The sequence below is a fragment of the Flavobacterium panici genome (assembly GCF_024499525.1).
Taxonomy (GTDB): domain Bacteria; phylum Bacteroidota; class Bacteroidia; order Flavobacteriales; family Flavobacteriaceae; genus Flavobacterium; species Flavobacterium panici.
The window spans coordinates 922,745-1,038,087 of the sequence record NZ_CP100437.1 but is presented as its reverse complement, the minus strand read 5'-3'; the positions used below and the strand labels follow the sequence as shown (position 1 = coordinate 1,038,087).

Here is a 115,343-nt window from a genome sequence, read left to right as displayed (position 1 = left end):
AATCTTCCGGCAGATATTGTACCTGAAGGAAAAACTCCAGATGACAATTTGAATGTTTTTCATGAAGGTGATATTCCGGTTTTGCATGAAGGCGCACAACCGCACTGGGAATTGGTGAAAAAATACGACATCATCGATTTTGAATTGGGTGTAAAAATTACCGGAGCAGGATTTCCTGTTTACAAAGGAAAAGGAGCTCGTTTGCAGCGTGCGTTAATCAACTATTTTTTAGATAAAAACACAGCAGCAGGATATAACGAAGTTCAGGTTCCGCATTTGGTTAACGAAGCTTCAGGATACGGAACAGGACAATTGCCAGATAAAGAAGGGCAAATGTACCATTCAACAATTGACGATTTATATTTAATCCCAACGGCTGAGGTTCCGGTTACGAATTTATTCCGTGATGTTATTTTAAACGAGAGCGAATTGCCGGTTTTACATACGGCTTATACGCCATGTTTCCGTCGTGAAGCAGGTTCTTACGGAGCGCACGTTCGCGGATTAAACCGTTTACATCAATTTGATAAAGTAGAAATCGTACGTATCGAACATCCGGATAATTCATACGCAGCGCTTGACGGAATGGTCGAACATGTAAAAGATATTCTGAAAGAATTAAAATTACCATACAGAGTTTTACGTCTTTGTGGAGGCGATATGGGTTTCACATCAGCCTTGACTTATGATTTTGAAGTATTTTCTACGGCGCAGGATCGCTGGTTAGAAATTAGTTCAGTTTCTAACTTTGAAACTTTTCAGGCAAACCGCTTGAAATTACGTTTTAAAGACAAAGACGGGAAAAACCAATTGGCACATACATTAAACGGAAGTTCATTAGCATTGCCTAGAGTTTTAGCCGGAATTTTAGAAAATTACCAAACGCCGGAAGGAATTGTAATTCCAGAAGTTTTACGTCCTTACTGCGGATTTGATATAATTGACTAACTTTAGTATATAGTTTACAGTCGCAGTCTCAGTTTTCAGTTTAACTGAATTGATTACCGAGACTGTAAACTGTGACTGAATACTGAGACTAAAAATGCCACATTTAAAAACTGAAATATGAAAAACATCTTTATCTATATCGTTTTGTTGTGGTCTGGTTTTGCATTTTCGCAAAACGAACAGTTAGCAAACAATTACTACGACAAAGGTGATTTTGAAAAAGCAAAAATCATTTACGAAGATCTTTTAAGAAGCTCACCATCAAATACCCAATACTTTTTACGAACGATAGATTGTTATCAGCAATTGCAGCAATTTGACCTTGCCGAAAAAACAATTTTAAGTCGTTACAATGCCTATAAACAAGGTGTTTTTTTAGTTGAATTGGGATACAATTACCAGTTACAGAAAAACGAATCGAAAGCCAAAAATTACTATGAACAGGCAATCGATAAAATCAAAACCAGTCCCAATGATGTTTACGGAGTTGGAAATGCTTTCGAGAAAAAGGTTTTATTAGAATATGCCTTAAAAGCGTATCAAACCGCCATGCAGGTTCAGCCGAATTATAATTTCAATTTTCAAATTGGAATGTTGTACGGCCAGTTAGGAAAAACCGATTTAATGATAGATCTTTTGCTGACAGAATCTTATAATAACCAGCAAAACGCTAATTTAATCCAAACACAGTTATCCCGTTTTATGAACGGCGAAACAGATAATACGGCTTTTAAAGATGCTATGCGAAAAGCATTGATTTTAAGAACGCAAAAAGATCAGGATGTTTTCTGGAATCATTATTTAAGCTGGTTTTATGTACAGCAAAAAGAATTTGGAAAAGCCTTTATTCAGGAAAAAGCCATTTACAAACGCGAACCGGAATCTTTAATCAGTATTGTAAACTTAAGTCAGTTTGCCTTAAATGAAGATGACACAGACACCGCTTCTGAAATTCTGAATTTTATTCTTCTAAACACAAAAGATACAGATCTACTGATTCAGAGCAATGCCAATTTAATGCAGATTAAAATTGATAAAGCACAGGAAAAAGATTATCCGGCCATTACAGCAGAACTGCAGCAATTACTGGTAACTTATGAAATAAATCCTTTTACCTTATCTTTGCAATTAATTCAGGCACATTTCCTGGCTTTTAATTTAAAAAAGACAGAAGAAGCCAAAACAGTTGTAAAAAGAGCTTTAGAATTAAATTTAAACGCTTATCAACAGGCTGATGCAAAGATGGAGCTGGGAGATATTTTGCTTTTAGAAGAAAAGTTCAATCAGGCGTTGATTTATTATTCGCAGATTCAGCTGGATTTAAAGAATGATGTCATGTCGCATGAAGCAAGTTTAAAAGCAGCAAAAACAAGTTATTACAAAGGCGATTTTGAATGGGCTTTAAAACAGTTTAAAGAATTAAAATCGGCAAACACACAATTAATTGCCAACGATGCTCTTGAATATTTCTTACTGATAAATGATAATACCGTTGCCGATTCGACTCAAACAGCTTTAAAGCAATTTGCAAAAGGCGATTTTTTACTTTATCAGAATAAAAAACAAGAAGCAATTACACATTTTCAAAACATCCTGAAAACCTTTAAAGGGCAGGAAATCGAAGCTGTAACATTGTTGCGTTTAGGTAAAATATATGAAAGTCAGAAAGATTATACTTCGGCTTTAAGCCAATACCAGCAAATCATTGACAATCACAGCGACGGAATTTATGTAGATGAAGCATTGTTTTTCTCAGCAGAAATTTACAACGACGAATTAAAAGATGTAGAAAAGGCCAAGCCTTTATATGAAAAGGTAATTTTTAACCATCAGGATAGTATTTACTTTGTTGATGCCAGAAAAAAATACCGCGAGTTAAGAGGGGATAAGAATTTGTAAATTCCAATATTTAAATTCCAAATTCCAAAGAAAGAATTTATAAAAAAGTGATTTTTGGATTTAGTTCAATTAGATTCTAACCTTTTACAGAGAATCTAAAATCTAAAATCTGATATCTAAAATTAAGAAACATGATTATTTTCAACGTTACTACAAATATACACGAAAGCGCACACGATCAATGGTTAAAATGGATGCAGGAAAAGCACATACCGGAGATTTTAGCAACACAAAAATTTTCATCAGCAAGAATTGTAAAAGTTTTAGTTGAAGAAGAAATGGGCGGAATCACGTATTCTGTACAATATACAACAGACAGTAAAGATACTTTAGAGAAGTATTATTTAGAAGATCAGCCTAAATTTGATAGAGAAGCCTTAGAATTATTTGCAGATAAAATGCTTTCTTTCAGAACAGAGCTGGAGGTTATTTCAGAACATTAATTTTAGTTTTCAGTAAGAAGAAATAGCCCGCAGATTTGGCTGATTAAACGGATTTACACAGATTATAGATTTAAAATTTGTGATAATTTGTGTAATTCGTGGCAAAAAAATATAAAGCTTTGTGTCTTTGTTGCAACACAAAAAAACAAAGATATTATGGAAATCCGATTTCAAACTAAAGAAGAAAGCAATAAACAGCAGCAGGACGATTTTTTGAAATTATCAAAAGCGGAAAGGTTTTATAGTTTTTTACGTTTGAGCGAGCGAATAAGCAGATTTCCTGTAAAAAACAAAGTAGATAAAAATAAAGATAATTTTCAGATTATAATCGAACGGAAAAACAAAGAATAAACTTTGTGCCTTCGAGCCTTCGTGGCAAAAAAGAATAAAGCTTTGTGTCTTTGCGCCTTTGTGGCAAAAAAAGTGAAATAAGCTTTGACCCTTCGCCTCAAAAAGAATACTTTTGCGCCCTTGTGGCAAAACAAGAAAGAAAATGGAAAAAGTAAAAGCCAAAAAACATTTAGGACAACATTTCCTTAAAGACGAAAGTATTGCAAAAGCAATTGCCGATACTTTGAGTTTAAAAGGATACGAGGAGGTTTTAGAAATAGGACCAGGGATGGGTGTGTTGACTAAGTATTTGCTTGAAAAGCCCATAAATACACACGTTATTGAAATCGACACAGAATCTGTGGTGTATTTGGGCGAAAATTATCCAAAATTAAAAGATCAGATTATCTCTCAGGATTTTCTAAAATATAATATTAATGAAGTTTACAAGGATAAGCAATTTGCTATAATTGGAAATTTCCCCTATAATATTTCGACTCAAATTGTTTTTAGAACATTAGAGTTTAGAAATCAGATTCCGGAGTTCTCCGGAATGTTTCAAAAAGAAGTTGCAGAGCGCATCTGCGAAAAAAAAGGATCAAAAGCTTACGGAATCTTATCCGTTTTAGCCCAGGCCTTCTATGATACTGAGTATTTGTTTACTGTAAGCGAAAATGTTTTTATTCCTCCGCCCAAGGTCAAGTCGGGTGTGATGAAAATGACCCGAAAGGAAGATTATAGCCTTCCTTGTGGTGAAAAGTTATTTTTTACGGTTGTAAAAACAGCTTTTCAGCAAAGACGAAAAACATTACGTAACAGTTTGAAAACATTAAATTTATCAGATAAACTGCGAGAAGACACTATCTTTGATAAACGTCCCGAACAGCTAAGCGTTGACGAATTTATTGTTTTGACTCAAAAAATAGAAGCCGATGGAGTTCAAAGTTAGCAAAGAATTTATTCATCAATTAGAAGATTTAATCGTTAAGAAAAATGACAATGAACTTGAAATTTTACTTAATGACCTTCACCATGCTGATATCGCCGAAATCCTTGATGAACTGGATTTTGACGAAGCAACCTATATCTTTAAAGTTTTAGATAGTGATAAAACCGCCGAGATTCTTCTGGAATTAGAAGAAGATCTGCGTGAAAATATCTTAAGCCGACTTTCACCGAAAGAAATTGCCGAAGAGCTTGATGAGCTGGAGACAAACGATGCGGCAGATATTATCGCTGAACTTTCGCAGGAAATCAAAGCAGAAGTTATCTCTGAGTTACTTGACGTAGAACACGCAAAAGACATTGTCGAATTATTACGCTACGATGAAAACACGGCGGGTGGTTTGATGGGTAAAGAGCTTGTAAAAGTAAATGAAAACTGGAATGTTTTAACCTGCGTAAAGGAAATGCGAATTCAGGCAGAAAATGTTTCAAGAGTACATTCTATTTATGTTGTTGATGATGAAAACCGCTTAAAAGGAAGATTGTCTCTTAAAGATTTACTGACTTCATCTACAAAAACACAAATTGGCGATGTTTATATCCGAAAATTAAATTTCGTAAACGTTGATACCGAAGATGTTGAGGTAGCACGTATTATGCAAAAGTATGACTTGGAGGCAATTCCGGTTGTGGATGAGCTTGGTCGTTTGGTGGGAAGAATTACAATTGATGATATCGTAGACGTAATTAAAGAAGAAGCCGATAAAGATTACCAGTTAGCAGCGGGTATTACGCAGGACATTGAAACAAATGACAGCGTTCTTGAATTAACAAAAGCACGTTTGCCTTGGCTTTTAATTGGTATGGTAATCGAGATTGTAGCTTCTTTTGTTTTGAAAGATAATGAAACCGCTTTTCAGAAATATTCAACCCTAATTATTTTCGTGCCCCTGCTTTCGGCTACAGCCGGAAATATTGGAGTTCAGGCATCGGCAATCGTGGTACAGGGTTTGGCAAACGGAACTTTGAAAGAATTCAGCAAAAGTTATTTTAGCAAAGAAATTACCGTTTCGATGATTTCCGGAAGTATAATTTCCCTGCTTTTACTAGGATATCATTCTCTTATGTACGGACAATATTTAGTGGGAATTGCTATTTCGATCTCTATGATAGTAGTGATTATGTTTGCTGCAATTTTAGGAACCTTAGTGCCGCTTTTTCTTCATAAAAACAAAATCGACCCCGCAATTGCAACCGGGCCGTTTATCACTACAACCAATGATGTTTTTGGAATTATGCTCTATTTTGGAGTAGCCAAATTGATTCTTGGGTTTTAAATTTTTGCCACAAATTAATAGATTACAGTGATTTAAAATCCTTAAAATCTGCGTAATTTACAGCCGAAAAACAGGCTGTTAGCAAGTCCAAAATAAATTAAAACCAAGCAGGATGAAAGTACATATTATAGGGGGAGGAAACCTTGGGGTTTCTATTGCCTTGGGAATTGCAAAATTTTCTAAAAACAATCAGGTTACCGTAACCAGAAGAAACACTGCAAGTATTCAATATTTAGCCGAATACGGAATTACGGTTTCTAACGATAATAAACATAATATTCAGGAAGCCGATGTGGTAATTTTAACCATAAAACCGTATCAGGTAGATACTGTTTTGGCTGAGATTTTGCCGGTAATTCAAAATAAAACAATTGCTTCTGCCGTAAGCGGATTGTCTTTGGATGTTCTTCAAACAAAAACAAATAACGAATATCCGGTTGTGCGTATTATGCCAAATATTGCAGCACAATTTGGAGAATCGGCAACTTGTATTTCTTTCCCTGAAAAAGACAGAGAAAAAGCATTGCCAATTGTTGACTTATTTCAGGATTTGGGAACTGCTCCTGTAATAGACGAAAAATTAATGGACGCAGCGACAGTTTTAGGTGCATGCGGAACTGCATATGCTTTACGTTATATTCGTGCTTCTATGCAGGCAGGAATCGAAATTGGATTTGATTCTAATACTGCTCTGGCAATTGCCGCACAAACCGTAAAAGGAGCCGCAAAAATGCTTTTAGAAGAGAAAGTACACCCAGAACAATTAATTGACCGTGTAACAACCCCACAAGGCTGTACAATTGTTGGTTTAAATGAAATGGAACATAATGGCTTCAGTTCGTCTTTAATAAAAGGAATTAAGACTTCTTTGAAACAAATTAAAGGATAAGTAATAAATTCCAATATTTTAAAATTCCAAATTCCAATTTTTGTTGGGGTTTGGGATTTTTTGTTTTAGGTAAACCGCATTTGAACATTGTTTTGTCATTTCGAGGAACGAGAAATCTTCGCAATAAACTCTACAAAGATTGAGACATTAGATTGCGGAGCTACTTGCGAAAATTTCTCGTTCCTCCTTTAGATTTGTTTTTTAAAATTTAAGTAGATTTATGATTGAGAAAGGAAGCAAAAGTAAACTATTCGTTCCTCTGAGTTTGTGGCTCATATCTTGATTAAGACTTTGGCTTCCCTTTCATCAAAGACTCAGATAGAAATTTGGGCTAGTGACCCGTTATTAAGGAGTTGAGCTTATGATGAATTTCTCAAATCATTGTTGAATCGTAAAAGCAAAGTTATGAAAAACATTATTATTGGCATTGATATCAGCAGCAAGACTTTAGATATTTGTGTAAAAGAAGAATCATTAAATTACTTTTCTATTGAGAATAACGTTCCGGCTATAAAGCGCTTTTTTAAAAAATATTCAGATGAGAATGTAATTTTAGCAATGGAAAATACAGGCAGATACAATTGGAATCTTTTTGAAGTATTGGAAAAATTCAACTTTAAAGTTTATGTAATATCGGCTCTGCATATCAAGAAAAGTATAGGTCTTGTCAGAGGTAAAAATGATAAAATTGATGCCCTGCGAATTTGTAGTTTTATTGAGAAAAATTATCAAGAAAATAGAGAATGGAAACCAAGTTCGTGCTCCATTAAAAAATAAAAATACTATTGACCGAAAGAGCTTTAAGAATAAAAATCAAAAAGCAGCTTATGGTTCAGCAGCATGATTACAAATTAATGAAAGGCATTGGATTGGACAAAGAGCTAAAAAGTCTAAATGTAAAACTCATTAAAAATATTGAGGGACAAATTAAGGTTATTGAAAATGATATTGAAGAAGTAATCCATAATGATGAAAACCTAAGCTGTCAGCAGAAACTGATAAAATCTGTTCCTGGAGTAGGTCAGGTTTTATCATGGACATTAATATCAAAAACAGAAGGTTTTACAGTGATAACTGATCCTAGAAAAATGGCATGTTACAGCGGAGTTGTACCTTTCGATTTTCAATCTGGAACCTCATTAAAAAGAAGACCTGGAGTGTCAATGCTTGCCGATAAAAACCTGAAAACTATTCTGCATCTGGCCGCAATGAGCGCTGTTCGATTAGACAATGATTTAAGAAAATACTACATCAGAAAAGTTGATGAAGGAAAGAATAAAATGAGCGTTTTAAACGCTGTGAGAAACAAAATAATACATCGGGTTTTTGCGGTAATAAAAAACCAAACCTTTTATGAAAAAGATTTGGTTTTATCATAGAAATCGAAATGACAATATTGAGAGCAATTTGGAATTTTCTTTTTGAGATTTCCAAGGTTTACCGAATTGTCAGTCTGAGCGAAGTCGAAGACCTTATGCGCAATAAAGTCCTTCGACTTCGCTCAGGATGACATTTAGGATAATTGTTTAAGCAAAAACCTCAAAATGCTCGACTTTCTCTTCAAATTCTAATAAAAAGTCATCATCTTCAGGATAATATTTTGCTTTTTCGAAATCGTCTCCTGCAAAATTTTTAATTACTTCGAGATTTTCCCAATATGTAATTAGCGTAAAATGCGCTTCGTTGTTTTTGATATTTCTTAAAAAAGACAATTTTACAAAACCAGCTGTTTTTGAGTAATCAGGAATTGCAGTGTCATTTATGAATTGGGTATAAGCTTCATAATCTTCAACTTTTGTTTTTCCGTGCCATATTCTTGCTATCATAATGGTAAGTTTTAAAGTTATTGTTCGCTTTTTTGTCATTCCGAGGAACGAGGAATCGCACTAGAAGCTCGACAAAGATTTTCTAATCTGTGTAGAATAGTATTGCGGATTTTCTAGTGCGATTCCTCGTTCCTCGGAATGACAATATTGTGGGGAAATTGGAATTTGGAATTTTACTTTTGGGTTTTAATCAATCGAATATATTTCCTCCCACATTCTGAAAGCTTTGTATAGGAATTCATCGAGTTGCCATAATTTTGAATTGTCAATGTGTCTTTTACATAAGAAGCTTCGATTCCAACTGGGATTTCTAATTCTTTTGAAGAAGTTTCAGAATCCGAAACAGAATCATTTTCTTCTTCATGACTTATATCGCCTTCATATTCATCCCATTTTATACCTTCGAGAATCAAATATTTTTCTCCATATTTTTGGATTTTAAAAGTCGCAATTCCTTTAAGCTGTCTGGTTTTTGTTTTTAAGAAATAAGAATACCCGCTTTTTGTTTTAGTTATTTGTAAAGAAAGCTGACAATCATCAGAATCGTTTTCTTCGGCTTTTGTTTCATAAGTGCCTTCTATCAATTTTTTGTCAAATGGCTTTGGTAAAGTAACAGTAACAATTTTTTTTGAAATGGGAGTTTCAGAAACGGGTTTTTTGTCGTTACAAGAAAAAAGGAAGACAAAACTAAACAACAAACAATAATACTTTTTCATTTCTTAATTAAGATTATTAAAATTAAATCTGTTTATATCTGCGAAAATCTGCGTGCCAAAAAACTAAACGCTTTTATCTTTGGAAAGAACAAACTTTAAATAAGCAAATCCCAAAACGCCGGAAAGTACAGAAGCTATAATAATTGATATTTTAGAATACAGAATTGTTTCGGGATCTTTAAAAGCCAGGAGCGTAATAAAAATAGACATTGTAAAACCAATTCCGCCCAACATTCCGGCGCCTAAAATATGCGCCCATTTTAAGCTTTTTGGTAAAGCACATAATCCGGCACTTACGCCAATGGAAGAAAAAAGAGCAATTCCCAAAGGTTTTCCTATTACGAGACCAAGAATAATTCCAAATGTATTGGGATGATTTAATCCAGCATGCCAATCAGAATTTATGGCGATGCAAGTATTCGCAATTGCAAACAAAGGCAAAATAAAAAATGCCGAAGGCTTATGTAAAAAATGCTGAAATTTATAAGAGGACGATTTTTCGCTGCCGTCTCCAAACGGAATCACAAAGGCTAAAATAACGCCCGTTATTGTAGCATGAACTCCGGAGTTTAACATAAAATACCACATTATTACGCCGCCAATTAAATACGGAATTAGGTTGTAAACTTTCATTCGGTTTAAGAGAAATAATAAAATCCAAATTCCCAATGCAATGCCTAAATTTAAAAAGGCAATTGATTTTGTGTAAAAAACAGCGATGACAATTATGGCGCCCAAATCGTCTATAACGGCAAGTGCGGTTAAAAAGACTTTTAAAGATGCGGGAACTTTGTTTCCTAAAAGAGATAAAATTCCAATTGCGAAAGCAATATCTGTCGCCATTGGAATTCCGGCTCCGTTTTGCGTTGCCGTTTTAAAATTTAAAGCCAAAAATATAGCGGCAGGAACCAGCATTCCGCCAAAAGCAGCCATAATAGGCAATGATGCATTTTTTATATTGGAAAGTTCGCCATGATAAATTTCGCGTTCTAATTCTAAACCAATCAACAAAAAGAAAATCGTCATTAATCCGTCGTTAATCCAATGTGTAATCGAATGTCCGCCCAGATCTTTTTCCCAAAAAGAAATATATTCTGTCGCATAAGACGAATTTGCGGCAAACAAAGAAATAATCGTAACAAATAATAGAAGCAATCCTCCTGATTTTTCGTTTTCAAAAAAGGCTTTAAAAGTCTTGGTCAATTTCATTTTAGAAAGATTGTGTGATTTAGAAAAGAGAGAATTTCTTTGAGGCTTGTTTTTCAAAGTTAAAAAAAATCTGACCAATAAAAAAGTTTAGTTCGAGAGGGACAAAGGTTCAGAGGTTCAAAGAGACAAAGGTTTTGTCTGGTTTTATCGTAGAGACGCACTGCAGTGCGTCTAACCCAATTTGAGAAAAAAACCTATGCTCATTCTATGTCATTTCGACGAAGGAGAAATCGCACTCGTGAATCTATAAAGAGAATCGCCAATCTTTGTCGAGTTTCTAGTGCGATTTCTCGTTCCTCGAAATGACAAAACGAGAGGAATTATTTCAGTTAAAAAATAATAAAACTTTTAATATTTTGGACACATTTATGAGTCTTATTTAAAGAAAATTATTACGACTTTTGTGATAGTGACATTCCTAATCTCAAATAGGCAGAATAAAAGAGCTGAAGTAAATACCACAACTAAACTCTTGTAAAAATCTAAAATGCTTTAAATCTTGAATTTAAAGAAATGCTAGATTTTACTTTTAAATAGAAATTCGGCTAAAGCCTTTCCCTTTTAACATAAAAAAACCTCCAGTTAAAACTGGAGGCAATTTACTTATAAAAAAATAAAATAATGACTACAGAAAACCTTTCACAAGAATTTGAAAACAGATTAAAAGACTTTTTCATACACAGTATTGATCCTGAAGATATGGCCAAAACGATACGACAAGTAAATCATGCTCTTTCATTGTGCTCTATGCGCGGATGTGAAACTTTGGAATCTGAATTACCTAATATCGATGATAATTTTTATTGGCTCAATAAATTGGCAGAAGTTCTTGATCCTTATCTGGATGTTGATTAAGTAATTGAAATTGTGTTTTCATTTAAAAATGGAACAATTAAGAATTAGCTGTATTTTTGTTTTAATAAAACAGAATAAAATATGAGTGTAAAAATTCTTCATATCGACAGCAATCACCCTATTCTTTGGCAACAACTTGAAGAAGCGGGTTTTGAAAATCACGCCGATTTTAAATCTTCTAAAGAAGAAATTGAAGCTAAAATTCAGGATTATAACGGGATCGTAATTCGCAGCAGATTTAAAATTGATAAAACATTTCTGGACAAAGCGACCAATTTACAGTTTATTGCACGTGTTGGTGCGGGTTTAGAAAGTATTGACTGTGATTACGCTTTATCTAAAGATATTGAACTAATCGCCGCTCCCGAAGGAAATCGAAATGCGGTTGCAGAACATACTTTAGGGATGATTCTTTCTCTTTTTAATAAATTGAATATTGCCGATTATGAAATTCGTTCGGGTCAATGGAACAGAGAAAGTAACCGTGGTCACGAACTGGATGGAAAAACGGTAGGGATTATTGGTTATGGAAATATGGGTAAAGCATTTGCAAAAAAACTGAGAGGGTTTGATGTCGAAGTTTTATGTTATGATATTCAGGATAATGTGGGAGATGAAAATGCCAGACAAGTTTCATTAAAGGAACTTAAGGAAAAAACAGATGTTTTGAGTCTGCACATTCCGTGGACTCCAGAAACGGATAGAATGGTTGATGCTGCGTTTATTAACGAATTCAAAAAGCCAATATGGATAATTAATACTTCGAGAGGTAAAAATATTGTTACGGCAGATTTAGTTGAGACAATGAAAACCGGGAAAGTACTTGGTGCAGGTCTTGATGTTTTGGAATATGAAAAGCTGTCTTTTGAAACTCTTTTTCAGGATAAAAATACTCCCGAAGCTTTTCAGTATTTATTAGACGGGCGAAAAGTAATTTTAACGCCTCATATTGCAGGTTGGACTTTTGAAAGTCACGAGCGTTTGGCACAGGTTATTGTTGATAAAATAAAAAAAGTGTATTCGAAGTAAATTATTGATATCAGAATTTAATTACTTCTTGATTTCAATAAAATCAGTTTAGTTTTTAATAACAAGGCAATTCTGTAAAAGTAATGTTCATTATTAGTTTTTAAAATTATTTTTGTTTAATATTGTTTTCGATTTTTTTAACAAAATTTTAGAAAAGGAGAAACTGAAAATCCTAAAAAGAGTAGGGGTAAACTAACTAATTTATTAATTTATGATTGAATGGTACAAAAAAGTGGTTTTTGAAAACTATGCAAACTTTAAAGGTCGTGCAAGAAGAAGTGAATATTGGTATTTTGCACTTGCAAATGGTATAATTTCATTTTCATTAATAATTATTGGAGTTATACTTGGGACAATATTTGGTGACGCTATGACAGGAGGAATCATTGGATATGTTCTTGTGATACTTTATTCATTGGCAACACTTTTTCCAAGTTTAGGTGTATTAGTTAGAAGATTACACGATGTTGGAAAAAGCGGCTGGTTTTATTTTGTTGCTTTTATTCCATTAGCCGGCCCAATCTGGATTTTGATTTTATTATGTACAGATGGAGACTACGGACCAAATCAATACGGATCAGACCCTAAAAATGATATCGAAGAAATCAATGAAATTGGTAAAGTTGAATTGCAATAATTAATTAACTAAATATATAAAAATGGAGACTACAAAACCAGAATCTTGGAATACACCATCTGAACCAAAAGCAGAAAACAAAAAAGTTGTTGCCGGAATCCTTGGAATCTTATTAGGTGGATTTGGAATTCACAAATTTATCTTAGGATATACACAAGAAGGAATTATCCAATTAGTAATTACTCTTGTTACTTGCGGAGTTGGAAGTATAATTGGTTTCGTTGAAGGAATCATTTACCTGACAAAATCAGACGAAGAATTTTACCAAACTTACCAAGTAGGTAAGAAAGGCTGGTTCTAAAAACATATTTATCCCATTTGTATCATAACAAATGGGATTTTTTTTGCCCGATTATTTTTTAATTTAAATACTAATTTTAAGAATAAAACTATGGAAAACACACAATCAGAATTTGGAGGACCAAAACCAGAAAACAAAAAAGTTGTTGCTGGAATTCTAGCTATTTTATTAGGAGTATTAGGAATTCATAAATTCTATTTAGGATATAGTAAAGAAGGCATTATTCAGCTTGTTTTAGGTCTTTTATGCGGAATAGGAGGTTTAATAGGCTTAATTGAAGGAATTATTTATCTGACAAAATCAGATGAAGATTTTTATCAAACGTATCAAGTTGGCAGAAAAGGCTGGTTTTAATCCTGAAAAGTAAAACGAACTAGTTTTAAAACAAAATTGTAAACATAAAATCCCATTTGTATAAGCAAATGGGATTTTTTTATGTACAGATTAAATATAATTCCTCTATTCGAAGATTGATTCATAAATGTCTTTTTATAATACTTTGATGGCTTTTAGTGGTTTAAGCTTTATGTTTAAGGGGGTAATATTGCGGGTTTTTAGAAATAATTAAGAAGTTAAAAATTAGATTTATTATTATGGAAAACGAAGATTTAAATTCAGGAAAAGTAGAGAATAAAAAAGTTACTGCCGGGGTTCTAGGGATTTTGTTAGGATCATTTGGAGTACATAAATTTTATTTGGGTTATCAAAAAGAAGGAATTATTCAACTTATAGTTACTTTAATTACTTGTGGTTTAGGTGGAATTGTTGGTTTTATTGAAGGTATTATCTATCTAACAAAATCAGATGAAGAATTTTACCAGACATATCAGGTTGGTAAAAAGCCATGGTTTTAATCCTAATAGAAAAGTAAAACGACTAGTTTTTAAATAAAAATTGTAAATAAAAAATCCCATTTGTATTAGCAAATGGGATTTTTCTATTTTGGAGTAAATCTGATTAATCTTCTTTCTCAGATAATTTACGTTCTAATTCTATTTGAAACTCTTCAATAACAGGTTTCATAGTGCTTTCTGGAATATCTGCGATTCTAATGTACATTAAACCATCGACAGCGTTATTAAACAAAGGATCGACGTTAAAAGCAACCACACGTGCATTTTGCTTGATGTACTTTTTAATTAAAACTGGCAAACGTAAATTTCCAGGTTCTAATTCGTCAATAATTTTATCGAATTTATTTAAGTCAGATTCAGCTTCGTCAAAAATAAAGTCTTTATCTGCGTCTTTCAGTTTTACTTTATATGCCTTTTTCGGGTGAATGTATTGTGCAATATACGGATCGTAATAATTTGATTTCATGAACTCAATCATAAGTGATTTAGAGAAATCTGAAAACTGATTACTGATACTCACACCGCCTAATAAATATTTATGTTCAGGATAACGTAATGTAGTGTGAATAATTCCTTTCCATAATAAGAATAAAGGCATTGGTTTTTGCTGATATTCACGAATGATAAAAGCACGTCCCATTTCGATCGATTTATGCATCATATCATGCAATTCGGGTTCAAAACGGAATAAGTCAGTCAGATAAAAACCTTCGATGCCGTATTTCGGGTAAATCTCAGCCCCTAATCCCATACGGTAAGCACCTGCGATTTTTTTAGTTTCATCATCCCATAAAAACATATGGTGATAATATTGATCGTATTCGTCAATGTCAATAGATTCGTTAGTTCCTTCACCAACTTCTCTAAAAGTAATTTCACGAAGACGTCCAATTTCATGTAAAATATTCGGAATTGATTTTGCACGTGCAAAAAACACTTCATAATTTTTACTCTGTAATAACCTGCAGTCGCTGTTTCTTAACGCCTGAACTTCATCAATCATTTTTGATTCATTCGCTGGCGTAACGATTTTTTTAGGCGCTTTAGGAATTTTTAAACTTGCTGTGTCAATCAATTTGGTATCTTTTTCAAAAGGATTAGCAAGCATATAGGTTTTCTTTCTTAAGAATTCTGAGTATTCTTCAAAAGATTCTATTTCATTTTGTTCGCTTACAGAAATTGGTTTTCCAATACGAACTTTAATAACACGGTCTTTTTGTGTAAGCAGTTCTGACGGAAGTTTTGCAGTACGCAGCGTATCATCAATTTTAGAAAGCCAGTAGAATAATTTACTGTTTTTAGCGTGAAAGTAAATCGGTACAACCGGAACTTTGGCTTTTCTGATTAATTTTAGAGCGCCTTCTTCCCATGGTTTATCTACAACTAATTTTCCGTCTTTATAAGTCGAAACTTCCCCGGCAGGGAAAATTCCCAAAGGCTTTCCGTCACTTAAATGACGTAAAGTTTCTTTGATTCCAACAACGCTCGATTTAGCATCCTTATGATTTTCAAAAGGATTAACCGGCATGATGTATTTTTTTAGCGGAACAATTCGATGCAATAAGAAATTAGCGATAATCTTGAAATTTGGTTCTCTTTCAAGCATTAATTTCAAAAGCAAAATACCATCAATTCCTCCAAGCGGATGATTTGAAATGGTTATATAAGCGCCATCTTTAGGTAAACGTTTTAAATCTTCTTCAGGGATTTCGAATTTGATTTCCATCTCATCCAAAATTCCATTTAAAAATGCAACATCCTCTAAATGTTTATTATGATCGTAAATTTTATTAAGGGTAGAGATCTTAAGAACCTTCATAAGAATCCAGCCTGAGAAGGTACCAAGCACTCCGTACTTCTCAACATTTATTGCCTTTGCAACTTCTTTCGCGGTAACTAAACCCATGTACTATTTTTAATTTATTAGAGCAGCGAACAAAGATAACAAAAAACTCTACTTTTCCTTTATTCAATTACAAACTTTCCTCTTTTTTATTACATTTGGAATCCTAAAAAAAATATCCATATGAAAATTATTTCTTATAATGTAAACGGAATTCGTGCTGCAATTACTAAAGGTTTTATTGAATGGCTTCAGGCGGCAAGTCCAGATGTTATCTGCCTTCAGGAGATAAAAGCTACTCAGGATCAGATTCCTGTCGAAGCAATAACGGCTGCCGGCTATCCGTATCAATATTACTATCCTGCAACAAAAAAAGGATATAGTGGTGTTGCAATATTATCTAAAATAGAACCTAAAAAAGTGGTTTACGGAACCGGAATTCATCATATGGATTTTGAAGGCAGAAACTTACGCGCTGATTTTGATGATGTTTCGGTAATGAGTTTGTATCTACCTTCTGGAACTAACATCGAAAGATTAGATCATAAATTTATGTTTATGGATGATTTTCAAACCTATGTTAACGAATTGAAACTGACGCTTCCAAACCTTATTATTTGCGGCGATTACAATATTTGCCACGAAGCAATTGATATTCACGATCCGGTTCGTAACAAAACGGTTTCGGGATTTTTACCTGCAGAACGTGCCTGGCTGGATAGTTTTATGAAGTCTGGTTTTATTGATAGTTTCCGTCATTTTAATAAAGATCCGCATCATTATTCATGGTGGAGTTACCGCGCAGGAGCAAGAGGAAACAATAAAGGCTGGCGTATCGATTATAATTTAGTGAGCGAAGTAATGGGGCATCGTTTAAAACGTGCCGTTATTCTTCCAGATGCTATTCACTCAGATCATTGCCCAGTTTTAGTTGAAATTGAATAAAGTTTGGTATTGTTCTTGTTGGAAGAACTGCGGTTCAAAGATTTAAATACAGATTCCACTAAAACTATGAAACATTTGGAATTTGGAATTTTGGAATTTAAAATATTAAGAATTATTATCGCCCCAAATAAAAAACAAAAGTAAAATGATTAAAAAAGCCTCCATTGGATTAGTAGTTTTGGCATTGTCTGCAACTTCTTGTGTATCCAAAAAGATTTACAATGATCTTGAAACAAAATATTCAGATCTAAAAAAAGAAAACCGTTCTATCGCTGACGAAAATGCAGATTTAAAAACAGCAAAAAATCAGTTAGAATTAGACCGTGATAAACTAACAAAAGATTTATCGGCAACAAAAGATGATCTTGCCAAACAAAAAGCTGATTTAGCTGCAGAGCAAAAAAAATACAAAGTATTACAGGATTCGTATAATGCATTAGAGAAAAACAGCAACGACGCATTAGAAAGTAATATGGCTAAAAACCGTGATTTGCTTGCACAATTAGAAGCAAAATCTAAAAAACTGGCAGATGAACAAGCACGTTTAGATAAAACAGCAAACCGTTTGAAAGAACTTGAAGATATGATTGCTGCTAAAGAAGAAGCAATGCGCAAGCTAAAAGAAACTTTATCTAAAGCTCTTAACGGTTTTGAAGGTAAAGGTTTAACAGTTGAACAGAAAAACGGAAAAGTATATGTTTCTATGGAAAACAAATTACTTTTCAATTCAGGAAGCTGGGCTGTTGGAACAGAAGGTAGAAGAGCGGTTGTAGAACTTGGAAAAGTTTTGGGTGATAATCCAGATCTTTCGGTTCTTATTGAAGGACATACAGATGATGATCCGTATGCTGGTTCAGGACCAATTGCAAACAACTGGGATTTATCGACTAAAAGAGCAACAGCAATTGTAGCTATTTTGAGCGAAAACAATAAAATCAACAAACAAAAACTTACAGCAGCGGGAAGAAGCGAATTTTCTCCTTTGGCAAGCAACGCCACTCCGGAAGGAAAAGCTAAAAACCGTAGAATCGAAATCATCTTAACGCCAAGATTAGATGAAATCGCTGAAATGCTTAATAGTATAAACTAAGTTGCTAAGGTTTTGAGTTGCTAAGATGCTAAGATTTTTAAAAGGGTTCAAAGTTTTGCTTTGAACCCTTTTTTGCTCCTGCAAGCTTTCCAAAACCTTGTAGGTTTAAATTTGTCGAGAAAGAATTGAAATACCTACAAGGTTTTGAAAACCTTGCAGGAAACGCAGGCATAAAAATCTTGTACTTTTTTTAACCTTTGTCAAATTTAGATTTGTAAAATCCCTTTGTACCTTTGCGCCTCTGCAACTTTGAACCTATAAAGAAAAAAATGAAATACACTACAATCCCAAACACAGATATAAAAGTTAGTAAAATAAATCTTGGAACAATGACTTTTGGCCAGCAGAATACAGAAGCTGAAGGACACGCTCAAATGGATTATGCATTAGAACAAGGCGTAAACTTTTTTGATACAGCCGAAATGTATTCCGTTCCGGCGCGTGAAGAAACTTACGGAAGCACAGAAAAAATTATTGGAACCTGGTTTAAAAAATCCGGAAATCGCGATAAAGTGGTTTTAGCCTCTAAAATTGCAGGTCCAAACCCGAATTTTACTTATATGCGCGAGAAAGCAGATTTCTCTCCGGCAAGTATTAAATATGCCTTAGAAAACAGCTTAAAACGTCTTCAGACAGATTATATTGATTTGTACCAAATGCATTGGCCGGAACGTAAAACAAATTATTTCGGACAGCGTGGTTTTAATGGTCATGATGATGCGTGGGAAGATCATTTTAGAGAAATCCTCGAAACATTTGACGGATTAATTAAAGAAGGAAAAATTAAACATATTGGTGTTTCAAATGAAAATGCTTGGGGAATGATGCGTCTTTTAGAAGAAAGCAAATATCAAAACCTTCCAAGAATTAAAACCGTTCAAAACCCTTATAATCTATTGAACCGACTTTTTGAAGTGGGTTCTGCCGAAGTTTCAAAATATGAGAATGTTGGTTTATTAGCTTATTCTCCTTTAGCATTTGGAGTTTTAACGGGTAAATTTTTAACTGGTGAAGCACATCCAAATGCGAGAGTTAATCTTTTTCCGCAATATACTCGTTACAAAAGTGAACAATGTACACAAGCAACAAAATTGTATCAGGAAATTGCTCAAAAACACGGATTAACGTTGACAGAATTAGCAATGGGATTTGTTTTACAACAGCCATTTTTGACAAGTGCCATTATTGGTGCCACAACAATGGAACAGTTAAAAGAAAATATTGCCACAATTGATGTGGTTTTGTCAAAAGAAATTATAGCCGAAATCAACCACGTTCAGGCAATAATTCCAGATCCGGCGCCGTAATTATTTACTATAAAAAGTCTTCGACTTTGCTCAGCATGACAATTTCAAGAGACTTCTAAATTTTGAGTGTCAGCCCTGAGCGAAGTCGAAGGTCTAAGAAACACAAATTCCACAAATTAACACAGATCAATCCGTGAAAATTTGTGGAATTCGTGTTTAAATTCTAGTCAGTTATAAGTTTAAAGTCTGATCTTTTGGATATTTCACTTTGTAACTAATTCTGAATTTCTTGGTTTCATTTGGTTTCAACTGTAATTGCCAGGTTAGTATTCCGGTTTCGGCATTTACTTTTGCTGAATCACTTTGCAGTAATTCTACTTCAATATCTTTATTTGTAGTCAACGGATATTGATCTTTCAAAAGCAATTCAACCGCTTCTTTTTTATTGTTTCTTACCGTAATATCAAAAGTAAAAGTCTGTTCTTTTTTGGCAGATAAAAACTTAGTTCCCGATTTATCTGCGACTTTTTCACGTTTGATGGATACCTTTTTATCACGTCCCATACTCAGGTTCAAAGTATCGCTGGTTTGATTCGGTTCTATAAACGTTTTACCCACATACATTCCTTCAAAAATAATATTTGCTTCACCTCGCAGTAAATTGTATTTGCTGTAATCTGCAATTTCAGCAAGTAAAAAAGCATCGTTTTCCACTTTTGGAACCGCATAATATTTATACGTTGCCGGAAGTTTTATTTCTTTTAGAGCAACGCTGTGAATTTTTCCATTCGATAAAATATCATACGGAATATCAATATCAAAAGAAATATTAAGCTGGTTTTCCGCAACTGTTGTGTAATTCGAAACAGAAGATTCTGCTATAACCGGTGCAGCCATTTCCGTTTGGACACCTGCTATTTTATCTTTAAAAACACTTCCCTGAAGCTGATTCCTTTTTTTCTGTGTTCCATAACCAATAGTCACAACTTCATCATTATATACCTGATTAGCCAGAAACCAAGAACTCAATATTGGCGCCTGATTATTTTGATTTGGATAACCGCTTGAAAGAGTCAATTTTACTTTTTTCCAGTCAATTCCTGTATTTTGCACCACTTGTGCTTTGTACATCATATTGATTGGAGCCGCAACACTTTCGGTACGTAAATCATAAAAAGGAGACCAGCCAGCATTATTGGTTAAATAAGATATTTCTAAAGGAACCAGCCCGGCAGCACTATTCATTACCTGAACAATCAATTTTCCAGATGAAGTTTTTTCTTCTTTACTTGTATCAACTTCAAGTTTGTTGTTTAGCTTTTGAAGTGTTTCGTCTAGTTTTTGCTTTTTCTCTGTCAGCGTATTAATATTGTTGGCAATTTCAATTTGTTTGCTTTTATAATAATCTACCATTTTCATTAATTCGGTAACATTTAATCCAGAATTTACGCCGCAAATCTGTTGGTTTTTGTCTAATAACTGAATGGTTTTTGATTCAGAATTGATAGTATTATTTACTTTTTGAATTTCCTTTTGAACCAAAACAATACTGTCGCGAACTCTTTTCAATAAAGGCGATTTAGGATCAGTTTCATATTCTGAAATATAATTATTAGTAAACTGAACCGAAAGAACCGTTACGCTTGCCGGCGTACCAATTTGGATAGAACTTTCATTTAAATTTACAGCCACATTTTTAACTACAATTTCGCTTGTTCCTAACGGTAAAGTTGTACTTGCAGTTTGAGAAATTTCGGCAGCATTAAAATATACCGTTGCCGCTTTTACTTTTGCAGTGGTGAAAATTGGTTTTTGCGCAAAGGCAAAAATGCCTAACAATAATAAAAGCGCCGTTGCTTGTTTCTTAATCATTGGAGTATAATTTAAAGTGTTATAAAAGTACAGATGACAAAATGGAGTGAAAGGTTGGTTTAATAATACATTACTAAAAGAATTTTCTTTTTAGAACTATCGATCATTTTTTCAATTACGCCAAAAAACTTTTCATTAACCATTGGGCATCCCAAGCTATTACAAATAGGATTTATTTGTTCTTCATAAGGAATGTCTACATATTTGTGAAGTACAATATTTCGATCAAAAGCATTACTATTGGTTTTGTCTAAACCGTATAATTTGTATGCTTTTCCAAAAGTTCCAAAATAAGAATTGCCAATTGCATATTTGCCAAGCGAACTGCAATTAGAATCTTTTGTATTGCTAAATTTAAGTTTTCCGGCAATTCCGGTTTCAGACCCGGAACCGTGACCAACTAAGCCTTTGTGGAGTATTTTGTGGTGTTTTAAATCATAAACAAAAAACCGGTTTTTTCCAGATTCTATCTTCATATCTAATAAGAAGACAACATTTGAATTGTATTTAGGAGTTTTCCCCAAAAAAATCCTAATCTCAGTTATCTCACTTTTTAGTTTCTCTTCGTAGGAGTAAACCGGTTTTGAACTTGTAATGATTTTTGGCTTTTCTTCCTTATTGTTACAGGCAAAACTCAAGCCAAAAATGCTCAGCCAAAGCAAAAAGAATATTTTCTTTTTCATGTTTTAGGATTTGCAGTACGATTTATTTCTCAACTGTATAACCTTTCACTTTTGCAAAAGCAACTATCGAAGTATTTATCGTGTTGCCAAGATCATCTTGCTTTTTAGTTTTCTTAGCTTCGGTATCAATATAAGCCTGACGTTTTTTAGCCAAAACACTAATCTCTTTTTGGATTGTTTCTCTTTCCTTCGTTTTCTCAGCTACAATTTTTTGCAATTCTTCTGTCGATTTATTCTGAAGTTCAGCAGGAAGTTCTTCTTTTCTAATTTTCGAAAGTGCCGCTGCATCATCTTTAGTTTTATCGACTAAATCCCAGCTTTCATTTTTATAAACTGCTTTTGATTTGCTCACCGCGCGATCTGTATAATTAGCTTTCGAAACCTTTTTGGCATTTTGATCCTGAATAACCTGATTCATTTTTTTGTCAGCTCCTTTAGCACCATAATTAATGTAGGTTTTGTTTATTTTTTCATCGCATTTACTGATTTCATCGTCATATGGCGTTGCGATATATTCTACAGATTGATTGGCGTCGATATTAAAATATTTCCCTTTTCCGCGGTCAGCGCCATCTTTCCAAAATATGTTTATACCTTCTATTTTATTACCGCAGAAAATCGTGTTTACATAAATATCATTTTTTAAAGCACTGCTTATGGCTTCTTTATAGCTGATTTTTCCCTGATTGAATCCTTCGTTTCCGGCAATGTAAATCAGTTTCATGCTGTTGTTCTCGTCTGCCCATTTTAATTCCTTTGTCGCATCCTGAATTACAGCACCGCAATATTCATTTCCGCCATTGGTTCTAAGCGCAAATAATTGTTCCGAAATCAAATCCAAATCCGTTGAAAGCGGTGTAATTTGTCTGATGTAATTGGATTTTTCTGATAAGCCGCTATTTCCATATTCATACAACGCTATTTCGATATCTGGAGTTTTTCCTTCGTATTTTAAAGTCGTCAAAGTATTCACGATGTTCCATAATCTCGATTTGGCCTGATCAATTAAACCTTCCATACTGCTTGATGTGTCTAGTAAAAGTGCAACCTGAATTTTGGTAGCCGCAACGGAATCTGATTTCTTAATCTCAGTTTTATTTTTTGGATTTGCATTAGCTGAATTACAGCCGGCAATAGAAAACACGGTAGTAAAAAGCGCGGAAATAAAAAGATTTGATTTCATAATTTTAGTTTTAATTGGATGATTACAGATCAAACTTAAAAACTAAAAACGCGCGCTTTTTACACAAATGGTGAAACGGTATTTTGACTTGGTGAAATGCTTCAGCCAGATTAATGAATTGTTCTGGCTGTACTCGTATTTAATGTTTTTAAATCACCATTTGCAGTCACCAGAATAAATTCTTTCTCTGTTTTGTCTGCTTTTAAGACCTGTTTCTTTTCTCTGCTAATCGCCATTTTAACCTCATATTGTACTTGAATAACAGGTTCTAAAACAGTAGAATTAATAACGAAATCAAATTCTTTATTAAATACAGGCTGGTAATAAAGTGTAACAGATTTGCTAAGCTGATTAACGTTTGCCGCTTTTTTTAAGTTTAAAGAAGAACCATTGTAAGCCTCATACGATTTGTACATTTCTACCGGAACATTTACGATATAATCATCGGTAATTCTCTTTTCGGCATTTATAAATGTTTCGCCAAGCAGTTCCTGATAATTTTTAATTTTTTCCTGGACCAAAAGTTTTGCTTTTAGCATCATTTCTCTCTTAACCGTTTCTAATGTATTAGAGAAATAATCAACTCGCACCAAATCATATATTTCGTTATTAGATAAAATAGAAATAAACTCATTAAGCTGATTTGGATCTGAAAATTTGATATGAATGTTTTTCTTCAATTCAAATCCAGCCGGAACTTCATTATAAGTTTTACGATTAAAAAGCTTTTTTTCTGCTTCATATTCATAAGCAGGAACAAACGAAATCATGTCGACAAAAGTCTCAACACCTTTTTTAAGTTTAATGGCATTGAGCGACTGCGTAATTCTTTGATCAATTAATTCATTTACTTCTTTAGTGGTTTTACCCGTTTGAGTTACGCTGAAAATTGCCGTATAAGCATCTGCTTTAATATTGGCAAGCCCTTTTACGCTTACCACAATATCGCCATTTGAAGGGAAATCAGTGTCGATCGTATTATTGTCGTTATTATAAGATTGCGGATTTTTATAATTGACATTTCCCGAAGCCTGACCAATTATAAATGAAGAAGATAATACAGTTAAAAATGTAAAGAATAGTTTTTTCATGATTATAGTTTTTAAGAATTAGTGGTCAAATGTATTGATCGAAAAAACGTATTTTTGACAGAATGGGTCAACAGGTCGTTTGACTTGGTGAAAAATATAGGATAGGAATTTGAAATTAGGTTACTTTACATTTCTAAATAACATATTGTGAAACGTCATTTATTAATTGGTTTTAGTCTGCTTTTTTTGGTGCTACTGTTTCCACAGCGAACAATAGCGCAGGCATTTCCTGTGCAGAAAAGTGAAAAAAGCCAGCAGGTCAAAATCAGTAAAGCTGCCGACGATTTATCGAAATCATTAAATGAAAATGATGAATCAAAAATTGCTCAGAATTATGAAAGGCTGGCGAATGAATTTTTAAATAATGGAGATAATGCCAAAGCCGAGGAATATTTTAAAAGAGCATTAAACAGTTATACGAAACTAAAACTAACCGACGATAAAACCCGCGTAACCCGAAGCTTGGCCAAAACACAGGAAAACCAAAAAAACTTTGATTCAGCAATTAAAAATTATGAAGTTGCAGGTTCATTGGCAAAAGATGTCTCTGAAGAAAAGATAAATTTAAACGATGCCAACCGACTTAAAAATCAGTCGAATCCTGAGAGTCAAAAGAGTTACGTAGATTCTAATATTGAATTGCTGAAAAAGGAAAAGAAAAGTCAGGAAGTTACAGATGCGTACGTGCAAAAAGCGCAAAATTCATTAGACTTAAAAGATAAAAAGGTTGCGATAGAAAGCTATAAAAAGGCATTAGTGTATGCAAAAGATAAACCGGAATCAGTCATTAAAATCAAGAATGAAATTGCAAAAGTGTATGCCGAAGACAACCAGTTTGATAAAGCTGTAACGATAAACGAAAAACTGCTTGCAGAGGCCAAAATCAATAAAGATTATAACACCGAAATAAAACAATTGCAATCGCTGGCTTCTCTTTATTTTCAAAAGTCAGAAGCCGAAAAAGCAATTTCATCTTTGAAACAAGCGTATGATTTATCGTTTCAAAAAGGAAATTCGGCGGAAGCCAAAAAAAGCTTGTCATCTTTAATTAAATATTATAAAACAAAAGGCGAAGACAAAGAAAGTATGGCATTGTACGAACAATTTTTTGAAAACTTCGAAAAGCTCATTCATTCTGATACGACTTTAATCGATGCCAAAACATTTCAGATTACCGAGGATAAAATTCGTCAGTTAGAGAAAGAAAAAACCTTGAAGGACGAATTGATTTCAAAGAAAAATACCTTCAATTATTTTCTGATTGGTTCGGTAATTTTACTGTTGCTTTTGTTTACGTTTATTTCGAAAGCATTGTATTCCATCAGAATAAAAAATAAAGAAATTGCTTTGCAGTCATTGCGTCGTGAAATGAACCCACATTTTATTTTTAATAGTTTGAACAGCGTAAATCAGTTTATATCTGAAAATAAAGAACTGGAAGCCAATAAATACCTGACTTCGTATTCAAACTTGATGCGAAATATGATGGAAAACTCTAATAAAGATTTTATTTCCTTAGATAAAGAAGTCGAACAGCTTAAGAAATATCTGGATTTAGAACATTTGCGTTTTGAAGATAAATTTGATTTTGAAATTATTGTAGACGATTCGCTGGATGCCGAAAGGGTTTTTGTTCCGAATATGATTATCCAGCCGCATTTAGAAAATTCAATTTGGCACGGATTGCGTTATTTAGATCAAAAAGGATTTTTATCGCTTCGGTTTGATTTTAAAAACGGAAAAATAATTGTTACGATTGATGATAACGGAATTGGTTTAACCAAAAGCCGTGAACTGAAAACAACAAACCAGAAAATCTACGAATCCCGCGGTTTGAACAATACAAAAGAACGAATTGATCTTTTGAACGAATTGTACAAAAAGAACATTTCGTTTAATATTTCGGAAAAAGAAGGAGTAGTGAAGGGAACTATTGTTGAAATTGTTTTTCCATTAATTGACAAAATATGATGACACTGCAGAAGATAAAAAGTGTAATTGTCGAAGATGAACTCGCCGCGCGCGAAGTACTTAAAAACTATTTAAGTAAATATTGTCCGCAGGTTGAGGTTGTAGGCGAAGCTCAAAATATAAAAGAAGCCGTTCCGCTGCTTCATGAAGTGAAACCGCAATTGGTTTTTCTGGATGTTGAAATGCCTTTTGGAAATGCTTTTGATGTTTTGGAAGCTTGTAAAGATTTACATTTTGAAACCATATTTGTCACCGCTTTTTCTGAATATTCGCTGAAAGCCTTGAATCAGAGTGCGGCATATTATCTGCTAAAACCCATAAGCATTGAAGAATTGATTGTTGCTGTAAACAAAGTACAGCATCAAATAATGAACAACGAAATCTTTAACCGAAATAAAATCATCGTAGAAAACTTTCACGAACAAAAACCGGAGAAACAACAGGTTATTCTGCCAACACTTGAAGGTTTTGAAGTAGTAAAAATGGAAGAAATCGTGCGCCTTCGCGGTAATGGTAACTTCACCGATTTATATCTCAATAACGGAAGTAAAAAAATGGTCTGCCGATTTTTAAAACATTTTTCAGAGATTTTGCCTTTGCCTTTTATTCGTGTTCATAAATCGCATATTATTAATATGAATTGTGTGAAATCATATAACAAAGGTGGAATTGTGACACTTAATGACGAAACTGAAATTGAGGTTTCATCAACGTATAAAGAAGAGTTTTTAAAGAATTTTAGGTAGTTTGAGTTTTGCCACGAAGGCACTAAGGCGCAAAGTTTTTTCTAAGCTTTATGTTTATAATCTCGCAAAGTCGCGAAGTCGCAAAGTTTTCTTTACTTAGATATAAACTTTGCGACTTCGCGACTTTGCGAGCAAATTTCGTCCAGAACTTATAAAACTTCGTGTCTTAGTGCCTTCGTGGCAAATACCTACAAATCAAATTCCTCGTCTGTTGACAAAGAATCATTTTTAACTGCAGTCGAATCCGGAGCTTTGATTTTTATTAATGAACGCGCATTTCCTGAAATGTAAACCGGTAATTGCCCAATTGTATCTTCAGGAATCAAAAGACCGCGACGAAACATTAAATTCTTCAGGAATTTTTGATTTTTCAATGCATAATCTTTTAGATTTCCTTCATCATTAAACTGATACATGAATTTTCTCGGCTTCGGAATAATCGTTGCCAGATACAAACATTCATCAACATTTAAAGCCGACGGACTTTTTTGGAAATAAAAATGACTCGCTTCACCAATTCCGTATACATTTGGTCCCCATTCAATAATGTTGAAATAAACCTCAAGCATTCTTTCCTTGCTTACAATTCGGTTATTTTCTAAAATGTAAACTAGCAGGATTTCTTCAAGCTTTCGCGAAAGCGTCTTTTCTCTTGTCAGGAAAACGTTTTTAATCAACTGCATGCTGATCGTGCTCGCGCCGCGGGAGAATTTTTTAGTTCTAATATTTTTAAGAATCGATTGTTTGAAAGCTTCATTTATAAAACCACGATGTGAGAAGAACGAAGGATCTTCGGTCGTTAAAACACATTTTCTTAAATAAGGAGAAATTTGATCTAAAGGCGTATAATTCGGATTTGCATTTCCAACCAAAACTGGTCTTTGCAATACATTTTGAATAATCGCACGATAAACAAATTCGCCGTTTAGTTTATTTAAATCGGCTTCGCCATATTTTGTAATTCGTAAATCTTCTTTGTTGAGTTTACTGTCAAAAACAAGCGTGTTAGGTTTGTTTTTATTGAATTTGAAATCCAGTTTATAATCGAAATTCCCGGTTGCCTGCATTCCCTGAAAATGCGTAAACAAACCATCTGGAAGCGAAACGATAAAATCCTGCGCTTTCATTTTCGGAATATCAACTTTTAAAGTATAAACCGTATCTTTTTCAGTGTCGTAAGAAACGTATGGACGCAGTTTGATTTTATTCAGCGTCATTGACGAAGTACTGTCAATCGAAATAAAGTCATCACCCAATAAAAATCTATAATCAAAACGTGCATTTTTTATAACGACATCTTTACTGGCAATTTTTGGATGATTAATTTTTAGGTTTACGATTGAGGTAAAACCGTCAAGATGAAATTCGCTTCCGCTTTTATCAATATTTTCAACGTTTAAACGAATAGAATCAAAACTAGCTTTCAAACCATATCTCTCATCAAGATACGGAACACGAATTGCTCCGGTATCTAAATTAAAAAATCGAATATCTGCTTTTTGATTTCTTGGGTCTGCAAAACCTTTTAAGTTCCAGCGCTGATCAAAATCTTTGCTCTGGACATGAATACTGGTTTCGAGTTGTTTGTTGTTTAAAACCAGTTTATTGATTGCTACAGCCGTTTTTTTGCCATTATCATCAATTTTGAATTGGAAGTTGTCCAAATTCATATCGGTCGGAACCAAATTGAGCAGTTTTGAAATAATGCGATAGGCAAAAGCACCATATTTTCGTTTTTCGCTTTTTTCAGAATCGTCACGGTCTCTTTTTAAGAAAGCATCAAAATTGCGAATTTTTCCTTTTTTTACTAATTGAATATAACCATTGTCAACTTTTAGAGTTCCAAGCTGAACATCACCAATTAATAAATTACTTAAACTGACGCTGGTTTCAATGTTTTTAATTTTTAAAAGTGTATCGGCATTTTTAGGAACCAAAACAACGTCGGTAAGTTTGATGCTTGATAAACCATTAAAAGAAGCATCTTTTATTGAAAAATCACTGTTGTAATCAACAGCCATTTTGTGGGTTACTTTTGCAATTGCTTGTTTTAGAAGTGAATTGCGGAAAAAGTATAATCCAATGCAAAGCAAAACTACTATTACAGCCAGTATTTTTAAAGCTTTGAATATTTTTTGTTTAGGAAAATTCATAGTGGTATTTTTATCAAAAATCAACCAAAAAGAATACTCGCGACATCTTCAATTTTTGCCACAAGTTCAATCTTGATTCCAGTATTTTTTAAAGCAATTTTGTTGTATTTAGAAACAAAAATAGTGTCGAAACCTAATTTTTCAGCTTCCTGAATACGCTGATCTACACGATTTACAGGACGAATTTCTCCAGAAAGTCCAACTTCGCCGGCAAAACAAAAACCTTTTCCAACCGGAATATCTTCATTTGATGATAAAATGGCAGCAACAACGGCAAGGTCAATTGCAGGATCATCAACAGAAATTCCTCCGGTTACGTTTAGGAAAACGTCTTTTGCGCCTAAACGAAATCCGGCTCTTTTTTCAAGAACAGCCAAAATCATGTTTAGTCTTTTCGCATTGTAACCTGTTGTGCTTCTTTGAGGAGTTCCGTAAACTGCTGTACTTACTAAAGATTGAATTTCGATCATTAACGGACGCATGCCTTCAAGTGTTGTAGCAATTGCGGTTCCTGACAATTCTTCGTCTTTGTGCGAGATCAATATTTCTGAAGGATTGCTTACTTCTCGCAAACCGCTTCCAAGCATTTCGTAAATTCCGAGTTCAGAAGTTGAACCGAAACGGTTTTTTAGGGAGCGTAAAATTCGGTAAATGTGATTTCTGTCGCCTTCAAACTGCAAAACAGTATCAACCATATGTTCCAGAATTTTTGGCCCGGCGATATTTCCGTCTTTGGTAATATGTCCAATCAAAATAACCGGAATATTGGTTTCTTTGGCAAACTTGATTAATTCGGCAGTGGTTTCCCTGATTTGAGAAATACTTCCGGCAGTCGATTCAATATAATCCGTATGTAAAGTCTGAATAGAATCGATAATTACGATTTCAGGCTGAATGGCTTCAATTTGTTTGAAGATATTCTGCGTTTTGGTTTCCGTTAGAATGTAGCAGTTTTCACTGCTTGGCGTAATTCTTTCGGCACGCATTTTTATCTGCTTCTGACTTTCTTCTCCAGAAACATATAAAGTTTTATAAGGTAATTTTAATGAGATTTGAAGTAAAAGTGTACTTTTTCCAATTCCTGGTTCTCCGCCCAAAAGGGTTAAAGATCCCGGAACAATGCCGCCTCCCAAAACACGATTCAATTCGCCATCGGTAGTATCCATACGGATTTCCTGAGCCGAATCAATTTCATTTATTTTTAAAGGTTTCGGTGCTTTGCTTGTTGAGGTTGGTTCACTTTTCCACGCTGCTTTTTCCTGCTTCTGAATAATTTCTTCGGCAATTGTATTCCATTCTTTGCACGCGTTGCACTGTCCCTGCCATTTAGAATACTGGGTCCCGCAATTTTGACAAAAAAAGGAAGTTTTAACTTTTGACATTATTTTGTTTTTTTAGCAAGCGTATTCATTTCGTCAATTTTCTCATACATCAAATCTTTATTCAAGTCACCAATTGGCTCCATTTGTGAAGCATTTTGGTATTTTTTTGAAGCATGTTTAGGATCGCCCATTTTTTCATACATCAAGCCTAATTCATATTCTCCTAACATGGCTTTTGGATAATTTACGTTACCAATTTCGGCCATTCTTCCTAATTCGTCGTAGGCATTTCTTTTTAAAATAATATTTTCAATTACTTTAAAGTCACTCATTCTAACAGGAATCTGAACGCCTAGAACTTCAGACATATCATTGTATTTTTTTTGCAAATAATCAGCATAACCCGTTTGAAGAACCGCAATTTTATCGTTGTATTCGGCAGAATTTATTGGTCTGTATATATCAAAAATCTGATATAATGCACTCGGAATCGAATGTAGCACTTCGGTATAATGTGTTGCGCCTTTAAATACTTCGTATTTATAATTCACTAACGGATTATTTGCGATTTTAATATTTCCGGCCAATTTTTCAATTGGTTCTTTTATTTTCTTGATATCGCCTTCTCCGGCAGAAAGGTAATAGAATATTGGTTTTTGTATTTTGGCAAATTTTTCAGCAATACGAACTTCCATTTTTGGTGCAAGTTCCGGGCTCAAACAAATGTATGCATTAAAAAGAGGTTCTTCTTTGTAAAGATAAAAGTTAGCAAAACTTGCTGTTACGTCATGACCCGCAATAATTCTGAAAGGCGATGTACGGTATTTTTTCTCTACATAAGGAATCAATTCTGAACCAATAAATTCGAAAAATTTTGCTCCTTTTTCAAAAGGCAGACCTTCGTTTTGATCAATTGTGGTGTCGTCGTATCGTTCTTCATCTTTATTTTGATGAATTCCAATGATAATCATCTCCGGAATATCATCCCAATAATTACCATAACTTACAGCTCCGGAAAACGGATCAAATAAATAATCACCATCTAATAAATATAAAACAGGATATTTTTTATCTGATTTTGCATCGTAAGAAGGAGGAAGTCCAATTGTTATTCTTCTTTCTTCTCCTAGTTTTTCGGATTGGATATTGTCAAATTTTTTCTGGGAGAATACAGAAATGGAAATTAATGTAATGAGTAGGTAAACTTTTTTCATGATTTGTGGCATTTCAGTGAATTAAAAAGTATTCGAAATAGTGTAGCAATATACTATTTTATTTGCTTTTTGTTATTTGGGGTTTGTAAAAAAAGCAATGATTTCTTACGGTAAATAAATTTTCGATTTAGGCAAAAGAAAATCTGTTTGTACAAAAATATTTTTTGACAAATTATACATGTAAAATAAGAAAGGAATGTGGTTTATGTTAACGAATTATCATTTTCATTTGGGAAAATGATCCAAGGTTTGAAGGTTTTAGCTTCTTCAAAATCGAGGGTTGCATAAGAAATGATAATAATAATGTCGTCTTTTTGAACTTTTCGGGCAGCAGGTCCATTCAGCGTAATTTCGCCTGAATTTTTTTCTCCCTTAATGGCGTAAGTTTCAAAACGTTCTCCATTATTAATGTTAACAATAGCTACTTTTTCGCCTTCAATAATGTTTGAAGCCTCCAGTAAAGTTTCATCAATAGTAATACTGCCAATATAATTTAAATCAGCTCCAGTAACTTTTACTCGATGAATTTTTGATTTTATAACTTGAATTTGCATGGAGCAAAGGTAATTTAATTTAATGAAATGGTGTCTATCAGTCTTATAGAATTAACAAATACCGCTATAAACGCACGGTATTTTTTATCGTTTGTTTTGTGATCGATAGGTAATAATGTCGATTCATCAGCAATGACGAAATATTCGAGTTCAAATCTTTCGTTGTCTTTAAAGGAATCTTCGACAAATTTAATGGTTTCTTCAGGTGTACTGTTTTGGAAGATTTCTTTGGCTTCCGTTAAAACTTTATAGATTATTGCGGCTTCTTTTCTTTCTTCAGCAGTTAATCTTTCGTTTCTGGAACTCATTGCCAAAAGATTATCTTCTCTAAAAATTGGACAACCCACAACGTTTACCGGAAGATTATTTTTTTCGACCAGTTTTTTAACAATTTGAAGCTGCTGAAAATCTTTTTCGCCAAAATAAGCATTGGTTGGCGTAACAATTTCAAAGAGGCGTTTTACGATAGTTCCGACACCGTTAAAATGGCCCGGACGGAATTTTCCTTCCATCTGATTTTCTAAACCGTCAAAGTCAAAAGACTGCGAAATTGTCTGTCCTTCGTAAATATCATCGACAGAAGGAGCATATAAAATTATTTTGTCACTTAATCCTCTCATTTTCTTAACGTCTTCTTCAAGAGTTCGAGGGTATTTTTCAAGATCTTCGGGATTGTTAAATTGCGTAGGATTTACAAAAATACTTACAACAGTGTCGTCATTTTCCTTAAGTGAACGCTGCATTAAAGCCAGATGCCCTTGGTGTAAAGCTCCCATGGTTGGGACAAATCCTATAGTTGAATTTGCGGTTTTGATAGTTTTTAAATAGGCTATCAGAGCTACTTTACCGTAGAAAATATGCATGGCGGTATTATTAAAATTTAGTGCAAACATAATATATTAGTTATAAACTGCATAAATTTTTGTAATTTTGCGACGTTTTTATTACCAAAAATTAAGTAAAATACTATTATGAAAGATAAGAGGATATTATACGTATCATCTGAAGTCGTGCCTTATTTGGCTGAAAATGAGGTTTCTTTAATGTCTTATGACGTTCCTAAAATGATTAATGATCAGGGAGGTCAGATAAGAATTTTCATGCCAAGATATGGAAATATCAACGAAAGAAGACATCAATTACACGAAGTGATCAGGCTTTCAGGGATGAATTTGGTAGTGAATGATTTAGATATGCCATTGATTATCAAAGTAGCTTCAATTCCGAAAGAAAGAATTCAGGTTTACTTTATTGATAATGATGAATATTTTAAACGTAAAGCCACTTTTGCAGACGAAGAAGGGGTTTTATATCCAGACAACGACGAGCGTGCGATATTTTTTGCAAAGGGAGTTGTTGAAACTGTAAAAAAATTAAATTGGGTTCCGGATATTATCCATGTTCATGGATGGTTGGCTGCGATGCTTCCAATTTATATGAAACACTACTATAAAAATGAGGCTTTATTTAACGATACAAAAATCGTTACCTCAGTTTATGGTCAGTCTTTTGATGAAAATTTAGATTTAGAAATGATAAACAAAGTTAAATTTGATGGTGTTCCGCACGAATCAATTTCTGATCTTGAAATCCCAAATTACGAAAATGTCTTAAAGGCCAGCATATTGCATTCTGATGCTGTCATTATTGCGTCAGAAAATGTTTCTCCAAGTTTAACAAAATTTATAGAATCTTCAGGAAAACCTTTTTTACCTTTCGCCGCGAAAGATGCATTCGCTGAAGCGTATACAAATTTCTATAAAACTATGGGTCTTTAAATTTTAACTATTAATACGAATATGTACAATACTTCTTTTATTAAGAAAATTCTATTAGCTGCAACAGTTGTTTTTTTATATTCTTGCGACAAAGATTTTAATGCGATTGGTGATGATTTAATTGGTGATGATCATTTTGGATTAGAATCTGAAAAATATGATGTTATAGCTTATAATCAAGAAGTAACTCCAATACAATCAAATTCTTTAGCAATTAATGCTTTAGGGATTTATGATAATCCGGTTTTTGGTACCACTACTGCAAATTATAATACGCAGGTAGGACTTGCTGCTTATGGAGTAGCAGTTGGAGATGCACCTGTAATTGATAGCGTAACTGTTAATATACCTTATTTTAGTCACGTTACAGGTATTGATGCTGATACTGGAAGGAATAAGTATGAACTTGATTCTATTTATGGAAGTACAGGCGGTTTTTTAAAATTGGGAGTTTATGAGTCTAAATATCTAATGAGAAGTTCTTATTATGATAATGGCAATCAATTAGCACAGCTTTATTATAATGATCAAAATAGCGATTTTGATACTAATAAAGGAACCTTATTGAATGATGATGCTAACGAATTTCAAAATAATAAATTCTATTTTAGTTCTAAGGAAACTACAGAGGTAACAAAAGATAAAGATGGTAAAGATGTTAAAACGTATACATCGCCAGCGATGCGCTTAAAATTAAATAAGGCATTTTTCCAAACTAAGATTTTAAACGCTGCAAAAGAAAAGCTTTCTGCTGCTGATGTGTTTCAGGAATATTTTAGAGGTTTGTATTTTAAGGTTGAAAGAGTTAGCGGCAGTCCAAGTAATATGGCATTAATGGATTTTTCTAAAGGAAAAATTACAGTCTATTACAAAGCAAAAACTGATATTACAACCGATGCTGATGACGTAAAAGAAGACAGAACTTTAGTGATAAACTTAACCGGAAGTAATGTTAATCTTTTTCAGGATGTTAAAGATGCCACGTATCAAAATGCGATAAGCAGCCGTAATATGACTACGGGTGATGACAGACTTTATTTAAAAGGTGGTCAGGGATCTTTAGCAATTATAGAACTTAAAGATTTTGGCTCTAAAATCAAAGAAATTAAGGAAAATGGATGGCTGGTAAATGAAGCTAATCTTGTCTTTACTATTGATGCTGCAAAAATGGCAGTTAAAAAGACTGATAATCTGGAAGCTCAGGAACCTAAAAGGGTATATTTATATGACTTTACAAATAATACACCAATTTTAGATTATAGTGCAGATGGAAGTTCAAGTATAACAAATGACCCGAGAATGTCAAAAGTTATTTATGGAGGAATAATTAATGTTGATGCAACTACAAAAAGAGGAACTACTTATAAAATTAGGATAACAAACCATATTCGTAATATTATAAAGAATGCAACTGCAGCCAATGTTAAATTAGGATTAGTTGTTATCGATGATATAAGTGCTGTAACATCAAACAAATTGAAAAATAGAATTCTATTGAACGCAAGTACAAATGAATATTTTTCAGAAGCACCAAGAGCATCAGTTATGAATCCGTTAGGTACGATATTATATGGTAATAATATACCTGCCGGTAATGCGGATTATGATAAAAGATTGAGGCTTGAGGTTTACTACACGAAACCAAATAAATAAGTAATATATGTGTGGAATTGTTGGATATATCGGCCATAGAGAGGCCTATCCTATTGTTATCAAGGGCTTAAAGCGGCTTGAGTACAGAGGATATGATAGTGCCGGCGTTATGTTGTATGATGACGAATCAGGTATAAAAGTTTGTAAAACAAAAGGTAAAGTTTCAGATCTTGAGGCTAAAGCTAATGAAGGTTTTACAATAAATGGAAATATTGGAATTGGACACACACGCTGGGCTACCCACGGTGTACCAAATGACGTGAACTCGCATCCTCATGTTTCTAATTCTGGAGATTTAGTAATTATCCACAATGGAATTATTGAGAATTATGCACCGCTTAAAGAAGAGTTAATTAAGCGTGGATACACTTTTAAATCTGATACGGATACTGAGGTTTTAGTAAACCTGATTGAAGAAGTTCAGAAAAATGAAAAAATTAAACTTGGTAAAGCAGTTCAAATTGCGTTAAACCAAGTTGTAGGAGCTTATGCAATTGCTGTTTTTGATAAAAAAAATCCAAACGAAATTGTTGCAGCAAGATTAGGTAGTCCACTGGCAATTGGAGTAGGTGAAGGAGAATTCTTTATTGCTTCAGATGCTTCTCCGTTTATTGAGTATACTGCAAATGCGGTATATTTAGAAGATGGTGAAATGGCTAATATCAGACTGCACAAACCTCTTAAAGTAAGAAAAATTAAAGATGACTCTTTAGTAGATCCTTATATTCAGGAACTTCAATTGAATTTAGAGCAGATTGAAAAAGGAGGTTATGATCATTTCATGCTAAAGGAAATCTACGAACAGCCAAGTGTAATTAAAGATACTTACAGAGGAAGACTTCATGCTAATGAAGGAATTGTTCAAATGGCTGGTGTTGAAGATAATCTGGAGAAATTCTTAAATGCTAAGCGAATTTTAATTGTTGCTTGTGGAACTTCATGGCATGCAGGTTTAGTTGCTGAGTATATCTTTGAAGAATTTACACGTATTCCGGTTGAAGTAGAATACGCTTCTGAATTTAGATACAGAAACCCAATTATAAATAAAGATGACGTTGTAATCGCTATTTCTCAATCTGGAGAAACGGCCGATACTATGGCGGCTATTAAACTGGCTAAAGAAAACGGTGCTTTTGTGTTTGGTGTTTGTAATGTTGTAGGTTCATCTATTTCAAGAGAAAGCCATGCAGGTGCTTACACGCACGCAGGGCCAGAAATTGGAGTAGCTTCTACAAAAGCCTTTACAACTCAAATCACAGTTCTTACCATGATTGCTTTACGATTAGGAAAAGCAAAAGGAACTTTGTCAAATCCTGATTTCCATGCCTACTTACAAGAATTAGAGTTAATTCCTGAAAAAGTAGCTGAAGCTTTAGAAACAAACGACAGAGCAAAAGAAATTGCTGCTAAATTTAAAGATGCTCCAAACTGTCTTTATTTAGGTAGAGGGTATAATTTCCCGGTAGCATTAGAAGGAGCTTTAAAACTTAAAGAGATTTCTTATATTCATGCAGAAGGTTATCCTGCTGCCGAAATGAAACACGGACCAATTGCTTTAATTGATGAGCAAATGCCGGTTATTGTAATTGCACCTAAACAAGGTCACTATGATAAAATTGTAAGTAACATCCAGGAGATTAAATCCAGAAGCGGTAAAATCATTGCCGTTGTTACAAAAGGAGATACACAAGTTCGTGAATTAGCTGATTATGTAATCGAAATTCCAGAAACTTCGGATGCATTATCACCGCTTATTACCACAATTCCGTTACAATTGCTTTCTTACTATATTGCAGTTATGAGAGGATGTAATGTTGATCAGCCGCGTAACTTAGCAAAATCAGTTACGGTGGAATAAATATTTTTTAAAATACAAATAATGTTAAAAAAGCGAGATTATGTCTCGCTTTTTTTATGTCTAAAACTTTTTTATTAACATAAATTTGTAGGATTTAAAATATAAAACTATGTTTGTAGGAAATATTTTAAATTTTATTATTTATGCGCCTAACTCTACTTTTTATTCTATTTTATTTTTGCTCTTCTACAAATGCACAAACCAAACTAACTTTTAGTTATGATGGTGCCGGAAATCAAACAAACAGATCGTTATGCATCAATTGTTTATCAAAATCTGTACAGCAGGTTAAAGAAATTGAAGCTGTAGTCGAAAATGATTTAGAAAAATTCTTTCCAGAAGATGTGATCTCCTATTATCCAAATCCTGTAAAAAAACAATTGTACCTGCAATGGCAGCTGGCTCAGGATAATTATGTGACTTCTGTTCATGTGTATTCTATAACAGGACAGGTTTTACAAACATATCAGGCAAATAGCAGTTTGAACAATTTAAATATTCCTTTTCAGCAGTATCCTACAGGTATTTATCTGGTGCTGCTTTCTTATAAAGATGGGGGAGAAAAATCTATTAAAATCATTAAACAATAATTTGCTATGAAGAAGTTTTATTTTACTCTTTTATTTTTAATAATTGGTTTAATTTCTTTCGGACAATCAACAGAAGTTGGTGTTACTGAGGGAGAATTGTCTGTTTCGCTGACTGGTGCTGCAAATTATAAAATTCCTATTGCAGTGCCTCCTGGAATTAATGGAATTGTACCACAAATAAGTTTGGCTTATAATAGCCAAGGAGGTCTTGGATTAGCAGGCTTTGGATGGAATATAATAGGTATTTCAGCAATAACTAGGTTGCCTTCTACAATGTATCATGACGGCATTATTGATCCTGTTGATTTTAATGATTTAGATCGTTTTGCATTAGACGATAAACGTTTAATTTTAAAAAGCAGTGAGAAATTTGATGTAGGTGCTACTAAAAGAGTTTATGAAACAGAAATATTTTCAAATTTAAAAATCACACATTATAAAGGAGATATACAAGATACCAGATATCTTGACATAGTTTTTATACCTATTGACTACTTTATTGTAGAATATCCTGACGGTTCTACGGCAAAGTATGAAAATCATGGTTCTGCTATTGACTGGACTATTAGTTATTGGGAAAACCCACAAGGAGTTTTTATAAGTTATGAATATAATTCAGAATATTCAGGACCATATAGTCCAACTAGCAATTCATCAATTGAGAAAATTAAATACGGCTCTTTAAAATCGTCAAGTACTCAGATAAATGAAGTACAATTTTTGTATAAACCACATTATACAAACCCACAAGTATATGTAGGAGGTAAAAGTTTTATTCGTAATAAAATACTTAGTGCTATAAATATTAAAAGCAATAATATTGGTTTTAGAAGTTATACATTAACACATGATGCTTCATCGTTAAGGTACCCTAGACTTAAAAATATTGTTGAAACAAGTGGAGATGTAACTAAGAGCTATAATCCCACAACTTTTACGTATGAAGAAAACCAGCCGGGATTAGTATCTCCCACAATGGAACTTAGCGGTACAAGTAATGCCATTGATGGATATTCTTATACAGAAGTAACTACAGGAGATTTTGATGGAGATGGCGATCTTGAATTTATCCAATCAAGTGATCAGGGTTTATCTTTTCATAAGATATTGGATAATAATGAAGTTGTAGACTTAGCGAGAATAAATACTGGATATCGCTATTCTAAATTTTTTGCAATAAGTTCTTTAGATAAAGATTTAAAACTTTCAAATAAACAAAATCTTTGCATATTTGGTCAAGCTGGATTTACTAACAATAATACCTATAGAATTTATTCTTATAATACAGCAAAAAAAACTTTAGAGTTAGATTATGAAAAATTAGTACCAAATTCATTGACTTCTCCCTATGGAATGGGAGATTTTGATGGTGATGGTCTTACGGAATTGATTGGTTTTAACGAATCAAAAGATGGAGATAACGTCGAATTAATTAATCTTGATCGTCATAAAACGGATAATTTTATTAATAAAGCAGGGATTATTGATTTAGGCACTGTAAGATATGGAGATATAAATGGAGACGGTAAAACAGATTTAATTGTTTTTAGAGGAGCTCCAAGTAATGATATAACAGTATATACATTAAAAAACAATGTATTCACAAAATTGTTTAGAACCAAACAAAATATGCCTGGAAACATTGGTGAAATGAAATGGGGCAGACGGGAAGTATTTCCTATAGTGATGGGAGATTTTAATGGAGATGGAAAAACAGATATTTTCCTTGTGGATTTAAAGAAAATTTTACTGGCAACAGGAGGTGATTTTTTTGTTGAAGAGTCTATTTTAGCTTACAATCCTCAAGATTATGAAAATTTTGTTCCTGAGTTAATATTTGCGTTTGACTATAATAATGATGGAACAACGGATATTTTAAGTATAAAACCAACAGCAAAGGGATATCTTAACCGCAGTTCAGTTATTGATGTAAATGTATTTTATAGAACGAATAGTTGGTTTAATGCTCATTTTAATATACAATCGGATCAAGCTTTTGGACTTAAAATAGTTCCGCTGTTTACGAGAAAAAATAAAACTAATCCATCTAAAATGGATTTAGCTTTATTGAGTCAATTTGGGGTTTCTTTTTTTTCCAATAATAGTTATATGGAAGATCAAAATTTAATAAAATCGGTTACTTCAGGAAATGGTGTAAAAGAAACTATTACCTATAGTTCATTAAAGGAGGGAAATGGAGTTTACTTTGCAGGAAGTTCTCAACTTTATCCCAATTTAGATATGAAATTTAGTTCAGGATTTAAGGTTGTTTCAAAATTAGAAAAGCAAAGTGCAACAGAATATAAAAAGAGATTATTTCAATATTATGGCGCAGTAGTAAATCTAGAAGGATTGGGTTTTTTAGGTTTTGGAAGTGCGGTACAAACAAATTGGCATAATGATACATCTCCCATTATATCTTATATTTCTAAAAACGATTTATCATTGAGATGTGCAAATATTGAAAATTATACCGTTTTAGGTTTGCATGAACCATTATTTCAATCTGCAAACTTAATCCCATCAATAATCATTAAAAAAGACAACTATATAATAACTGGAAAAGAGAACCTTACTGCCACAGAGAGTATTACTTTAAAATCTGGAAGCTGGATTAAATCTGGAAGTACTTTTTCTGCTAAAATAAGTAAGGATGCGAATAAATCTATTAATGAACCAACTTCATTTATCACAAAATCGATATTAGCTTATGAAAGCGAATTATCTCCAAGTAAAGTTTTCAAAGTTAAAAATATTTCAAATAAACAATTTGATGGACTTGAAAATACAAGCAGCGAAACGAAGATAGATTATGACAATTATAATAATCCAACAAAAATTACAGCCGAGGTTAAAGAAGGAAACACAGCCAGACAAACAAGTATCACTGATTTTACATATCAAAATCAAACGTCACCTGTCTATGTTATTGGCAGGCCATTATCTAAGATACAGAATGTGACGTTGGGTAATGAGAAAATGAGAAAGGAGGAAGCGTATGAATATAATTCAAAGCAATTGCTTTCTCAGATTAAAAAGAAAGGGGATGCAGCGACAAATTATATTACCGAGGGACGTCTATATGATAATTTTGGAAATATCATAAAAAAAACTTTAAAAGCAGGTCAAGATACAAGAGAATTCAATTATGAGTATGATGCTTCCGGACGATTTTTGATTAAAAATACGGATGCAGAAAAATTAGTTACCTCTTATTTGTACAATACTAATGGAACGCTAAAATCAGTGACTAATCCTTTGCTTCAAACGACATCTTATGAATATGATTCTTGGTTTAAAAAAACAAAAGAAACAAATTATTTAGGAAATGCAAATGATTATAAGTATATAAATAATAATAGCTTTACAATTATTACCAAAGCTTTTGCTGACGGAAATGTTTCAGAAGAAACGTTTGATGATCTAGGACGAAAAGTAAAATTAGGCTCAAGAAATATTATGGGAACTTTTACATATGTTTCTTATTTATATGACATACAAGATCGAAATTATAAAGTAAGCGAACCTTATATTGGCGCAGCTTTATCGCAATGGAATGAAACAAAATATGATGATTATGGAAGGATAACAAGTCAGAATGCTTATACCGGAAAAAAAATAAGTATAGATTATAGCATACCCCTTAGCACAAAGATTAATGACGGAACAATAACGAAAATCTATAAAAAAGATGCATTAGGTAATGTGTTGTCGGTTTTAGACAAACCATCAAACGAAATTAAATATACTTATTATGCTAACGGAGATTTAAAAGAATCTGATTATGGCGGCATCAAAACAAAAATTTTGCAAGATGGATGGGGAAGGAAAGTAGAACTTCAAGATCCTTCGGCCGGAGTTTTTAAATATAAGTATAATGATTTTGGTGAGCTTATAAATGAGGAAAATAAAAACGGAACAACAACTTATAAGTTAAGCGCTGCCGGAAGGTTAGAGGAAAAAATAATTAAAGGATTTTATACAGATTCTAAAACAACATATCGTTATGACGATATAAATAAGCTGTTGCTTACTACTATATTTGAAGATTTTTCTAATGGTGCTAATACGATTACGACTAGTTATATTTATAATAATAAAAAGCAAATAAGTGACAAGACAGAAACAACACCTTATGCAGTCTTTACTAAAAATTTTAGCTATGATGCTGTTGGGCGCTTGGCAACAGAAAATTTTATGGCAAAAGTATTAAGATCAGGAAAATCAAGTGCAAAAAAAATTAATTATAGTTATAAAAACGGAAGTCAATACCAAATAACAGATGAATTGAATGCAATATTATGGCAGACTAATACTATAAATGCAAGAGGGCAGCTTTTAACGGCTCAAAATGGCCCGTTGACGATTACCAATAGTTACGATAATGGATATAATTTGCAAAATAAATTTGATAAAACAGCTTCTTCAACAAATATTATGTCTTTAAATACAAGTTTTAATACTCAAACAGGTAATTTAAGCAATCGCAGTAATACTTTACTTGCATGGAACGAAAGCTTTAAATATGATGTTTTAGACAGATTAGAAGAATATACCAATATCAAAGGAGTTCTGGAAACACAGAAATATGATGACAAAGGGAGAATTACTCAAAACAGTTTAGGAACGTACGATTACGTGAAAGATAATCCATATCAAAATGCTTCAATAACGGTAAGTCCAGAGGCATTGACTTATTATACAGCAAAACCATCTCAAATTATAAACTATAATGTATTCAAAAGTCCGGTCTTAATTGATGAAAAGAACATAGACAAAGTAAGTTTCGACTATAACGCTGGTAATAGCCGTACTGCAATGTTTTATGGGGATTTGCAAGACGAAAAAATAAAAAGGCCTTATCGCAAATATTATGCGGAAGATGGTACTATGGAAATTAAAGAAAATATACAAACCGGAGTTACAGATTTTGTTACCTATATTGGAGGAGATGGTTACACAGCCCCTGTAGTATTTAAAAGTGACGGGGCAAACAGCCTGAAATATCTATATTTACAAAGAGATTATCAGGGGTCTATTGTTGGTATAACAGATCAGACTGGAACAGTTGTAGAAAAAAGAATTTTTGATGCCTGGGGCAATATTGCCAAAGTACAGGATGGTAACGGAAATACATTGGCGGGATTATCTGTTTTAGATCGAGGTTATACAGGACATGAACATTTGCAGAGCATTGGTATTATTAATATGAACGGACGATTATACGATCCAAAGTTGCATCGTTTTCTGCAGCCTGACAATAATATTCAGGATCCTTTTAATACTCAGAATTATAACCGATATGGCTATGTAATGAACAACCCATTACGATATAATGACCCAAGTGGCGAAATTTTGAATATAATTTTTGGTTATGCTTTTGCTGCTTATGTAACGGGAGCTTATGCAAGTGGAGGAGAATTAAACCCAGCAAAATGGAGTTCTAATTCCTGGACAAGTTTATTTTTTGGTGCAGCCTCTAGTGCTGCCTCTTCTTACACAAGTTCAGTTGCTAATAATTATTTGGATAATTACAATAATAAACCTGCTTTAGGAGCGAGTGCAATTGGACCAGTATATGATGATGTTCATCCATTTGTAGAAAACAATAAACTTAGTTTTTGGGAATTTTTCAGCAGTGTTAAGTTTGATAATGTTGAAAATAGAAATGAAGTGTCATCTTTAGTGAGTAATGCGACATTTACTGGTATTGGTTATGGATTGAATAAATTTGAGAAAAGTGTTGAAGAATTAGAGGATTTAAGGAACTTCAAAATTCAGGACTACCACCCAACTAAAAATGGAATTACTGGTAAAACTTATATAGAAGGAGCTAGAAACGGTACTAATAATTTGAAATATCTTGGTAACGGAATTAAATATACGGGATATGTAGTTTCTGCCTACAGTTTGTATATGTCTGGTAATGATTATGTTGACGGAAAGATACCCGGATCCGTTTTTTTGATGGATATTGGAATGACAGGTGTTTCTTATACGGGGCCGTATGGGGCGGGAATTTCGGCTTTTTATTTTATGGGTGTTCGTAGTACACCAGATTATTTCAGTCATAGAGCAATAAATTATAAAGAGCTTCAAAAGATGCAAATTGATAATACACGTGTAAAATATTAATAATAAAAAATATGTTAAGACTGCTAGAGCTTAGTTTTATTTTCTTTTCGAAAATATATGTTTTCTTTTATAAGGATAAGGGGAATTATTGGAGGATTTTTCCAGCAATAATCATGTCAACTATTTTTATGATTAATGTTGAAGTCATTCTTCTTCAGTTTTTTTCTGTAAGATCTTTTTTTATTTTTTTTATTCTTTTTGTTTCTCCACTATTAATAATTAATTTTTTAATCAGAAAAAGAACCTATGGTTGGGTAGTTGAATACCCAATTTCAAAAAAACAAAGAGTTATTATTGCAATATTGTTGTTTATTGATTTTGTTTTAGTTGGGATATTATTTAATGTAGCCCGTAATAACAATTTAGGCATACATTGAGATAATAATTAAGGCGTTAGAACTTGTTCTCACCAGCTGCCGCACGAATCGCTATGATCTCAGTTTCCGGAGGTAAATTTTGGAGTGGTTTTGCTTCTGGTGCAATAAGTAGTATTGCAGCAAGTGCGTGGAGCGGTGGAGGATCAACAAGTAATTATCATGGAGCAGGTAATTTCGCTAAATCTGGAGTTGGTATGATTAGTTTTGGTACTGTATCTGGTGGCGTTGGTGCACAATTAACTGGGGGTAACTTTTGGCAGGGAGCTGTTACAGGACTTGTTGTTAGCGGATTGAATCATTATGCACATAAAATACAGGAAAGGTTAACATTACTACAGTATCTCAAAGAGACTCAAATAGATCCTAAATCTATACCTGAAAAAAGTATAAACTCAATAAATTACCTGAAAAATAATATTAAACAGCTTTTAAAATTATATACAGCAAGCCAGGTAAATAGTTTTACAGTAGATCCTCAGGAATATGGTGCCAGAGGACAACTCGCAACTACTTATAGTGACAACTCAATAACTTTTTATGGATCTTCTTTTAAAGACAATTTTACGTTAGCTTATACTATGTTTCATGAAGGTGCTCATGCCTATTTTAATTTGATAGGACTCTCTGCACAATGGAAAAATGATTATGGGAGTGATGTAGCAAAAGTTATAAATGAATATAATGCTCATAGAATGATGTATGAATTAGATCAAGATCATTTTTCTTTATATTTTTTTGATTATAATGATAGTATGAATGCTAATTCTTATGGAAACGGAAATATGAATCATTGGCAAAGTGTAATGAATATATTTAAATAATTATGAAAAAAATTGTGTTTGCTTTTTTAGTCTTAACATCTATGGGTTGTTTTGCCCAAAAAAAAGGGGCTGTGAAATTGGAGATTTTAGATCAAAATTTGTATTACTATGACTATACGGAAATAGATTCAAACCCAAAGTTATCTGAGTTAAGAAATTGGAAATTAAAAGACAGTATAGTTAATTTTTCCAAAAACATCATAACTTATAAGATTACTAACAATTCAAATAACAAATATTTTTTTGTAATGAATGATGACAATTTTACTGATATTAACAATGTAGACTATAAAACTATGAGTAATAAAGATTATCAAACTAAAGTGCAGATGGCAATAATAAATTCAAATAAAAAAAATATTAGTCCATCCTTAAAAGGAGAATATATCACTTTAAGAAATCCGGATAATGTTTATTGCCTGCTTATTAGAGATAGTTTGGAAAATGCTAATTATGTAAATAAAAATTACAATAGATATTATAAAAATATTAAGAAATATGGATTTGTACTATATCCAAAAGAGTCTAAAACATTTAAAACTGTTGTGTATTTGCCGTTTTCATCAAGGAATAGAGATAATTTTGAGTATTGGGATTATTTTTATCCAAATGTAAGTTTTGAAGATCAGTATTATTTTCAATTGATATTTAAAAACAATATTGGTTATATAAATAGCTATATGCCAAATGAAAATTATAAAGAATTATTAAACAATGGTATCAAAATTTATGATGGTGAATTAAAATCAAATGTAATTCCTTTAAAACCCAAAACCCAATAATGATCAAAATTCTATTCCAGACATATATAAATGATTCTTACGTATTTTTAGGAACTAAATTCAGAAGTAGTGAGTTGTAATATTAAAAGTAAATACTACAGTTTTATTTCAAAATTTGTCTATTCTACAAAGAAATTATAGATTAAAATCTGGAGTTGGTATGATTAGTTTTGGTACTGTATCTGGTGGTGTTGGTGCACAATTAACCGGAGGTAACTTTTGGCAGGGAGCTGTTACAGGACTTGTTGTTTCAGGATTGAATCACGCGATGCATAAAATGGAGACTTTTGATGAATTTAAATATAAAAATAAAATTGATCAAGAAGTGGAAAAAGCATATTCAAATCCTGATGGTGTTGCTCCACCTAAAGATGCTACACTAGTTGATATGAAAAACAAATTACCAACTTTAAAACGTATATATCCAAAAACAGGGAATGCAAAAATGTATGCTCAGCCTGATTATGATTACGCACCTAGTGATGGTGTATCAGAAGCAAAAACATTTGCATACGACATAGATAATTATAAGGTTTCAACAATGACCTTCTTTAAAAGTTCTTTCAGTTCTTATAGGAATTTAGCTTATATGATGATTCATGAATTTGGACATGCAGTAAATAACTATAATATGAGTTATTATAATTATCGTCGTTCTCATACAGAAACAGAATCTAGTAAATGGAGCGAAAGGCAAGCTTTTAAATTTGCCTTTGACAATGGCGGTATTCCTTATAGAAATGATCCATGGTATTTAATGAATAAATAAAATTATTTTATGAAAATTATAAAAGCAACTTTCATTTTAACATTTTTGAGTTTTAAATTATTTGCTCAAATAGATTTTCCGCAAGATATTATTGTTAAAAATAGGATTGTTAAAGCTTCTAAATATTTAATTATCCCCAAATTGAATTCTGATTTTAATAAAAAATCAAAAGGATTAAAGTTAGAATCTGAAACTGTTTTTGATGATAAGGGGCATATTATTAGTGTTATTCATCCAAAAGGTGCTGTAGCATCGCATTCTGATGTAAAAGATATAAAACAATATTATTTCTATGATGATGAAAGGATCATAAGGATGTCTAGAATTGATTTTGATTCAACTTCAGTTGAATATTTATATTTTGATAAAAAAAATATTGTTTTTAAAATAAAGACTGATAATAAGAATCATAGAATTGGATTGGAGTTAACTTATAGCAATGCTAATAATGGAAAAGAAGAAAGGAAAATAGAAATTGATTTTCGTAATACAAGTTTTTTAAATAATTCAACATATTTGTATAAAACAAAGATTATCTATTCTAAAAATATTAAACAAATAAAAGTTAGTAGAAAATTGTTTGATATATCGCAAGAACAATTAAATATTTTGAAATCATCAAATGATATTGAAAGTATTGAAAATGAATTAAGAGAAATTGATGGTAGTAATTTTTTAGATGATATAAATTACGAGACACTTTTTGTCTATAATAAAGGAGGACAGCTAATGAAAGAAGTGTCAGAAGATAGAACCGTAGAATATATATATGATAAAAAAGGATTAGTAATGAGTTGTAATATTAAAAGTAAATATTACAGTTTTATTTCAAAATTTGTCTATTCTACAAAGAAATTATAGATTAAAATCTGGAGTTGGTATGATTAGTTTTGGTAATGTATCTGGTGGCGTTGGTGCACAATTAACTGGGGGTAACTTTTGGCAGGGAGCTGTTACAGGACTTGTTGTTAGCGGATTGAATCATTATGCGCATAAAATACAGGAAAACAGAATTAATTCAATAGCAGATGAATCTCTAATAAATAGTAATTATGATCCTGATAGAGATATCTCTCAAATGGACGAAATTAGTAGAGATTTATATGTAAAAAGAATGCGTACAAATGTGGATCTGGCAGATATTTTATATAATGATGCAGGTAATCCTAATATAAAATATGATTCGGCAATAACTGACTATGGGAAGTATATTAATAAAGAAGTTACTATTTACGCTAAAGCTTTTACTACAAACAGAGATTTATTTTTAACAATCATGCATGAAGGATTACATGCTTGGGATTATCATCATGGATTGATGTCTGCTTGGGGATCTAAATCAAGAGCAATAACTGAAACAAGAGCCTATGAAATGATGCACTATTTGGACAATAATGTTTTTAATAATGCTGATCATTCACATTTTTATAATTTATATAATAAAATGGCAAATCAATCGGGATTTAACAATTTTAGTATAAAAAACTACCCTATATTTTTTAATAATATTCAAAGATAATAAAATGAAAAATAATATTCTGATGGTTCTATCATTGATTTTATTTGTTTCGTGTCAAGAAAACAAAATGGAACTAAAATTAATAAATAAGGAAATTATATGTAAGAGGTTTTCTGCAGATACGATGGAAGCCTTTTATAATTATCCTAAGTTTAATAGTGAAAATGAAAGATACATTTTTACTAATATTGTAAAGTTTGAATTATTTAATCAAACGGATAAAAAATATCTGTTTTTTATTAAAAGTTTAAACTTATATGATATATATAATCTAGATATAATTATTGAAGATGAAAGGGGCAATTTTATATATAAAAATGAACCTTTAATAGATCCTTCGTACAGTTGTAAATTGGGTAGTTTAATTGAACAGGATTTTTATATTCAAAGTAATAAAGAAGAATTATTGAAAAAAAATGGTTATAACATAAAAAGTGAAATTTTAAATTTTTATAATCAAGAGGCTATTATTTCTTCAAAAGAAAATTATCTTTTTCAAACATCCTTATCACTCCCATTTGTAGTTGAAGATAAAGAAGAAAATTTAAGAAGACCTATTTATTTTAAACTAAATCCTGAAAAAAAGTACACATTTCGTCTGAAGTACAAACTAAAAGATGACATTGAAAAAGTTATTCCAAAAGATATTTTGGCTAATTATAAGGAGAATAATATTGAGATTTTTAAGGGAGAAATTGAAACTCAAAAAATACCAATTGTTTTTAAGTAAGATGTATAAAAGTTCAAACCAATCACTAATTATATATTTACAAATATACTAGCTGATCTTCCCCCCTGCTACCGCACGAATCCTTTCGTATGTTTGGTAATTAAAGTTCGATTTTCTATATCAATAAAAATGCTTGGTTAAATAATTTTGCCTTCAATTTTATATTAACAAGATTTAACTTAAAAAAAACGTTTGTAAATAATAAAATTTAAATATGAAAAAAGTAATGTTTATTGCAGTAATGTTTTTTAATGCATTTGCTTACAGTCAAACTTTTGACGGGAATTTAGGTTCTAACAGTTTAAGATGGGCAACAGAACAAAAAGATTTTAATGCATTACCAAGAGTTGGGATTAATTCAATGTCTTTAAAACTTTGGGATAATTATGGAGGAGCTGGTGCACCATCTACTTATGGATCTTTGTTAGAAATTTATGGAAAATATGCACATTCAATTTCTCAACTATATTTTAAAAGTACTTGGGAAGGTGATAAAATGATGTTCAGGAGTGCCTTCTATAATCAAAACTCTTGGGGCGAATGGCGGACTTTATTAGACTCCAAAAGTGACATTGAATCGTCTGGAAGTTTAAAAATAAAAGGACTAGGAAATAGCTACATTACTACTGGTAATTTTGGTATTGGCACCGCAACACCATCTGCCAGTCTTGAAGTACTAACCCCTTCAGTTGCAGGTTCTGAAGCATTGTTAAAATTTAGTATAAGTGATGCCTCACAAGATTATTTAAGAATTGTAAACGCAACTGGGGATGATCAAAAGTTTATACCTCTTTTACAAGGTTATCATGTAACTGACAATAGAGCTGCACTTTATTTAACAGGGATGATTGAATCTATAAATGACAGTGGTGAAAATCCCATTATGGTTTTTGATTCCAGACGTAATGGGTCTGTTGTAAGTGCTAGACCTTTATTTTCATGGGATTCTTACGGTATAAGAAAGATGATCTTAACCTCAAATGGAAGTTTAGGAATAGGAACTTCAACAACAGGAACTCATAAACTTGCAGTTGAAGGTTCAATAGGAGCGAGAGAAGTAAAAGTACAGGCAACAGGCTGGGCAGATTTTGTATTTAAAAAAGAATATAACCTGCCATCACTTGAAGAAGTTGAGACACATATAAAAGAAAAAGGTCATTTAGAAAATATTCCAAATGAAGAAGAAGTTTTAAAAGACGGAATTAGTCTGGGTGCAATGAATGCTAAATTGCTTCAAAAAATTGAAGAATTAACGTTGTATGTTATTGAACAAAATAAACAAATTAAAAACCTGCAGAATTCTTTAGAAATAATAAAGAAAGATAATTGTAAATAAAATATATGAAAAGTAAATTAACGATTGTAATGTTATTAGTTTCTATATCGTTTGTAAAGGCACAAATTTACACACCAAGTGGTATAGTTCAAGGATCATCGGGAAATAATAATATAGGAATTGGAACTTCAAATCCAAACTCTATGTTAACATTAGGAGGATCTAGTCCTTTGTTTCTCAATCGCGGAGCCAGTAGCTCCACACCCTTTTTAGCTGTTTTGAATTCAGTAATTCCAACGGATGCCAAATATGGCTGGGCATTTTATGATAATTCTACAAATGGTAATTTGGATATTTTTAGAAGAAACGGAACTTCTCAAGGAATACAATTTATGAGTTTTAATAGAAATACCGGAGACGTTGCTATTGGAGAAAGTACTCCTCTGTTTTTGAATCATGGAGCTAGTAGTTCTACGCCTTTTTTGGCCGTTTTGAATTCAGTAATTCCTACTAGTGCTAACTATGGCTGGGCATTTTATGACAATCCGATAAATGGGAATTTAGATATTTTTAGAAGAAATGGAACCGTTCAAGGGTTGCAATTTATGAGTTTTGACAGAAATACTGGTGATGTTTCTATTGGTACAAGCAATTCAAATGGAAATAAGCTCGCTGTAAAAGGTACTATTGGTTGTGAAGAAGTTGTAGTGAAATCAGGGAGTAGCTGGAATTGGCCAGATTATGTCTTTGCAAAAGATTACAAATTAAAATCCTTGAAGGAAGTTAAAGAGTATATTGAGCAAAATAATCATTTGCCAGAAATTCCCTCAGCCCAGGAAATAGAAAAGAACGGTTTTATGCTGGCAGAAATGAACGCTAAATTACTTCAAAAAATTGAAGAACTTACATTGTATGTTATTGAGCAAAACAAACAAATTACTAATTTGCAAAACCGATTAGATAAAGTAGAATCAAATTCCAATTAGATTAAGGAAATACAAACAATGTTAAAAAAGCAAGATTTAGGTCTCGCTTTTTTATTTGTCAAATTTTTTTTCTTGACCCTGTATTTTTAGTAAATCCGCAATTTTTCTTTCAAATTTTATATGTATGCATAGTATTAAGGTTTTTCTTGGTTTCATAATTGATTTTTATCTAATAAAAGCTATTATGAAATAGTTAAAATAGTTTAAAATTTTGTGCTGAATATGAATTTTTTTTAACGTTTTTTTATTAATATTAAAAATATTTGTATTTTGGCTATTAAAACTAATAAGAACTAACCAAAAACTAACCCTAATGAGAGTCTACTTGCTAATTATGTTGTTTTTCAGCGGAATATCCTTTGCGCAGAATACAATTACAGGTTCTGTTACTGACAGTAACAAACAATCTATTCCCGGTGCCAATGTTGTTGTACTTGGAGGCAGCGGAGGTGTATCCACTGATTTTGATGGAACATTTAAATTAACCACAAGTGCAAAATTGCCTTTTTCGATAAAAGTATCGGCGGTAGGTTTTGAAGCTCAAACAATCAGCGTTTCATCTGTAAACCAAAGAATAAATGTGGTTTTAAAAGATGAGGAAACTAAACTAGACGAGATAGTGGTTTCTGCTTCCAGAACTCCTGAAAGAGTTATTGAGTCCCCAGTTACTATTGAAAGAATGGGTATTCAGGAAATTAAGAATACAACAGCTCCTAGTTTTTATGACGGATTAGAAAATTTAAAAGAAGTGCATTTCAATACGAGCAGTATTTCTTTTAAATCAATCAATACCCGTGGTTTTGCTACAGTTGCCAATACCAGATTTATGCAATTGGTAGACGGAATGGATAACTCTTCGCCAGCCTTAAACTTTGTGTTAGGAAACTTAATTGGTGTTTCTGATATTGATGTGGCAAGCGTTGAGCTTTTGCCTGGAGCATCTTCTGCTCTTTATGGAGCAAATGCCTTCAACGGAATTATGTTTATGAACAGTAAAAGCCCTTTTACAAATGAAGGAATTAGTGTTTACTATAAATATGGAAAAACCAGTCAGGATATAGCAGGAACAAATGACTATAATGATTTCGGAATTAGAGCAGCAAAAGCATTCACAAAGCATTTTGCTATGAAAGCTAATTTTACTTATATGACTGCTACGGAATGGATTGCCGGAGATAAAAGAAGTATGACGCCAGGAGGTGACAGCCATGCAGTAAATCAAAATTATGATGGATTAAATATCTATGGTGACGAGGTTACTACTTTTGTTCCAAATGTTGGTCAGGTAAGTAGAACCGGATATCGCGAACAAGATTTGACAGATAATAAAGTTAAAAGTATGAAAGCTGACTTTAGTGCTCATATCAAACCTTGGGCTGACGATACAGAATTTATACTGCAATATAAAATAGGTACAGGAAGTACTATTTACCAAGGAGCAAACAGATATGCTTTAAAAGATTTCTTAATGCAGCAAGGTAAATTTGAAGTAAAAGGAAAAAACTTTTTTGGTAGAGTATATTTTACAAGTGAAGATGCTGGAGATTCTTATGACATGAGATTTGCAGCATGGAACGTTAACAGAGCTGCGAAATCAGATACAGAATGGTTTACAAATTACGCAACAGCTTACCAATATGCTGGTGCAGTTATGGGAACAGATGCAAATCAATCTGCTGCAATAGCGAGAAATTTTGCTGATTACAATGTGCTTCCGGCTGCTATATCATTTATTCCTGCTCCAACAGGCTCTCCTAGATTTGAGCCAGGGTCTGCGAAATTTAATAGTGCTTTGGCAACAGTGGTTTCAAATCCTGATTTAACACAAGGAGCTAAATTTATCGATCATTCAAAATTATATCATTCAGATGTGAATTATAATTTTAGAGATATCATCAAATGGGCAGAAGTTCAGGTTGGAGGTTCTTGGAGAGAATACATAATGAACTCTGAAGGAACAATCTTTACAGATTACGACGGACCAATCTCTTACAGAGAATACGGTGCATATGCGCAATTACAGAAAAAATTCCTTGATGACAGATTGAAATTTACAGGATCGTTACGTTATGATAAAAGTCAAAACTTTGACGGAAATGTTTCCCCTAGAGTTTCGTTTGTATATTCTGCAGGAGCATCAAAAAGACATAACTTCAGATTGTCTTATCAAACAGGTTTCCGTAACCCAACAACACAAGATCAATATATTGGTTTAGATTTAGGGCCATTTGCATTGATTGGTTCAGCAGCAGAAAATTTAGATCGTTTTCAGGAAACTGTAAATGTAAGCGCGGCAGGACAAACAATCGCTGGTCAGCCGGCAACTATTGGAATGTCTGGTCAAAATGCATATCGTAATGCTTATACTGTAGCATCTGTTCAGGCATTTGGTGCATCAGGAAATGTAGCCGATCTTCAGGTAGCTAATATAGGATTGGTGAAACCGGAACAAGTACAAGCTTTTGAAGCAGGATACCGTACAGTAGTTCAAAATGATTTATCAATTGATATTAATGGATATTACAATATTTATAATGATTTCATGAATACGGCGAGAGTTATTTCTCCGTATTACGGAACCGTAGGAACACCGCTAAGCTATCAAGCATTAGCTTTTGGAGACAGAAGAGTTTATCAGGTTTATACAAATACGACAGCAGAGATTTCTTCTTTAGGATTTGGAGTTGGTTTGTCTAAAAAAATATACAAAGATTTTGAATTAGGAGTTAATTATAACTATGCTCAATTTAACTTTAAGCAGCAAGATGACCCTGATTTCGTTGCAGGATTTAATACTCCAAAACACAGAATTAAAGCTTCATTAGGAAATGCGAAAGTGATTAAAAATTTAGGATTCAATGTAAATGTTAGATGGAATACAGAATATTTATGGGAATCTTCTTTTGGAGATGGAATAATTCCGGAAAATACTGTTCTTGATGCCCAGATAAACTATGCAATACCAAAACTAAAATCGGTTATAAAAGTTGGTGCAACAAATCTTTTCGGATCAGATTATCTTCAGGTAATTGGAGCGGGAATGATAGGTCAGCAATGGTTTGCTTCGTGGACAATTAATCCTTAAATGATATAATTATTTGTGTGAAATTGATTTGGCTTCCCTGGAGCGGTTCAATGAAAATGAAGAGGTAATAATTTAAAAAGTACTAACATGAAAAAAAATATAAAATGGCTATTATTGGTTTCTTTAACCTTTATGGCGGCTTGTAATAGTGATGATGATAATAATACTGTCGAAGAAGTTCCGGTAACTCCCGGTTCGGCAGTTTTTACAAAATATGTTGCCCTTGGAGATTCTTTTGCGGCTGGTTACAGTGATAACGCTCTTTTCAAAAAAGGACAAGAAGGAGCTTATACTAATATTTTAGCGCAGCAATTTGTGGCTGCTGGCGGTGGAGCTTTTACAACTCCATATATGAATGATAATCTTGGTGGTTTATTGTTAGGAGGAAATGTAGTTGCCGCAACCCGATTATATTTTAATGGACAAGCTCCGGTAAATGTGGCGGGAAAACCAACAACAGAAATAACAGCACATCTTACAGGTTCATTTAATAATATGGGAGTTCCGGGTGCAAAAAGTTTTCACTTAGTTGCACCAGGATACGGAAATGTTGCAGGTGTAGCTACAGGAGCAGCGAATCCTTATTTTGCAAGATTTGCAAGTACACCTTCAACAACAGTTTTGGCTGATGCAGCAACACAAGCGCCAACATTTTTCTCTTTATTTATTGGAGGAAATGATGTTTTAAGTTATGCAATTTCTGGTGGAGTTGGAAAAGATCAAAAAGGAAACCTAAATCCTGCTACGTATGGACCAAATGATATTACAGATCCAGCTGTTTTTGCAAATGTTTATACTGCATTGGCAACAACTCTAACAGCAAATGGAGCAAAAGGAGTAGTGGCAAATCTTCCATATATTACAGCTTTGCCTTATTTTACAACAGTACCTTATAATCCGCTTACGGCAAAATCTCTTGGAGGAAATAATGAAGCAGTAGGTAAAGCAACAATTAAAGCGTTAAACACACAATTATACGGGCCTTTAAAACAAGTATTAACAGCTTTTCAGGCAGGTGATAGAATTAATTTATTATCTGAAACGGCTGCAAATCCAGTATTAATAAAAGACGAGTCACTTCCTAATTTGTCTGCTCAATTAACAGCAGCATTTACGCCTTCTTTAGGGGCACAGACTGCAGCTTTTTATGGAGCAGTTTTCGGACAGGCAAGACAAGCAAAAGCTACAGATTTAGTGGTACTACCAACAAGAACAGATATTGGTGCCGCTCCTAAAGCTTCAGATTCTGGACTTGGGATTGCACCGCCTGCGCCATTAGATAAATTTGGAGTAACCTTTCCTTTACAGGACAAACATGTTTTAATCCCAACAGAAATTGCAGAAATTAAAACAGCAACAGATGCTTATAATGTAACTATCGATGCGGTTGCTAAAGAAAAAGGTTTGGCTTTCGTTGATACAAGAGCTTTGTTGACTCAACTGGCAAGCGGCGGATATAGATTTGGAAATTATACAATGTCGTCAACTTATGTAACTGGTGGTGCTTTTTCTTTAGATGGAATTCACCCAAGCGGAAGAGGATATGGTTTGATTGCTAATATTTTTGTTGATGCAATAAACGCTAAGTATGGTTCTACACTTCGTCATGTTGATTTGGCTTTATACCCAATTCAATACCCGGCGTCATTATAATATACCATTTTTTTAATTAAGAAAGCCACTCGTTTTATAAAATGTAGTGGCTTTTTTATTTCGTTAAAAAATGATATAAACGACAGTTTAAAAGTCTGTTTTTATGAATCAAACAAAATCGTGCTATTTTTTATGAAAAAAAAATTGATTTTATATTTTAAAAAATTATCTTTGCGCTCTGAAAAAAGAGGTATTTTCGATAAACCTAAATAGCTATTTAATAAATACATAAGTAATGTCAAAAGTAATAGGAAAAGTTGCTCAAATCATTGGACCAGTAGTAGACGTAGTTTTCAACGGTAAAGATGTTGAACTTCCAAAAATTTATGATTCGTTAGAAGTCACTAAAAAAGATGGAACTTTATTAGTTCTAGAAGTACAATCTCACATTGGAGAAAACACTGTTCGTACAATCTCTATGGACTCTACAGACGGTTTGTCAAGAGGATATGAGGTAGTTGGAACTGGTAATCCAATCCAAATGCCAATCGGTCCAGACGTATATGGACGTTTATTCAATGTAATTGGAGATGCAATTGATGGTTTAGGAAACTTGCCAAAAACAGGAGAAAACGGTTTGTCTATTCACAGACAAGCTCCTAAATTTGAAGATTTATCAACTTCATCAGAAGTTTTATTCACAGGTATTAAAGTAATCGATTTGATCGAGCCTTATGCAAAAGGAGGTAAAATTGGATTGTTTGGTGGTGCTGGTGTTGGTAAAACAGTATTGATTCAGGAGTTGATCAACAATATCGCAAAAGGTCACGGTGGACTTTCAGTATTCGCAGGAGTAGGAGAAAGAACACGTGAAGGAAATGACTTGCTTCGTGAGATGTTAGAGTCAGGAATTATTAAATACGGTGATGATTTCATGCACTCTATGGAAAATGGAGGATGGGATTTATCTAAAGTAGATATGCCAGGAATGAGAGAGTCTAAAGCTACTTTCGTTTTCGGACAAATGAATGAGCCACCTGGAGCTCGTGCACGTGTGGCACTTTCAGGATTATCTATCGCTGAATATTTCCGTGATGGAGCAGGAACAGATCAAGGTAAAGATGTATTATTCTTCGTTGATAACATCTTCCGTTTTACACAAGCAGGTTCTGAGGTATCAGCACTTTTAGGCCGTATGCCTTCTGCAGTAGGATACCAACCAACTTTGGCAACAGAGATGGGAGCTATGCAAGAGCGTATTACATCTACAAACAAAGGATCTATTACATCTGTACAAGCGGTTTACGTTCCTGCGGATGACTTAACTGACCCGGCGCCGGCTACAACTTTCGCCCACTTAGATGCTACAACAGTATTGTCTCGTAAAATTGCTGAGTTAGGTATTTATCCAGCGGTTGACCCGTTAGATTCTACTTCAAGAATTTTAACTCCTCAAATTTTAGGAAACGAGCACTACGACTGTGCACAAAGAGTTAAAGAAATTCTACAAAAATACAAACAACTTCAAGATATTATCGCGATCTTAGGTATGGAAGAATTATCTGAAGAAGATAAACTTTCTGTATCAAGAGCTCGTCGTGTACAACGTTTCTTGTCTCAGCCGTTCCACGTAGCAGAGCAATTTACAGGTATCCCTGGAGTTTTAGTTGATATTAAAGATACTATCAAAGGTTTCAACATGATTATCGATGGTGAATTAGATCACCTTCCAGAAGCAGCTTTCAACTTAAAAGGATCTATTCAGGATGCTATTGAGGCTGGAGAAAAAATGTTAGCAGAAGCATAATCAAGCATAGCTTGATAAACATCAAAAAATAAAAATTCCAAATTCCAAAATTGGGATTTGGAATTTTATAATTTGGAATTTAAAAAAAAGTTATGATTTTAGAAATAGTATCACCAGAAGCAAAATTATTTTCAGGACAAGTAACTTCGGTTACACTTCCGGGAGTTGATGGAAGCTTTCAGATTTTGAATAATCACGCTCCTATTGTTTCTATTCTAGAAAAAGGAACTATTAAAATTGCAGCGGCAAGCTTTGATTTTTCTAAAGAGGTAGCAAATAAATTTACGAAAGTGAATGACCAAACCTATACACTAGATATTACGTCAGGAACAATCGAAATGAAAGATAACAAGATAATTGTTTTAGTAGACTAACAACAATTTCGAAATAATCTTAAAAGCCATTCACATAGTGAGTGGCTTTTTTTATTTTTGAAACATGGAAAATGAAGAAATAGAAAAATTAGTTTATACTTCAAAAAGGCCTTTTTGGCACTTTATATTAGCGACGCCCCTTTATATTTTTACTGTTATAATGGCACTTAAGATGATTGAACTTTTTTATTCGGGTAGTGGTATAAATGGTTTAAAGTTTTTTGTAGCTGTTTTTTTTATGTTTGTTTGCGCTGTAGGTTTAACTTTTAAAAAAAGTGTCTATACAAATGCTGAAAACAAATCGGCTCGTTTCAATTTTACATTATTTGGAATTCCCTTATGTAAAGACACTATTTTTAAGGAAGTGCAATATGTGTCTGTTTATAAAAATTATTCAGATAGGGATTTTGAGGTTCAAATTTGGTTATCAGAAAACAAGAAAAAATCGGTTTCTGTCCATTTTAATGTTCAATCAGCACATAATTTGGCATTTAAAATTGCAAATGGACTACAAGTTAATTTACTCGATGCGACAGAAAAAGGTAAATTTAAATGGATCGAAAAAGAAAATCTTAAATGATTATATAAATTAAACAAACAATGTTGTTTGGTTTTTTATACCATGCTTTAAAAATATTTTTTATTTTTGAAGTATTAAAATCTCTTTATAAAATATTGATTCAATTATAAAAGCTCAGTAAGCTTTTATGTTTTCGTTTTATCGACCTGATAAAGCGCAAATTATTTATGTCAAATTTTATAAAGGATACCTATGATAAATATATCAAAAGTCGCTGTTCTGGGCGGCGGCGGAAGAACTGGAAAATATCTTGTAAACCAGTTATTAAAAGAAGGATTTAGTTTAAAACTGTTATTAAGAAATCCTGAAAATTTCGAAATTCAAAATCCTAAAATTGAAATCATTACGGGAGACGCGCTTGATTTTGAATCCATAAAATTATTGTTGAAAGATTGTCAGGCAGTAGTAAGTACAATTGGTCAGAGAAAAGACGAGCCTTTAGTTGCAAGTGAACTAACCAAGAATGTTTTAAAAGCAATGAATGAATATGGAATTAAACGTTATGTTCTTCTTGCGGGTCTTAATATCGATACGCCATTCGATAAAAAAAGTCCAAAAACTATTACGGCAACAGATTGGATGAAAACCAATTTTCCAGTAATTCAGGAAGATCGCCAAAAAGCGTATAATCTTTTAATCGAAAGTGAAGCAAACTGGACGCAGGTTCGTGTTCCTTTTATTGAATTCATAGATAATAGTTCTGATATAGCGGTTAATCTCGAAGATTGTTTAGGAGACAAAATCAGCGCGTTTGATATTGCTGAATTTATGGTTAAGGAAATAATTGAATCAAATTATAGCAGGCAATCGCCATTTATAAGCGCAATTTAGAATACAATAAAGAACAGCGGGAATATCAAAACCCGCTGTTTGTTTATATCAAATTTCAATTTCATAACTTTGTTTTTATGAAATTACCTGAAAATCTTAATCAGAAACTTGAAAACCGAAAGCAGAATAATTCGCTTCGCAAACTCCCCGTGTTTAATAATCTGGTGGATTTTTCTTCGAATGATTATATCGGATTTTCAAAATCCGAATCAATTTTTAAATTGACACATGCTTATCTGCACGAAAATGAAATTTTTCAAAACGGAGCGACAGGTTCAAGATTAATTTCAGGAAACCATTCTTTATATCATATTGCAGAAAATTTTATTGCACAATTTCATGACGCAGAAGCCGCTTTAATTTTTAATTCGGGTTATGATGCCAATTTGGGTTTTTTTAGCGCTGTACCGCAAAGAAATGATGTTATTTTGTATGATGAACTAAGTCACGCTTCCATTCGGGATGGAATTGTAATGTCAAATGCAAAATCATACAAATTCAGCCATAATGATTTTGAAGATTTAGAACGACTTATTCTAAAATTTCCCGATACCAATATTTACATAGTTACCGAAACTGTTTTTTCTATGGATGGCGACAGCCCGAATTTAGAAGAATTAGTACAGCTTTCGGAAAAATACAACTGTTATTTAGTAGTTGATGAAGCTCATACTTTGGGTGTTTTTGGAGATAAAGGAGAAGGTCTTCTTCAGTATTTAGAACTGCACAACAGAATTTTTGCCCGAATTATGACATTTGGAAAAGGTTTAGGCTGTCACGGCGCGGTTGTACTTGGAAGTCCGGAACTCAAAGAATATCTAATAAACTTTGCCCGAAGTTTTATTTATACTACAGGATTATCTCCACATTCTGTTGCGACAATTTTAACGGCATATCAACAGCTGGAAATTGAAAAAGAAACAATCGAAAAACTGCGTCAAAATATTATTTTCTTCAATCAGCAGAAAAACTTATTAGGTCTAAAACCAATGTTTGTTCGAGGTAAATCAGCAATTCAGTCTGCCATTGTTCAGGGAAACGAAAGTGTTAAGAAGTTAGCTCAGCAATTACAAGACAAAGGTTTTGATGTAAAACCAATTCTTTCTCCAACAGTTCCCGAAGGTCAGGAACGTTTGCGTTTTTGCATCCACAGTTACAATTCTGAAGACGAAATTAAGCAAGTTCTAGAATTATTAGGAAATTACGTATATTAGGCCCGCCGATTAAACGAATTAAACGGGTTTACACAGCGTATAATGTCTGACTTATTACACAAAGAAAAATCAAAATCTATTCTAAAAGTATTTTATGATGTTTATAATCAATTAGGTTATGGTTTTCTGGAAAAAGTTTATCAAAATGCAATGTATTTTGAACTAAAATCTTTAGGCTATAAAGTTGAAACTCAAAAACAAATCAAAGTATATTTCAAAAATCAATTAGTTGGCGAGTATTACGCAGATTTGGTAATTGATGATGTTATCATAATTGAATTAAAAGCTTGTGAATATCTTTTAAGCTCGCATATAGCCCAATTGATGAATTATCTCAAATCAACAAAAATGGAAGTCGGCCTGCTTTTGAATTTTGGAGAAAGCCCAGAATTCAAACGCTTAATCTATACAAATAACAGAAAACCAAATTTAATACTGCGTTAATCCGTTAAACCTGTTTTATCAGTGGGCTAAAATAATTTTCAATATTTTTCTGTAACGTTTTGACTATTCCTATACTTACGAGTTGTAATTATAAAATGAGTTTTAGTCATTAACCTAACCAATCTTCAAAATGAAAAAAGTATTCCATTTATTTATAGCATTTATATTAGTTGCTTTTAGCATAAAATCACAAGCTCAAACCAAATCGGCTAAATTAGAAAATTCTCTTTTATGGGAAGTTTCCGGGAACGGACTTTCTAAACCTTCTTATTTATATGGAACAATTCATATGATTTGTTCTTCGGATTATTTTCTAACTGAAAAAACCAAGAAAGCTTTAGAATCTTCTGAAAAATTAATACTTGAAATCAACTTTTCTGATCCAAAAGAAATGTCAGAAATGCAGCAATTGGCAATGGGAAAAGAACCTTTAAGCAAAAAACTAAACCCGGAACAGCTGACAAAATTAGATGCAATTCTCAAGAAAACTACAGGAATGACCGTGCAGCAAGTTGACAGCTTTAGTTTGCTGACTGTAATGAGTTTGATTTCAATGAAAAGTTTTGACTGCGCCGATTTAAAATTCTACGAAATGGAATTTATAGAGCAGGCTAAAAAAAGAACTATTGAAATTGGCGGGCTTGAAACTGTAAAGGAACAATTCGGAATGTTTGATAAAGCGTATTCAACTGATGAAATGATTTCGATGTTAGAAGAATCGACTCCTGAAGAATCGGCTAAATTAGTTTCGGCATATAAAACCGAGAATATTGATTTAATGTTTGATTTTACAACAGATAAAAAATATACAAGCGAAAAAACCAAAAAGATTATTCTTGACGAAAGAAATTTAAACTGGGTAAAAAACATGCCCGAATTAATGAAGAAGCAAAGCATCTTTTTTGCTGTTGGATCAGGACATTTGGCAGGAGAATTTGGAGTTATTAATTTATTAAGAAAAGCAGATTATAAGGTAAAACCAATTCTGAATTAATAGATTTTGAAAGAAAGGGAACAAGAGTTTTTAAATCGGATTGAAAATCATAAGGGAATTTTGTACAAAGTTTCTAAAATGTACATGGATACACATGACGATCAGCAGGATTTATTTCAGGAAATTATTTGCCAGCTCTGGAAATCGTATGATTCTTTTCGAAATGAAAGTCAGTTTTCAACTTGGATGTATCGCGTAGCTGTAAATACGGCAATTGTTTTCCTGAAGAAAGAAAAGCGGAAAGTTGATAAATATGAAATCGCTTCAGAAAATGTAAAAGAAGAAGAAGGCGATTCTCAAATCAAAGAAAACCAGATTGAACACTTTTATAAAGCTGTTCAAAAACTGGAAAAAATTGATAAGGCTATTATTTTTTATCAGTTAGAAGGCTTTTCACATAAAGAAATTGGAGAAAACCTCGGAATCTCTGAAGGAAATGCGAGAGTAAAACTGAATCGGGCAAAAGAAAAATTAAAAGATATAATTAAAAACCAAGGATATGGATTTTGATGAAATACAAAACGCATGGAATAACGATCAGCCAAAAAATGTTGTTGTTCCCCATAATTTAGAAAAAATACAATCGGCAAATACACCTTTGGATAAAATTAAAAAAAACCTGAAAACAGAATTTTATTATCAAATCCTGTCCATAGTTTTCATTGGCACAGTTCCTTTGATTGCAAATCTGCCGCCAAAATGGACTTTTTTTTATTATTTACTTTTTAGTCTTTTTGTGGCCGTTTGTGTTTATTATTTACTGAAGCTTTATTTCTTTTATAAAAGACTAAATAATACCACTTTAACAACAAAAGACAGTTTGTATGAAACTTATTTTGACATAAGACTGAATATGGAATTGTACAAAACATTTGGGTTTGCCTTAACGCCGTTTTTGGTTTTATACCTTTTGGGACTTTATTATTATGCGTTTTCAAAAATTCCGGGATTTTTTGATCACGAATTTTCAAATGGACATTTAGTCGCATTCTTTTTGATTGTTGTTTTTGGAGTACTCTTTATGGGGATTTCTTTAGAATGGTGGGTCCACAAATTTTATGGAAAATTCGCCAGTGAAATAAGAAAAGTAATTGACGAATTAAAAGAAGAAGAATAAACAGAACCCATCGTAATGATGGGTTTGTTTTTATTGGTATTTTTGTTGATGGCTCACAGATAAAACAGATGTGACAGATTTACACTGATTATTAAGCCAAGATTGATTAAAAAAATAAAAATCCGCGTTAATCTGTTTAATCAGTAAAATTCGTGGTCAATAAATTATGAAAATATTCGTAACAGGAATTTCGACAGATGTTGGTAAAACAATCGCTTCTTCGATTATTGTAGAAGCTTTAGAGGCTGATTATTGGAAACCAATTCAAGCTGGGGATTTAGACAATTCTGACAGTCATAAAATTCAATCCCGAATTTCTAATAAAAAAACTCAAATTTTTGAGAACAGTTATAAATTGAATACACCGGCAAGTCCGCATTTGGCGGCAGAAATTGATGGTGTAAAAATCGAACTAAATCAAATTCAGGAACCAAAAACGAAAAACAATTTAGTTATTGAAGGTGCAGGTGGAATTTTTGTTCCGTTAAATGATAAAGAAACCATCATCGATTTAATACAACCAGATTATAAAATTGTTGTTGTTTCAAGACATTATCTGGGAAGTATTAATCATACTTTATTAACGATTGAGGCAATTCAGAATCGGGGATTTAAAGTCGCTGGAATTATCTTCAGCGGAAGCGAAAACAAATCAACAGAAAGTTTAATTCTGAATAAAACCGGAATAAACTGCATCGGAAGAATTGATGAAGAACCCTATTTCGATCAAAATGTAATTAAAGAATACGCCGATTTATTTAGAGAGAATTTGCTTAATTTATAGAATAAAGATTATAGAATAAAGAAAATAGAGTTTCCTATCTTTGTTTAAACAATTGAGTTTAGTCTTTTTTCTATTCTCTTTCTTCTATTTTCTTAACAATGAGCTTAACAGAAAAAGATCGTCAATATCTTTGGCATCCTTATACACAGCATAAAACTTCACAAACGCCAATTGCAATTACTCGGGCAGAAGGCGCATTACTTTGGGATGAAAACAATAAAGAATACATCGATGCAATTGCTTCCTGGTGGGTAAATCCGTTTGGGCATAGTAATAAATTTATTGCCGATGCTATTTACAAACAATTGACAATTTTAGAGCACGTTTTGTTTGGCGGTTTTACACATGAACCGGCAGTAAAAGTTGGGGAGAGATTAATGGAAATCCTGCCGAAAAACCAGCAGAAGATTTTCTTTTCAGACAATGGTTCTACGGCAGTTGAAGTAGCGATTAAAGTAGCGCTTCAATATTTCTTTAATAAGAATGAAAAGCGAACTACAATTATTGCCTTTGAAAATGCTTTTCACGGAGATACTTTTGCGGCGATGGCAGCGAGCGGAATTTCGTTTTATACACAAGCTTTTCAAGGAATGTTTATAGATGTAGTCCGAATTCCTGTTCCAATAAAAGGGCAGGAGCAGGCAAGTTTTGACGCTTTAGAAGAAGCAATTAAAAAACATAATTGTGCCGGATTTATTTTTGAACCTTTGGTACAGGGCGCAGCCGGAATGGTAATGTATGAACCTGAAGCGTTAGAAAAATTGATTCAGATATGTGCAGCAAATAATGTCCTGACAATTGCTGATGAAGTAATGACGGGTTTTGGAAAAACCGGAAAAACCTTTGCTATGGATTATGTTTCGGAAGAGCCGGATATGATTTGTCTTTCGAAAGCATTAACCGGAGGAACAATCCCAATGGCGATTACAACTTTTACTCAGGATATTTTCGATGCATTTTATGATGATGATATTAATAAAGCTTTGTTTCATGGTCATACATTTACAGCGAATCCAACAGGTTGTGCGGCGGCTTTAGCAAGTATGGATTTATTGCAGACAACAGAAATGCAGCAAAATATTGAAAGAATAAATGCTAGTCATTTAGATTTTCAAAAGAAGATTGAGAATCATCCAAAAGTAATTACTGCCAGAACTTTGGGAGTTATTTTTGCCGTTGAAATAAAATCAGATTCAGAAGAAAGCTATTACGGATCAATGCGGACAAAATTATATAATTTCTTTATTGATAAAGGAGTTGTTTTGCGCCCCGTTGGGAATATCGTTTATATTTTGCCTCCATATATAATGACAGATGAACAGCTTCATAAAGTATACACTACTATTGAAGAAGCTATTGAAATGGTATGATTTGCCCACAGATTTTAACGGATAAAACAGATTTACGCAGCTTAATTATTTACTCCGTGTAAATCTGTTCAACCCGCTTTATCAGTGTGCCATTTTTTTTACAGACCTTTGTTATAAATAAACTATTGTGAATACATCAAAAATTGCCATAATCGCTTTTTCATCGATTTCTCCGCTAGGAAATAATAGTGAAGAAGTTTGGAAAAAATATCTTGATAATAACCATTGCTTTACGAAACAGTTTTTGGATCAGCAGGAAACTTCTGTTGCTGCTCTTGATGCTGAATCGAAACAAATTGTGGCTGAAATCCGTGAATCGGATATTAAATATAAATTTCTAGATGATTCTGTTTTATTTGCTTTAGCAGCTTCGCGAAAAGCAATTGAAAAAGCAGGCTGGAATTCAAATGATATTTTCGGAATCAATATTGGTTCTTCAAGAGGCGCTACAGATTTATTCGAAAAACATTACAAAGAATATCTTGAAACAGGAAAAGCACAAACTTTAGCATCACCAACAACAACTTTAGGAAATATTTCGTCCTGGATAGCACACGATTTACAAAGCGCAGGCCCTGAAATTTCGCATTCAATTACCTGCTCAACGGCGCTTCACGCACTTTTAAATGGGGTTGCATGGTTAAAATCTGAAATGGCTGATAAGTTTTTGGTTGGAGGAAGTGAAGCTCCTTTAACTGATTTTACCATTGGACAAATGCGGGCTTTGAAAATTTATTCACGATTGGATCAGGAAATTGATTTGTGGCCAAATTTAGCTTTTGATTTCAAGAAAACACAAAACACCATGATTTTGGGAGAAGGCGCAGCGGTTTGTTGTTTAGAAGCTGGAGAAAAAGAAAATGCAATAGCTTATGTTATTGGTGTTGGTTATGCGACTGAAATTTTGGAACACAATATTTCAATTTCTGCGGAAGCGGACTGTTTTCAAAAATCTATGAAAATGGCTTTAAAAGATATTGATTTAGAAAGTGTTGATGCAATTGTAATGCACGCGCCCGGAACTATAAAAGGAGATTTGACGGAATTAAGAGCAATTGAAAAAGTGTTTGGTTCTAACTTGCCTTTGTTAACGACTAATAAATGGAAGATCGGACATACTTTTGGGGCATCTGGAATGTTGAGTTTAGAATTGGCACTTTTAATGTTGCAAAACGACATTTTTATAGAAACACCTTTTTCAGAATCAAAAAAGCAAGACAAATCAATTAAAAGGGTTTTAGTTAATGCAGTAGGTTTTGGCGGAAACGCTGTGAGTATTTTAATTGAAAAAGCCTAATATTCATCTTATTTAAAAACAAAAAATCCATTCCGTTTTGCGGAATGGATTTTTTTATTGGAAGAAGTTTTTATTATTTGAAGATAATCTTTCTTGTGACTTCGGCTTTGTTTTCAAGAGTTACTTTTACCAGTAAAACCTGCTCAGCAGCCTGTAGATTTGAGATTGAAAATTCTGTCGTTTCAACTTTCTTTTTGTTGTATAAAAGTTTTCCTGTAATATCAAAAACAGAAACTTCTTTAATGTTTTCTTTTGAAGAAGTGACTTTGATTGCTTTATCTTTTACAGAAACCAAAAGTCCGTCTTTTACATTTTCAAAATCGCCTGTACCTAATGTTTTATTCGTATAACGAAGTACAAAACGATCTGTAAATGTTCCTATCTCAGTAGTAAATTTATAATTACCGACTTTTAGGTCGTGTACTTTACTGGTTACTTTGTCTTCCAGATAAACTGCCTGATCGTTTAGCAATCCATCTGTATGATCAATAGCGATTGTGAATTCTCCTGCAACGGCAGTTCTGTAACCAAGCGGAACTAAATCTGTATCTTCAAAAGGAAGTCCACGTCCCTGAATCGTTAGTTTCTTGGCTTCATTTAAACTATAAAAGTCTAAATAAACACTTCCATTAAGAGTAGCTGCATCATAATTTTGATCCCAGCTGTTTGTCGCTCCGTCTATATAACCTACAAGGACTTGTTTAAATAATCCTGTTGTAGTTGACATATTCAGCCATACGCGGTTTCTCTCAATATCGGCAGCTGTTTTAAAGAACTGGCTGTTTTCGCCTGGAATTCTCATACTGTTTGTAAAAACAACATTATTTCCTGTACTTGCTTTAAAGAAGAATCCCTGACCTGCTGCAATTTTTCCACTTGCTGCCGGCCCATTAGAAGTTCCTGTACTTCCTGATAAGGTATATACCGAATAATCATCTGGATCATAGTTATATGTTTCATTTCCAGTGGTATTTTCGTCAGGCTGATTTGTGTGTGTCCAGAAATACAATGCTCCAGTTCCTGCGTCGGTTATTAATTTGTTTGCACTAATTGCTGACGGGTATGGATTTCCGATTAAATGCCACTTTGTAGCTACAGGTGTAATGGTAAAGTCCCCATTATTTGGAACTCCCGTAAAAGAAGCTTGAAAAACAGCAGCGCTAACATTTTCCTGAGGCCCTCTTACAATATATCCTTGTCCAGGTGTCATAACCTGAGTTCCGTTATAACTAATTACCCATCCACTTGTTGGATTAAAACTTTGGTATTTATCTGCCAGAGTAGTTGGTGATAAATCATGAAGTGTTATACCCGGTGTTGCAGTAACTGGTACTGACCAGTAAACATAATCGTAACGATTTATAGGAGTTGTGCTTCTTAAATAAGTAATGTTTCCGCTGTTAACAGCATTGGTTGTTTGAACTAAACTTGCATTGTTCTCAAAAGTTAAAGTACTGCCTGTATTAACTGTTACTGCATTTGTAACGGTTAGAGTGTTTGTACTTCTTACTATAAAAGAGCTATTATTATTCAAATTAATTGAATGAGCTTTATATTCAATATTTGTTCCTGTAATTTCCGGCTTGTTTGCGATTGAAGTTAAATCTGGAATCACTACACAGTCATCGACAGTAGGAACTCCGCTTGGAGTCCAGTTTCCGGCAACGTTCCAGTTTGTACTTACACTACCATTCCATGTTTTACCTGCATAAGTATTTACAGTAACAACTGTAATTGGAGATTCACATCCTGAACTGTTTTTAGTAGTAACATTATATGATGATCCTGTTGCTACTCCAGTAAATATACCAGTAGTATTAGTGTAAGTTGTTCCGTCAATACTATAAGTAATTCCTGCAGCTGGTGCCGGACTTGAAACTGTAATAGTTGCTGTAGGTACAGCACATGTTGGCTGAGTTGTTACAGATGCAGTTGGCGCAGTTGGCGTTGGATTTACGGTTAATAAAGCAGAGTTTGATGTGCTTGAACATGTTCCAACTGTAATGATACAACGAACATAATATCCAGAATATGATAATGGAATGTTTGTCACATTTAATAATGCAGTTGTATGACCGGTTACACCAGCAGCTCCGTTTGTGTTTGTCCAGTTTGAATTATCTGGTGAATATTGCCATTGATAAGATGGACTTCCTGCAGAAGTAACTATGGTAAATGTATGATTTTTGCCTTCACAAACCGCAATTGCTTGTGGATGTGTTGTTATTGTTGGTAATGCATTTACAGTTAAAGTTACATTTGTTGTAAATGACTGACTGCAATTAGGAGTGCTGCTTGTAGTCGTAATTCCGGTAATTTGTAAAGTCTGGCCATTATTTGCCGCTGTTAAAAGAGGTGTTGTAAAGCTAGCTGTTCCACCTGCTGTTGCAGTAACACTTGTTACAGGAGTCTGTGCGACACCATTAATTGTATATGAAACAGTCGAAGTACTGCTTGCTAATAATCCGGTTAAATTTATTGTAGCAGAAGATCCCGCACATACTGCAGCGGCTTGGCTTGCTCCGGTTAAAGTTGGAGTTGGGTTTACCGCTAAAGTTACATTTGTTGTAAAAGACTGACTGCAATTAGGAGTACTACTTGTGGTTGTAATTCCAGTTATACGCAATACTTGACCGTTATTTGCTGCTGTTAATGCTGGTGTTGTAAAACTAGCTGTTCCGCCTGCAGTTGCTGTTACACCAGTTACAGGAGTTTGTGCAACGCTGTTTATCGTATATGAAACTGTAGAAGTACTGCTTGCTAATAGCCCGGTTAAATTTATTGTAGCAGAAGATCCCACACATACTGAAGCAGCTTGACTGGCTCCAGATAAGGTTGGAGTTGGGTTTACTGCTAAAGTTACATTTGTTGTAAATGACTGGCTGCAATTAGGAGTACTGCTTGTTGTAGTTATTCCGGTAATTTGCAATGTTTGCCCATTATTTGCAGCTGTTAATGCAGGTGTTGTAAAACTTGCTGTTCCTCCTGCTGTTGCTGTTAGACCAGTTATAGATGTCTGAGCAACACCATTAATTGTATATGAAACAGTAAAAGTGCTGCTGGCTCTTAGTCCAGTTAAATTTATAGTTGCAGAAGATCCTACACATACTGCAGCAGCTTGACTTGCTCCAGTTAAAGTTGGTGAAGGATTTACCGCTAAAGTTACATTTGTTGTAAATGACTGACTGCAATTAGGTGTGTTACTTGTTGTAGTTATTCCGGTAATTTGTAAAGTTTGGCCATTATTTGCAGCTGTTAATGCAGCTGATGTAAAACTAGCTGTTCCTCCTGCAGTTGCCGTTACGCCTGTTACAGGGGTCTGTGCGACACCATTAATTGTATATGAAACGGTAGAAGTACTGCTTGCTAATAATCCGGTTAAATTTATCGTAGCAGAAGACCCCACGCATACTGTGGCAGCTTGGCTTGCTCCGGTTAAAGTTGGAGTTGGGTTTACTGCTAAAGTTACATTTGTTGTAAAAGACTGACTGCAATTAGGAGTACTGCTTGTTGTAGTTATTCCGGTAATTTGCAAAGTCTGGCCATTATTTGCAGCTGTTAATGCTGGTGTTGTAAAACTAGCAGTTCCGCCTGCAGTAGCCGTTACGCCAGTCACAGGAGTTTGAGCAACGCTGTTTATAGTATATGAAACTGTTGAAGTACTGCTTGCTAATAGCCCAGTTAAATTTATCGTAGCAGAAGATCCCACACATACTGCAGCAGCTTGACTGGCTCCAGATAAAGTTGGAGTTGGGTTTACGGCTAAAGTTACATTAATTGTAAACGACTGGCTGCAATTAGGAGTACTGCTTGTTGTAGTTATTCCGGTAATTTGTAAAGTCTGGCCATTATTTGCAGCTGTTAATGCAGGTGTTGTAAAGCTAGCTGTTCCTCCTGCTGTTGCTGTTAAACCAGTTATAGATGTCTGAGCAACACCATTAATTGTATATGAAACAGTAAAAGTGCTGCTGGCTCTTAGTCCAGTTAAATTTATAGTTGCAGAAGATCCTACACATACTGCAGCAGCCTGACTTGCTCCAGTTAAAGTTGGTGAAGGATTTACCGCTAAAGTTACATTTGTTGTAAATGACTGACTGCAATTAGGTGTGTTACTTGTTGTAGTTATTCCGGTAATTTGTAAAGTCTGGCCATTATTTGCTGCTGTTAATGCAGCTGATGTAAAACTAGCTGTTCCGCCTGTAGTTGCCGTTACGCCTGTTACAGGAGTTTGTGCAATACCATTAATTGTATATGAAACAGTTGAAGTACTGCTTGCTAATAATCCGGTTAAATTTATCGTAGCAGAAGATCCTGCGCATACTGCAGCAGCTTGACTTGCTCCTGTTAAAGTTGGGGTTGGATTTACAGTAAGTGTTACTGGGTTTGAAGTTACGCTTGTAGTACAAACATCACCAACAACTACAGTATAATTTCCAGCATTCGCAGCCGTAGGGTTTGTTAAAGTAAGTGTATTGGTACCTTGTCCAGAAATTACTCCTCCGTTAGTGGCAGCAACTCCGCCTAGTCTCCATGAATAAGTTAGGCCAGATCCTGTTGCAGCAACAGAAATTGTACGTACTCCTGTACCAGAACAAACAGCAGCCGGTGTTGTTGGTTGAGTTGTAATTGCTGCTGTACTCATGTCGACAAGAACCGATGTTGTTGTCGTTGTCGTTCCACAAGTTACCTGAACACGATAATATGTTTTTGCAGTTTGAGTAGTGGAAAATGTAGAATTTGAGTTTGTAACATCTTGATATCTAATTAATAAATTGTCAATAATGTGATTGTCGTTTGAACCTCCGGTTCTTGCAGCAAACTTATATTTCCAAGTTGATTTATTAGTTGAAAGATAAGCTACAGGAAGAGATAAATCAGAAACAACTACTGATCCATTAATTCTTAATGTAAGTTTTCCTTTAGAATCTACCGTCAAAACTACCGGAGTATTTCCTGTAGTTGGTCTTAATGGTGGAACGTCAATTGCTGAATTGAAAAGTACATTTCCAGCATATAATACACGAACACGACTACCAGCAGCTACGCCTTCATTGTCATAGGTGTCGAATTGAACTATAATTCCTGAACCTTGACCACTTTCTCCTCCTGCTGCATCGCTAGTAATATCACCTGCATAACTTAAACTAAAACCGTCAGCACCAGTACCTCCAGAAGGAATTTGATAATCGAAATTTACTGTAAATGCATCCATGTTTGTACCAGGAATAGTTTGAATTACCCAAGCTCCATTTAAACTATTTGTTGCTGGAGTTAACAATAATTGATTTGCTGTTATAGTGGCACTACCATAAAGGTTAGTATTGGTCGGCAATGAGTTGAATGCTTCGGTTCCAAAAAATGTTATTGGAGCAGGAGTAGCATTTGTCCAAGTTGCGTTATCTGGAGAGGTTTGCCATACATATGTTGCTCCATCTGATAATGTGCTGCTCGGCAATGAAATTGTGAAAGGAACATTTGGACATACCGTAGAAGCAGAACTTACCGGAGCTCCCGCTGTACCTGAGCATCCAAATTGTACAGTTACTTTATAATCTTCCATTTGCCCACTGCTTCCGCTTATGGCACAAGGAGTATTATTATATCCAGTTAAACGACCAATAATTCTCATCTTGATGTCGCCAGTAACTATGCTTGGGACTGTAATATATACCGATGCGGCTTTACCATCAGCAGTCGTTCCTACTGAATTTCTGATAGTTCCTATTTGAGAATACTCACCAGCATCATCAAAATCACCATCATTATTCCAGTCAAAAAATGCAGAATAGTAAACGTTTTGATCTCCTCCTGTATTTCCTCTTACTGTTAAAGCATAACTTTTTCCTTGAGTAATTTTAGTTGGAGTGTCTGCAGTGAAATCTTCATAGCCACCTGTTCCTGAGCTTGTTTTTGATAATGTATTTAAGTTTACATTTATAATTTGTAGTACCGATGAAAAATTAGCACAAGTACTAGTAGAGGCATTTATCTGACCAGTTGTTGCTGTAAAATAAGTGTCGCTTTTATTGGTTGCAGGCGAACTTGAACTACCCCAAGAACCTGGCAAAGCTAGAGTAGAACCTAATGTTAATGTGTTTGCAGTATGTGTTTGTGTACCTAAATTGGTATTTATGCCAGAATTTATGGTTAATGCATTTGTTATTACTGTAGCTCCAGTCGATGCAAATGTTTTTGTACCACTTCCCGAAAAAGTTAGAGCATAAAAAGTAGGAACATTAAAAGATTGATTTGCTCCATTTAATGTAACCGTTCCAGTGCCTGGAGTGAATGTACCACTGCTGGTAAAATTTCCGCCAATTGTTAAATTATTATTACTTGTTGCTAATGTTACAGTATTAGCAATATTTACATCAGAAGTAACAATTGTAGCTCCTCCGAGTGTTTTAGTTCCAGAATTCGAAACTATTAAATTCGAATAAGTTGTAGTAAATATTGTTTGTGTTGTTCCATTATAATTAACTGTGTTTCCAGTAACTGTCGTTGTAAGAGTTGTTATAGGAGTGGTTGTAGCAGTTATATTAAGTTGACTGGCCGCCGTGGCATTGTTAAAAGTTGATATAGTTCCTGAACTTGCTAAATTAGTCGTTCCATTATTAGTAATTCCGTTTATTGTGCTAGAGCCACTAATGTTCAAAGTTCCAGTACTAGTGTTTACAAAATTTGCTGTCACTGTAGTAATTGCTGCAGTTGCATTTATAGTAGCGGTTCCAGAATTTGTTATAGTATTAATACCGCTTGAAGCGGTAGTGTTTATATTTAGTGTTGCTCCCGAATTGTTAGTTAAAGAACTAGATCCGGCAAGTGTATTGGTTACTGTTAGAATTCCATTATTTGAAACGCCAATATTGGCAGTTAATCTTGGTATACTGATTGTCCCGTTCAAGGCTTGTGTATTTGTGTCAAAAGTCTGAACTCCCGTACCTGTGGTAAATGTTCCATTATTTGTAATTCCTCCTCTAAATGTAACTCCTACATTTGAAGAGTTATTCCAATTTCCTCCGGAGTTAACAGTAACTAATCCTATGAAGGTTTTTGCTCCAGTATTGTTACTGAGGTTTAATGTTCCAGTAATTGAAGTAGTTCCCGTAATTGTTATAGCGTGGTTATTAACTATTAAAATTCCACCAGTTGAAATTTGTAAATTTCCAGTTATACTCCAAGCTGTCGTTGTTGACATTGTACAGCCATTTTGTATAATAAAAATATCACCAGCAGTAGTAAAATTTGCGGGATTACTTCCGGTACTATTTGTATTTGTCCACCAGTTTGTTAAAGTACTTGGTGAAATAGTGCCACTTGTAGGACTGTAATAAGTCGTAGCATTCGCAAGCGACACAACAAAAAACATCCCCAAACAAATTAATCTTAAACTAAGAGTGAAAGACTTTTCTTTAGAAGAATTAGGGAATAATAAAAATAAAGAACGAACGAACAAAAGTAGTTTTCGAATCATAGTAGGCGTGGTATTAAATTTGTTTTTGGCTTAAATTCAAATAAAAAATTTCAAGTTTCGTTATAAACGAAAGACTAATTTTGAACTTAAATTCTTATTAATAACTGTTTAATAAACAGGGCAATTTAACAAACAGAATTTACCCACAAAAATATTATAATTCTCAACATAAACAAGGTTTTGAAAAAAGAGTTTTGTCAAAAAGGCAATAAACACATCATAATTTAACATTTAAATGGTTATTTTTACCACTTATAGTTAAAAAGAAAGAAAATACTCATGAATGTAATTTTTACTCCAAAAGAAGCATTACAGAAATTAGAACGATTTTGTGCCTATCAGGAACGCTGTCATGACGAAGTTGTTTCGAAACTTTATAGCTTAAAAATGACTTCTGATGAAATTGATTCTATTGTTGTTCAGTTAATTGAAAATAATTTTTTGAATGAAACACGTTTTGCCTGTAGCTTCGCAAGAGGTAAACACAGAATCAAAAATTGGGGAAAAATCAGGATTACAAATGAGCTTAAATTGCGAAATATTTCTTCAACAAATATAAATCTCGCTCTTAAAGAAATTTCAAATGAAGAATATTTTGAAACTTTTGAAAATTTATCTGAAAGATGCTGGAATAGTATTCAGGAAAAAAATAATTTAAAAAAGCGCAAAAAATTTTGTGACTATCTTCTTCGAAGAGGTTATGAAAGTAATCTTGTTTATGAAAAAGTTAAAGAATTAGAGCAAGAATAAACATCAAAAAAAGATATTTAGAATTGCATTTTTTGCCTCACTTTAAATATTAAATTTTTATTTGAAAATATCTTAAATTCCTTACGGAATAAAAAATAACGCAAAGTTGTAAAATATTGCTTTTTTGAGGATTTTTTACAAAACCAGACGTTTTTTCGATTATTATCCCAAAAAAACAAAGCTAAAATGCTTATTACTAAGGATTTTTCTTATTTTTAATTTACTTGTTTTATAAGAAATTCCATAAAATCATCATTTTTGTCGTGCATTTCATCGATTATTTTATCGGTTTATCGATTATATGCCTATTCTAAAAACCCTGATAATTTCTAAAACGTATATGTATATATCTTTGCGGGCAAGACAACTCTTATGCTCGCATAACAACCTGATAGAAAACATATAACATGAAGAAAACATTACTTTTTAGTTTTTTATTTTTTGTAATTTCCTTTGTTTCTTTCGGACAAACCGTTACAAAAACTTATGTGACAGCTACAACTCCTAAAACCTTTACAGTTCCTGCTGGTGTCACAACTGTGGTAGTAGAATGTTGGGGCGGCGGTGGAGCTGGAGGAGGATCTACAAATGCTGTTGGAGCTACTGCAAGAACAGGCGGAGGCGGAGGCGGAGGAGCTTATGCAAAAAGTAACTTAACAGTTGCACCAACAAATGTACTTGATGCTACAGTTGGGGCTGCCGGAACAGCAGTTAGTGGTGCAAGTGGTGGTAATGGAGGTTTTTCTACTGTAAGTATAAATGGAACTTCAGCTTCTGGTTTGATATATGCAGCAGGAGGATCTGGAGGAACGGGAAATACTAATGGAGGGAATCCTATTTTGGGAGGAACTGGAGGAACAACTGGAAATGTTGGTGGAGTACAGGTCATTGCGGGCGGTAATGGAGGAAATGGAGAAAGTAATAATGGTGCAGACTCTGGTGTTGGTGGAACTGGTTCCGGCCCAACAGGAGGAACAGGAGGGGCAATAGTAGGTGGTTCTGGTAATACAGCAGCTGGTAATCCTGGAAGTCTTTATGGTGGAGGTGGCAGTGGAGGAAGAACATCACAAACAGCTGGAAACAGAGCTGGTGGTGCAGGTGCAGCGGGTAAAGTTGTTATATCTTATGATTGTCCAACATCTGCTGGAACTCTTTCCGGTAATCAATATATTTGTACTTACGGAAGTACATCTACTACTTTTGCATCTACAGTTCCGGGAGGAACATGGACCATAAGCCCATCTGGTATAGCGTCAATCAATTCAAGTACAGGTGCAATTACTGCAACTGCAAACGGAACAGCTACTGTTACTTATACAATTCCATCAACAACAGATTGCCCTACAGCAAGAACAGCAACCAGAACAATTTATGTTACGAATGGACCTGGAGGAGCGCCATCAAATTTAGCAGGTTCTCAAACTCAATGTCAAAGTTCTACAACTAGCTATACAATTAGTGCCGTTCAAGGTTCTTACGCTTACAATTGGTCTTATTCAGGAACAGGGGCAACTATTACACCAGCGGCAGATGGTCTTTCTGCAAGTGTTACTTTTAGTGCTTCAGCTACTTCTGGAAATATTCAGGTTACATCAACAAATGCTTGTGGTACTTCAGGTCCATCAAGTTTATTTGTAACAATAGCACAAACGAGCAACGGAGGTACATTGCCGTCTGCAAGTGGGTGTCCAAATACTTATATTACATACTTAAATTTAACGGGATATATTGGTTCAGTTATTCGTTGGGAATCCTCTACAGATAATTTTGTAAGCAATACAACAACGATTAATAATACAAATAACGGAATTGATGTACAAAATTTAACACAAACTACTTACTACAGAGCTGTTGTTAGAAATTCACCTTGTACTAATATTTCATATTCTACAGTTTCAACAATTACAATTGGATCTACTTCTTATACAGTAGGGAGTGCTTCTTCAAGTCCAAATGTATGTATTAACACAGCAATAACAAATATAACACACAGTACTACTGGCGCAACAGGAATATCTAATAATGGAGTATCTGGCGCAAATGGTTTGCCGGCAGGTGTATCAGCATCATTTGCATCAAATACAATTACTATTAGCGGAACTCCTACCGCTGCAGGAACTTTTAACTATAACATTCCACTGACTGGGGGGTGTGGAAATGCTACAAATGCTACAGGGACAATAACTGTTAGAACAAATACAGTAACAGCTGCTTCATCAAGCCCAAATGTTTGTGTCAACACGGCTATTACGAATGTAACTCATACTACTACTGGCGCAACAGGAATAGCTAACAATGGTATCGCCGGAGCAAATGGTTTACCAGCAGGAGTTTCTGCATCTTGGGCTTCTAATACTATTACTATTAGTGGTACTCCAACAGCATCAGGAATTTTTTCATATAGCATTCCGTTAAATGGAGGATGTGGTACTGTAAATGCAACAGGAACAATTACAGTTAATGCAAACAAAGCTGTGGGTGCTGCGTCAGCAAGTCCAAATGTTTGTATCAATACAGCAATAACAGCCTTTACGCATACAACTACTGGGGGTGTAACAGGAATAGCCAACAATGGTGTTGCCGGAGCAAATGGTCTGCCAGCAGGAGTTTCTGCGTCTTGGGCTTCTAATACTATTACTATTAGCGGTACTCCAACAGCATCAGGAACTTTTTCATACAGCATTCCAGTTAATGGCTGCGGGTCAACTGCGGTTAATGCTACAGGAACAATTACCGTTAGGATAAATACAGTGACTGCTGCATCATCAAGTCCAACTACTTGTATTAATACAGCAATAACAAATATAACACATACTACAACTGGCGCAACAGGAATAGCTAACAATAGTGTTGCAGGAGCAAACGGTTTACCGGCAGGAGTTTCTGCATCTTGGGCTACCAATACTATCACTATTAGTGGTACTCCAACAGCATCAGGTAATTTTACTTATAACATTCCGTTAAATGGCGGATGTGGTACAGTAAATGCAACGGGAACAATTACTGTTAATGCAAATAAAGCCGTTGGAGCAGCATCATCTAGTCCAAATGTTTGTATCAATACAGCGATAACGAATGTTACACATACAACTACAGGAAGTGTAACAGGAATAGCTAATAATGGTGTTGCCGGAGCAAATGGTTTACCAGCAGGAGTTTCTGCATCTTGGGCTTCTAATACGATTACTATTAGTGGCACACCAACAGCATCAGGAACTTTTTCATATAGTATTCCGGTTAATGGCTGCGGGGCAACTGCGGTTAATGCCACAGGAACAATTACAGTAAATGCCATAACAGCAATAACAGTACAACCAACTGCTCCTGCTGCAGCATGTTCAGGAAGTGGTACACAAACAATTTCAGTTACAGCAGTAGGAAGCACATTAACATATGTTTGGAAAAAAGATGGAACAGCTGTTACAAATGGCGGCGGTGTAAATGGACAAGGAACAAATACATTAACCTTAACAAATCCAACAACTACAAATGTTGGAAACTATACTGTAGAAGTTAGTGGAAGTTGCGGTTCTACAGTGATATCAAATGCTGTAGCAGTAACAGTTATTACAACAGACAGAGGACGTACACATGGAGGTAGACATATTTGTTATGGAACTCAGCCTAATAAATTGACTTTGGCAAATGCTGATGCTCCTAATCAGGGAGCAGCATATTCTTATCCTGAAAAAGTAGTAAGATGGGAATATAGTGATGATAACAATGTAACTTGGATTCCCATAGCTGGTACTGCAAATCTAATTGAGTATCAGCCAATGGAATTACTTTACGCAAAAAGAGCGTACAGAGCGGTTGCACAAACTTCTGGTTGTCCACAAGGTTTTGCTGCTATCGAAACTAGCTTTGATATTGATCCTTTACCAACAGTTACTTTTACAAGTCAGGCAGGAACAAGTACCTGTACAGGAACAAACGTAGTTTATACTACACAAGGCGGACAGGCAAATTATACCTGGACAATATCTGGAAATAGTGGAAGTGATTACACTATTACTGGAGGAGGAATCGGGACAGGAAGTAATACAGTAACATTAAGATGGTTAACGACAGGTAGTAAAACAGTAACAGTTAATTATAGAAATTCTAACGGATGTTCAGCGGCCTCTCCGGCTTCTTCAACAACAACAGTCGAGACTTCTTATACTGCTCCAGTACCAGGAACAATAGTTAGACCAACTTGTTTAGTTCCAACGGGAAGTGTTACATTGAGTGGTTTGCCAAATTCCGGAACGTTACTTTTTAATGGACCAAATTCAACAAATGGAACTTACAGTATTTCAGGAACGGGAACAATGACGGTTTCAGGATTAGTTCCTGGTGATTATAGTTTTGCAATACAAAGTAATTGTGGATCAGTATATTCTTCAGTCGTAACTATACAATCAGCAAATAAATGGAATGGAACGACATGGTCTAGTGGCTCAGATCCAACGTTAAATGATATATTAGAATTTGATGCCAATTATAGCTTAGACAAAGATATTAATGGATGTTCATGTAAAATTGCAAGCGGAGCAAACGTTACAATAAAAAGTGGCAGAACTCTAACAGTTACTAACGCATTAAACGTTAATTCAGGCGGTTCTTTAACCTTTGATAACAATGCAAGTTTAGTTCAGACTGCAAATGTTGTTAACACAGGAAACATTACTTATAAAAGAAGCACAACTCCTATAAACCGTTACGATTATGTATACTGGTCAATACCGGTTACAGCAACACCAGGTATGACACTTCATGATTTATCACCAACTACTCTGGCAGATAAATACCAAAGTTTTAATCCATCAAGTGGATGGGTAATTAGTTATAACGGAACTCAGGTTATGACACCTGGACAAGGATATATTGTAAGAGGACCGCAGGAGAATGTTAGTGCTGCTGTTTTTCAAGCTTCTTTTACGGGAGTTCCAAATAATGGTGATTTTACCATTACACCTGTAGCTACAAAGTGGCATTTAATCGGAAATCCATACCCGTCAGCAATTAGTGCAAACAAATTAATAACCGACGCAGGAACTGGAGCATTGTATTTCTGGACGCACAGCAACCAGCCAGATAAAGATACTGATGGAAATGCAACTTACAATTATGATCCAGATGATTATTCGGTATATACCTTAACAGGAAGTACAGGGACTTCTAATGGCCCGGCAGCAAGTGGAAAAATTGCAGCAGGTCAGGGATTCTTCTTCAAAGCCAGTACAGGAAATAATGTTGTTTTCACAAACAGTATGAGAATTCCAGGTGAAAACAGCCAGTTCTTTAAAACAGCTGCCGATATTGAGACAAACCGTGTATGGCTGAATATGTCAACTACAACAGGATTATTTAAACAAGCCCTGATAGGTTACATTGAAGGAGCAACAAACAGCTGGGATCAGAATTATGATGCCGCTACACTTAACGGAAGTGCATATTTAGACTTTTATAGTTTAAATGAAGCCAAGAAACTAACGATTCAGGGACGTGGACTTCCTTTTGAAGATACAGATTTAGTTCCTCTTGGATATAAAACTTCAGTTGCGGGAGAATTTACTATTGCAATTGACCATACAGATGGATTACTAAACGATCAGGCAGTTTATCTGGAAGACAAAGTAACCAGTAAAGTACACGACCTAAAAGCCGGTAACTATAAATTTACTACTGAGATAGGAACATTTACAGATCGTTTTGTACTTCGTTACACGAATAAAACTTTAGGAACAGGTGATTTTGAAAATGTAAAAGACGGACTTTTGGTTTCTGTAAAAGATAAAGCAATCAAAGTCACTTCTTCAAAAGAAAACATTAAAGAAGTAAATATATATGATATTACAGGAAAGCTTTTATATAGTAAAAACAAAATAGGAACGACAGAATTATCGATTTCGAATCTGCAGTCTGCCGATCAGGTTTTATTAGTAAAAGTTATTCTTGAAAATGACTATGCAACAACAAGGAAAATCATTTTCAAATAATTAAAATAAAATATAAAAAAAATCCGACAGTGAAAGCTGCCGGATTTTTCCATGTAATGAACGTACTAAATAAAAAGAGTTAAGTAAAAATAAGTTTAAATTTTTTTAAGAATTAAATTAATAACCGAATCAAACCAAACACAAATTGTATGCCCCAAAAATTACTTTTGTTTACCCGTTCTTTATTTAAAAAGATACTGTTTATATTTTTATTGGTTTCTTTAAAAATGTCAGCGCAGCTAACAGCTGTTTCAAGAATCCACACTGATTGGAACGGATACTGGACTTCAAATTCTACTACTGGAGTTGGTAATCGTCCAGACAGAGAAAACAACCTATTGGCATTCTCATGGAATGGAACTACTTATTCAACAGGAGTTAGTAATACGACTCTAGATTCGCACTCTGTAGTTTATAATGCACAAAAATTTAGAGCATTGAAAATTCAATCTCTTGGTTCAACATCAAGCTCATACTTTTTGCAAGGTTCTATGATAGACGAATCAGCGGGTTCGGCAATTTTAAGACCCGCTTTAGCTGGTTCAAGTGCTACTGGAGCTGAACTTGCATCAAGATTAACTGATGGAGCAAGCGGACTTTCAATTGGTACAGGTGTTGCTAATATAAAAGCCGGAACAGCTGAATTTAAAGTAGGTACCAATAACCTGAATCTTTCAGGTATTGGTGACGGAATTCCTGATTTAATTGTAACCCAGGTTGCAGATCCAGGAGGAACACCAGATACTTTTAAATTTATCGATGCATTAGGAAATACCGTAGGAACTGAATTATCTATAAAGTTTGATGCTGTAACTGCGATTGGTACGTATAGTCTTGATTTATTTAAAATGGATGGAACTCTCGGATTTGCTGCCGCATCAACAAGAGATATTAGAATGCTTGCAATCGAAACCAGTCAATTTGGAATAACATCTGCAAACGCTGCTCAGGTGGACCGTTTTGTAGTAACTTTTTCAGGCAGTTCAGATTGTGCTTTTATTGCTTTTAATACAAATTCATTAAAAATTGCTGAATTAAGTCTTATAAAAACAGCTTCGATGCCATCATGCGGGAAAGCTGGAGATGTTATTAATTATACTTTTAATGTAAAAAATACAGGAGAAGTTCCTATTACAGATGTTCGTGTGACTGATCCAATGCCGGGAATTATTATTACAGGAAACCCAATTGCTAGTTTGGCCGCCGGAGCAACTGCTACATTAACCGGAACTTATACGATTACTAGTAATGATGTACTTACTGGAAGAGTTGTTAATTCTGCAAAAGTTACCGGAACTGACCCATCGTTAAATGTCGTTGAAGATATTTCGGGACATACCTATACAGATAATATTTCAACATCCATAGATTTACTGCCACCACCAACCATTGGCACAATAAGCGATGTTTCATGCGCTGCTTTAGGAAGTGTTATTTTAAATAACTTACCAGCAACTGGAACTTGGACTATAGAAAGAAGCCCGGGATCTGCTACATATACGGGTTCAGGAACTAGTACAACAATTCCTTTATTAGCTGCCAATACTTATACATTTAGAGTAACAGATAATACCAGAGGCTGTAAGTCACCATCAAGTTTAGGAGCAACAATTACTGATCAATCTTCGACAACATGGAATGGAACAGCTTGGTCTAACGGAACTCCAACTGCAACAAAAAGAGCTGTTTTTACTGGAGCGTTTGCAATTTCAGCAGATTTAACTGCTTGTTCTTGTACCATAAATAGTGGTGTTAATATGACAGTTCCATCTGGAAGGACTTTAACAATTACTAACTCTTTAAATGTTAATTCAGGCGGTTCATTAACCTTTGATAATAATGCAAGTTTGGTTCAAACTACGAATGCAGTTAATACTGGAAACATTACTTATTTAAGAAGCACTACGCCTGTAAATCGTTATGATTATGTATACTGGTCAATACCGGTTACAGCAACACCCGGAATGACGCTTCATGATTTATCACCAACAACATTGGCAGATAAATACCAAAGCTTTAATCCATCAAGTGGATGGGTAACTAGTTATAATGGAACTTTGGTCATGACACCAGGGCAGGGTTATATCATAAGAGGACCACAAGGTAATGTAAGTCCAGCTGTTTTTCAGGCCTCATTTACAGGAGTTCCAAACAATGGAAATATTACGGTTACTCCAGTCGCTACAAAATGGAATTTAATTGGAAATCCATATCCATCAGCAATAGATGCCGATAGATTGATTAATGACGCTGGTGTTGGAGCATTGTATTTCTGGACACACAGTAACCAGCCTGACGAAAACACCAATGGAAATGCAACTTACAACTATGACCCGGATGATTATTCGGTCTATACCTTATCAGGAAGCACAGGAACGTCAAATGGTCCGCCTGCAAGTGGGAAAATTGCAGCAGCTCAGGGATTTTTCTTCAAAGCCAGTACAGGAAATAATGTTGTTTTTACAAACAGTATGCGAATTGCAGGCAATAACAGTCAGTTCTTTAAAACGGCTCAAACCAATCTTGAAAAAAACCGTTTATGGCTTAATATCTCAAATGCTACAGGATTGTATAAGCAGGTACTAATTGGTTACATTGAAGGAGCAACAAACAGCTGGGATCAAAATTATGATGCGGCAACACTCAACGGAAGTGTCAATTTAGACTTTTACAGTTTAAATGATGCTAAAAAACTAACTATTCAAGGGCGTGGACTTCCTTTTGAGGATACAGATTTAATTCCGCTTGGATACAGAACTGCTGTTGCAGGAGAATTTACAATTGCAATAGATCATACGGATGGATTGTTGAATGATCAGGCAATTTATCTTGAAGATAAAAAAACAGGTACAATTTATAACCTAAAAGCTGGAAACTATAAATTTACTACCGATATAGGAACATTTACAGATCGTTTCACGCTTCGTTATACTAACAAAACATTAGGAACCGGAGATTTCGAAAATGTAAAAGACGGACTTTTGGTTTCTGTAAAAGATAAAGTAATTAAAGTAACTTCTTCAAAAGAAAACATTAAAGAGGTTTCAGTTTTTGATATCACCGGCAAACTTTTATACAATAAAAAGAAAGTTGGAACGACAGAATTGTCAATCTCAAATCTACAGGCTGCTGAACAGGTTTTACTGGTAAAAGTAACACTTGAAAACAAAGCAGAAGTAACAAGAAAGATTATCTTTAAATGATAAAAAACTTCTTCTAATAAAAACCATTCCGACAAAACGGAATGGTTTTTTTGTTTTTAAAAATAAATAAAAAATCACCAAAAGTGGGTATTGTATTATTTTTCAAAGTAAATTAATTTCGGTTAATTCTTACAAATATTAATTTACTATTTTACGACTTTGATAAAATACATCCTGTTCCTCATTTTTCTGCCTTTCACAAACACTCTTATTGCCCAACAGGGAAAAGTTGATAACACTTTTAATACAATCGATGACGGATCTAAAGGAGATGGATTTAACGCGACTGTCCGAACTCTTTTTTTGCAGCCAGACAATAATTTAATTGTTGGAGGTGAATATACAAGTCTGCACGGAATTCCATCTTCATACTTAACTCGTTTAAAACCGGACGGAACAATAGACGAAAGTTTTGACACAGGAACTAGCTTTAATGGTAAAGTTTATTCTTCAAATGTTCAGCCCGATGGTAAAATATTAGTTGGAGGAAATTTTTCGGCTTATAATGGAAAAAATGCGGGAAGGCTCGTTCGCCTAAACAATGATGGGTCTTATGACGAATCTTTTAACACAGTCGTTGCAGCTAGTTCAGGAGCAGGAATTATTCATGATATAGATTTGCAGTCAGATGGCAAAATTATAATTGCTGGGACTTTTACAAAATATGGTAATACAGCCGTAAACAGAATTGCACGATTACTGCCAAACGGCTTAATAGACACTTCATTTAAAATAGGTATAGGCTCTGCTTTACTCATTTCAAATGTTCGCGTTTTGTCTAATGGGAAGATTTTAGTTGTGGGCAATTTTACCTCTTTTAATGAAGTTGACTCTAATGGAATAATCAGGCTAAATTCTGATGGAAGTATAGATAAAGATTTTAATATCGGGACTGGTTTTGATGATAATGTAAATACTATTGAAGTTCAACCCGATGGTAAGATACTTTTAGGAGGAAGTTTTACATCATATAATGGAATTACTGCCAATAGAATTGTGCGTCTTAATCCAGATGGTTCTCGTGATTTCAGTTTTCTTGGATCAGGTTTTAATAATGTTGTTCAGGTTATCAAAATTGATAGTGAAGGAAATATCATGGCAGGCGGATCTTTTACCGGTCGCTATGATGGAGTAACTCTTAATCATGTGGCTTTCTTAAACTCAGACGGAACTATAAAACCTGATTTTGATATGGGCACGGGGCCGGCATCTACTGTTTGGACACTCGCAAATGACTCAGAAGGATCGTGGTTTATTGGAGGAACATTTTCTGTTTTTGATGGACAAAATCAGGGAAGACTGGCAAAAGTAAATTTAGAAGGAGAACAAGATACTGGCTATTTAGCATCTGGAATTGGTTTTGATAATTCTGTTTTTAAAATCATTCCATTAGAAAATCAAAAAACAATAGTACTGGGAAACTTTACCAAATTTAATAATAATCCCGCTTTTAGAATTGTAAAACTGTTAGAAGACGGATCATTTGACTCCGATTTTAATACTGGCCAAACCGGAGCAAATAACTTAATAAAAACAGCTATTCTTCAAGCAGACGGTAAAATTATTTTGGGTGGAAATTTCACCAAATATAATGATCAGCTTTATAATAGAATTGTTAGAATTTTTCAAGACGGATCAATTGATAATTCCTTCAATATGGGTTCAGGATTCAATAGCCAAATTTATGCTATGGCATTACAGTCCGATGATAAAATTATTGTTGCAGGAAACTTTACGCGTTATAATGGTGATCTTTCAATAATTAGGATTGTAAGGTTACTGTCTGATGGTTCACAAGATCCAACTTTTAATACGGGTCTTGGTGCAGATGCTATAATAGATGATATTCTAATTCAGCCCGACGGAAAGATTTTAATCGGAGGAAGATTTATAAAATTTAATGATCAGTCCTATCAGCATTTGGTTCGATTAAATACAGATGGAAGTATCGATACAAGTTTTAATATTGGAGAAGGTTTTGATAAAAATGTTTACGCAATTGCATTACAATCAGACGGAAAAATAGTTGTTGGCGGGTCTTTTTTGATGTATAATAAAAGTTCGCAAAAACGAATTCTTCGTCTAAATTCTAACGGAAGTTTAGACAGCAGTTTTGATTCCGGAACTGGTTTTAATAAAGGAGATGTTCGTGCAATTTTGGTACAGCCAGATGATCGTCTTTTAGTTGCAGGAACTTTTTCTGGAACTTATAAAAATAATTCTTCTTTAAGATTAATAAGATTGCTAAAAACAGGAGATTTTGACAACACCTTTAATGCATCAGTAAACAATAAAATTTTTGCATTAAGTATTACATCTGATTTTAGACTTTTAATCGGAGGAAATTTTAATTCTGTTTCAGGATTTTCCAAGCATAGAATTTGTCGGTTAAAACTTTGTCTCGAATCAACAATTTGGGATGGTCGTTCATGGTCAAATGGCTATCCGTCTGGAGGAAAAGAAGTACTTTTTAAGGAAGATTTTCCGAATTTAAATTCATCGAATGTTTGCAGCTGCAGTATCGAAGCAGGAAAAAGAGTTGCACTTTTAAGTGGAAATACTTTAGGAATTGAATTTTCATATTCAGGATCAGGAACATTAGTTTTAGAAGATTCAGCCAGTTTATATCAATCAGATGACGATATGGTAAATTCCGGAATTATGCAGATGAAAAGAAAAACAAATCCTGTTTTAAAATTTGATTATACCTATTGGTCTTCTCCAGTCGATAATCAAAAACTAATTGATCTTTCACCTCACACATTATTTGATAAATACCAATCATACAATTCTGCATTGCCAGGCTGGAAAATTGAAGAACCATCCAGTTATATGTCTTTAGGAAAAGGATATATAATAAGATCTCCTCAGGAATTTTCTCAGTTTGAACGATCTATATATGAAGGAGTTTTTACAGGTGTTCCAAATAATGGAAAGGTTGAAGTTGATTTACAAGAAAACAATAGGTTTTACTTAATTGGAAATCCATATCCATCAGCCATTGATGGAAATATTTTTTTGAGTAAAAATGAATTTAAAACCAAAGGCGCACTTTATTTCTGGACACATAATACACAAATAACAAATTTAGAATATACATCAGATGACTATGCCGTTTATAATTTAGTTGGCGGGGTGGGTACAAAAGCAATTTTTAAAGGTATCAATGAAACAATTCCCGATGGTAAAATAGCTTCCGGTCAAGGATTTTTTGTTAAAAGTAATCAGTTAGGACTTTTGGAATTCAATAATAGCATGCGAATTTCCGGAACAAATAATAAGTTTTTTAAACCTGCAAAAGGACAAACAGAGACTAAGAAAGAAGCAGTTAAAAATAGATTATGGCTGAATCTTCAAAATGATAATGGTGCTTTTAAACAAATTTTAATTGGATACCTGCCAGGTGCAACAAATTCTTATGATCTAAATTATGATGCAGAAACCTTAAATGGAAACCAATTTGTAGACTTTTATAGTATTAGTGAAAGCAAAAAATTAGTAATTCAGGGGCGAGCTTTACCTTTTCAGGATTCTGATGAAATTAATTTAGGATATAAAACGGTAATGGCCGATACTTTTACAATCGCGATAGATCATTCTGATGGTAATTTGTCAGAGCAGGCAATTTATTTAGAAGATAAGCTAATGAATAGTATTTCCAATCTAACCCTAAAAGATTATACCTTTCATAGTGAAATAGGAGTTTTTACCGACAGATTCATCCTTCATTTTACTAATAAAAATTTAAGTGTTGATGATTTTCAGAATACTAAAAATGAAATTTTGGTTTCTTCAAAAGATAAAATAATCAATATAAGATCGAAAAATCAAAAACTAAAAAATGTTCTGCTCTATGATATTAGTGGAAAATTACTTTTCGAAAAAAGAAAACTAAACGAGTTTGAATTAGTAATATCAAATTTAAGAATTGTTCATCAAATCATGTTAGTGAAAGTAATTTTAGAAGATAATTTTTCAAAGACAAAAAAGATCATTTTCTAAACTAGAATTTTTATCAATGTAAATAATCCGCCAACATATTTATGTAAGGCGGATTTTTGTTTTTGAATAGTTTTTATAGGTGTAAATTACACTTAATCAATTTGTTGTGTAAATTAACACAACCCACACAATTTTTAAATTATGAACTTAAAAGTGTTAAATCTACAATATTTAACATTTTCTCTCTAAATATGATGTAAAAAAAATCGTACCTTGTTGTAACAGTCAATCGACGAATATAACATAAAAGCCGTTAATATACATTTTCAAACCCCTTAAACAAAATGTAACTTATTTTTTATCTGCCAAATACTATTTAATGCTTATTTAAATACCACAAAAAGCAACATTTGCTAACTATTCTTTGCTTTTGTTTCAAAATCATTTTTGAAGTCAATGTGATTTTTTGAGGTATTTAGAAATTAAACTAAACCAGACTTTCTCTCACTGGTGAATCTTTTTCTGTTAATTAAAAAATAGTGCGATGAAAAAAAAATTACCAATCTTTCTAATCTTACCTCAATTTTTTATTCGTTGTTTTTCTTTATTCAATGAATGCCAAGAGAATTTTTTATCAAATAAAATTAAACTCTCACTCTTATTCTCCTTTTTTTGTTTTTCCTTATGGGCACAGCCCCCACATACATTGACATCTAATGGAACAATAGTAGTTCCTGCTGGTGTTACTGTAATGGATGTGCAGGCTTGGGGCGGAGGCGGTGCCGGTGGCGGCGCGGGCGGCTCAGGTTTACTTGAAGGACGAAGCGGAGGCGGAGGAGGCGGAGGCGCTTATGCCAGAAGTAATATCAATGTAACAGCCAGCAATACTTTAAATGTTGTAGTTGCCGGTACAGTAGCAGGGACAATAAATAATGGAGCTGCTGGCGGGCATTCAACTATTACAGGTTATGAAACAGTAATATATGCTGCAGGTGGAGCAGGAGGTTTGGCTAACAATGCAGGAGGAGCACCTGCCGGAGGTGCTGGTGGATCTACAGCAGCTTCTTTTGGTACTACAAAAGCTGCTGGTGAAGCAGGAGGAACTGGAGGAAATGTTTTAGCCGCACTTTTATTAAGTTCCGGAAAAGGAGGAAATGGAGCAAGTCCGGGAGGAGGAGCCGGAGGAGCATCTGTGCCAAGTTTAGTTCTTGGAACTACAGTTGGAAACCCCGGTGTTGCACCAGGAGGAGGTGGTAGTGGCTCAATGAGCTCTGCTCTTGCTGCTGCTCAGCCCGGAGGATCAGGAGCTCATGGTCAGGTTATAGTAAGCTATACTTGCCCTAGTTATAGTATTACAGGAATTTCGGCAGTAAATGTTTGCAGTAATCTTGGAACTACTTCAGTTGTAACATTAACATCGTCTGCTGCGTCTTTACCAACAGGAACTTATACCGTGACATATAGTCGAAGCAATCCAAGTGCGACAGGACTTACAGCAACAATGACTGTGACTACTGCCGGAACAGGAACATTTACAGCAGCAGGTTTAAACACTGTTGGGACAAGTAATATTACCGTCACTAATTTAACATCCGGAGTCTGTTCTTCAGCTATATCAACATCAAACGTTACAACAGTTACAATTTTTGCTCCTTCAGCTGGTGGAACAGTTTCAGGCGGAACAACAATTTGTGCTGGAGCAACAAGTGCTGCTCTGTCTTTAGCAGGACAAACTGGTACAATTCAAAAATGGCAATATTCAATAGCTCCATTTTCAACCTGGACTGATATTGCAAATACAACAAATACTTATACTTCTGGACCACTTAGTGAAACAACTGAATTTAGAGCTGTTGTTCAAAATGGAGTTTGTACAGCTGCAAATTCTATAGCGACAACAGTAACAGTTAATCCTTTACCACAAGGAACTTTATCAGCAAATGGTCCTTTTTGTGTAACAGGTTCCGGACAATTAACTTTTACAGCTACGGCAGGAACGGGTCCATATACAGTTGTGTACAAAGAAAATGGAGGAGCAGACCGAACTGCAACAGGAGTCGTGAGCGGAACGCCTTTTGCAGCTTTTACATCAACAGTGACAGCTACGACTACATATACCTTAGTTTCAGTAACAGGAGCAAATACTTGCTCCAGAAGTTCTGGTTTTACAGGAAACACAGCTACAATAACTATCAATTCTTTACCGCAGGGAAGTTTAACAGCAAACGGTCCATTTTGTGCAACTGGTTCCGGATTGTTAACTTTTACAGCAACAGCTGGAACGGGACCATATACAGTTGTTTATAAAGAAAATGGTGGAGCAGACCGAACTGCGACAGGAGTTGTCAGCGGAACACCTTTTGCAGCTTTTACTCCCACTGTTACGGCTACTACAACGTATACTTTAGTTTCAGTTACAGGATCAAATACCTGTGTTAGAAATTCTGGTTTTACAACAGGTTCAGCAACGATAACTGTTAATTCATTACCGCAGGGAAGTTTAACAGCAAATGGTCCATTTTGTGCGACAGGTTCCGGGCTGTTGACATTTACTGGCACAGCAGGAACTGGCCCATACACAGTTGTTTATAAAGAAAACGGAGGAGCTGACCGTACAGCGTCGGGAGTAGTGAGCGGAATACCTTTTGCTACTTTTACAACGCCAGTTACCGCAACGACAACTTATACTTTAGTTTCGGTTACAGATGCAAATACCTGTGTTAGAAGTTCTGGTTTCACCCAAAATTCAGCAACAATAACCGTCAACCCATTACCGCAGGGAAGTTTAACAGCAAATGGTCCGTTTTGTGAAACTGGCGCAGGTCAATTAACTTTTACCGCAACAGCAGGAACAGGTCCATATACAGTTGTTTATAAAGAAAATGGCGGAGCAGACCGCACTGCAACAGGAGTTGTCAGCGGAACACCGTTTAACACTTTTACAACGCCAGTTATCGCAACAACAACTTATACATTAGTTTCGGTTACGGGAGCAAATACCTGTGTTAGAAGTTCAGGTTTTACAGGAAATACAGCAACAATAACTATCAATCCATTACCGCAGGGAAGTTTGACATCAAACGGCCCATTTTGTGCAACAGGAGCTGGACAATTGACATTTACGGCAACAGCAGGAACTGGTCCATATACAGTTGTCTACAAAGAAAATGGCGGAGCAGACAGAACTGCAACGGGAGTTGTCAGCGGAACGCCTTTTGCAGCTTTTACTTCTACTGTTACGGCTACGACAACGTATACTTTGGTTTCAGTTACAGGAGCAAATACCTGTGTTAGAAACTCTGGTTTTACTCAAAATTCTGCAACAATAACAGTTAATCCATTGCCGCAGGGAAGTTTAACAGCAAATGGTCCATTTTGTGTAACAGGTTCTGGACTGTTAACTTTTACGGCTACAGCAGGAACAGGTCCATATACAATTGTTTACAAAGAAAATGGAGGGGCTGACCAAACTGCAGCGGGAGTTGTGAGCGGGACACCGTTCGCGACTTTTACAACGCCAGTTACTGCAACAACAACTTATACTCTAGTTTCAGTAACGGGAGCAAACACCTGCGTTAGAAGTTCTGGTTTTACAACGGGTTCAGCTACAATAACGGTTAATCCATTACCTCAGGGAAGTTTGAGTGCCAATAGCCCATTTTGTGCAACAGGCTCTGGACAATTGACATTTACTGCCACAGCAGGAACAGGTCCATACACAGTTGTTTATAAAGAAAACGGAGGAGCTGACCGCACAGCAACGGGAGTTGTAAGCGGAACACCATTCGCCACTTTTACAACGCAAGTTACCGCAACAACAACTTATACTTTAGTTTCAGTAACAGGAGCAAATTCCTGTGTTAGAAGTTCTGGTTTTACAGCAGGTTCAACTACAATAACAGTAAATCCATTACCACAGGGAAGTTTAACGGCTAACGGTCCGTTTTGTGCAACTGGGGCGGGACAATTGACATTTACTGCTACTTCAGGAACTGGCCCATACACAGTTGTTTATAAAGAAAATGGTGGAGCAGATCGCACGGCTTCAGGAGTTGTAAGCGGAACTCCATTCGCTACTTTTACAACTCCAGTTATAACAACAACAACTTATACTCTAGTTTCAGTAACAGGTGCAAATACTTGTGCCAGAAATTCTGGTTTTACTGGAGGCTCAGCAGTAATAACAATTAATCCAATTCCAACACCAACATTTACAACGCAGCCGGCTGCTTCGGTTTGTGTAAATACAGATGTTACGTATACAACACAAACCGGACAATCAAATTATGTTTGGAATGTTCCGGGAGTTTTGAATACAGATTATATTATTACCTCAGGAGATTTATCTGTATCAAGTAATACCGTAACATTACAATGGCTTACCGCTGGAAGTAAAACAGTAACTGTTGGTTATTCTTCAATAGGATGTGCCTCAAATACAAGCGCAAGCAATACTACAACGGTAACAAAAACGGAACGTGGTGCAGTGCATGGAGGAAATCATATTTGTGCGGGAGATCCAAGTCCGTTATTAACTTTGACAGATTATACGGGAACAATTGTAAGATGGGAATATGCAGAAGCGATTCCATACGTTTGGCAGCCTTTTGCAAATACATCTAATACGTATCAGCCGGGAGTATTATCAACAAGTACCAGCTATAGAGCTGTGGTAAAAAACGGAACTTGCCCTGAAGAATTTGCAATAGAAACAAGAATTGATGTGGAACCAAAACCTTCTACACCAATATTGGCAATTATTACGCAGCCAACTTGTGTTAATCCAAACGGAAGCGTACATCTGACTGGCTTATTGGCATCACCAAATTGGACAATTACACAAAACGGAACAGTTTCTCAAACCTATACTTCATCAGGAACTAGTTATACCATAACAAATCTGGCTCCCGGAAATTATACTTTTACAATACACGACATAAATATTTGTCCTTCTTTACCAACTATTAATTTGGAGATAAAAGCTCCGGTTACAAATATTTGGAATGGTACAAGTTGGTCAAAAGGAAGTCCGCCAATAGTTACAGATGCAGTTCGGTTTTCGGGCAATTATTCTACAACAGGTGATTTGAGCGGTTGTTCTTGTGTTGTTGATGCGGGTGCAAATGTTACCGTAAATTCTAATCATACTTTAACGATTACCAATTCAGTGAGCAACAACGGAGGTTTATTGACTTTTGAAAATAATGCCAGTTTAATGCAGGTTAATAATGTCGTAAATACGGGTAATATTATATATAAACGAAACACCACACCAGTTCGAAGATATGATTTTACGTATTGGTCTTCGCCAATTGTGCGTACACCGGCTTTTACATTACACGATTTGTCACCAAACACATTATCAGATAAGTATTATAGCCATAATGCTATTAGTGGATGGATAATAAATTATAATGGAACGATGGAAATGAGTCCTGGATATGGTTATATTGTCAGAGCACCTCAAAATTTCGATATATCCGCTCCCTCAGTTTATAATTCATTTTTAGAAGGAGTTCCTAATAATGGTACAATTACCGTCCCTTTATTAGCTGCAGAGAAATCTCATTTGCTTGGCAATCCATATCCTTCGGCAATATATGCAGATCAATTTATTTTTGATAATGCGGCTAATTTGTATGGAACATTATATTTTTGGACTCATAACTCCGCACCAAGCAGCTCTGTTCCCGGTGATGCTCAATTTAATTATAATAGCGATGATTATGCTATTTATAATTTAACCGGAAGTACAAGTGTAGGCAGTCTGAGTGGACAAGGAGCAGGAACACCCGGAAATCAAAGTCCTCCATTAGGATATATAGCAGCTGGTCAGGCTTTTTTCGTAAAAGCAAAAACTACTGGAAACGCTGTTTTTACAAATTCAATGAGAATTCCCGGAAACAACAGCCAGTTTTTTAAAACAGCAGAAAGCAATAAAGAAACAATTGAAAAACACAGAGTCTGGCTTAATATGACAAATACTCAGGGGCTTTTTAAACAGTTGTTGGTAGGATATATAGAAGGAGCAACTGATACCTGGGACAATAATTATGATGGAGTTACCATAAACGGAAATATATATGTAGATTTTTACAGTATTAACGAAGGAAGAAAATTAACGGTTCAGGGTCGCGCTGTACCTTTTCAGGATACTGATGTTGTACCTTTAGGATACAGATCTGGAATTGAAGGCGAATTTTCAATAGCAATAGATCATGCAGATGGTGATTTAGCAAATCATGCCATTTATTTAGAAGATAAATGGAACAATACGACACATAATCTGCAAACAGGAAAATATACTTTTAATACATCAATAGGGACTTTTCTGGACCGCTTTGTTCTGAAATATGCTGCAGTAAATTTAGGAGTTGATGATTTTGAAAGTCAGGAAAACAATCTTTTTGTTTCGGTTAAGAATAAAAACATTAAAGTAAATTCAACGCATGATTATATAAAAGAAGTTTCCATTTTTGATATTTCAGGAAAATTGATTTACAACAATAAAAAGATTGAAAATACCGAATTACAGATTCCAAATCTGCAGTCAGGAGATCAGGTTTTGATTGTAAAAGTGACTTTGGAAAACGGAAAAACAACCACCAGAAAAATTACGTTTCATTAATTTATAAACTGAAATAAAAAGCCGGCTGTAAAATTAATTCTGCAGCCGGCTTTTATTTTTATTAAGCACTCTTTCGAAGGTTTTCATGCGTGTTTTGAATTGCTTTTTTATTTTTATAGTCAATCCATTTCTGTCCTTTAAATTTCCGCATCATAATATCAAAATGACGCATAATCAAAACATTGTATGCAGCTTTAGATAAATTCACGATGTTTTTAGGAAAAGCCCGCAGACTCATTGAAAATCCGGGAGTTAAATATTTCATATAATGCCAGTAACCTTCGGGCATATACAGCATTTCTCCATGTTTAAGATTAGTGATATATCCCTCAGCATTTTTAAGTGCAGGAAATTTTTCATAATCAGGATTATCAAAATCAATGTCTTCCCTCGAAATTAAAGCATGCGGAACCTTGTACATATACTTTGACTGGTTTGGCGCAAAAATCATACATTGTTTTTCTCCATGAAAATGGAAATGCAAAATGTTCGAGTAATCAATATCGTAATGCATAAATACTCTGGCATTTTCGCCTCCAAAAAACAACATCGGTAATTGCCTAACAAGTTTTAGTCCAATATCCGGCCATAAAAAATCATTTTTTAACCGTGGCACTTCTTTCATTAAGTTGTAAAGAAAAATGCGATAATTGGTAGGTTTTGATTCCAAAAGGTTAATGTAATCGCTCATTTTCATTGTCATATGAGCTTCATTAAAACCTTCTTCATGGTTTACAGGCCGATCATCGTACAAAGGAACCGTAATATCACCGGCAATATCATTAATATAAGATAATTTCCATTTTTGATAAGCGGGCCAGTCTTCCGTTAGTTCTTCAACAACAACCGGGATTTGTTTTTTTACATATTGGGAAATAAAATCTTCCTTAGAGATTTTTTTGACCCTTTCTATCTGTTTTAACTTCATTTTTATAAATAAAAAAATTGCTTATAACTCTGTGTCATAAGCAATTTAAAAAATTTTATTGAAGTTTTTTAACTCTTTTGCCTAAATTTTTGATTTGATCGAAGCTTCAACGTTTCTTTCAATTGTATGTCCGGGTCTTGACCATCTCGGTTTTTCTCCTAAAGAATTAAATTGAGAATCAGCAGCTTCTACTGTTTTTGGCTGAGAAACTTTTATAAAAGGCTTTTGCGGAACCAATCCTAACATTTCAAACATCTTCATATCTTCGCTAACATCAGGATTTGGAGTAGTTAATAATTTATCTCCTGCAAAAATTGAATTTGCTCCTGCAAAAAAGCACATTGCCTGACCTTCACGAGTCATGTTAGTTCTTCCGGCAGATAAACGAACCTGAGTTTCCGGCATTACAATTCTGGTTGTAGCAACCATACGAATCATTTCCCAGATTTCAACCGGTTTTTCTTCTTCCATCGGAGTTCCTTCAACAGCAACTAAAGCGTTAATAGGAACAGATTCCGGCTGCGGATTTAAAGTTGAAAGCGCAACAAGCATTCCGGCTCTGTCTTCAATACTTTCTCCCATTCCAATAATTCCACCGCTGCAAACCGTAACATTTGTTTTACGAACATTTTCGATAGTTTGTAAACGGTCTTCAAAACCGCGCGTAGAAATTACATCTTTATAATATTCTTCAGAAGTATCTAAATTATGATTGTAAGCATATAAACCAGCTTCGGCTAAACGCTGTGCCTGATTTTCTGTAAGCATACCTAAAGTACAGCAAACTTCCATATCAAGTTTATTGATTGTACGAACCATTTCTAAAACCTGATCAAATTCTTCACCATCTTTTACATTTCTCCAGGCAGCTCCCATACAAACGCGGGAAGATCCGCTGGATTTAGCTCTTAAGGCCTGAGCTTTTACATGGCTCACCGTCATTAAGTCATTTCCTTCAACTCCGGTATTATACCTTGCAGCTTGTGGGCAATAACCACAATCTTCAGGACATCCGCCTGTTTTTATTGATAATAAAGTAGAAACCTGAACGACGTTTGGATCATGTTTTTGTCTGTGAATCGTTGCAGCTTCATAAAGCAAATCCATTAGTGGTTTATTATAGATTGCTATTATTTCGTCTTTTGTCCAATTGTGTTTTGTTATGCTCATGGATACAATTTTTTTTGAAGTTTTAAAAGTAATTAAATTGTAGTAACCAACAACACTGATTGTTGTAATTGAATATTTGGCAAGTCTTTTAAAAAAGAAGCGCTCAAAAATCATAAAATTATAGGTTTTTATGATTTTTGAGCGCTTAAATGGTTGTTTTTATTTTGAATAATTAATCGGCAGCATATTTATTGTTCCAGTATAACATCATCATTAAAGTAACAATTACCGATGAAGCGAGCCCTTCAAAAAGCAGACAAATACAATAAGTGGGTACAGAAGGATTTCCTCCAAACATAAATGCTTCAGATAATGTTCCTACATAAGCATCTCCGCCTCGTGCATAGCTGTAAATTAATAATCCTAAAACACTTAGTGATACACCAACAACAGAAGTTGTCATAGCTGACACAGCATTTGATACAAAACCAGTTTCTCCCTCATGAAGATTCATTTGCATGGTTCTGTTTACGCCATAAAATATAAAAAACACATTGAGCGTACGCAGGTAAAACAAATCTGCCAGACCTAATAAATTCATCAATAAAAAATAAATGCCAATTCCAAGGAATATTAAAAAACCGTTTGTTATTTCTTTAGGTAATTTCATAGTGGTTATTTTTAAAGAAGTTAGTAGTAAATGTTTGGGAAACAGAGTCCTATATCAAATTTACTAAAAAAATAACTACGATGATCTAAAATTGGTAAAATCTTATAGATCAAGAAATAACGTTTTGGAATAATGTTTTTGTTGAAACGTGTGAAGTCCTTACAGGACATTAATAAAGGTGTGGTATTTTTTTTGCTACCGATATTTAACTCCTAACGGAGTATTTCTAGAGAGTTTATTATGATGGAAATCAGATGCGTAATATTTGCGGTTGATTTTTAATTCCTAACAAATCTATCTCGTAGAGATTTAATATCGGTAGAATACAATTTTCAAGTATTTATTTTGTCCCGTAGGGACTATATATTTTATTTGTTGAAGTTACTCAAAGAATCTCGAGTGAAGTCCTTACAGGACATTAATACAGGTGTGGTATTTTTTTGCTACCGATATTTAACTCCTAACGGGGTTTATCTCATAGAGATTTTATATTGGTAAAATATATTATAAACCATTCCATTTTGTCCCGTAGGGACTACATATCTAAAAGTAATTATTGAAGCTTACTCACAAAATCTAAAGAATCTTGTTTGTCCTGATTTAATTGAGCTTTCAGCAAATCAAGTGAGCCAAACTTTTGTTCTCCGCGAAGATATTGCAATAATGAAATCTCAATTTTTTTGCCGTAAATATCAGCATCAAAATCAAAAAGGTTTACTTCGATAGTTTGTTTTTGTCCATTTACTGTTGGATTGAAGCCGATGTTCATCATTCCGAAAACTTCCAAATTATCAATCAAAGCCTTCACAACATAAACTCCATTTTTTGGAATTAATTTGTATTCTTCTTCAATTTGAATATTTGCTGTTGGAAAACCAATTGTTCTTCCTAACTGTTTTCCTTTTACAACTTCACCGCTCAAAAAATAGTCATAGCCTAAATATTCATTGGCTAATTCCATATTTCCTTCGTCTAAAGCTTTTCTGATCTTGGTAGAACTAACAGAAACATCTTGTATTTCTTCTGCAGAAATTTGTTCCACTTCAAAACCATATTCGGCACCAAAAGCAATTAAATTATCAATATTGGCCGTTCTGTTTCTTCCAAAACGATGATCGTGGCCAATAATTATTTTTTGAATATGAAACTGATCAACCAAAATAGTGCTCACAAATTCTTCGGCAGTTAATCTTGAGAAACTTTCGTTAAACGGATGAATAACTAAATTTTCAATTCCGGTTGCTTCTAAAAGTTTTGTTTTTTCAGCAATAGTATTGAGCAATTTTATTTCTGATTTTTCTTGTAAAACCATTCTCGGATGCGGAAAAAATGTAAGTACTAAACTTTCGTATTTTCCATTTTCCGTGTTTTGAGTAATTCTTTCCAGAATTTTTTTATGACCAATATGTACGCCATCAAAAGTACCAAGAGTTAAAATTGTTTTCTTGGTCGAATGGAAATCGTTTATAGAATGAAAGAGCTTCAAAACAAATTATTTAAGATGCTGCAAATTTATACTATCTATTTTAAATTTTGTACTAAGGGCAATTGATTTTTTAGGAATATTATACTTCTTTTGTCGAAAAAATCACGGATTCGTCGACTAAAAAACGTTAAATGTCGTTTAGATGTAAGAATTTGATTTAATTCGACTAAATTTGATTTCATAAAAAATATCACTAAGCATGAAGAAACAATTACTTTATTTTCTGATTATCTTTTCATTTGTACAACTTCATGCCCAAAATGACGACCTGTGGCAAAAGGTTAATTCGGTTTCAGTCTCTGGAAAAAAAGCTTCAGTAACTGATTCTGATAAACTGTATTATAAATTAAATACAGAATTCTTAACGGCAAAATTGGCGAAAACAACTCAAAAATCTTCGTTAAGTTCAAATGCCGAAATTACGATTCCTAATGGAAAAGGAGTTTTAGAAAGATTTCAGGTTTGGGAATCTTCAAATTTTGATCCTGAACTACAGGCAAAATATCCAGAAATTAGAGCTTACGAAGGAAGCGGTTTAGACGACAAATCGGCAAAAATACATTTTAGTCTTTCGCCAAGAGGACTTCAAACAATGCTTTTTAGAGCTGATAAAGCGACTGAGTTTATAGAGCAAAACCCAGATAACAAGGCAGAATATATTTTGTTTTCTTCAAAAGATGCAGCTTCAAAAGTAAAACTGGAATGTAAAACTATAGATGCTGTTGTAAATAATAAAGAAGGAAAAACTGCAAAAACTGCATCTAATAATAAAGTTTTTAAAACACTTCGTTTAGCATTGTCCTGTACAGCAGAATATACAGCGTATTTTGGTGGAACAAAAGCTGGAGCTTTATCAGGAATGAACGCAACACTAACAAGAGTCAACGGCATTTTAAACAAAGATTTAGCATTAAAACTGGTTTTGATTGCCAATAATGATGCTGTAATTTATACCAATGTTGCGACACAGCCTTATTCTAAAGCTTCAGATGGTGCAGATGGCGCATGGAATCAGGAAGTTCAAACAACGTTGACAAATGTTATTGGAAATAGTAATTATGATATCGGACATTTATTCGGAGCTTCTGGCGGAGGAGGAAATGCCGGCTGCATAGGTTGTATTTGTTCAAATCCAACAACAGGTGATCCTTTAGCAAAAGGAAGTGCTTTCACGTCTCCTTCAGACGGAAAACCTGAAGGCGATACTTTTGATATTGATTTTGTGATACATGAATTTGGACATCAACTGGGAGCAAATCATACTTTTTCATACGATTCAGGTGAAAGAACATCAGTGAATGTTGAGCCGGGAAGCGGTTCTACAATAATGGGATATGCCGGAGTTACGGGTGATTATGATATTCAAAATAATTCTGACGACTATTTTGCATATGCAAGTATTTTACAGATTCAGAATACGCTTGCTGGAAAAAGCTGTCCGGTTAGCACCAATTTAACCAATAATCCGCCTGTAATTAGTGCAGGAAGTAATTATACGATCCCAATTGGTACACCATTTGTTTTAAAAGGAACCGGTTCAGATCCAGAAGGGGATATTATCACGTACACTTGGGAAGAATATGATAATGCTACTACGACATCTGAAGCAAACAGTATTGCATATCCAACAAAACCAGACGGGCCTTTGTTCAGATCATTTGCTCCAACAACTTCTCCAGTTCGTTATTTTCCAAGTTATGATTCCGTATTACAAAATAAATTGACCACAACCTGGGAGTCTGTTTCGTCTATCGCCAGAACATTAAATTTTACTTTAACAGGTAGGGACAATGCAGCCTTAGGTACAGCGCAGACCAATACAAGTGCAATGTTTGTTAATGTGGTTTCAACGGCAGGACCTTTTGCAGTAACATCGCATAATGGCGATAATGTAAGCTGGCAGCAAGGCTCAAGTCAAACCATTAGTTGGAGCGTTAACAATACGAATAATCTGCAAGGATCTTCGTTAGTAAATATCAAACTTTCTACAGACGGCGGATTAACTTTTCCAACCACTTTAGCAGCTAATACCGCAAATGATGGTTCAGAAGTTATTGCTCTGCCTGCTAGTATTCCTTCATCTACAAATTGCAGACTTCTTATTGAACCAACGGCAAATATCTATTATACTTTAAACAGCAAACCGTTTGCTATTGGGTATACAACAACAACAAGCTGTAATACCTATAGCTTTGAAAGTCCTTTTAATATTCTGGCTTCAACAAGTTATACAACAAAATCAGTTAGCGTTCCAAGTGCAACAGGAACAATTTCAGATGTAAATGTTTTGGTAAATGTTACACACGAACGATTATCTGATCTTGAAATCCAAATCGTGAGTCCTCAGGGAACAACAGTTCGTTTGTTTAATAAATCATGTCCAAGTTTAAATTCGACATTGATTCTTAATTTTGATGATTCAGGAAATGCTTTAGATTGCAGCAAAATAACAGAACAAATTGTTATTCCGGTTAATGAATTGAGTGCTTTTAATGGGCAGACACAACAGGGAACATGGACATTTAGAGTTCGTGACGCTGTTTCGGGAATGTTTGGAACAATAAATTCAGCATCAGTCAACATCTGTACCAAAACATTTACTTTAGGAACAGACGATTTTGAAACTCTTGATTTTGCACTTTATCCAAATCCAAATAAAGGAAGTTTTACAGTCCAATTTGCAAGTGAATCAAATAATGTTCAGGTTTTTGTACATGATATTTTAGGAAAAAGTGTTTACACCAAAACCTTCGCAGCATCTGGAGATTTTAATCAAAACATTCAGCTTCCAAATGTTTCGGCAGGAATTTATTTAGTTACTGTTATTGATGGAAACAGAAGAACAGTTAAGAAAATAATTGTCAATTAAAATTATTAAATTCCAATAAAAGAAAAATTCCAAATTCCAAAGGACAAGACAAGTTTTGGAATTTGGAATTTTTCTTTTATTGGAATTTTATTATTTATTTGGAATTTCCCGTTTAAGAGTTCGCCATCGCCATACAAACAATACTGATTTTTGTTCCCGGAATTTTTAATAATGCCCTTGAACAAGCTTCGAGTGTTGCTCCGGTTGTAAGTACATCATCAACAATTAAAAAATGTTTATTATGATTTTCTTCCGTTGAAATTACATCAAAGATATTTTCGATGTTTTCAGATCTTCCCAAGAGATTCTTTTTTGATTGTGTTTTAGAATATTTCTTTCGATATAAAATCGAACTATTATACGGAATTTTTAAACCTTCGGCCAATGCCTTTCCAAAAGTGGTAACCTGATTATAGCCGCGTTCCTTAAATTTTCGCGGATGCAAAGGAACTGGAATTACGGCATCAAAGGGTATATCAAGTTTCAGTTCTTTTAAATCCTCTACATACCAATTTCCTAAAACAGTTCCAATTTCTTCGTGACCTTTATATTTCAGGTTATGAATGAGTTCCTGAACAATTCCTTTTTTGATAAAATAAATAAAGGCAGAAACGTGTTCAATTTCTATTTTACCATAAAACTTTTTGACGGCTTCATTGTTTGAATCTAAATAATATTGAGTTAGAGGTAGCTCATGACGGCAATTCGTGCATAAAACGGTTTCGTTTGTCATTAAAACGGCACGACAGCCAGAGCAAACTTTAGGGAAAAAGAGATCAATTATAAAATTAAACACAAATAGAAAGAATTTAGTTACAAAACTAACCAAATTTAAACTTCAATCTTTTTTATTTTTCTTTTTTTTATAAGTACTTTTTATATTTTTGCATTACTATGGCAAAACAAGAAGATTTATTTAAGAATGTGGTTTCGCACGCAAAAGAGTACGGATTTATTTTTCCGTCAAGCGAAGTTTACGATGGATTGAGTGCAGTGTATGATTACGCACAAAATGGCGTCGAATTAAAAAAGAATATCCGTGAATATTGGTGGAAATCAATGGTTCAGATGAATGAAAATATTGTGGGCCTTGATGCTGCAATATTAATGCATCCAACAACCTGGAAAGCTTCAGGCCACGTTGATGCCTTCAATGATCCGTTAATTGATAATAAAGATTCTAAAAAAAGATATAGAGCTGACGTTTTAGTGGAAGATTTTGCTGAAAAAATTCACCAAAAAGCGCAAAAAGAAATTGACAAAGCAAAAGCTCGTTTTGGTGATGCATTCAACGAACAGGAATTTGTAACTACAAATGCCAGAGTAGTTGAATATTTAGCAAAAGAAAGAGAAATTAGAGAGCGTTTAGGGCGTTCTTTAGGAAATGGAGATCTTGAAGATGTAAAAGCTTTAATCGAAGAGCTTGAAATTGCTGACCCTGAAACTGGTTCAAGAAACTGGACAGACGTTAAGCAATTCAACTTAATGTTCGGAACTAAACTTGGAGCTTCTGCAGAGTCTGCAATGGATTTATATTTACGTCCGGAAACAGCGCAGGGTATTTTTGTGAACTTTTTAAATGTTCAGAAATCAGGTCGTATGAAAGTTCCGTTTGGAATTGCTCAAACAGGTAAAGCTTTTAGAAATGAAATCGTGGCAAGACAATTCATTTTCCGTATGCGTGAATTCGAACAAATGGAAATGCAGTTTTTTGTACGTCCGGGAGAAGAAATGCAATGGTATGAGCATTGGAAACAAACTCGTTTAAACTGGCATTTATCTTTAGGATTAGGGAAAGAGAATTACCGTTTTCACGATCACGAAAAATTAGCGCATTACGCAAATGCAGCTGCAGATATTGAGTTTAATTTCCCTTTTGGTTTCAAAGAACTTGAAGGTATTCACTCTCGTACCGATTTTGACTTAAAAGCACACGAACAATATTCAGGAAGAAAGCTTCAGTATTTTGATCCTGAACTAAACGAAAACTACGTGCCATACGTAGTAGAAACGTCTGTAGGTCTTGATCGTATGTTTTTAGCAGTTTTTGCAACATCGTTGCAAGAGGAAACTTTAGAGGATGGTTCAACAAGAACAGTACTAAAATTGCCAGCAGTTTTAGCACCTACAAAAGCAGCGGTATTGCCTTTAGTTAAAAAAGATGGTTTACCGGAAGTTTCTAAAAAAATCATCGAAGATTTAAAATGGGATTTCAATGTGGCGTATGATGAGAAAGATGCAGTGGGTCGTCGTTACAGAAGACAAGATGCATTAGGAACACCATTTTGTATTACAGTAGATCATCAAACTCTTGAAGACGAAACAGTAACAATTCGTCATAGAGATACAATGAAACAAGATCGCGTTAAGATATCTGAATTAAGAGGTATTATTGAAAACGAAGTTTCGATGAAAAACTGGTTGATGAAAATGTAATTTTTTAATTAACATGATATAACTATCCCAAATTCCTCTGTGGAGTTTGGGATTTTTTTAATTTTAAATCCTGCGTTTCGACGAATTTTTTAGCATTTCATCCTTATGTATTAACATAATCGATTAATCTATCAACAATAGAATGTTTGGATAATTGAAATGCTTAAATTTAATTGGGCATTTTCTATACCTCAAAACATTTTTTTTAAGCATTGAGGAAACGCTGTCAGGAAGTTATGAAAATCAATAAAAGTTAAAGTTGAAGAAGTATTCGTATATTATTGTTGACAATGACGCTGAAAGTGTTTTGAAAACCAGAATCGTTGCAGAAGGTTTTTCAGAATTAACTTTTATTGCTTCAGCTACGAATTACCGTCAGGGACTTAATTTGGTTTTAGAACATCGTCCTTCCTTTGTGTTTCTAGAAATTGATCCCCAAGATTCACTAAGTCATTTATCACTTTCATTTATTGGCGAATTATACCGGTATTTATCAATTATCCCAAAAATCATTGTAACCACAACTAAAAAAGATTTGGCTTTTGAAGCCATTCAATACAACGTTTTTGATTACATCATCAAACCTTTAACCCATATAGATTTACTAAAAACGCTTTTAAAGTTCGAAAGGATGTTTTTAGAGCCCAAAGAGTCACGATCTATAGAAACCAAACCTGATATTAATATTGCCAATGAAATACCTGTTTTAAAGGCAGAAAACATTCCTGTAGTAATTCCAGATCAAAATACAAATCAAGAGTTTTATAAACCACTTGTAATCTGCATTAAATCGTACGGTGATCATCGTTATATTAACGCAGACGATATTTGTTATTTTCAAGCCGATAATAATTCAACCGATATCTATTTAAATTCGGGTGATATGGTAACTGCTTTCAAAACGCTGAAACATTTTGAACAGGTGTTAACTTATCCGTTTATTCGAATTCACAACAGTTATATTATTAATCGCAACTACATTGCAAGAATTCATAACGGAAACTCAGTTTGTTATATAAAAAACTCCACGAAAAAGATTCCTTTTTCAAAAACCTACAAAGCAAACGTCGATTTAATTATTGCTGATTTCTCAAAAGGTAATTATCTAGAGATCTAGTAATTAGCTGGTTACATAAATTTGGTATCCATTGACTATCAATTGGGTACGTTCTACCACGAAGCTATTTTTTCATATAGATTTTTTTGGGTTATGGTGTTAGTTTTACACCATGATTCGCTCACAAAAGCAATCAAAAACCCCAAATACAAAAATCAAATTAAACACATTAAGAGTTATGAAAAAGACAGCTTTAACATTCGGATTATTTTCTTTAGTAGCAGTAGCAACTTCATTTGCAAACCCAAATATCGTTTCAAATGAAAAATTAAGAATACCAACAATTGACGGAGGAGCAACAGGAGGTCAAAAGAAACAAGATTTTCATGCAGTAAACAAACAACTAGGTTTTTCGAGTGTTAATCAATCTATCGGAACAGATAAAAAAGTAGACTAACTACATTTTAAATAAGCATAGAGGCTGCCAATTTTTTTGGCAGCTTTTTTTTTGTGTGAATAGTTTTAGTATTTTTGATGAAAACACAAAATCGCAATTGAAAAAAAATTGTAAAATACTATTACTTCTATTCTTTGTTTTTATGGCCTGTAACCAGAAAAAAGAATTAGATAAAAATACAATTTCTTTAGTAGATAGCCTTTCTACCTATCTTTCATTAGCAAATGAAAATAATCTTCCTTTAGATATTAAACAGAATTATAATCAAAGAGCGTTACATATAATTTTAAATCAAAAAGATGATTCGCTTAATAAAGTAAATCTGTTTAAAGTTGCTAATCGTTACTACAATATGAGCGATTGGAAAGATTATTTAAAGATCACCAAACTGATTTTAGACCGAACACAAAAGTCTAAAGATTCATTGCATATGGCAAAAGCCTATACTTATCTGGGAGATTATTATGCATCACAATCTGTTTCAGACAGTGCTTTTATGCATTATTTTAAAGCAGAAAAACTTTATCTAAAATTGAATGACCAGTATAATCTGGCAAAAACATTTTTAAATAAAGCAAGCCTGCAATATAACGAAGGTGATTTTTTTGAAAGCGAAATTGCCGTTTTTAAAGCTTTGGGCAGCTTAAAGAAACTACAGAAAGCAAATGACCTTTATTATGAAAGCTATAATTTGCTAGGCATATTATACAATGAAAGAGAAGAATATTCAAAAGCCTTAGAGTTTCAAAATAAAGCCTTAAAAACTTTAGAAGATAAATCAATATCCTCCATATTTCAGTATAAAGCCGCTTCATTAAATAATGTAGGTTTTATATATCTGAAAATGGGGAACTACAAACAGGCAAAAGTTTTTTTTGAAAGAGGTTTAAAAGAAGATAAACTATTTGAAGACAGAGCAAGTTTATATGCAATTTTGCTTGATAATCTGGGTTATGCTAAATTTAAACTAAAAGAATCAAATAAATTACCTGATTTGTTTTATGAATCTTTAAAAATCCGGGACAGTCTTGGACTAACATCCGGAGTAGTTTCGAGTAAAATACATTTGTCAGAGTATTTTGCTTTTAAAAAAGATACTTTTAAAGCATTGCAATTATCAAAACAAGCCTTAACATTATCACGAACAAACAGTAAATTAATAAACACTTTAGAAGCGCTTAAACAAACAGCTATTGTTGATCCTAAAAATGCCTCTAAATATTCTAAAGAATATATTCAGCTTAATGATAAAATGCTGAAAGCTGAACGTAAAATGGGGGAAAAATTCTCCCGTATAGAATACGAAACGAATGAAATAAAAGATCAGAACTCAAGTTTGCAGGAGAAGAATAAAACGCTGGTTTATGTTTTTAGTATTTGTACTCTAATAGGTTTGTTTTTTTATGTTTACAAAACACAGCAGGCAAAAAACCGGGAATTACTTTTTAAACAACAACAGCAAATTGCAAATGAAGATGTTTATAATCTAATGATTTCGCAGCAAAATGAAATTGAATCGACCCGAATAAGAGAAAAGAAAAAAGTAGCACAGGAATTACACGACGGCGTTTTAGGACGAATGTTTGGTATTCGAATAAGCTTGGATAGTTTAGATAAAATGGATGAAGAACAAGCCGCCGCAAAACGAAAAAAATATCTGGCAGAGCTAAAACATATTGAAGAAGATATTAGGGAAATTTCGCATGACCTAAATAGAGAAAAATCTGAATTAATAAATAACTTTGTCGTAATATTAAAAAAGCTATTTGAAAATCAAAAGAATACATATCCATCAAAACTGGTAACATCTTTTGATTCCCATATAAAATGGGAGCTTGTAAACAATATGGTCAAAATTAATTTGTACCGAATTGTTCAGGAAGCACTCCAGAATTGCAATAAATACGCAAAAGCAGATACGATTAAGGTGGAGTTTAAAAGCGAAATTGATCATTTGGTTTTGTCAATTATGGATAACGGAGTTGGATTTAATACCAAACGCACCAAAAATGGAATTGGATTGCATAATATTGAATATCGAGCGGCAGAATGTAAAGGCACCGTTGCCATAAAATCTGCTAAAGGAGAAGGAACACTCTTAGTTGTAAAAATTCCAATTGATCAAAAAATAAACCTACAGACAAATGACACTTAATTTCAAAGACCCAAATTCGGAATTAATTCAGCCTAACATTTTAATTGTTGATGATCACCCTTTTATCATCGAAGGGTATAAAAATGCAATAACGCGGTACAATCCAAAAGAATATGAATTTATAATTGCACAAGCACACGATTGTAAATCGGCTTATGAATTATTGGAAGACGGAAATACTCCGCAGTTTGAAATCGCTTTTTTAGACATCAGTATGCCGGCTTATGAAGAAAAAAACCTTTTTTCTGGAGAAGACCTGGCAAAATTGATTTTAAAGAAAATGCCATACTGCAAAATTGTTTTATTGACAATGTACACAGAACTGCTCAAAATCAAAACAATCATAAGAACAATTAATCCAAACGGATTAATTATTAAAAATGATCTGACCTTTGATGAATTGCTTTTTGCATTTGATAAAGTAATGAAAAGCGAAAAATATTACAGTCAGTCTGTCGTAAAAATGCTCAATCAATCACCGCATAATTCAATAGAAATTGATGAATTTGATAAACAGATTTTATTTCACTTATCAAAAGGAACCGAAGTTGAGGAAATGCCGCAATACATTCCTATTTCGATAACCGAAATAGAGAAACGTAGAACAAGCCTTAAAGAACTCCTTAAAATACGATCTGGCTCTGATGATGATTTAGTAAAAGAAGCAAAAAGCAAAGGGCTTTTTTAGAATGAAATTTCAAATAAAAAATTCCAAATTCCAAAACTGATAATCAAGTTGGAATTTGGAATTTTTTTATTTAAAAGTTAAAGGTTTTATTCACTCAAAGCATCCCAGCCGCGAGCTTTTAAAGCAATTTTAGTATTGGCACGAGTTACTAAATGAACTCCTTCACTTTCATCGGCCATATGTCCAATTATTGAAAAGTTTGGATTTCCTTTAATCTTATCAAAATCCTTAATGTCAATTGTAAAAAGAAGTTCATAATCCTCTCCACCATTAATAGCAACCGTTGTGCTGTCGATATTAAATTCTTCGCAAGTCGAAATAAACTGCGGATCTAACGGCAGTTTATCTTCATATAAATTACAACCCACTTTTGACTGTTTGCACAAATGAATAATCTCTGAAGATAATCCGTCAGAAATATCAATCATTGAAGTCGGTTTAATTTCAAGAGCATGCAAAAGCGTGCGAACATCAGTTCTTGCTTCTGGTTTTAACTGTCTTTCGACCAAATATGTATAAGGATCTAAATCCGGCTGACTGTTTGGATTTACCTGAAAAACCTGTTTTTCACGTTCCAAAACCTGTAATCCCATATAAGCAGCGCCAATATCTCCGGTTACAACTAATAAATCAGTTTGTTTTGCACCGTTTCTGTAAACGATTTCATTTTCATCTGCTTCACCAATTGCCGTAATGCTGATAATTAATCCTTTTTGAGATGAGGTTGTATCACCGCCAATAACATCAACTTTATATTCTTTTGCAGCGTGTGTAATCCCTTCAAACAATTCTTCTAATGCTTCTAACGGAAAACGGTTAGAAACAGCAACAGAAACCGTAATTTGAGTTGGTTTCGCATTCATGGCGCAAATATCAGATAGGTTTACTACAACTGATTTATAACCCAAATGTTTCAACGGCATATAAGCCAAATCAAAATGTACGCCTTCGATTAGTAAATCTGTAGAAATAACGGCTTTTTTAGCTGCAAAATCAAGAACTGCGGCATCATCGCCAATACTTTTTAAAGTAGATTCTTGTGTAACATCAAAATTTCGGGTTAAGTGGTCAATTAAGCCAAACTCGCCTAATTGTGCTAAACTGGTACGCTGCGGATTTTTATCTTCGATCATTTTTTTTGAGTTCCAAAGTTTGTAAGGGGCAAAGGTACAAAGGTTTTTTTTAAAGATGCTATCCCGATAGCTATCGGGACTGAAATTCTAAGACGCTAAGTTTTTTTCTAGCATGTTTATTTGGTACAAATGTATTGTAGAGACGCACAGCAGTGCGTCTAAGATCCAGTAACCACAATTTGCTCCATATATCTAATTTATCACTTTTGTTTTTTTAAATAAATTGGGGTTACGTTGCGGGAGACGCACTGCTGTGCGTCTCTACCATACATCTCTACAATTATACAATGCGCCTCTATCGTGCGTTTCAACAGCAGGAAAAAAATATTTTAAATTATTTTTTTCCTGCTGACAAACTGTTGTCACCAGCCCATTTTACTTTTGATGTATAGAAATTTAAAAACTTTAAAATCATGAAAACATTAGAAGCACAAGTAATTACTTCAGAAGATTTATTGAAACACTGGCAAGGTCACCGCGCCCTTACACGTCGTTTAATTGAAATTTTTCCAGAGAAAGATTTCTTCGAATTTTCAATTGGCGGAATGCGTCCTTTTGCAAAATTAGTTGATGAACTTTTAGCAATTGCGGTTCCAGGTTTGAAAGGAATTGTAACTAAAGAAACCGCACCGTTCTCAGAAGGAGCAGAAAAATTGATTTTTAAAGCGCAGTATCTTGAAAAATGGGATGAAGCTACAGCAGAAATCAATAAATATTGGGAACAATTGTCTATTGAAGATTTCAGCGAAACTTTTAATCTTTTTGGCCAATATGAATTTCCTGTTATTCAGAATATTTTATATTTTATTGATAATGAAGTTCATCACCGTGGACAGGCTTATGTATATTTAAGAGCTTTAAATATCGAACCGCCATTTTTTTGGGAAAGATAATCTGATAAAATTGTAACTTTATTGAATAAATCTAAAATTAATGGCTATGAGTTTAAAAAAGATAATGACCAATTATGCAGATTATAATTTATGGGTAAACCAGCAATTTATAAATTGGCTTTCGCCGAAATCTGATGAATTGCTCTATGCAGAAGTACCTTCAAGTTTTTCAACAATTGTAAAAACACTCGATCATATTTGGTCTACTGAGGAATATTGGTTTTCTATTATTGCTGAAACCGATATGTCAGCAAAGAAACCGGAAACCGAATTGTCTAAAGAAGAAATCTTTGCAGGCTTATTAAATTCATCGACAAAATTGAAACATCTTATTAATTCATTGTCAGAAGAAGATTTACTTAAAGAAGTTAAAATCGTTAATCCATGGTTTGAATGTGAACAGCCAATTGCCGATTATTTAATTCAGGTTATTAATCACGGTACTTATCACCGAGGCCAGATTGTAACAATGGGACGAAACATCGGAATTACCGACGCCTCAAATACAGATTATAATTTTTATAATGTTGTAAAACAGAAATAAAATAAAAAACTCCCGAAAGATAATCTCTCGGGAGTTTTTTTATAAAAGTCTTTGTCTGTTAATTTCCAGTAATTCTAAAGTTCGTTTTTTTAAAATTTGCGGTTCAAGAATTTCAGCATGATCTCCAAACATTAAAAACCAACGCGGAAAACCACTGTCAATATCGCGGCACATAAACGTCATTTCTATTTTGTCGTCGATTTCTTTTTCAGAAATAAAACCGTGATATTTTTTCTCGGTTGACAAATATCTTGCAATTTTCTTCTCAATTAAAATGCGGACTTTTGTTGTTGGGCAAGTTTCTGTTTTATTTAAATAAGTTTCTAAAGCATCGTGTTCGATTGTAAAATCACAATCTGTTTTTTTAATACCCTGAATTCTATCTGTTCTAAACTGACGATAATCTTGTCGCAAATGGCAATATCCTAAAAAATACCAATTGTTATTATCGTGAAAAACGCCCACAGGTTCTATGTTTCTTTGTGTAGTTTCATCAGCATCAAACGTTTTGTACAAAAGTAAAATCTGCTTTTTCTCTGCAATACCTTCAAAAAGCAGCGATAAAGTATTAGGTGAATTATTATTGAACATTGGCTCCGCCGTGCTCATTACAACTCGTGATTCTATGTTTGAAACCCAATCTTTATCAGTACTTCGCAAAACCGATTTCAATTTGTACATCGCCGATGCATAATGATTTCCTAAAGATGGATCAGTAAATTTCTGCATCAGTTTTTCAGCAGCGATAAAACTGCTTACTTCTTCGCGCGTAAACATTACAGGCGGAAGTCGGTAACCTTCCATCAAAGCATAACCAACTCCGGCTTCGCTGTAAATAGGAACGCCAGAAGCTTCAAGAGTTCGAATATCCCGATAAATTGTTCGCAGACTGCAATCAAAACGATCTGCCAATTCCTGAGCTTTTACAATTTTTTTAGATTGTAATTGAATCAGGATGGCAACAATTCGGTCAAATCGTTTTGGGCTTTCGTCGAGCATTTTTTTGGAGGTTTAGGTTTTTTGAAAAGTTACAAAGTTCAAAGATACAAAGGTTCAGAGTTTAAAGAAATAAAAAACCTGTCTCAAATTAGGACAGATTAATTGGTTAAATTATCCATAATTTATATCTGTAGAGACGCACAGTAGTGCGTCTACGCCCAGTAAATCCATATTTTATTCCCTTTGGTTTTTGCTGTTGTCGACATACTTTGCGTAGACGCACTGCTGTGCGTCTCTACAATTCTGTGTCGTAAATAGGCAGGTTAGAAATATTTCATAATGTACATCTGTAGAGACGCACAGCAGTGCGTCTACGTCCAGTAAATCCATATTTTATTCCGTTTGGTTTTTGCTGTTGTCGATATAATTTGCGTAGACGCACTGCTGTGCGTCTCTACCCAATTTTGTGTGGGGAAATAGACATAGTAGAAATATATTTTTACAAAGTATATCCGTAGAGGCGCACAGCAGTGCGTCTACGTCCAGTAAATCCATGTTTTATTTCTTTTGGTTTTTGCTGTTGTCGACATACTTTGCGTAGACGCACTGCTGTGCGTCTCTACAATTCTGTACGGGAAAATTAGACGTAGTAGAAATATATTTTTCACAAAGTATATCCGTAGAGACGCACAGCAGTGCGTCTAGATCCAGTAGATCAACAAAGAAATAATTAGCTTTACATCTACACAATCAAAATCCACAACTCCAAAAAAAACAAAAACCCGATAACGTCAGTCATCGGGTTAAATCTATATTCTATTCTCTTTATTCTTTCTTCTAAAAATAAAAAAAAATCTAATCGTTCAATTTCAAAACAGCCATAAACGCCTCTTGCGGAATCTCAACGTTTCCTACCTGACGCATACGTTTTTTACCTTTTTTCTGTTTTTCAAGAAGTTTACGCTTACGCGAAATATCTCCACCGTAACATTTTGCGGTAACGTCTTTACGAAGTGCTTTTATCGTTTCACGAGCGATAATTTTAGCACCAATTGCAGCCTGAATCGGAATGTCGAATTGCTGTCTTGGGATTAATTCACGTAATTTCTCGGTCATTTTTTTACCGATGTTATATGCGTTATCTTCGTGAATCAATGCAGAAAGCGCATCAACCGTTTGAGCATTTAAAAGAACGTCAAGTTTTACTAATTTCGAAGTTCTCATTCCGATAGGAGAGTAATCAAAAGAAGCATAACCTTTAGAAACTGTTTTTAAACGATCGTAAAAATCGAATACAATTTCGGCCAAAGGCATGTCAAAATTCAATTCAACTCTTTCAGTCGTTAAATACGTTTGGTTTGTAATTAAACCACGTTTTTCGATACATAAACTCATTACGTTTCCAACAAAATCAGATTTTGTAATAATTGTAGCTTTAATATATGGCTCTTCAACTCTGTCCAGTTTTGAAGGTTCCGGCAAATCAGAAGGATTGTTTACAATTAATGCTTTTTCAGGCTCTTTTTTAGTGTAAGCCAAATACGAAACGTTAGGAACTGTAGTAATTACAGTCATATCGAACTCACGCTCTAAACGTTCCTGGATAATTTCCATGTGAAGCATTCCTAAGAATCCACAACGGAAACCAAACCCTAACGCTGCAGAACTCTCAGGAGTAAATACTAACGAAGCATCATTCAATTGTAATTTCTCCATCGAAGAACGTAAATCTTCGTAATCTTCAGTATCAACAGGATAAATTCCGGCAAATACCATTGGTTTTACGTCCTCAAAACCAGTAATCATATTCGTAGTCGGAACTTTTGCATCCGTAATTGTATCACCAACTTTTACTTCGCGCGCTTCCTTAATTCCAGAAATCAAATAACCAACATCTCCGGCAGAAACTACGCTTTTAGGAACTTGATTTAATTTTAAAGTTCCAATTTCATCAGCAAAATATTCATTGTCCGTAGCCATGAATTTAATTTTCTGACCTTTTTTAATTTCACCGTTTACAACTCTAAAGATTACTTCGATTCCACGAAACGGATTGTAAACCGAGTCAAAAATCAAAGCTTGTAATGGTTCATCAGGATTTCCTTTTGGAGCAGGAATTTTTTCGATAATTGCTGCTAAAATATTTTCAACACCAAAACCGGTTTTTCCGGAAGCATGAATAATATCTTCTAATTTACATCCTAATAAATCGATAATATCGTCGCTTACTTCTTCTGGATTAGCACTTGGTAAATCAACTTTATTTAAAACCGGAATAATTTCCAAATCATTTTCTAAAGCCAAATACAAGTTAGAAATAGTCTGCGCCTGAATACTTTGTGCCGCATCAACAATCAAAAGCGCACCTTCGCAGGCAGCAATCGATCTTGAAACTTCGTATGAAAAGTCAACATGCCCCGGAGTATCGATTAAGTTTAAGATATATTCTTCACCTTTATAAGTATATTCCATTTGTATGGCGTGACTTTTAATGGTAATACCGCGCTCGCGCTCCAAGTCCATGTTGTCAAGCAATTGTGCTTTTTCCTCACGAGCTGTAACAGTTTGAGTAGCGCCCAATAATCGGTCTGCCAGTGTACTTTTACCGTGGTCAATGTGTGCAATAATGCAAAAGTTACGTATCTTCTTCATTTTAATATATCAGTTCTCTAATCGATTTTAAGTGTTTTTTTGGATGCAAATTGCGCTATAACAATTGTTTCATAGCATCTTATTAAGGGGCAAAGATAGCGCAAAGTTTTGGATTCTGGAATGATGTACGATGGATAGTTAAATCGTAGAATTCAATTTTTTAATTAAAACTCAAAATTGAATCCTTTTTCAGTCAGTTTCTTGTAGATTTCGGCATCAAATTTATAGAGTTTTGCAGCTCTGTGCGAAACATCCTGCTGCTTTTCATCGAGTGCCAAAAGCAGCTTCATATGCAGAATTTTTCGGCGGAAATTAGATTTGTCCAATTCAATTCCCAGTATTTCTTCATAAAGATGCATTAATTGCAGTAAAGTAAATTTTTCGGGCAAAAGATTAAAACCAATTGGCGCCTGACGCACGCGGTTTCGAAGCTGCAGTAAACTGAAATT

At 34.1% G+C, this 115,343-nt stretch carries 83 protein-coding genes (2 of these 83 running past the window's edge); 60 read left to right on the top strand and 23 right to left on the bottom strand.

Annotated elements, in window-relative coordinates; all coding sequences use genetic code 11:
• The 9 genes from serS to NLJ00_RS04650 form a co-directional block, all read left to right on the top strand.
• A protein-coding gene (gene serS, locus NLJ00_RS04690; protein ID WP_256636403.1) for a serine--tRNA ligase crosses the window boundary here: on the top strand, window positions 1–948 show its 3' portion. 324 nt of this gene lie to the left of the window's left edge; 948 of the gene's 1,272 nt are visible here — the last part of the coding sequence; its start codon lies off the left edge, out of view; it ends in the stop codon at window positions 946–948.
• A gap of 117 nt (window positions 949–1,065) precedes the next feature.
• A complete protein-coding gene (locus NLJ00_RS04685) occupies window positions 1,066–2,847 on the top strand; it encodes a tetratricopeptide repeat protein (RefSeq protein ID WP_256636402.1) in 1,782 nt (593 codons plus the stop codon).
• 131 nt (window positions 2,848–2,978) lie between these two features.
• Window positions 2,979–3,290: a DUF4286 family protein gene (locus NLJ00_RS04680; RefSeq protein WP_053473066.1), complete on the top strand. Its 312-nt coding sequence runs from the start codon at window positions 2,979–2,981 to the stop codon at window positions 3,288–3,290.
• Between the two features lie 156 nt (window positions 3,291–3,446).
• Window positions 3,447–3,641 (top strand): hypothetical protein, encoded by a 195-nt coding sequence (locus tag NLJ00_RS04675; protein WP_053473065.1) that lies wholly within the window; start codon window positions 3,447–3,449, stop codon window positions 3,639–3,641.
• 142 nt (window positions 3,642–3,783) lie between these two features.
• Window positions 3,784–4,569: a 16S rRNA (adenine(1518)-N(6)/adenine(1519)-N(6))-dimethyltransferase RsmA gene (gene rsmA / locus NLJ00_RS04670; protein ID WP_256636401.1), complete on the top strand. Its 786-nt coding sequence runs from the start codon at window positions 3,784–3,786 to the stop codon at window positions 4,567–4,569.
• Window positions 4,553–5,902, top strand: coding sequence for a magnesium transporter (mgtE, locus tag NLJ00_RS04665; RefSeq protein WP_053473063.1), 1,350 nt, complete (start codon window positions 4,553–4,555; stop codon window positions 5,900–5,902). Before rsmA ends, mgtE begins: the two co-directional genes overlap by 17 nt.
• 112 nt (window positions 5,903–6,014) lie before the next feature.
• Entirely contained in the window at window positions 6,015–6,791 is a 777-nt protein-coding gene (proC, locus tag NLJ00_RS04660; RefSeq protein ID WP_053473062.1) for a pyrroline-5-carboxylate reductase, read from the top strand.
• A 405-nt stretch (window positions 6,792–7,196) separates the two neighbouring features.
• Window positions 7,197–7,568, top strand: a complete 372-nt coding sequence (locus NLJ00_RS04655; RefSeq protein ID WP_256636400.1) for an IS110 family transposase — start codon at window positions 7,197–7,199, stop codon at window positions 7,566–7,568.
• 8 nt (window positions 7,569–7,576) lie between these two features.
• A complete protein-coding gene (locus NLJ00_RS04650) occupies window positions 7,577–8,170 on the top strand; it encodes an IS110 family transposase (RefSeq protein ID WP_256636399.1) in 594 nt (197 codons plus the stop codon).
• Window positions 8,171–8,317: 147 nt separating this feature from the next.
• Here the strand turns inward: NLJ00_RS04650 and NLJ00_RS04645 are convergent, their stop codons facing one another.
• From NLJ00_RS04645 to nhaA, 3 genes are all read right to left on the bottom strand, one after another.
• Window positions 8,318–8,617 (bottom strand): antibiotic biosynthesis monooxygenase, encoded by a 300-nt coding sequence (locus NLJ00_RS04645; protein ID WP_205720343.1) that lies wholly within the window; start codon window positions 8,615–8,617, stop codon window positions 8,318–8,320.
• Window positions 8,618–8,790: 173 nt separating this feature from the next.
• Window positions 8,791–9,333: a hypothetical protein gene (locus NLJ00_RS04640; RefSeq protein ID WP_053474522.1), complete on the bottom strand. Its 543-nt coding sequence runs from the start codon at window positions 9,331–9,333 to the stop codon at window positions 8,791–8,793.
• A gap of 63 nt (window positions 9,334–9,396) precedes the next feature.
• Complete coding sequence (gene nhaA, locus NLJ00_RS04635) at window positions 9,397–10,542, bottom strand: Na+/H+ antiporter NhaA (protein WP_256636398.1); 1,146 nt, start codon at window positions 10,540–10,542, stop codon at window positions 9,397–9,399.
• A 621-nt stretch (window positions 10,543–11,163) separates the two neighbouring features.
• Here nhaA and NLJ00_RS04630 point away from each other — a divergent pair.
• The 6 genes from NLJ00_RS04630 (at window position 11,164) to NLJ00_RS04605 (ending at window position 14,218) form a co-directional block, all read left to right on the top strand.
• On the top strand, window positions 11,164–11,397 hold the full coding sequence (locus NLJ00_RS04630; protein WP_053473978.1) for a hypothetical protein: 234 nt from the start codon (window positions 11,164–11,166) through the stop codon (window positions 11,395–11,397).
• 81 nt (window positions 11,398–11,478) lie between these two features.
• A complete protein-coding gene (locus NLJ00_RS04625; RefSeq protein WP_256636397.1) occupies window positions 11,479–12,426 on the top strand; it encodes a 2-hydroxyacid dehydrogenase in 948 nt (315 codons plus the stop codon).
• 211 nt (window positions 12,427–12,637) lie between these two features.
• Entirely contained in the window at window positions 12,638–13,063 is a 426-nt protein-coding gene (locus NLJ00_RS04620) for a DUF805 domain-containing protein (protein WP_256636396.1), read from the top strand.
• Between the two features lie 22 nt (window positions 13,064–13,085).
• Complete coding sequence (locus NLJ00_RS04615) at window positions 13,086–13,364, top strand: TM2 domain-containing protein (RefSeq protein WP_053473981.1); 279 nt, start codon at window positions 13,086–13,088, stop codon at window positions 13,362–13,364.
• Window positions 13,365–13,454: 90 nt separating this feature from the next.
• Window positions 13,455–13,718, top strand: a complete 264-nt coding sequence (locus NLJ00_RS04610) for a TM2 domain-containing protein (RefSeq protein WP_053473982.1) — start codon at window positions 13,455–13,457, stop codon at window positions 13,716–13,718.
• 239 nt (window positions 13,719–13,957) lie between these two features.
• Complete coding sequence (locus tag NLJ00_RS04605; protein ID WP_053473983.1) at window positions 13,958–14,218, top strand: TM2 domain-containing protein; 261 nt, start codon at window positions 13,958–13,960, stop codon at window positions 14,216–14,218.
• Window positions 14,219–14,321: 103 nt separating this feature from the next.
• Here the strand turns inward: NLJ00_RS04605 and NLJ00_RS04600 are convergent, their stop codons facing one another.
• Entirely contained in the window at window positions 14,322–16,124 is a 1,803-nt protein-coding gene (locus NLJ00_RS04600; protein ID WP_053473984.1) for a GNAT family N-acyltransferase, read from the bottom strand.
• Window positions 16,125–16,244: 120 nt separating this feature from the next.
• On the opposite strand from NLJ00_RS04600, the gene NLJ00_RS04595 reads away from it, so the two are divergent.
• The 3 genes from NLJ00_RS04595 to NLJ00_RS04585 all read left to right on the top strand — a co-directional run bounded on the left by NLJ00_RS04595 (window position 16,245) and on the right by NLJ00_RS04585 (window position 19,403).
• The gene (locus NLJ00_RS04595) at window positions 16,245–17,006 is read left to right on the top strand and encodes an exodeoxyribonuclease III (RefSeq protein ID WP_053473985.1); all 762 of its coding nucleotides are present in this window, start codon (window positions 16,245–16,247) and stop codon (window positions 17,004–17,006) included.
• Between the two features lie 145 nt (window positions 17,007–17,151).
• A complete protein-coding gene (locus tag NLJ00_RS04590) occupies window positions 17,152–18,096 on the top strand; it encodes an OmpA family protein (RefSeq protein WP_053473986.1) in 945 nt (314 codons plus the stop codon).
• Between the two features lie 269 nt (window positions 18,097–18,365).
• On the top strand, window positions 18,366–19,403 hold the full coding sequence (locus tag NLJ00_RS04585) for an NADP(H)-dependent aldo-keto reductase (protein WP_256636395.1): 1,038 nt from the start codon (window positions 18,366–18,368) through the stop codon (window positions 19,401–19,403).
• Between the two features lie 171 nt (window positions 19,404–19,574).
• On the opposite strand, the gene NLJ00_RS04580 is transcribed toward NLJ00_RS04585, so the two are convergent.
• The 4 genes from NLJ00_RS04580 to NLJ00_RS04565 form a co-directional block, all read right to left on the bottom strand.
• Window positions 19,575–21,215, bottom strand: coding sequence for a DUF4139 domain-containing protein (locus tag NLJ00_RS04580; protein ID WP_256636394.1), 1,641 nt, complete (start codon window positions 21,213–21,215; stop codon window positions 19,575–19,577).
• Window positions 21,216–21,274: 59 nt separating this feature from the next.
• Entirely contained in the window at window positions 21,275–21,898 is a 624-nt protein-coding gene (locus tag NLJ00_RS04575) for a murein L,D-transpeptidase catalytic domain-containing protein (protein WP_256636393.1), read from the bottom strand.
• A 22-nt stretch (window positions 21,899–21,920) separates the two neighbouring features.
• Entirely contained in the window at window positions 21,921–23,081 is a 1,161-nt protein-coding gene (locus NLJ00_RS04570; RefSeq protein WP_256636392.1) for a vWA domain-containing protein, read from the bottom strand.
• A 110-nt stretch (window positions 23,082–23,191) separates the two neighbouring features.
• Window positions 23,192–24,172, bottom strand: coding sequence for an SIMPL domain-containing protein (locus NLJ00_RS04565; RefSeq protein WP_256636391.1), 981 nt, complete (start codon window positions 24,170–24,172; stop codon window positions 23,192–23,194).
• 147 nt (window positions 24,173–24,319) lie between these two features.
• On the opposite strand from NLJ00_RS04565, the gene NLJ00_RS04560 reads away from it, so the two are divergent.
• Both NLJ00_RS04560 and NLJ00_RS04555 read left to right on the top strand, forming a co-directional pair.
• Window positions 24,320–26,143: a tetratricopeptide repeat-containing sensor histidine kinase gene (locus NLJ00_RS04560; RefSeq protein ID WP_256636390.1), complete on the top strand. Its 1,824-nt coding sequence runs from the start codon at window positions 24,320–24,322 to the stop codon at window positions 26,141–26,143.
• The gene (locus NLJ00_RS04555) at window positions 26,140–26,889 is read left to right on the top strand and encodes a LytR/AlgR family response regulator transcription factor (RefSeq protein ID WP_073485804.1); all 750 of its coding nucleotides are present in this window, start codon (window positions 26,140–26,142) and stop codon (window positions 26,887–26,889) included. The genes NLJ00_RS04560 and NLJ00_RS04555 overlap by 4 nt, the downstream gene beginning before the upstream one ends.
• A 188-nt stretch (window positions 26,890–27,077) precedes the next feature.
• Here NLJ00_RS04555 and NLJ00_RS04550 read toward each other — a convergent pair whose 3' ends face one another.
• The 5 genes from NLJ00_RS04550 to panC all read right to left on the bottom strand — a co-directional run bounded on the left by NLJ00_RS04550 (window position 27,078) and on the right by panC (window position 33,025).
• Entirely contained in the window at window positions 27,078–29,042 is a 1,965-nt protein-coding gene (locus NLJ00_RS04550) for a transglycosylase domain-containing protein (protein ID WP_256636389.1), read from the bottom strand.
• 20 nt (window positions 29,043–29,062) lie between these two features.
• A complete protein-coding gene (gene radA, locus NLJ00_RS04545; protein ID WP_256636388.1) occupies window positions 29,063–30,424 on the bottom strand; it encodes a DNA repair protein RadA in 1,362 nt (453 codons plus the stop codon).
• Complete coding sequence (locus NLJ00_RS04540) at window positions 30,424–31,578, bottom strand: alpha/beta hydrolase (RefSeq protein WP_256636387.1); 1,155 nt, start codon at window positions 31,576–31,578, stop codon at window positions 30,424–30,426. Before NLJ00_RS04540 ends, radA begins: the two co-directional genes overlap by 1 nt.
• 203 nt (window positions 31,579–31,781) lie before the next feature.
• Window positions 31,782–32,132 carry an aspartate 1-decarboxylase gene (gene panD, locus NLJ00_RS04535; RefSeq protein ID WP_053473997.1) on the bottom strand — a complete coding sequence of 117 codons (351 nt, stop codon included), beginning with the start codon at window positions 32,130–32,132 and terminating at the stop codon, window positions 31,782–31,784.
• 14 nt (window positions 32,133–32,146) lie between these two features.
• Window positions 32,147–33,025, bottom strand: a complete 879-nt coding sequence (gene panC, locus NLJ00_RS04530) for a pantoate--beta-alanine ligase (protein WP_053473998.1) — start codon at window positions 33,023–33,025, stop codon at window positions 32,147–32,149.
• Window positions 33,026–33,103: 78 nt separating this feature from the next.
• Between panC and NLJ00_RS04525 the strand changes: the two genes are divergently transcribed.
• The 27 genes from NLJ00_RS04525 (at window position 33,104) to NLJ00_RS04395 (ending at window position 66,896) form a co-directional block, all read left to right on the top strand.
• The gene (locus NLJ00_RS04525) at window positions 33,104–33,910 is read left to right on the top strand and encodes a glycogen/starch synthase (RefSeq protein WP_180856059.1); all 807 of its coding nucleotides are present in this window, start codon (window positions 33,104–33,106) and stop codon (window positions 33,908–33,910) included.
• A 21-nt stretch (window positions 33,911–33,931) separates the two neighbouring features.
• A complete protein-coding gene (locus tag NLJ00_RS04520; RefSeq protein WP_256636386.1) occupies window positions 33,932–35,563 on the top strand; it encodes a DUF4270 domain-containing protein in 1,632 nt (543 codons plus the stop codon).
• A gap of 7 nt (window positions 35,564–35,570) precedes the next feature.
• Window positions 35,571–37,421 (top strand): glutamine--fructose-6-phosphate transaminase (isomerizing), encoded by a 1,851-nt coding sequence (glmS, locus tag NLJ00_RS04515; protein WP_053474001.1) that lies wholly within the window; start codon window positions 35,571–35,573, stop codon window positions 37,419–37,421.
• A 143-nt stretch (window positions 37,422–37,564) separates the two neighbouring features.
• A complete protein-coding gene (locus NLJ00_RS04510; RefSeq protein ID WP_256636385.1) occupies window positions 37,565–38,011 on the top strand; it encodes a T9SS type A sorting domain-containing protein in 447 nt (148 codons plus the stop codon).
• Between the two features lie 6 nt (window positions 38,012–38,017).
• Window positions 38,018–44,146: an FG-GAP-like repeat-containing protein gene (locus tag NLJ00_RS04505; RefSeq protein ID WP_256636384.1), complete on the top strand. Its 6,129-nt coding sequence runs from the start codon at window positions 38,018–38,020 to the stop codon at window positions 44,144–44,146.
• A 430-nt stretch (window positions 44,147–44,576) separates the two neighbouring features.
• Complete coding sequence (locus NLJ00_RS04500) at window positions 44,577–45,344, top strand: hypothetical protein (RefSeq protein ID WP_256636383.1); 768 nt, start codon at window positions 44,577–44,579, stop codon at window positions 45,342–45,344.
• A gap of 2 nt (window positions 45,345–45,346) precedes the next feature.
• A complete protein-coding gene (locus NLJ00_RS04495) occupies window positions 45,347–46,126 on the top strand; it encodes a hypothetical protein (protein WP_256636382.1) in 780 nt (259 codons plus the stop codon).
• A gap of 115 nt (window positions 46,127–46,241) precedes the next feature.
• Window positions 46,242–46,895 carry a hypothetical protein gene (locus NLJ00_RS04490; RefSeq protein WP_256636381.1) on the top strand — a complete coding sequence of 218 codons (654 nt, stop codon included), beginning with the start codon at window positions 46,242–46,244 and terminating at the stop codon, window positions 46,893–46,895.
• A gap of 9 nt (window positions 46,896–46,904) precedes the next feature.
• Window positions 46,905–47,756: a hypothetical protein gene (locus NLJ00_RS04485; protein WP_256636380.1), complete on the top strand. Its 852-nt coding sequence runs from the start codon at window positions 46,905–46,907 to the stop codon at window positions 47,754–47,756.
• On the top strand, window positions 47,731–48,414 hold the full coding sequence (locus NLJ00_RS04480; protein ID WP_256636379.1) for a hypothetical protein: 684 nt from the start codon (window positions 47,731–47,733) through the stop codon (window positions 48,412–48,414). Before NLJ00_RS04485 ends, NLJ00_RS04480 begins: the two co-directional genes overlap by 26 nt.
• Window positions 48,415–48,418: 4 nt before the next feature.
• Window positions 48,419–49,144: a hypothetical protein gene (locus NLJ00_RS04475; RefSeq protein ID WP_180856050.1), complete on the top strand. Its 726-nt coding sequence runs from the start codon at window positions 48,419–48,421 to the stop codon at window positions 49,142–49,144.
• Between the two features lie 214 nt (window positions 49,145–49,358).
• Window positions 49,359–50,480, top strand: coding sequence for a hypothetical protein (locus tag NLJ00_RS04470; protein ID WP_256636378.1), 1,122 nt, complete (start codon window positions 49,359–49,361; stop codon window positions 50,478–50,480).
• 5 nt (window positions 50,481–50,485) lie between these two features.
• Entirely contained in the window at window positions 50,486–51,406 is a 921-nt protein-coding gene (locus NLJ00_RS04465; protein WP_073485776.1) for a hypothetical protein, read from the top strand.
• Window positions 51,407–51,719: 313 nt separating this feature from the next.
• Window positions 51,720–54,491: a carboxypeptidase-like regulatory domain-containing protein gene (locus tag NLJ00_RS04460; protein ID WP_256636377.1), complete on the top strand. Its 2,772-nt coding sequence runs from the start codon at window positions 51,720–51,722 to the stop codon at window positions 54,489–54,491.
• Window positions 54,492–54,578: 87 nt separating this feature from the next.
• A complete protein-coding gene (locus NLJ00_RS04455) occupies window positions 54,579–56,144 on the top strand; it encodes an SGNH/GDSL hydrolase family protein (RefSeq protein ID WP_053474003.1) in 1,566 nt (521 codons plus the stop codon).
• Between the two features lie 235 nt (window positions 56,145–56,379).
• Window positions 56,380–57,891: a F0F1 ATP synthase subunit beta gene (atpD, locus tag NLJ00_RS04450; protein WP_026984148.1), complete on the top strand. Its 1,512-nt coding sequence runs from the start codon at window positions 56,380–56,382 to the stop codon at window positions 57,889–57,891.
• Between the two features lie 92 nt (window positions 57,892–57,983).
• A complete protein-coding gene (locus NLJ00_RS04445; RefSeq protein WP_053474004.1) occupies window positions 57,984–58,265 on the top strand; it encodes a F0F1 ATP synthase subunit epsilon in 282 nt (93 codons plus the stop codon).
• A 64-nt stretch (window positions 58,266–58,329) separates the two neighbouring features.
• The gene (locus NLJ00_RS04440; protein WP_256636376.1) at window positions 58,330–58,845 is read left to right on the top strand and encodes a hypothetical protein; all 516 of its coding nucleotides are present in this window, start codon (window positions 58,330–58,332) and stop codon (window positions 58,843–58,845) included.
• Window positions 58,846–59,037: 192 nt separating this feature from the next.
• Window positions 59,038–59,676, top strand: a complete 639-nt coding sequence (locus NLJ00_RS04435) for an NAD(P)-dependent oxidoreductase (protein WP_256636375.1) — start codon at window positions 59,038–59,040, stop codon at window positions 59,674–59,676.
• Between the two features lie 77 nt (window positions 59,677–59,753).
• Window positions 59,754–60,890, top strand: coding sequence for an aminotransferase class I/II-fold pyridoxal phosphate-dependent enzyme (locus NLJ00_RS04430; RefSeq protein ID WP_256636374.1), 1,137 nt, complete (start codon window positions 59,754–59,756; stop codon window positions 60,888–60,890).
• A gap of 42 nt (window positions 60,891–60,932) precedes the next feature.
• The gene (locus NLJ00_RS04425; RefSeq protein WP_256636373.1) at window positions 60,933–61,334 is read left to right on the top strand and encodes a GxxExxY protein; all 402 of its coding nucleotides are present in this window, start codon (window positions 60,933–60,935) and stop codon (window positions 61,332–61,334) included.
• Window positions 61,335–61,464: 130 nt separating this feature from the next.
• Window positions 61,465–62,328 (top strand): TraB/GumN family protein, encoded by an 864-nt coding sequence (locus NLJ00_RS04420; RefSeq protein WP_256636372.1) that lies wholly within the window; start codon window positions 61,465–61,467, stop codon window positions 62,326–62,328.
• Between the two features lie 78 nt (window positions 62,329–62,406).
• Window positions 62,407–62,838 (top strand): RNA polymerase sigma factor, encoded by a 432-nt coding sequence (locus tag NLJ00_RS04415; RefSeq protein ID WP_408611617.1) that lies wholly within the window; start codon window positions 62,407–62,409, stop codon window positions 62,836–62,838.
• Complete coding sequence (locus NLJ00_RS04410) at window positions 62,828–63,445, top strand: hypothetical protein (protein WP_256636370.1); 618 nt, start codon at window positions 62,828–62,830, stop codon at window positions 63,443–63,445. The genes NLJ00_RS04415 and NLJ00_RS04410 overlap by 11 nt, the downstream gene beginning before the upstream one ends.
• Before the next feature lie 166 nt (window positions 63,446–63,611).
• Window positions 63,612–64,229 carry a dethiobiotin synthase gene (gene bioD, locus NLJ00_RS04405; RefSeq protein ID WP_256636369.1) on the top strand — a complete coding sequence of 206 codons (618 nt, stop codon included), beginning with the start codon at window positions 63,612–63,614 and terminating at the stop codon, window positions 64,227–64,229.
• Window positions 64,230–64,327: 98 nt separating this feature from the next.
• Window positions 64,328–65,599, top strand: coding sequence for an adenosylmethionine--8-amino-7-oxononanoate transaminase (gene bioA, locus NLJ00_RS04400; protein WP_256636368.1), 1,272 nt, complete (start codon window positions 64,328–64,330; stop codon window positions 65,597–65,599).
• Window positions 65,600–65,726: 127 nt separating this feature from the next.
• Window positions 65,727–66,896 (top strand): beta-ketoacyl synthase N-terminal-like domain-containing protein, encoded by a 1,170-nt coding sequence (locus tag NLJ00_RS04395; RefSeq protein ID WP_256636367.1) that lies wholly within the window; start codon window positions 65,727–65,729, stop codon window positions 66,894–66,896.
• 73 nt (window positions 66,897–66,969) lie between these two features.
• Here NLJ00_RS04395 and NLJ00_RS04390 read toward each other — a convergent pair whose 3' ends face one another.
• Window positions 66,970–74,370 (bottom strand): T9SS sorting signal type C domain-containing protein, encoded by a 7,401-nt coding sequence (locus NLJ00_RS04390; RefSeq protein ID WP_256636366.1) that lies wholly within the window; start codon window positions 74,368–74,370, stop codon window positions 66,970–66,972.
• A gap of 279 nt (window positions 74,371–74,649) precedes the next feature.
• Here NLJ00_RS04390 and NLJ00_RS04385 point away from each other — a divergent pair, with 279 nt between their 5' ends.
• The 5 genes from NLJ00_RS04385 (at window position 74,650) to NLJ00_RS04365 (ending at window position 94,877) form a co-directional block, all read left to right on the top strand.
• On the top strand, window positions 74,650–75,120 hold the full coding sequence (locus NLJ00_RS04385; RefSeq protein ID WP_256636365.1) for a regulatory protein RecX: 471 nt from the start codon (window positions 74,650–74,652) through the stop codon (window positions 75,118–75,120).
• Window positions 75,121–75,527: 407 nt separating this feature from the next.
• Window positions 75,528–81,104 carry a T9SS sorting signal type C domain-containing protein gene (locus NLJ00_RS04380; RefSeq protein WP_256636364.1) on the top strand — a complete coding sequence of 1,859 codons (5,577 nt, stop codon included), beginning with the start codon at window positions 75,528–75,530 and terminating at the stop codon, window positions 81,102–81,104.
• 227 nt (window positions 81,105–81,331) lie between these two features.
• Window positions 81,332–84,307 (top strand): DUF7507 domain-containing protein, encoded by a 2,976-nt coding sequence (locus NLJ00_RS04375; RefSeq protein WP_256636363.1) that lies wholly within the window; start codon window positions 81,332–81,334, stop codon window positions 84,305–84,307.
• 159 nt (window positions 84,308–84,466) lie between these two features.
• Window positions 84,467–88,309: a T9SS sorting signal type C domain-containing protein gene (locus NLJ00_RS04370; RefSeq protein ID WP_256636362.1), complete on the top strand. Its 3,843-nt coding sequence runs from the start codon at window positions 84,467–84,469 to the stop codon at window positions 88,307–88,309.
• 646 nt (window positions 88,310–88,955) lie between these two features.
• Complete coding sequence (locus NLJ00_RS04365) at window positions 88,956–94,877, top strand: T9SS sorting signal type C domain-containing protein (protein WP_256636361.1); 5,922 nt, start codon at window positions 88,956–88,958, stop codon at window positions 94,875–94,877.
• 61 nt (window positions 94,878–94,938) lie between these two features.
• Here the strand turns inward: NLJ00_RS04365 and NLJ00_RS04360 are convergent, their stop codons facing one another.
• The 4 genes from NLJ00_RS04360 to NLJ00_RS04345 form a co-directional block, all read right to left on the bottom strand.
• Window positions 94,939–95,805, bottom strand: coding sequence for a cupin-like domain-containing protein (locus NLJ00_RS04360; protein WP_180856017.1), 867 nt, complete (start codon window positions 95,803–95,805; stop codon window positions 94,939–94,941).
• Between the two features lie 81 nt (window positions 95,806–95,886).
• Window positions 95,887–96,975: a biotin synthase BioB gene (bioB, locus tag NLJ00_RS04355; protein ID WP_053473456.1), complete on the bottom strand. Its 1,089-nt coding sequence runs from the start codon at window positions 96,973–96,975 to the stop codon at window positions 95,887–95,889.
• A gap of 172 nt (window positions 96,976–97,147) precedes the next feature.
• Window positions 97,148–97,585, bottom strand: a complete 438-nt coding sequence (locus NLJ00_RS04350) for a hypothetical protein (protein WP_053473441.1) — start codon at window positions 97,583–97,585, stop codon at window positions 97,148–97,150.
• 553 nt (window positions 97,586–98,138) lie between these two features.
• Window positions 98,139–99,071: a bifunctional riboflavin kinase/FAD synthetase gene (locus NLJ00_RS04345; RefSeq protein ID WP_256636360.1), complete on the bottom strand. Its 933-nt coding sequence runs from the start codon at window positions 99,069–99,071 to the stop codon at window positions 98,139–98,141.
• Window positions 99,072–99,270: 199 nt separating this feature from the next.
• Here NLJ00_RS04345 and NLJ00_RS04340 point away from each other — a divergent pair, with 199 nt between their 5' ends.
• Window positions 99,271–101,940 carry a zinc-dependent metalloprotease gene (locus tag NLJ00_RS04340; RefSeq protein WP_256636359.1) on the top strand — a complete coding sequence of 890 codons (2,670 nt, stop codon included), beginning with the start codon at window positions 99,271–99,273 and terminating at the stop codon, window positions 101,938–101,940.
• Between the two features lie 112 nt (window positions 101,941–102,052).
• Here NLJ00_RS04340 and NLJ00_RS04335 read toward each other — a convergent pair whose 3' ends face one another.
• Window positions 102,053–102,673, bottom strand: coding sequence for a ComF family protein (locus NLJ00_RS04335; RefSeq protein ID WP_408611646.1), 621 nt, complete (start codon window positions 102,671–102,673; stop codon window positions 102,053–102,055).
• Between the two features lie 161 nt (window positions 102,674–102,834).
• Between NLJ00_RS04335 and NLJ00_RS04330 the strand changes: the two genes are divergently transcribed.
• From NLJ00_RS04330 to NLJ00_RS04310, 5 genes are all read left to right on the top strand, one after another.
• On the top strand, window positions 102,835–104,376 hold the full coding sequence (locus NLJ00_RS04330; protein ID WP_256636357.1) for a glycine--tRNA ligase: 1,542 nt from the start codon (window positions 102,835–102,837) through the stop codon (window positions 104,374–104,376).
• A gap of 259 nt (window positions 104,377–104,635) precedes the next feature.
• Entirely contained in the window at window positions 104,636–105,493 is an 858-nt protein-coding gene (locus NLJ00_RS04325; protein WP_256636356.1) for a LytR/AlgR family response regulator transcription factor, read from the top strand.
• Window positions 105,494–105,671: 178 nt separating this feature from the next.
• Window positions 105,672–105,890 (top strand): hypothetical protein, encoded by a 219-nt coding sequence (locus NLJ00_RS04320; RefSeq protein ID WP_123924579.1) that lies wholly within the window; start codon window positions 105,672–105,674, stop codon window positions 105,888–105,890.
• Between the two features lie 142 nt (window positions 105,891–106,032).
• Complete coding sequence (locus NLJ00_RS04315; protein WP_256636355.1) at window positions 106,033–108,045, top strand: ATP-binding protein; 2,013 nt, start codon at window positions 106,033–106,035, stop codon at window positions 108,043–108,045.
• Window positions 108,035–108,733 (top strand): response regulator, encoded by a 699-nt coding sequence (locus NLJ00_RS04310; RefSeq protein ID WP_256636354.1) that lies wholly within the window; start codon window positions 108,035–108,037, stop codon window positions 108,731–108,733. The genes NLJ00_RS04315 and NLJ00_RS04310 overlap by 11 nt, the downstream gene beginning before the upstream one ends.
• A gap of 86 nt (window positions 108,734–108,819) precedes the next feature.
• Here the strand turns inward: NLJ00_RS04310 and thiL are convergent, their stop codons facing one another.
• Window positions 108,820–109,866 carry a thiamine-phosphate kinase gene (gene thiL / locus NLJ00_RS04305; protein WP_053473432.1) on the bottom strand — a complete coding sequence of 349 codons (1,047 nt, stop codon included), beginning with the start codon at window positions 109,864–109,866 and terminating at the stop codon, window positions 108,820–108,822.
• 413 nt (window positions 109,867–110,279) lie between these two features.
• Between thiL and NLJ00_RS04300 the strand changes: the two genes are divergently transcribed.
• Together NLJ00_RS04300 and NLJ00_RS04295 are read left to right on the top strand one after the other, a co-directional pair.
• The gene (locus tag NLJ00_RS04300) at window positions 110,280–110,759 is read left to right on the top strand and encodes a DinB family protein (protein WP_053473431.1); all 480 of its coding nucleotides are present in this window, start codon (window positions 110,280–110,282) and stop codon (window positions 110,757–110,759) included.
• A 46-nt stretch (window positions 110,760–110,805) separates the two neighbouring features.
• Entirely contained in the window at window positions 110,806–111,303 is a 498-nt protein-coding gene (locus NLJ00_RS04295; protein ID WP_256636353.1) for a DinB family protein, read from the top strand.
• A 39-nt stretch (window positions 111,304–111,342) separates the two neighbouring features.
• Here the strand turns inward: NLJ00_RS04295 and NLJ00_RS04290 are convergent, their stop codons facing one another.
• The 3 genes from NLJ00_RS04290 to NLJ00_RS04280 all read right to left on the bottom strand — a co-directional run.
• Window positions 111,343–112,302, bottom strand: coding sequence for a helix-turn-helix transcriptional regulator (locus NLJ00_RS04290; protein WP_180856005.1), 960 nt, complete (start codon window positions 112,300–112,302; stop codon window positions 111,343–111,345).
• A gap of 795 nt (window positions 112,303–113,097) precedes the next feature.
• Window positions 113,098–114,894 carry a translation elongation factor 4 gene (gene lepA / locus NLJ00_RS04285; protein ID WP_053473429.1) on the bottom strand — a complete coding sequence of 599 codons (1,797 nt, stop codon included), beginning with the start codon at window positions 114,892–114,894 and terminating at the stop codon, window positions 113,098–113,100.
• Between the two features lie 164 nt (window positions 114,895–115,058).
• Window positions 115,059–115,343 carry the 3' portion of an NUDIX hydrolase gene (locus NLJ00_RS04280; protein ID WP_053473428.1) on the bottom strand. Its footprint extends 450 nt past the window's final position, so only the last 285 of its 735 coding nucleotides appear in the window; its start codon lies beyond the right edge, outside the window — the gene reads right to left on this strand; the stop codon is at window positions 115,059–115,061.

Bases quoted from the DNA above. Each gene is read 5' to 3' on its own strand.
- NLJ00_RS04685 (WP_256636402.1), top strand. From the start codon at position 1,066: ATGAAAAACATCTTTATCTATATCGTTTTGTTGTGGTCTGGTTTTGCA.
- NLJ00_RS04680 (WP_053473066.1), top strand. From the start codon at position 2,979: ATGATTATTTTCAACGTTACTACAAATATACACGAAAGCGCACACGAT.
- NLJ00_RS04675 (WP_053473065.1), top strand. From the start codon at position 3,447: ATGGAAATCCGATTTCAAACTAAAGAAGAAAGCAATAAACAGCAGCAG.
- rsmA (WP_256636401.1), top strand. From the start codon at position 3,784: ATGGAAAAAGTAAAAGCCAAAAAACATTTAGGACAACATTTCCTTAAA.
- mgtE (WP_053473063.1), top strand. From the start codon at position 4,553: ATGGAGTTCAAAGTTAGCAAAGAATTTATTCATCAATTAGAAGATTTA.
- proC (WP_053473062.1), top strand. From the start codon at position 6,015: ATGAAAGTACATATTATAGGGGGAGGAAACCTTGGGGTTTCTATTGCC.
- NLJ00_RS04655 (WP_256636400.1), top strand. From the start codon at position 7,197: ATGAAAAACATTATTATTGGCATTGATATCAGCAGCAAGACTTTAGAT.
- NLJ00_RS04645 (WP_205720343.1), bottom strand. From the start codon at position 8,617: ATGATAGCAAGAATATGGCACGGAAAAACAAAAGTTGAAGATTATGAA.
- NLJ00_RS04640 (WP_053474522.1), bottom strand. From the start codon at position 9,333: ATGAAAAAGTATTATTGTTTGTTGTTTAGTTTTGTCTTCCTTTTTTCT.
- nhaA (WP_256636398.1), bottom strand. From the start codon at position 10,542: ATGAAATTGACCAAGACTTTTAAAGCCTTTTTTGAAAACGAAAAATCA.
- NLJ00_RS04630 (WP_053473978.1), top strand. From the start codon at position 11,164: ATGACTACAGAAAACCTTTCACAAGAATTTGAAAACAGATTAAAAGAC.
- NLJ00_RS04625 (WP_256636397.1), top strand. From the start codon at position 11,479: ATGAGTGTAAAAATTCTTCATATCGACAGCAATCACCCTATTCTTTGG.
- NLJ00_RS04620 (WP_256636396.1), top strand. From the start codon at position 12,638: ATGATTGAATGGTACAAAAAAGTGGTTTTTGAAAACTATGCAAACTTT.
- NLJ00_RS04615 (WP_053473981.1), top strand. From the start codon at position 13,086: ATGGAGACTACAAAACCAGAATCTTGGAATACACCATCTGAACCAAAA.
- NLJ00_RS04610 (WP_053473982.1), top strand. From the start codon at position 13,455: ATGGAAAACACACAATCAGAATTTGGAGGACCAAAACCAGAAAACAAA.
- NLJ00_RS04605 (WP_053473983.1), top strand. From the start codon at position 13,958: ATGGAAAACGAAGATTTAAATTCAGGAAAAGTAGAGAATAAAAAAGTT.
- NLJ00_RS04600 (WP_053473984.1), bottom strand. From the start codon at position 16,124: ATGGGTTTAGTTACCGCGAAAGAAGTTGCAAAGGCAATAAATGTTGAG.
- NLJ00_RS04595 (WP_053473985.1), top strand. From the start codon at position 16,245: ATGAAAATTATTTCTTATAATGTAAACGGAATTCGTGCTGCAATTACT.
- NLJ00_RS04590 (WP_053473986.1), top strand. From the start codon at position 17,152: ATGATTAAAAAAGCCTCCATTGGATTAGTAGTTTTGGCATTGTCTGCA.
- NLJ00_RS04585 (WP_256636395.1), top strand. From the start codon at position 18,366: ATGAAATACACTACAATCCCAAACACAGATATAAAAGTTAGTAAAATA.
- NLJ00_RS04580 (WP_256636394.1), bottom strand. From the start codon at position 21,215: ATGATTAAGAAACAAGCAACGGCGCTTTTATTATTGTTAGGCATTTTT.
- NLJ00_RS04575 (WP_256636393.1), bottom strand. From the start codon at position 21,898: ATGAAAAAGAAAATATTCTTTTTGCTTTGGCTGAGCATTTTTGGCTTG.
- NLJ00_RS04570 (WP_256636392.1), bottom strand. From the start codon at position 23,081: ATGAAATCAAATCTTTTTATTTCCGCGCTTTTTACTACCGTGTTTTCT.
- NLJ00_RS04565 (WP_256636391.1), bottom strand. From the start codon at position 24,172: ATGAAAAAACTATTCTTTACATTTTTAACTGTATTATCTTCTTCATTT.
- NLJ00_RS04555 (WP_073485804.1), top strand. From the start codon at position 26,140: ATGATGACACTGCAGAAGATAAAAAGTGTAATTGTCGAAGATGAACTC.
- NLJ00_RS04550 (WP_256636389.1), bottom strand. From the start codon at position 29,042: ATGAATTTTCCTAAACAAAAAATATTCAAAGCTTTAAAAATACTGGCT.
- radA (WP_256636388.1), bottom strand. From the start codon at position 30,424: ATGTCAAAAGTTAAAACTTCCTTTTTTTGTCAAAATTGCGGGACCCAG.
- NLJ00_RS04540 (WP_256636387.1), bottom strand. From the start codon at position 31,578: ATGAAAAAAGTTTACCTACTCATTACATTAATTTCCATTTCTGTATTC.
- panD (WP_053473997.1), bottom strand. From the start codon at position 32,132: ATGCAAATTCAAGTTATAAAATCAAAAATTCATCGAGTAAAAGTTACT.
- panC (WP_053473998.1), bottom strand. From the start codon at position 33,025: ATGTTTGCACTAAATTTTAATAATACCGCCATGCATATTTTCTACGGT.
- NLJ00_RS04525 (WP_180856059.1), top strand. From the start codon at position 33,104: ATGAAAGATAAGAGGATATTATACGTATCATCTGAAGTCGTGCCTTAT.
- NLJ00_RS04520 (WP_256636386.1), top strand. From the start codon at position 33,932: ATGTACAATACTTCTTTTATTAAGAAAATTCTATTAGCTGCAACAGTT.
- glmS (WP_053474001.1), top strand. From the start codon at position 35,571: ATGTGTGGAATTGTTGGATATATCGGCCATAGAGAGGCCTATCCTATT.
- NLJ00_RS04510 (WP_256636385.1), top strand. From the start codon at position 37,565: ATGCGCCTAACTCTACTTTTTATTCTATTTTATTTTTGCTCTTCTACA.
- NLJ00_RS04505 (WP_256636384.1), top strand. From the start codon at position 38,018: ATGAAGAAGTTTTATTTTACTCTTTTATTTTTAATAATTGGTTTAATT.
- NLJ00_RS04500 (WP_256636383.1), top strand. From the start codon at position 44,577: ATGATCTCAGTTTCCGGAGGTAAATTTTGGAGTGGTTTTGCTTCTGGT.
- NLJ00_RS04495 (WP_256636382.1), top strand. From the start codon at position 45,347: ATGAAAAAAATTGTGTTTGCTTTTTTAGTCTTAACATCTATGGGTTGT.
- NLJ00_RS04485 (WP_256636380.1), top strand. From the start codon at position 46,905: ATGAAAATTATAAAAGCAACTTTCATTTTAACATTTTTGAGTTTTAAA.
- NLJ00_RS04475 (WP_180856050.1), top strand. From the start codon at position 48,419: ATGAAAAATAATATTCTGATGGTTCTATCATTGATTTTATTTGTTTCG.
- NLJ00_RS04470 (WP_256636378.1), top strand. From the start codon at position 49,359: ATGAAAAAAGTAATGTTTATTGCAGTAATGTTTTTTAATGCATTTGCT.
- NLJ00_RS04465 (WP_073485776.1), top strand. From the start codon at position 50,486: ATGAAAAGTAAATTAACGATTGTAATGTTATTAGTTTCTATATCGTTT.
- NLJ00_RS04460 (WP_256636377.1), top strand. From the start codon at position 51,720: ATGAGAGTCTACTTGCTAATTATGTTGTTTTTCAGCGGAATATCCTTT.
- NLJ00_RS04455 (WP_053474003.1), top strand. From the start codon at position 54,579: ATGAAAAAAAATATAAAATGGCTATTATTGGTTTCTTTAACCTTTATG.
- atpD (WP_026984148.1), top strand. From the start codon at position 56,380: ATGTCAAAAGTAATAGGAAAAGTTGCTCAAATCATTGGACCAGTAGTA.
- NLJ00_RS04445 (WP_053474004.1), top strand. From the start codon at position 57,984: ATGATTTTAGAAATAGTATCACCAGAAGCAAAATTATTTTCAGGACAA.
- NLJ00_RS04440 (WP_256636376.1), top strand. From the start codon at position 58,330: ATGGAAAATGAAGAAATAGAAAAATTAGTTTATACTTCAAAAAGGCCT.
- NLJ00_RS04435 (WP_256636375.1), top strand. From the start codon at position 59,038: ATGATAAATATATCAAAAGTCGCTGTTCTGGGCGGCGGCGGAAGAACT.
- NLJ00_RS04430 (WP_256636374.1), top strand. From the start codon at position 59,754: ATGAAATTACCTGAAAATCTTAATCAGAAACTTGAAAACCGAAAGCAG.
- NLJ00_RS04425 (WP_256636373.1), top strand. From the start codon at position 60,933: ATGTCTGACTTATTACACAAAGAAAAATCAAAATCTATTCTAAAAGTA.
- NLJ00_RS04420 (WP_256636372.1), top strand. From the start codon at position 61,465: ATGAAAAAAGTATTCCATTTATTTATAGCATTTATATTAGTTGCTTTT.
- NLJ00_RS04415 (WP_408611617.1), top strand. From the start codon at position 62,407: ATGTACATGGATACACATGACGATCAGCAGGATTTATTTCAGGAAATT.
- NLJ00_RS04410 (WP_256636370.1), top strand. From the start codon at position 62,828: ATGGATTTTGATGAAATACAAAACGCATGGAATAACGATCAGCCAAAA.
- bioD (WP_256636369.1), top strand. From the start codon at position 63,612: ATGAAAATATTCGTAACAGGAATTTCGACAGATGTTGGTAAAACAATC.
- bioA (WP_256636368.1), top strand. From the start codon at position 64,328: ATGAGCTTAACAGAAAAAGATCGTCAATATCTTTGGCATCCTTATACA.
- NLJ00_RS04390 (WP_256636366.1), bottom strand. From the start codon at position 74,370: ATGATTCGAAAACTACTTTTGTTCGTTCGTTCTTTATTTTTATTATTC.
- NLJ00_RS04385 (WP_256636365.1), top strand. From the start codon at position 74,650: ATGAATGTAATTTTTACTCCAAAAGAAGCATTACAGAAATTAGAACGA.
- NLJ00_RS04380 (WP_256636364.1), top strand. From the start codon at position 75,528: ATGAAGAAAACATTACTTTTTAGTTTTTTATTTTTTGTAATTTCCTTT.
- NLJ00_RS04375 (WP_256636363.1), top strand. From the start codon at position 81,332: ATGTCAGCGCAGCTAACAGCTGTTTCAAGAATCCACACTGATTGGAAC.
- NLJ00_RS04360 (WP_180856017.1), bottom strand. From the start codon at position 95,805: ATGAAGTTAAAACAGATAGAAAGGGTCAAAAAAATCTCTAAGGAAGAT.
- bioB (WP_053473456.1), bottom strand. From the start codon at position 96,975: ATGAGCATAACAAAACACAATTGGACAAAAGACGAAATAATAGCAATC.
- NLJ00_RS04350 (WP_053473441.1), bottom strand. From the start codon at position 97,585: ATGAAATTACCTAAAGAAATAACAAACGGTTTTTTAATATTCCTTGGA.
- NLJ00_RS04340 (WP_256636359.1), top strand. From the start codon at position 99,271: ATGAAGAAACAATTACTTTATTTTCTGATTATCTTTTCATTTGTACAA.
- NLJ00_RS04335 (WP_408611646.1), bottom strand. From the start codon at position 102,673: ATGACAAACGAAACCGTTTTATGCACGAATTGCCGTCATGAGCTACCT.
- NLJ00_RS04330 (WP_256636357.1), top strand. From the start codon at position 102,835: ATGGCAAAACAAGAAGATTTATTTAAGAATGTGGTTTCGCACGCAAAA.
- NLJ00_RS04320 (WP_123924579.1), top strand. From the start codon at position 105,672: ATGAAAAAGACAGCTTTAACATTCGGATTATTTTCTTTAGTAGCAGTA.
- NLJ00_RS04315 (WP_256636355.1), top strand. From the start codon at position 106,033: ATGGCCTGTAACCAGAAAAAAGAATTAGATAAAAATACAATTTCTTTA.
- NLJ00_RS04310 (WP_256636354.1), top strand. From the start codon at position 108,035: ATGACACTTAATTTCAAAGACCCAAATTCGGAATTAATTCAGCCTAAC.
- thiL (WP_053473432.1), bottom strand. From the start codon at position 109,866: ATGATCGAAGATAAAAATCCGCAGCGTACCAGTTTAGCACAATTAGGC.
- NLJ00_RS04300 (WP_053473431.1), top strand. From the start codon at position 110,280: ATGAAAACATTAGAAGCACAAGTAATTACTTCAGAAGATTTATTGAAA.
- NLJ00_RS04295 (WP_256636353.1), top strand. From the start codon at position 110,806: ATGAGTTTAAAAAAGATAATGACCAATTATGCAGATTATAATTTATGG.
- NLJ00_RS04290 (WP_180856005.1), bottom strand. From the start codon at position 112,302: ATGCTCGACGAAAGCCCAAAACGATTTGACCGAATTGTTGCCATCCTG.
- lepA (WP_053473429.1), bottom strand. From the start codon at position 114,894: ATGAAGAAGATACGTAACTTTTGCATTATTGCACACATTGACCACGGT.